This is a genomic window from Mesorhizobium sp. WSM4312 (assembly GCF_002294875.1).
In the GTDB taxonomy this organism is placed as follows: Bacteria; Pseudomonadota; Alphaproteobacteria; order Rhizobiales; family Rhizobiaceae; genus Mesorhizobium.
Genome location: NZ_NSFU01000004.1, coordinates 56,152 through 169,428, shown reverse-complemented (window position 1 = coordinate 169,428; position 113,277 = coordinate 56,152). Strand labels below are relative to the sequence as shown.

At 63.3% G+C, this 113,277-nt stretch carries 107 protein-coding genes, 1 tRNA gene, 1 pseudogene and 1 riboswitch (1 of these 110 only partly in view); of the genes and pseudogenes, 48 read left to right on the top strand and 61 right to left on the bottom strand.

Annotated features, from left to right (window positions below; genetic code table 11):
* The 4 genes and pseudogenes from CK228_RS07880 to CK228_RS07865 all read right to left on the bottom strand — a co-directional run.
* A protein-coding gene (locus CK228_RS07880) for a prolyl oligopeptidase family protein (protein WP_095787444.1) crosses the window boundary here: on the bottom strand, window positions 1-813 show its 5' end (the start). 1,251 nt of this gene lie to the left of the window's left edge; 813 of the gene's 2,064 nt are visible here — the first part of the coding sequence; its start codon is at window positions 811-813; its stop codon lies off the left edge, out of view.
* A gap of 78 nt (window positions 814-891) precedes the next feature.
* Window positions 892-2,052, bottom strand: a complete 1,161-nt coding sequence (locus tag CK228_RS07875) for an MFS transporter (RefSeq protein WP_095787443.1) — start codon at window positions 2,050-2,052, stop codon at window positions 892-894.
* 110 nt (window positions 2,053-2,162) lie between these two features.
* Window positions 2,163-2,475, bottom strand: a pseudogene (locus CK228_RS07870) (MFS transporter); the annotation flags it as partial.
* 59 nt (window positions 2,476-2,534) lie between these two features.
* Window positions 2,535-4,442 (bottom strand): phospholipase D-like domain-containing protein, encoded by a 1,908-nt coding sequence (locus CK228_RS07865; protein WP_095787442.1) that lies wholly within the window; start codon window positions 4,440-4,442, stop codon window positions 2,535-2,537.
* A gap of 270 nt (window positions 4,443-4,712) precedes the next feature.
* On the opposite strand from CK228_RS07865, the gene CK228_RS07860 reads away from it, so the two are divergent.
* The 4 genes from CK228_RS07860 (at window position 4,713) to CK228_RS07845 (ending at window position 10,843) form a co-directional block, all read left to right on the top strand.
* Window positions 4,713-6,290 carry a trimethylamine methyltransferase family protein gene (locus CK228_RS07860; RefSeq protein WP_095787575.1) on the top strand — a complete coding sequence of 526 codons (1,578 nt, stop codon included), beginning with the start codon at window positions 4,713-4,715 and terminating at the stop codon, window positions 6,288-6,290.
* A 135-nt stretch (window positions 6,291-6,425) separates the two neighbouring features.
* Window positions 6,426-6,911 carry a DUF559 domain-containing protein gene (locus CK228_RS07855; protein ID WP_095787574.1) on the top strand — a complete coding sequence of 162 codons (486 nt, stop codon included), beginning with the start codon at window positions 6,426-6,428 and terminating at the stop codon, window positions 6,909-6,911.
* The gene (locus tag CK228_RS07850) at window positions 6,908-9,478 is read left to right on the top strand and encodes an FAD-dependent oxidoreductase (protein ID WP_095787441.1); all 2,571 of its coding nucleotides are present in this window, start codon (window positions 6,908-6,910) and stop codon (window positions 9,476-9,478) included. The genes CK228_RS07855 and CK228_RS07850 overlap by 4 nt, the downstream gene beginning before the upstream one ends.
* Before the next feature lie 9 nt (window positions 9,479-9,487).
* Window positions 9,488-10,843: a Xaa-Pro peptidase family protein gene (locus tag CK228_RS07845; protein WP_095787440.1), complete on the top strand. Its 1,356-nt coding sequence runs from the start codon at window positions 9,488-9,490 to the stop codon at window positions 10,841-10,843.
* Here CK228_RS07845 and CK228_RS07840 read toward each other — a convergent pair.
* Together CK228_RS07840 and CK228_RS07835 are read right to left on the bottom strand one after the other, a co-directional pair.
* The gene (locus CK228_RS07840) at window positions 10,808-11,635 is read right to left on the bottom strand and encodes a PhnD/SsuA/transferrin family substrate-binding protein (RefSeq protein ID WP_095787439.1); all 828 of its coding nucleotides are present in this window, start codon (window positions 11,633-11,635) and stop codon (window positions 10,808-10,810) included. The two genes, CK228_RS07845 and CK228_RS07840, sit on opposite strands and share 36 nt — an antisense overlap.
* 93 nt (window positions 11,636-11,728) lie before the next feature.
* Window positions 11,729-12,739: a fatty acid desaturase gene (locus CK228_RS07835; RefSeq protein WP_179295838.1), complete on the bottom strand. Its 1,011-nt coding sequence runs from the start codon at window positions 12,737-12,739 to the stop codon at window positions 11,729-11,731.
* Between the two features lie 230 nt (window positions 12,740-12,969).
* Between CK228_RS07835 and CK228_RS07830 the strand changes: the two genes are divergently transcribed.
* Together CK228_RS07830 and bmt are read left to right on the top strand one after the other, a co-directional pair.
* Complete coding sequence (locus CK228_RS07830) at window positions 12,970-13,827, top strand: helix-turn-helix transcriptional regulator (protein ID WP_095772939.1); 858 nt, start codon at window positions 12,970-12,972, stop codon at window positions 13,825-13,827.
* A 149-nt stretch (window positions 13,828-13,976) separates the two neighbouring features.
* Window positions 13,977-14,999, top strand: a complete 1,023-nt coding sequence (bmt, locus tag CK228_RS07825; protein WP_095772940.1) for a betaine--homocysteine S-methyltransferase — start codon at window positions 13,977-13,979, stop codon at window positions 14,997-14,999.
* Between the two features lie 9 nt (window positions 15,000-15,008).
* Here the strand turns inward: bmt and CK228_RS35205 are convergent, their stop codons facing one another.
* The 6 genes from CK228_RS35205 to CK228_RS07795 form a co-directional block, all read right to left on the bottom strand.
* On the bottom strand, window positions 15,009-15,290 hold the full coding sequence (locus CK228_RS35205; protein ID WP_095787438.1) for a hypothetical protein: 282 nt from the start codon (window positions 15,288-15,290) through the stop codon (window positions 15,009-15,011).
* 211 nt (window positions 15,291-15,501) lie between these two features.
* Complete coding sequence (locus CK228_RS07815; protein ID WP_095787437.1) at window positions 15,502-17,625, bottom strand: VWA domain-containing protein; 2,124 nt, start codon at window positions 17,623-17,625, stop codon at window positions 15,502-15,504.
* A 2-nt stretch (window positions 17,626-17,627) separates the two neighbouring features.
* Window positions 17,628-18,188 (bottom strand): RNA polymerase sigma factor, encoded by a 561-nt coding sequence (locus tag CK228_RS07810; protein WP_095787572.1) that lies wholly within the window; start codon window positions 18,186-18,188, stop codon window positions 17,628-17,630.
* Window positions 18,189-18,380: 192 nt separating this feature from the next.
* Complete coding sequence (locus tag CK228_RS07805; RefSeq protein ID WP_095787571.1) at window positions 18,381-19,118, bottom strand: dienelactone hydrolase family protein; 738 nt, start codon at window positions 19,116-19,118, stop codon at window positions 18,381-18,383.
* A gap of 105 nt (window positions 19,119-19,223) precedes the next feature.
* Entirely contained in the window at window positions 19,224-19,910 is a 687-nt protein-coding gene (locus tag CK228_RS07800; protein WP_095787436.1) for a hypothetical protein, read from the bottom strand.
* A gap of 89 nt (window positions 19,911-19,999) precedes the next feature.
* Window positions 20,000-21,574 (bottom strand): trimethylamine methyltransferase family protein, encoded by a 1,575-nt coding sequence (locus CK228_RS07795; RefSeq protein WP_095773112.1) that lies wholly within the window; start codon window positions 21,572-21,574, stop codon window positions 20,000-20,002.
* A 289-nt stretch (window positions 21,575-21,863) separates the two neighbouring features.
* Between CK228_RS07795 and CK228_RS07790 the strand changes: the two genes are divergently transcribed.
* Window positions 21,864-22,562 carry a B12-binding domain-containing protein gene (locus CK228_RS07790; protein WP_032930649.1) on the top strand — a complete coding sequence of 233 codons (699 nt, stop codon included), beginning with the start codon at window positions 21,864-21,866 and terminating at the stop codon, window positions 22,560-22,562.
* 84 nt (window positions 22,563-22,646) lie between these two features.
* Here the strand turns inward: CK228_RS07790 and CK228_RS07785 are convergent, their stop codons facing one another.
* Window positions 22,647-22,784, bottom strand: coding sequence for an entericidin A/B family lipoprotein (locus CK228_RS07785; protein WP_019858698.1), 138 nt, complete (start codon window positions 22,782-22,784; stop codon window positions 22,647-22,649).
* Window positions 22,785-22,838: 54 nt separating this feature from the next.
* On the opposite strand from CK228_RS07785, the gene CK228_RS07780 reads away from it, so the two are divergent.
* Window positions 22,839-23,468, top strand: coding sequence for a DUF1638 domain-containing protein (locus CK228_RS07780; RefSeq protein WP_095787435.1), 630 nt, complete (start codon window positions 22,839-22,841; stop codon window positions 23,466-23,468).
* 10 nt (window positions 23,469-23,478) lie between these two features.
* On the opposite strand, the gene CK228_RS07775 is transcribed toward CK228_RS07780, so the two are convergent.
* On the bottom strand, window positions 23,479-24,399 hold the full coding sequence (locus CK228_RS07775; RefSeq protein WP_095787434.1) for an NAD(P)-dependent oxidoreductase: 921 nt from the start codon (window positions 24,397-24,399) through the stop codon (window positions 23,479-23,481).
* Window positions 24,400-24,552: 153 nt separating this feature from the next.
* Between CK228_RS07775 and CK228_RS07770 the strand changes: the two genes are divergently transcribed.
* The 6 genes from CK228_RS07770 (at window position 24,553) to CK228_RS07745 (ending at window position 29,252) form a co-directional block, all read left to right on the top strand.
* Complete coding sequence (locus CK228_RS07770; RefSeq protein ID WP_095787433.1) at window positions 24,553-25,128, top strand: DUF4893 domain-containing protein; 576 nt, start codon at window positions 24,553-24,555, stop codon at window positions 25,126-25,128.
* An 86-nt stretch (window positions 25,129-25,214) separates the two neighbouring features.
* On the top strand, window positions 25,215-25,997 hold the full coding sequence (locus CK228_RS07765) for a formyl transferase (protein ID WP_095773113.1): 783 nt from the start codon (window positions 25,215-25,217) through the stop codon (window positions 25,995-25,997).
* Window positions 25,998-26,198: 201 nt separating this feature from the next.
* Window positions 26,199-26,501, top strand: a complete 303-nt coding sequence (locus tag CK228_RS07760; RefSeq protein ID WP_095772947.1) for a virulence factor — start codon at window positions 26,199-26,201, stop codon at window positions 26,499-26,501.
* Window positions 26,494-27,108 carry a methylenetetrahydrofolate reductase C-terminal domain-containing protein gene (locus CK228_RS07755; protein ID WP_095772948.1) on the top strand — a complete coding sequence of 205 codons (615 nt, stop codon included), beginning with the start codon at window positions 26,494-26,496 and terminating at the stop codon, window positions 27,106-27,108. The genes CK228_RS07760 and CK228_RS07755 overlap by 8 nt, the downstream gene beginning before the upstream one ends.
* Window positions 27,105-28,196 carry a methylenetetrahydrofolate reductase gene (locus CK228_RS07750; protein WP_095787432.1) on the top strand — a complete coding sequence of 364 codons (1,092 nt, stop codon included), beginning with the start codon at window positions 27,105-27,107 and terminating at the stop codon, window positions 28,194-28,196. Before CK228_RS07755 ends, CK228_RS07750 begins: the two co-directional genes overlap by 4 nt.
* Before the next feature lie 81 nt (window positions 28,197-28,277).
* Window positions 28,278-29,252 (top strand): methyltetrahydrofolate cobalamin methyltransferase, encoded by a 975-nt coding sequence (locus CK228_RS07745; protein ID WP_095772950.1) that lies wholly within the window; start codon window positions 28,278-28,280, stop codon window positions 29,250-29,252.
* A 79-nt stretch (window positions 29,253-29,331) separates the two neighbouring features.
* Here CK228_RS07745 and CK228_RS07740 read toward each other — a convergent pair whose 3' ends face one another.
* Window positions 29,332-29,592, bottom strand: coding sequence for a hypothetical protein (locus CK228_RS07740; RefSeq protein ID WP_095787431.1), 261 nt, complete (start codon window positions 29,590-29,592; stop codon window positions 29,332-29,334).
* Between the two features lie 71 nt (window positions 29,593-29,663).
* Between CK228_RS07740 and CK228_RS07735 the strand changes: the two genes are divergently transcribed.
* From CK228_RS07735 to CK228_RS07725, 3 genes are all read left to right on the top strand, one after another.
* Window positions 29,664-31,733, top strand: a complete 2,070-nt coding sequence (locus tag CK228_RS07735; RefSeq protein ID WP_095787430.1) for an ASKHA domain-containing protein — start codon at window positions 29,664-29,666, stop codon at window positions 31,731-31,733.
* Window positions 31,734-31,921: 188 nt separating this feature from the next.
* The gene (locus tag CK228_RS07730; RefSeq protein ID WP_027046953.1) at window positions 31,922-32,107 is read left to right on the top strand and encodes a hypothetical protein; all 186 of its coding nucleotides are present in this window, start codon (window positions 31,922-31,924) and stop codon (window positions 32,105-32,107) included.
* A 231-nt stretch (window positions 32,108-32,338) separates the two neighbouring features.
* Window positions 32,339-33,292: an alpha/beta hydrolase gene (locus CK228_RS07725; RefSeq protein ID WP_095787429.1), complete on the top strand. Its 954-nt coding sequence runs from the start codon at window positions 32,339-32,341 to the stop codon at window positions 33,290-33,292.
* Between the two features lie 21 nt (window positions 33,293-33,313).
* Here the strand turns inward: CK228_RS07725 and CK228_RS07720 are convergent, their stop codons facing one another.
* Window positions 33,314-34,213 carry a LysR substrate-binding domain-containing protein gene (locus tag CK228_RS07720; protein WP_010910020.1) on the bottom strand — a complete coding sequence of 300 codons (900 nt, stop codon included), beginning with the start codon at window positions 34,211-34,213 and terminating at the stop codon, window positions 33,314-33,316.
* Window positions 34,214-34,443: 230 nt separating this feature from the next.
* Here CK228_RS07720 and CK228_RS07715 point away from each other — a divergent pair, with 230 nt between their 5' ends.
* The 3 genes from CK228_RS07715 (at window position 34,444) to CK228_RS07705 (ending at window position 36,385) form a co-directional block, all read left to right on the top strand.
* Window positions 34,444-34,629 carry a hypothetical protein gene (locus CK228_RS07715; protein WP_095772954.1) on the top strand — a complete coding sequence of 62 codons (186 nt, stop codon included), beginning with the start codon at window positions 34,444-34,446 and terminating at the stop codon, window positions 34,627-34,629.
* A 337-nt stretch (window positions 34,630-34,966) separates the two neighbouring features.
* A complete protein-coding gene (locus tag CK228_RS36290; protein WP_080512035.1) occupies window positions 34,967-35,101 on the top strand; it encodes a hypothetical protein in 135 nt (44 codons plus the stop codon).
* A gap of 282 nt (window positions 35,102-35,383) precedes the next feature.
* Entirely contained in the window at window positions 35,384-36,385 is a 1,002-nt protein-coding gene (locus CK228_RS07705) for a GlxA family transcriptional regulator (protein ID WP_095772955.1), read from the top strand.
* Window positions 36,386-36,393: 8 nt separating this feature from the next.
* Here the strand turns inward: CK228_RS07705 and CK228_RS07700 are convergent, their stop codons facing one another.
* The 15 genes from CK228_RS07700 to CK228_RS07630 all read right to left on the bottom strand — a co-directional run bounded on the left by CK228_RS07700 (window position 36,394) and on the right by CK228_RS07630 (window position 55,255).
* Window positions 36,394-37,191, bottom strand: coding sequence for an ABC transporter ATP-binding protein (locus CK228_RS07700; RefSeq protein ID WP_095787570.1), 798 nt, complete (start codon window positions 37,189-37,191; stop codon window positions 36,394-36,396).
* Window positions 37,188-37,961 (bottom strand): ABC transporter permease, encoded by a 774-nt coding sequence (locus CK228_RS07695; protein ID WP_095772956.1) that lies wholly within the window; start codon window positions 37,959-37,961, stop codon window positions 37,188-37,190. The genes CK228_RS07700 and CK228_RS07695 overlap by 4 nt, the downstream gene beginning before the upstream one ends.
* A gap of 87 nt (window positions 37,962-38,048) precedes the next feature.
* Window positions 38,049-38,999 carry an ABC transporter substrate-binding protein gene (locus CK228_RS07690; RefSeq protein WP_095787428.1) on the bottom strand — a complete coding sequence of 317 codons (951 nt, stop codon included), beginning with the start codon at window positions 38,997-38,999 and terminating at the stop codon, window positions 38,049-38,051.
* Window positions 39,000-39,211: 212 nt separating this feature from the next.
* On the bottom strand, window positions 39,212-40,060 hold the full coding sequence (locus CK228_RS07685) for a DUF1194 domain-containing protein (protein WP_095787427.1): 849 nt from the start codon (window positions 40,058-40,060) through the stop codon (window positions 39,212-39,214).
* A gap of 94 nt (window positions 40,061-40,154) precedes the next feature.
* A complete protein-coding gene (locus CK228_RS07680) occupies window positions 40,155-42,716 on the bottom strand; it encodes an FAD-dependent oxidoreductase (protein WP_095787426.1) in 2,562 nt (853 codons plus the stop codon).
* Between the two features lie 163 nt (window positions 42,717-42,879).
* The gene (locus CK228_RS07675) at window positions 42,880-43,950 is read right to left on the bottom strand and encodes a glycoside hydrolase family 19 protein (protein ID WP_095787425.1); all 1,071 of its coding nucleotides are present in this window, start codon (window positions 43,948-43,950) and stop codon (window positions 42,880-42,882) included.
* Window positions 43,951-44,162: 212 nt separating this feature from the next.
* Window positions 44,163-44,921 (bottom strand): FkbM family methyltransferase, encoded by a 759-nt coding sequence (locus CK228_RS07670; RefSeq protein ID WP_095787424.1) that lies wholly within the window; start codon window positions 44,919-44,921, stop codon window positions 44,163-44,165.
* A complete protein-coding gene (locus tag CK228_RS07665) occupies window positions 44,918-46,150 on the bottom strand; it encodes a glycosyltransferase 87 family protein (protein ID WP_095787423.1) in 1,233 nt (410 codons plus the stop codon). The genes CK228_RS07670 and CK228_RS07665 overlap by 4 nt, the downstream gene beginning before the upstream one ends.
* 25 nt (window positions 46,151-46,175) lie before the next feature.
* A complete protein-coding gene (locus CK228_RS07660; protein ID WP_179295852.1) occupies window positions 46,176-47,606 on the bottom strand; it encodes an aspartate aminotransferase family protein in 1,431 nt (476 codons plus the stop codon).
* A gap of 102 nt (window positions 47,607-47,708) precedes the next feature.
* The gene (locus CK228_RS07655; RefSeq protein WP_095787421.1) at window positions 47,709-48,716 is read right to left on the bottom strand and encodes an NAD(P)-dependent oxidoreductase; all 1,008 of its coding nucleotides are present in this window, start codon (window positions 48,714-48,716) and stop codon (window positions 47,709-47,711) included.
* Window positions 48,713-49,147, bottom strand: a complete 435-nt coding sequence (locus tag CK228_RS07650) for an EamA family transporter (RefSeq protein ID WP_095772965.1) — start codon at window positions 49,145-49,147, stop codon at window positions 48,713-48,715. Before CK228_RS07650 ends, CK228_RS07655 begins: the two co-directional genes overlap by 4 nt.
* Before the next feature lie 124 nt (window positions 49,148-49,271).
* Complete coding sequence (locus CK228_RS07645; RefSeq protein ID WP_095787420.1) at window positions 49,272-50,621, bottom strand: FAD-binding oxidoreductase; 1,350 nt, start codon at window positions 50,619-50,621, stop codon at window positions 49,272-49,274.
* Window positions 50,622-50,623: 2 nt separating this feature from the next.
* On the bottom strand, window positions 50,624-52,057 hold the full coding sequence (locus CK228_RS07640) for a UbiA family prenyltransferase (protein WP_095787419.1): 1,434 nt from the start codon (window positions 52,055-52,057) through the stop codon (window positions 50,624-50,626).
* Between the two features lie 226 nt (window positions 52,058-52,283).
* Window positions 52,284-52,547, bottom strand: a complete 264-nt coding sequence (locus CK228_RS07635) for a hypothetical protein (RefSeq protein ID WP_027145877.1) — start codon at window positions 52,545-52,547, stop codon at window positions 52,284-52,286.
* A gap of 218 nt (window positions 52,548-52,765) precedes the next feature.
* Window positions 52,766-55,255 (bottom strand): mechanosensitive ion channel family protein, encoded by a 2,490-nt coding sequence (locus tag CK228_RS07630; RefSeq protein ID WP_095787418.1) that lies wholly within the window; start codon window positions 55,253-55,255, stop codon window positions 52,766-52,768.
* Window positions 55,256-55,459: 204 nt separating this feature from the next.
* Here CK228_RS07630 and CK228_RS07625 point away from each other — a divergent pair, with 204 nt between their 5' ends.
* The 4 genes from CK228_RS07625 to CK228_RS07610 are packed head-to-tail and all read left to right on the top strand — an operon-like array spanning window position 55,460 to window position 60,610.
* Window positions 55,460-56,719 carry a sarcosine oxidase subunit beta gene (locus CK228_RS07625; RefSeq protein WP_095773115.1) on the top strand — a complete coding sequence of 420 codons (1,260 nt, stop codon included), beginning with the start codon at window positions 55,460-55,462 and terminating at the stop codon, window positions 56,717-56,719.
* A gap of 24 nt (window positions 56,720-56,743) precedes the next feature.
* Window positions 56,744-57,040 carry a sarcosine oxidase subunit delta gene (locus CK228_RS07620; protein ID WP_095772970.1) on the top strand — a complete coding sequence of 99 codons (297 nt, stop codon included), beginning with the start codon at window positions 56,744-56,746 and terminating at the stop codon, window positions 57,038-57,040.
* Window positions 57,037-60,030 (top strand): sarcosine oxidase subunit alpha, encoded by a 2,994-nt coding sequence (locus tag CK228_RS07615; protein ID WP_095787417.1) that lies wholly within the window; start codon window positions 57,037-57,039, stop codon window positions 60,028-60,030. The genes CK228_RS07620 and CK228_RS07615 overlap by 4 nt, the downstream gene beginning before the upstream one ends.
* Entirely contained in the window at window positions 60,023-60,610 is a 588-nt protein-coding gene (locus CK228_RS07610; protein WP_095787416.1) for a sarcosine oxidase subunit gamma, read from the top strand. The genes CK228_RS07615 and CK228_RS07610 overlap by 8 nt, the downstream gene beginning before the upstream one ends.
* 21 nt (window positions 60,611-60,631) lie before the next feature.
* Here the strand turns inward: CK228_RS07610 and CK228_RS07605 are convergent, their stop codons facing one another.
* Together CK228_RS07605 and CK228_RS07600 are read right to left on the bottom strand one after the other, a co-directional pair.
* Entirely contained in the window at window positions 60,632-61,042 is a 411-nt protein-coding gene (locus CK228_RS07605; RefSeq protein ID WP_095772973.1) for a VOC family protein, read from the bottom strand.
* Window positions 61,039-61,551: a DMT family transporter gene (locus CK228_RS07600; protein WP_095787415.1), complete on the bottom strand. Its 513-nt coding sequence runs from the start codon at window positions 61,549-61,551 to the stop codon at window positions 61,039-61,041. The genes CK228_RS07605 and CK228_RS07600 overlap by 4 nt, the downstream gene beginning before the upstream one ends.
* Before the next feature lie 86 nt (window positions 61,552-61,637).
* On the opposite strand from CK228_RS07600, the gene CK228_RS07595 reads away from it, so the two are divergent.
* Both CK228_RS07595 and CK228_RS07590 read left to right on the top strand, forming a co-directional pair.
* Window positions 61,638-62,534, top strand: coding sequence for a LysR family transcriptional regulator (locus CK228_RS07595; RefSeq protein ID WP_095787569.1), 897 nt, complete (start codon window positions 61,638-61,640; stop codon window positions 62,532-62,534).
* A gap of 165 nt (window positions 62,535-62,699) precedes the next feature.
* On the top strand, window positions 62,700-64,142 hold the full coding sequence (locus CK228_RS07590; RefSeq protein ID WP_095772974.1) for an MFS transporter: 1,443 nt from the start codon (window positions 62,700-62,702) through the stop codon (window positions 64,140-64,142).
* A 35-nt stretch (window positions 64,143-64,177) separates the two neighbouring features.
* Here CK228_RS07590 and CK228_RS07585 read toward each other — a convergent pair whose 3' ends face one another.
* Window positions 64,178-64,882, bottom strand: coding sequence for a nitroreductase (locus tag CK228_RS07585; RefSeq protein ID WP_179295836.1), 705 nt, complete (start codon window positions 64,880-64,882; stop codon window positions 64,178-64,180).
* Between the two features lie 204 nt (window positions 64,883-65,086).
* On the opposite strand from CK228_RS07585, the gene CK228_RS07580 reads away from it, so the two are divergent.
* From CK228_RS07580 to CK228_RS07560, 5 genes are all read left to right on the top strand, one after another.
* Window positions 65,087-65,650: an XRE family transcriptional regulator gene (locus CK228_RS07580; protein WP_095772976.1), complete on the top strand. Its 564-nt coding sequence runs from the start codon at window positions 65,087-65,089 to the stop codon at window positions 65,648-65,650.
* A gap of 97 nt (window positions 65,651-65,747) precedes the next feature.
* Window positions 65,748-68,201 carry an FAD-dependent oxidoreductase gene (locus tag CK228_RS07575; protein ID WP_095787413.1) on the top strand — a complete coding sequence of 818 codons (2,454 nt, stop codon included), beginning with the start codon at window positions 65,748-65,750 and terminating at the stop codon, window positions 68,199-68,201.
* Complete coding sequence (locus CK228_RS07570) at window positions 68,198-69,097, top strand: homocysteine S-methyltransferase family protein (RefSeq protein WP_095772978.1); 900 nt, start codon at window positions 68,198-68,200, stop codon at window positions 69,095-69,097. The genes CK228_RS07575 and CK228_RS07570 overlap by 4 nt, the downstream gene beginning before the upstream one ends.
* Window positions 69,097-70,278: a pyridoxal phosphate-dependent aminotransferase gene (locus CK228_RS07565; protein WP_095772979.1), complete on the top strand. Its 1,182-nt coding sequence runs from the start codon at window positions 69,097-69,099 to the stop codon at window positions 70,276-70,278. Before CK228_RS07570 ends, CK228_RS07565 begins: the two co-directional genes overlap by 1 nt.
* Window positions 70,275-72,722, top strand: a complete 2,448-nt coding sequence (locus CK228_RS07560) for an FAD-dependent oxidoreductase (RefSeq protein WP_095787412.1) — start codon at window positions 70,275-70,277, stop codon at window positions 72,720-72,722. The genes CK228_RS07565 and CK228_RS07560 overlap by 4 nt, the downstream gene beginning before the upstream one ends.
* A 212-nt stretch (window positions 72,723-72,934) precedes the next feature.
* Here CK228_RS07560 and CK228_RS07555 read toward each other — a convergent pair whose 3' ends face one another.
* The 7 genes from CK228_RS07555 to CK228_RS07525 are packed head-to-tail and all read right to left on the bottom strand — an operon-like array spanning window position 72,935 to window position 79,537.
* The gene (locus tag CK228_RS07555) at window positions 72,935-73,522 is read right to left on the bottom strand and encodes an NAD(P)H-dependent oxidoreductase (protein ID WP_095787411.1); all 588 of its coding nucleotides are present in this window, start codon (window positions 73,520-73,522) and stop codon (window positions 72,935-72,937) included.
* Window positions 73,522-74,103, bottom strand: a complete 582-nt coding sequence (locus tag CK228_RS07550; RefSeq protein ID WP_095787410.1) for an NAD(P)H-dependent oxidoreductase — start codon at window positions 74,101-74,103, stop codon at window positions 73,522-73,524. The genes CK228_RS07555 and CK228_RS07550 overlap by 1 nt, the downstream gene beginning before the upstream one ends.
* Before the next feature lie 48 nt (window positions 74,104-74,151).
* Complete coding sequence (locus tag CK228_RS07545; protein WP_095787409.1) at window positions 74,152-75,555, bottom strand: FAD-binding oxidoreductase; 1,404 nt, start codon at window positions 75,553-75,555, stop codon at window positions 74,152-74,154.
* Complete coding sequence (locus tag CK228_RS07540; protein WP_095787408.1) at window positions 75,555-76,856, bottom strand: cytosine deaminase; 1,302 nt, start codon at window positions 76,854-76,856, stop codon at window positions 75,555-75,557. Before CK228_RS07540 ends, CK228_RS07545 begins: the two co-directional genes overlap by 1 nt.
* A gap of 4 nt (window positions 76,857-76,860) precedes the next feature.
* Window positions 76,861-77,709, bottom strand: a complete 849-nt coding sequence (locus CK228_RS07535) for an ABC transporter permease (RefSeq protein WP_095772985.1) — start codon at window positions 77,707-77,709, stop codon at window positions 76,861-76,863.
* Entirely contained in the window at window positions 77,696-78,520 is an 825-nt protein-coding gene (locus tag CK228_RS07530) for an ABC transporter ATP-binding protein (RefSeq protein ID WP_095787407.1), read from the bottom strand. The genes CK228_RS07535 and CK228_RS07530 overlap by 14 nt, the downstream gene beginning before the upstream one ends.
* A 12-nt stretch (window positions 78,521-78,532) precedes the next feature.
* The gene (locus CK228_RS07525) at window positions 78,533-79,537 is read right to left on the bottom strand and encodes an ABC transporter substrate-binding protein (protein WP_095773117.1); all 1,005 of its coding nucleotides are present in this window, start codon (window positions 79,535-79,537) and stop codon (window positions 78,533-78,535) included.
* Window positions 79,538-79,802: 265 nt separating this feature from the next.
* Here CK228_RS07525 and CK228_RS07520 point away from each other — a divergent pair, with 265 nt between their 5' ends.
* Together CK228_RS07520 and CK228_RS07515 are read left to right on the top strand one after the other, a co-directional pair.
* Window positions 79,803-80,186, top strand: a complete 384-nt coding sequence (locus CK228_RS07520) for a RidA family protein (protein WP_095772987.1) — start codon at window positions 79,803-79,805, stop codon at window positions 80,184-80,186.
* 54 nt (window positions 80,187-80,240) lie between these two features.
* Window positions 80,241-81,044 carry a creatininase family protein gene (locus CK228_RS07515; protein WP_095787406.1) on the top strand — a complete coding sequence of 268 codons (804 nt, stop codon included), beginning with the start codon at window positions 80,241-80,243 and terminating at the stop codon, window positions 81,042-81,044.
* A gap of 6 nt (window positions 81,045-81,050) precedes the next feature.
* Here the strand turns inward: CK228_RS07515 and CK228_RS07510 are convergent, their stop codons facing one another.
* Together CK228_RS07510 and cobD are read right to left on the bottom strand one after the other, a co-directional pair.
* Window positions 81,051-81,560 (bottom strand): tyrosine phosphatase family protein, encoded by a 510-nt coding sequence (locus CK228_RS07510; protein WP_095787405.1) that lies wholly within the window; start codon window positions 81,558-81,560, stop codon window positions 81,051-81,053.
* The gene (gene cobD / locus CK228_RS07505; protein ID WP_095787404.1) at window positions 81,557-82,603 is read right to left on the bottom strand and encodes a threonine-phosphate decarboxylase CobD; all 1,047 of its coding nucleotides are present in this window, start codon (window positions 82,601-82,603) and stop codon (window positions 81,557-81,559) included. Before cobD ends, CK228_RS07510 begins: the two co-directional genes overlap by 4 nt.
* Between cobD and cbiB the strand changes: the two genes are divergently transcribed.
* Window positions 82,602-83,573: an adenosylcobinamide-phosphate synthase CbiB gene (cbiB, locus tag CK228_RS07500; protein WP_095787403.1), complete on the top strand. Its 972-nt coding sequence runs from the start codon at window positions 82,602-82,604 to the stop codon at window positions 83,571-83,573. The genes cobD and cbiB overlap by 2 nt on opposite strands.
* A 17-nt stretch (window positions 83,574-83,590) precedes the next feature.
* Here the strand turns inward: cbiB and CK228_RS07495 are convergent, their stop codons facing one another.
* The 5 genes from CK228_RS07495 to CK228_RS07475 are packed head-to-tail and all read right to left on the bottom strand — an operon-like array spanning window position 83,591 to window position 86,064.
* The gene (locus tag CK228_RS07495; RefSeq protein WP_095787402.1) at window positions 83,591-83,905 is read right to left on the bottom strand and encodes a hypothetical protein; all 315 of its coding nucleotides are present in this window, start codon (window positions 83,903-83,905) and stop codon (window positions 83,591-83,593) included.
* Window positions 83,906-83,929: 24 nt separating this feature from the next.
* Entirely contained in the window at window positions 83,930-84,544 is a 615-nt protein-coding gene (cobO, locus tag CK228_RS07490; RefSeq protein WP_095787401.1) for a cob(I)yrinic acid a,c-diamide adenosyltransferase, read from the bottom strand.
* 1 nt (window position 84,545) lies between these two features.
* Entirely contained in the window at window positions 84,546-85,058 is a 513-nt protein-coding gene (gene cobU / locus CK228_RS07485) for a bifunctional adenosylcobinamide kinase/adenosylcobinamide-phosphate guanylyltransferase (RefSeq protein WP_095787400.1), read from the bottom strand.
* Complete coding sequence (locus CK228_RS07480) at window positions 85,051-85,869, bottom strand: CbtA family protein (protein WP_095787399.1); 819 nt, start codon at window positions 85,867-85,869, stop codon at window positions 85,051-85,053. The genes cobU and CK228_RS07480 overlap by 8 nt, the downstream gene beginning before the upstream one ends.
* A 15-nt stretch (window positions 85,870-85,884) precedes the next feature.
* Window positions 85,885-86,064, bottom strand: a complete 180-nt coding sequence (locus CK228_RS07475; RefSeq protein ID WP_027051280.1) for a CbtB domain-containing protein — start codon at window positions 86,062-86,064, stop codon at window positions 85,885-85,887.
* Window positions 86,065-86,096: 32 nt separating this feature from the next.
* Window positions 86,097-86,295, bottom strand: a riboswitch (cobalamin riboswitch).
* A gap of 163 nt (window positions 86,296-86,458) precedes the next feature.
* Between CK228_RS07475 and CK228_RS07470 the strand changes: the two genes are divergently transcribed.
* Both CK228_RS07470 and CK228_RS07465 read left to right on the top strand, forming a co-directional pair.
* Window positions 86,459-87,154, top strand: a complete 696-nt coding sequence (locus tag CK228_RS07470) for a substrate-binding domain-containing protein (RefSeq protein ID WP_095787398.1) — start codon at window positions 86,459-86,461, stop codon at window positions 87,152-87,154.
* A gap of 107 nt (window positions 87,155-87,261) precedes the next feature.
* Window positions 87,262-88,437, top strand: coding sequence for an aromatic ring-hydroxylating dioxygenase subunit alpha (locus tag CK228_RS07465; protein ID WP_095787397.1), 1,176 nt, complete (start codon window positions 87,262-87,264; stop codon window positions 88,435-88,437).
* Window positions 88,438-88,440: 3 nt separating this feature from the next.
* Here CK228_RS07465 and CK228_RS07460 read toward each other — a convergent pair whose 3' ends face one another.
* On the bottom strand, window positions 88,441-89,640 hold the full coding sequence (locus CK228_RS07460; RefSeq protein ID WP_095787396.1) for an MFS transporter: 1,200 nt from the start codon (window positions 89,638-89,640) through the stop codon (window positions 88,441-88,443).
* A gap of 208 nt (window positions 89,641-89,848) precedes the next feature.
* On the opposite strand from CK228_RS07460, the gene CK228_RS07455 reads away from it, so the two are divergent.
* Together CK228_RS07455 and CK228_RS07450 are read left to right on the top strand one after the other, a co-directional pair.
* A complete protein-coding gene (locus CK228_RS07455) occupies window positions 89,849-90,847 on the top strand; it encodes a DUF1624 domain-containing protein (protein WP_095787395.1) in 999 nt (332 codons plus the stop codon).
* Complete coding sequence (locus CK228_RS07450) at window positions 90,844-91,320, top strand: isoprenylcysteine carboxylmethyltransferase family protein (protein WP_095787394.1); 477 nt, start codon at window positions 90,844-90,846, stop codon at window positions 91,318-91,320. The genes CK228_RS07455 and CK228_RS07450 overlap by 4 nt, the downstream gene beginning before the upstream one ends.
* A 6-nt stretch (window positions 91,321-91,326) precedes the next feature.
* Here the strand turns inward: CK228_RS07450 and CK228_RS07445 are convergent, their stop codons facing one another.
* Together CK228_RS07445 and mgtE are read right to left on the bottom strand one after the other, a co-directional pair.
* Window positions 91,327-91,713, bottom strand: a complete 387-nt coding sequence (locus CK228_RS07445) for a MerR family DNA-binding transcriptional regulator (protein WP_006203215.1) — start codon at window positions 91,711-91,713, stop codon at window positions 91,327-91,329.
* Window positions 91,714-91,847: 134 nt separating this feature from the next.
* Window positions 91,848-93,260, bottom strand: coding sequence for a magnesium transporter (gene mgtE / locus CK228_RS07440; protein WP_095787393.1), 1,413 nt, complete (start codon window positions 93,258-93,260; stop codon window positions 91,848-91,850).
* A gap of 426 nt (window positions 93,261-93,686) precedes the next feature.
* Here mgtE and CK228_RS07435 point away from each other — a divergent pair, with 426 nt between their 5' ends.
* The 5 genes from CK228_RS07435 to sucD all read left to right on the top strand — a co-directional run bounded on the left by CK228_RS07435 (window position 93,687) and on the right by sucD (window position 98,728).
* Window positions 93,687-94,307, top strand: coding sequence for a response regulator transcription factor (locus tag CK228_RS07435; RefSeq protein WP_095773001.1), 621 nt, complete (start codon window positions 93,687-93,689; stop codon window positions 94,305-94,307).
* Window positions 94,308-94,430: 123 nt separating this feature from the next.
* The gene (locus tag CK228_RS07430) at window positions 94,431-95,621 is read left to right on the top strand and encodes an aminotransferase class V-fold PLP-dependent enzyme (protein ID WP_095773002.1); all 1,191 of its coding nucleotides are present in this window, start codon (window positions 94,431-94,433) and stop codon (window positions 95,619-95,621) included.
* An 11-nt stretch (window positions 95,622-95,632) separates the two neighbouring features.
* On the top strand, window positions 95,633-96,610 hold the full coding sequence (locus CK228_RS07425) for a CoA ester lyase (protein ID WP_095787392.1): 978 nt from the start codon (window positions 95,633-95,635) through the stop codon (window positions 96,608-96,610).
* 19 nt (window positions 96,611-96,629) lie between these two features.
* Window positions 96,630-97,814 (top strand): malate--CoA ligase subunit beta, encoded by a 1,185-nt coding sequence (locus CK228_RS07420; protein WP_095773004.1) that lies wholly within the window; start codon window positions 96,630-96,632, stop codon window positions 97,812-97,814.
* A 14-nt stretch (window positions 97,815-97,828) separates the two neighbouring features.
* Window positions 97,829-98,728 (top strand): succinate--CoA ligase subunit alpha, encoded by a 900-nt coding sequence (sucD, locus tag CK228_RS07415; protein ID WP_095773005.1) that lies wholly within the window; start codon window positions 97,829-97,831, stop codon window positions 98,726-98,728.
* 209 nt (window positions 98,729-98,937) lie between these two features.
* Here the strand turns inward: sucD and CK228_RS07410 are convergent, their stop codons facing one another.
* The 3 genes from CK228_RS07410 to CK228_RS07400 form a co-directional block, all read right to left on the bottom strand.
* Window positions 98,938-99,432, bottom strand: a complete 495-nt coding sequence (locus CK228_RS07410; RefSeq protein ID WP_095787391.1) for a DUF302 domain-containing protein — start codon at window positions 99,430-99,432, stop codon at window positions 98,938-98,940.
* 67 nt (window positions 99,433-99,499) lie between these two features.
* Entirely contained in the window at window positions 99,500-100,360 is an 861-nt protein-coding gene (locus CK228_RS07405) for an alpha/beta hydrolase (protein WP_095787568.1), read from the bottom strand.
* Window positions 100,361-100,508: 148 nt separating this feature from the next.
* Window positions 100,509-101,279, bottom strand: a complete 771-nt coding sequence (locus CK228_RS07400; RefSeq protein WP_095787390.1) for an alpha/beta hydrolase — start codon at window positions 101,277-101,279, stop codon at window positions 100,509-100,511.
* Window positions 101,280-101,492: 213 nt separating this feature from the next.
* On the opposite strand from CK228_RS07400, the gene CK228_RS07395 reads away from it, so the two are divergent.
* The 4 genes from CK228_RS07395 to CK228_RS07380 all read left to right on the top strand — a co-directional run bounded on the left by CK228_RS07395 (window position 101,493) and on the right by CK228_RS07380 (window position 105,571).
* Window positions 101,493-102,455, top strand: a complete 963-nt coding sequence (locus tag CK228_RS07395; protein ID WP_179295850.1) for an AraC family transcriptional regulator — start codon at window positions 101,493-101,495, stop codon at window positions 102,453-102,455.
* A gap of 154 nt (window positions 102,456-102,609) precedes the next feature.
* Window positions 102,610-103,464, top strand: a complete 855-nt coding sequence (locus CK228_RS07390; RefSeq protein ID WP_095787388.1) for a MipA/OmpV family protein — start codon at window positions 102,610-102,612, stop codon at window positions 103,462-103,464.
* Window positions 103,465-103,481: 17 nt separating this feature from the next.
* Window positions 103,482-104,249, top strand: coding sequence for a response regulator transcription factor (locus CK228_RS07385; protein ID WP_179295849.1), 768 nt, complete (start codon window positions 103,482-103,484; stop codon window positions 104,247-104,249).
* On the top strand, window positions 104,246-105,571 hold the full coding sequence (locus CK228_RS07380; protein WP_095787387.1) for a HAMP domain-containing sensor histidine kinase: 1,326 nt from the start codon (window positions 104,246-104,248) through the stop codon (window positions 105,569-105,571). Before CK228_RS07385 ends, CK228_RS07380 begins: the two co-directional genes overlap by 4 nt.
* 87 nt (window positions 105,572-105,658) lie before the next feature.
* On the opposite strand, the gene CK228_RS07375 is transcribed toward CK228_RS07380, so the two are convergent.
* A tRNA-Leu gene (locus tag CK228_RS07375) sits at window positions 105,659-105,743 on the bottom strand.
* A 235-nt stretch (window positions 105,744-105,978) separates the two neighbouring features.
* Between CK228_RS07375 and lipB the strand changes: the two genes are divergently transcribed.
* Window positions 105,979-106,722 (top strand): lipoyl(octanoyl) transferase LipB, encoded by a 744-nt coding sequence (gene lipB / locus CK228_RS07370; protein ID WP_095787386.1) that lies wholly within the window; start codon window positions 105,979-105,981, stop codon window positions 106,720-106,722.
* A gap of 20 nt (window positions 106,723-106,742) precedes the next feature.
* Here the strand turns inward: lipB and CK228_RS07365 are convergent, their stop codons facing one another.
* From CK228_RS07365 to mce, 6 genes are all read right to left on the bottom strand, one after another.
* Window positions 106,743-107,993 (bottom strand): site-2 protease family protein, encoded by a 1,251-nt coding sequence (locus tag CK228_RS07365; RefSeq protein ID WP_095787385.1) that lies wholly within the window; start codon window positions 107,991-107,993, stop codon window positions 106,743-106,745.
* Window positions 107,994-108,469: 476 nt separating this feature from the next.
* The gene (locus CK228_RS07360) at window positions 108,470-109,198 is read right to left on the bottom strand and encodes an ABC transporter ATP-binding protein (protein ID WP_179295835.1); all 729 of its coding nucleotides are present in this window, start codon (window positions 109,196-109,198) and stop codon (window positions 108,470-108,472) included.
* Entirely contained in the window at window positions 109,150-110,436 is a 1,287-nt protein-coding gene (locus CK228_RS07355; protein WP_095787384.1) for a lipoprotein-releasing ABC transporter permease subunit, read from the bottom strand. The genes CK228_RS07360 and CK228_RS07355 overlap by 49 nt, the downstream gene beginning before the upstream one ends.
* Entirely contained in the window at window positions 110,433-111,761 is a 1,329-nt protein-coding gene (proS, locus tag CK228_RS07350) for a proline--tRNA ligase (protein ID WP_095787383.1), read from the bottom strand. The genes CK228_RS07355 and proS overlap by 4 nt, the downstream gene beginning before the upstream one ends.
* A 654-nt stretch (window positions 111,762-112,415) precedes the next feature.
* Complete coding sequence (locus CK228_RS07345; RefSeq protein ID WP_010910093.1) at window positions 112,416-112,700, bottom strand: DUF1467 family protein; 285 nt, start codon at window positions 112,698-112,700, stop codon at window positions 112,416-112,418.
* Entirely contained in the window at window positions 112,697-113,101 is a 405-nt protein-coding gene (gene mce / locus CK228_RS07340) for a methylmalonyl-CoA epimerase (RefSeq protein WP_095787382.1), read from the bottom strand. Before mce ends, CK228_RS07345 begins: the two co-directional genes overlap by 4 nt.
* Between the last annotated feature and the right edge of the window lie 176 nt (window positions 113,102-113,277).

Sequence of the window (113,277 nt, the reverse complement as noted above, 5' to 3'; positions counted from 1 at the left end):
GGCGTCGTCGGGCAGCGGAATGCGCCTGTTCTCACCGGACGGGAGATGCAGGAAACTGTGCGATGCGAAGAAATTGATTGCCCGCGCCAGAAACACGTGACGCTTGTCGCCGTCGAACTCGACGCCCGCGCCGGCGGCGAGATCGTCTTTCTGCGCCTCGAAAATGGGTGTTGCGTCTTCGAGGCTGGTGCCGCGCTTCCAGAGCTTGATCACACGCGGATAGCCGGACTCGGTCTTGTCGGATTCCTCGAAGGCCGCCGAGACGATGACCGTGTCCTTGTCCAGCCAGCCGAAACCCGACTTGGAAGCCGGCGCACGGAACCCGCCCTCGATGAACGATCTGGTTTCAATGTCGAATTCGCGCATCTCGCTGGCGTCGCCGCCGTCCGGCGACATCGAGAGCAGGCAGCGGCTGAAGTCCGGATAGAGCCGGCTGGCGCCGCTGAACACCCATTTTATCCCCTCCTTCGCCGCGAGCTGGTCGAAATCGATGATCGTTTCCCAGACCGGGTTCTCGGTCTTGTAGGAAGCGACCGTCGTGCGGCGCCACAGGCCGAGCGCATTGGTCTTGTCCTGCCAGAAATTGTAGACATGGCCGGCGATTGCCGCGCCGACGGCGATGTTGTCCTCGGCCGTCATCAGGTCGAGTGCCGTCTGGAACGACGCCTGATACGAAGGATCGCCTTGCAATTCGCCAATCGCGATCTCGTTCTGGCCATGCACCCAGTCGAGCGACTGTTTGCTGGTCCTGTCCTCCAGCCAGAGGAAGGGGTCCGCGGTATCGGCTTCTGGCTTGGCGATGGGCTTGGTCATGGAATCTCCAAATAGGCAACGCTTGGGCATGCAACATCGACATGCCGCGTCCGATATTCAAGAGTTGCTGCCAAGGATTTAGGCCTTGCCGCGACCGGGGAGGCTCGCGACCGCCAGGGCCAGGCACATGAGGCAAAGCGTGATCGGCAGGCCTCTCGCGCCCAGTATATCCATGGCGCTGCCAGCCAGCGGCGGCACGGCTATGCCGCCGACGCCCCACATCAGCGAGAAGGCGGCGTTGGCGGCGACCAGGGTCGAGCCGGTGAAACGCTCGCCAAGCTCGATGATCGACATCGTGTAGATGCCATAGGAGACCGCGCCCCAGACGAAGATCATCGGCCAGATCAGCGGCGTTTCGATGAGAAGCGGCAGCAACACGCATCCGAGCACGGTCAAGGAAACACAGGCAAGCCGAACCAGGCGTGCGGTCAGCCTCTCCGCCAGCAGGCCGAGCGGCACCTGCATGGCAATGTTGCCGGCGATCATCATCGACAGCAGCGCCGACATGCGGGCTTCCGCGATACCATAGTGGTTACCATAGACCGGCAGCAAGGCCAGCGCCCCCTGTTCGAACCCCGCGGCCACGATGACCGCCAACAGAAGCAGCCAGGCCATCGGTACGAAGCCCAGAACGGAAACCCGATGCCCGGCCTCGTCCACCTTCGGCAGGCGCGGCAGCACCGACGCCAGGCACATGCCGCATAGCACGAAGGCGCAAATACCGACGAGGAAGGGCGGCCATCCCTGCGTACCGACGGCGAGCAGGCAGAGCGGGCCGGCCGCGAAGCCGGCCGAAATGATCGTCGAATAGACGCCCATGATGCGCCCGCGCCTGGCCGGCGGCGCAAGGGCAATTACCCAGATTTCGCTCAAGACATAGAGCGGATTGGTCACCACGCCGATCAGGAAGCGCAGCGGAAACCACAGATAGACATTCTGCGTCCAGCCGATCAGCGCCAGCACGACGGCCGAGAGCGCGGCGCAAGTAAGCGCCGTGCGGCCCGCCCCAAACCGCCGCGCCAGCCCCGGGATCAGCGGCGAAGAGACGATGAAGCCGATCGGCGTCATCGCAGCCGACAGGCCGATCATCGCCGGCGAGACGCCCTGGCGCTGCAGGATGAAGCTCAGCAGCGGATAGGACAGACCCTGCGCGATGGCGAACACCGAGACGGTCGCGATCACGCCGGTGATCGCCGCCCATTGCATTCCTTCGCCAGTTTTCGAATCCGCCGCGGCCATGGTCCTACCGTTGGTGCCCGGCAGGATTAACGGTTCGGCCAGACAGCCGAAAGCCCCGCCGGCGGAAAGCGCTTGCTCCAGCCAGATCCATGTCAGGAGGCTCGACGTTGCTAGGAGCGGTACAAGGCGAAGGCGACCAGTACCGCATCGAGACCGGCGATCACCACGGGCAGGCCCAGCGGGCCGATGCCTTGCATCAGCTGACCGGCACCCGGCGGGCAGACAATGCCGCCAACGCCCCACAGCAGGGCGAAGGCCGCATTGCCGGTGACGAGCAGCGTGCCCTTGAAGCGGCTGCCGAGTTCGACCAATGCCATCGTATATACGCTGTAGCCGACCGCGCGCATCACCAGCAACACCGCCCCAGATCAACGGCATGGTGAGCAGCAGCGCCGCGCAGATTGCCGTCGCCACCGCGCAGGCGCGGCTCTGGCCGAGCGGCCGCGGACTGGAATGAATGGCGGATCCCCGGCCCGGCGGCACTACGGGAAATAGCGGGCAATCGCGCCCTTCTTGCCGTCGGCGTATGGCTTCAACCACTTGTCGTCGATATTGAGCCCGTCGTCGTCGGAAGGCCCCTTGCCGATTGTCCTGCGCCAGGCGCGGAATTTGTAGTGGTCGAACACGTCAAGCATGTGCACGGCATAGGCGGCCGCGAAGGTCTTGTCGCCCTCGACGATCACCATGTTCTCGTCGTTCTCGTAGGACGCCTTGTAACCGAGATTGTGACTGCCGGTGATGACGGTGGCGTTGTCTTCCATCGGATCGATGATGACGATCTTGTCGTGCACGATCGCATGGCCGACGGTCAGCACCTCCGCCTGGAAGTCGCGGGCGATCGTGGCGCCGGTCAGGTTTGCCGCACGCACGATGGAGACGTTCGGCGCTTCCCAGACCTTCTCCGGATAGACGAACGGCGCCTTGCCGTCCTTGTTCGACTTGTGTGTGACCGCATCCTTGGTCGGCGCGACATAGTTGGGCATGGCGGTTTCGTCAGAGATCGCGCCCTGCACGATCAGGTTCGGATCGGCCTTGGCCGCCGCCACGGCCTGGTCGACGATCGAGTTGTCGCCGAGCAGCGAGGGATTGAACACCAGGAACAGCACCGCCCGCTTCGCCGCTTTGATGCGGGCAAACACATCCGCGAGGTCGACCGGCCGCACGGAGATGTCCTTCTTGTTGCGGTCAGGGTCGTTGGGCGAAAACCAGACCGTCATGCCGTCCAGCGCTGCGGTGGCGCCGTTGAGCGGATTGGGCATGTGGTTCTCCCCGCGGAACGGCACGCCTTGTGTCTGCGCGACACGACCGGCCGCACTTTCCGAGGCCGGGGGCGGAAAGACGTCGGCCTTCATGCGCTGCCAATAGGCGTCGAAGATCTCGGCCATCGCCGGATCGTCGCGGATGAAGGCGTTGTTGGACTGTCCGCAGATACCGGTCGACGTCCAGTTGGTGCTGCCGGTCATCACTGCTTGCGGCTTGCCGTGGGCATCGCGGTAGACGGCAAATTTGTTGTGGCCGATGTGGTTGTTGTTGAACAGGCGGTCCGTCACCACGACGCCCGCGTCATGCAGGCGCTTCCTGTATGGCGCATTGCCGGCATCCCAGGCCTTGGTCTCGTCGTCCCTGCCCGAATTGGAAAGGATGACCTCGACGGCGTCTTTGGCGGCGATGATGGCATCGCACAGCTCGTCGTCACCGAGTTCATAGAGCGCGAGCCTGACGGTGCCGCCTTCGGTCTTGGCCCGCGTCAGGAGGCTGGTCAGCACGTCGGGAACATCGCCATGCAGATAGGCCCGTATCTTGCTCGTCGGGTCCTGCAGCACTGCCCTGATCTTGTCGCGCTGCCCGACCTTGATGCCGGCCTCCTGCAGCGCATGCGACATCCATTGCGTCGACAGCACGCCATTGGTGAAGGCAACCCGCGCCTTGCCGAACATCTGACCCAGATAGATCGGCGGGCTGACCGCACCCTTGCCGAGATAACCGAGCGGGCGCGCCGTGCCGGTGTAGGCGGGTTTGCCGTCGACGATCTGATCAGGGCGCACCGGCACCGCATCGAGGCCTGGCTTCATGTCGCCGACCGGGCGCACCCGGTAGGCGATCATTTCGCCGTCCGGCCTGACGTCAATGCTGTCGCGCCGGCGCCGCACGGTGAGATCGCGCCAGAATGTCTTCTGCACCGGCCAGACGCCGGTATCCTGCGGGATCCAGTCCTTGTTCCTCTGCCCCTTGAAGGGCACCCAGGAGGCCAGGCAGCGCTCCTCGCCTGTACCGGGATAGAGGCGCACGATCTCGAAACCGAGGCAGCCCGGGATCATCCCGTCTATGTCCCAGGAAAGGAACGCGACTTCGTTGTTTGTCGCGGCACGCACTTTGACGACGTCAGGCATGGCTGTCCCTCCAGAGACACTCGGCGCGCAAGTATGTCAGAAGTAGCGAGTATGTCAGAAGTAAAAGACGATACTGTAACGTACGACCCGTCGATATCCATCGCGCTCGGCACTCGTCGGGCGCGACGCTGTGGACCGGGCAATGTCGCAGCCATGCGGCTGCCGTTCAGGCATGTCGCTTCCCTCGCCCTAGTGGTCGCCGCCTCCGCAATGGCTGGCGGGTCGCCGGTCCATTATGCCGGCCGCTATTCGCATCCTACGAGGACCATCATGACCGCCGCCCTAAACCCCTTGGAACCGGCTCTGGCACCCGACCGTGCCCGCCGTGGCGGCCGCGCCGGAAAGCGCGCTGGAGGCTCGGCCGCCTTCGAGCAACCGGCTTTCCGCCAGTTGAAAAACCCGCTGGCGCCGACCAGGCTGGTGTCGGAAGACGAGCTGGAATCGATCCACCTCGCTTCCTTGCGCGTACTGCGGGAAATCGGTGTCGACGTCCTGCACGACGAAGCCCGCCGCATCATGAAGGCGCATGGCGCCGATGTGCGCGAAGGCTCGGAGCGCGTACGCTTCGACAGCGACATGATCCTCGAACTCGTCTCGCACTGCCCGTCGGAATTCACCATCCATGCCCGCAACCCTGCGCATAATGTGCGCTTTGGCGGCGACAATCTGATCATCTCGATGATGGCGTCGGCGCCCAACTGCTCCGACATCGACCGCGGGCGACGGCCCGGCAACCAGCAGGACTACCGCAATTTCCTGCGCCTGGCGCAGATGCACAACATCCTGAATTGCACCGGCGGCTATCCGGTAGAACCGACCGACATCCATCCGTCGGTGCGCCACCTCGAATGCATCCGCGACCTCGCCACGCTGACCGACAAGGTGTTCCACATTTATTCGCTCGGCAAGGAGCGCAATGTCGACGGCATCGAGATCGCCAGGATCGCGCGCGGCATCAGCCACGAGCAATTGCTCGAGGAGCCGTCCGTCTTCACCATCATCAACACCAATTCGCCGCTCAAGCTCGACGTGCCGATGATGGAAGGCATCATCCAGATGTCGAGCAAGGGCCAGGTCGTTGTCGTCACGCCCTTCACCCTGTCGGGCGCCATGGCGCCGGTCACCATTGCCGGCGCGCTGGTGCAGCAGAATGCCGAGGCGCTGTCCGGCATCGCCTTTGCCCAGATGGTACGCAAGGGAGCACCCGTCGGCTATGGCGGCTTCACCTCCAATGTCGACATGAAGTCAGGCTCACCGGCCTTCGGCACGCCCGAATATATGAAGGCGCAGCTTGTCGGCGGCCAGCTTGCCCGCCGCTACAACATCCCCTACCGCACCTCCAACACCTGCGCCGCCAACACGGTCGACGCGCAGGCGGCCTATGAGAGCGTGTTCTCGCTATGGGGCGCCATCCAGGGCGGCGGCAATCTGATGATGCATGCCGCCGGCTGGCTCGAGGGCGGCCTGCGCTGCTCCTACGAGAAAACCATTCTCGACATCGACCTGTTGCAGATGGTGGCCGAATTCCTCACCCCGCTCGACCTGTCCGACGAGGCGCTCGGCTTCGACGCCATCCAGTCGGTCGGCCCCGGCGGCCATTTCTTCGGCACCCAGCACACGCAGGACCGCTACAAGACCGCCTTCTATTCGCCCATCATTTCCGACTGGCGCAATTTCGAGACCTGGGCGGAAGCCGGCTCGCCGACGGCGATCGAAAAGGCCAACAAGGTCTGGAAGGAACGACTGGCGTCCTATGAAGAGCCCTACATGGACCCGGCGATCCGCGAAGAACTCAACGACTTCGTCCAGAAGCGCACAGCCGAAGGCGGCGCGCCGACCGATTTTTGATCAATGTTGTTGATGAACAGTCGACCCCCACTCCGTCGAGCTGCGCTCGACACCTCTCCCCCGATCGACGGGGGAGAGGAAGGGCGCGAGCGTGCCGCGGATGGCTCCCTTCCTCTCCCTCCGGAGGGGGGAGAGGTGGCGCCGCGAAGCGGCGACGGAGTGGGGGAAGCCGCTGGTCAACCCCGCAGTCGCCGCAAGACAGGCACAACCCAGCGGGCGCGCAACCTCAGGCAAGCAGGCAATCAGGCGGAAGCATTGCTTTGGCTTGAACTGAAGGCGCGCAAGCTTGGCGGCTATCGCTTTACACGCCAGTTTTCCATCGGCCCCTTTTTTGCTGACGTCTGTTGCCGCGAGCGAAGGCTCGTCGTTGAGATTGACGGCTCGCAACACGCCGGCAGTTCACATGACCGCCGCCGCGACGACTTCATGCGCGGCCAAGGCTATTCGATCCTGCGTCTTTGGAACCATGACGTTCTGAAACATCGTACTTCCGTCTGTGAAGCCATTCTTGCCGCGCTTGACGGCAGGCTGGTCGAGGATACCACTGTCTCCGACCTCCGCTTCGTCTTCGCGCCGCGCTTATCCGATTCAATTTCTCTAAAAACGGACCTATCTTCATGAAATCCCATGCAAAAGCGGTTGTCATCGGCGGCGGTGTCGTCGGCTGCTCGGTGCTCTATCACCTGGCCAAGGCCGGCTGGACCGACATCATGCTGATCGAGCGCTCGGAGTTGACCTCCGGCTCGTCCTGGCACGCGGCGGGCGGCTTCCACACGCTGAACGGCGATCCCAACGTCGCCAAGCTGCAGGCCTACACGGTGCAACTCTACAAGGAGATCGAGGAAATCTCCGGCCAGTCCTGCTCGCTGCACCTGACCGGTGGCGTGATGATGGCCGACACGCCGGAACGCATGGACTTCCTGCGCCTTGCCCATGCCAAGGGGCGTTATCTCGGCATGGACACCGAGCTGATCACGCCGTCCGAAGCCAAGGCGATGTTCCCGCTGATGGACGAGAAGAACTTCGTCGGCGCCATGTGGGATCCGGTGGAAGGCCATCTCGACCCGTCCGGCACCACCATCGCCTACTCCAAGGCGGCGAAGAAACTCGGCGCCGAGATCGTGCTGCGCAATCGCGTCGTCGATCTCACGCAGCAGCCCGACGGCACCTGGAATGTCGTCACCGAACAGGGCACGGTCCACGCCGAGCATGTCGTCAATTGCGGCGGCCTGTGGGCGCGCGAGATCGGCCGCATGGTCGGCGTCGAGCTGCCCGTGCTGGCCATGGAGCACATGTACCTCCTCACCGAGCCGATGCCGGAGGTCGAGGAGTTCAACAAGTCGACGGGCCGCGAAATGATCGGCGTGCTCGACTTCAAGGGCGAGATCTACACACGCCAGGAGCGCAACGGCATCCTGCTCGGCACCTATGAAAAAGCCTGCAAGCCGTGGTCGCCGATCAACACGCCGTGGGATTTCGGCCACGAATTGCTGCCGCCCGACCTCGACCGCATCGCGCCGTCGCTGGAGATCGGCTTCAAGCACTTCCCCGGCATCGAGAAGGCCGGCATCAAGCAGATCATCAACGGGCCGTTCACCTTCGCGCTCGACGGCAACCCGCTGGTCGGTCCGGTGCAGGGCCTGACCAATTTCTGGTGCGCCTGCGCTGTCATGGCCGGTTTCAGCCAGGGCGGCGGCGTCGGTCTCGCACTGTCGAACTGGATGGTCCATGGCGATCCGGGCTTCGACGTCTGGGGCATGGATGTCGCCCGCTTCGGCGAATGGGCAGGCCTGCGCTACACCAACGCCAAGGTGCGCGAAAACTATTCGCGCCGCTTCTCCATCCGTTTCCCCAACGAGGAGCTGCCGGCCGCGCGGCCGGCCCAGACGACGCCGCTCTACGACACGATGCTCGCCAACAACGCCGTCATGGGCGACTCCTGGGGTCTTGAAACCCCGCTCTGGTTCGCGCCGAAGGGCAAGGAACCGAAGGACATCGTCTCCTTCCATCGCTCCAACGATTTTGGGCCCATCGGCGAGGAAGTGCGCGCCACGCGTGAGCGCGTCGGCGTCACCGAAATCGCCAACTTCGCCAAATACGAAGTGTCGGGACCGGGCGCGGAAGAGTTCCTCAACCGGCTGATGACCAACCGCATGCCGAAGACCGGCCGCATCGTGCTCACCCCGATGATCAACGAATTCGGCAAGCTGATCGGCGACTTCACCATCGCCAAGGCCGGCGAAGACCGCTTCATGATCTGGGGTTCGTCGGCGGCGCAGAAATACCACATGCGCTGGTTCGAGAAGCACCTGCCGAAGGACGGTTCGGTGCGCATCCACCGTTTCGACCAGACGCTTGTCGGCCTGTCGATCGCAGGGCCGAAATCCCGTGACCTCTTGCAGAAGCTGGTCGACGTCGACATCTCGACGAAAGCCTTCCGCTTCATGGACTTCCGCGAGATGGCGGTCGGCGGCGCTCCCTGCATGGTCAACCGCATCACCTATACCGGCGATCTCGGCTACGAGATCTGGATGGCGCCGGCCTATCAGCGGCTGGTGTACAAGGCGATCAAGGACGCCGGCGAGGAGTTCGGCCTGGTCGATTTCGGCATGCGCGCTTTGCTGTCGATGCGCCTGGAAAAGAACTTCCCGACCTGGTTCCGCGAGTTGCGGCCGATCTACGGTCCGTTCGAAGGGTCGATGGATCGCTTCATCAAGCTGGAGAAGAACGACTTCATCGGCCGCGAAGCCGCTGCCAAGGAACAGGCGGAAGGCCCGAAACTGCGTCGCGTCTCCTTCATCGTCGATGCGGCGGACGCCGATGTGATGGGCGACGAGCCGATCTGGGCCAAGGTCAGCAAGGACTACGGCACGGTGGAAAAGCCGCATGGCTATGGCGCGCCGCGCTTCGATGACAAGGGCAAGGAAGTGCGCGGCTCCAACGCCGCCGAAGGCGCTTCCGCCGTGCGCGGCATCGTCGATGGCGGCTGGCGCGTGGTCGGCTGGATCACGTCGGGCGGCTATGCCCACTACGTCCAGAAGTCGATGGCGCAGGGCTACGTTCCGGCGGCACTGGCCGAGGACGAAAGTGCCGGCCTTTTCGAGATCGAGATCCTCGGACACCGCCGCCCGGCGCGAATCAATGTCGAAGCGCCTTTCGACCCGAGCGGCGAGAAGATGCGGACCTGAGGTTCGACGATGGACAGCGCGGCGCCAAAGGGCAGCTTCGGCCGCCATCGCAAGATCATGCCGTTCGAGCCCGGCTCGATCGAGGCGCTGCGCGAAGCCTCCCGCCAGAAGGCGGCGTCTCTCAACCAGCATGTGCTGGGCTATGGCGCGCAGGCGGAAGCTGAATGGGCAGCGGCAGGGATTGCCGCGCCCGACCTGCCGGCGATGCGCCAATACCGGCTGGAGCGCATCCGCGCCGAGCTGAAGCGCCGCGACTATGCCGGCGCCCTTCTCTACGATCCCGTCAACATCCGCTACGCCACCGACAGCACCAATATGCAGCTGTGGGTGGCGCACAACCCGACTCGGCATTGTTTCGTCGCCACCGAGGGTCCGGTGGTGCTGTTCGACTATTTCTCCTGCGAGCACCTGTCCGACCATTCCGGCGTCGTCGACGAGGTGCGTCCGGCCGTGTCGTGGATGTATCTCTATGGCGGCGAACTGACAGAGCAGAAAGTCCGCCGCTGGGCCGCCGGCATTGCCGATCTGGTCAGGGAACATGGCGGCGGCAACAGCCGCATCGCGGTTGATCACATCAATCCGGAAGGCGCCGAGGAACTCGCCCGTCTCGGCATCTCCATCGGCAATGGCGAAGCGGTGATGGAGAATGCCCGGCTGATCAAATCACCGGACGAAATCCTCGCCATGCGCCGCGCCATCGTTGCCTGCGAGGCGGCGATGGGCGAGATGAAACAGGCTCTGCAGCCCGGCATTTCCGAGAACGAGTTGTGGGCCGAACTGCACCGCGGCAACATTGCGCGCGGCGGCGAATGGATCGAGACGCGGCTGCTGGCGTCCGGCCCGCGCACCAATCCGTGGTTCCAGGAGTGCTCGTCGCGCATCATCGAGGCCGGCGACCTCGTCGCCTTCGACACCGACCTGATCGGCCCCTACGGCTTCTGCGCCGACCTGTCGCGCACCTGGCTGTGCGGCGATACAAAGCCGACCAACGAACAGCGCGACCTGTTCCGCATCGCCGCTGACCAGATCACCCACAATACCGAATTGATGCGGCCGGGCATCTCGTTTCGTGACCTTGTCGAACACTCGGCCGTGCCGCCTGGAGACTGCTTCCCGACCCGTTACGGCGTGCTCTATCACGGCGTCGGCCTGGCCGACGAATACCCGACGCTGCCACATGCCAGCGACTGGACGCCGGACACGCCGGACGGCATGCTCGAACCGGGCATGGTGCTGTGCGTCGAAAGCTATATCGGCAGGCTTGGCGGGCGCGAAGGCGTCAAGATCGAGGAGCAGATCCTGATCACCGAGACCGGCAACGAGCAGCTTTCAACCTACCCGCTGGATGTGAGGCTGCTCGGCTAACCCAGTCAAGGCTTCACGCATTGCCCGGACGGTCTTTTCCGGCGTCGTCCTGGCAGTGATGAAGGGCAGGCCCTTGCGCCGTGCGGTCCAGCCGACGATCACAACCTTACGTGCCGCCGGTTCGAAACGCTGCGCCAGCGCCCAGCTCTCGCAGTCGATCGCGGCGACATCTGCCCTGCCCTCGGCAACAGTGACGATCGAAGCGCGATGACCGCCGCTTTCGCTGCGCGAGGAAAAGATAGCGAGGCTTTCGCCGGCCGCCTGCAGATCGCGCGTCAGGCCGAGAGTGCCCGACATCGAATCCAGGCTGTTGAAGGTGAAGCGTTTGCCGCGGAGCAGGTCGAGCGGCAGCACGGCCTTGCCATCCGCGGGCGATCGCGCCTCCGGCCCCTCGCCTGTCCGCATCACCAGCGCGCTGGAATAAAGTTCGCCCTGCCCGCCTTCATAGGCGTCATAGCTTGGCTGGCTGACCACTTGCACATGGCTCGACAGGCCGAGTTCCATCGGCCCCCAGCAGGTCTGCGCGAACAGCAGCGCCGGATGTAGCCAGAGCATATGATAATCGAGTTCATCCGGTGGCGATGTCGCTGGATCCGGCGCGATCAGGACCCCCTGGGCATCGTGGATGCCGCCCGGCACCGGCGGCAGATCGCCATTGCGACGCACGATGGTTTGCGGTGCGTCGATGCCCTTTTGCCGGAAGGCATCGCGCAGCAGCGCCCACTGCGCATCGACCTCGCCGCGCACTTCGGGCCAATCGTACATCGGCAGGGCCGCAATCGATTCACTCATGCCGATATCAAATCATCATGTCTGTAGAAAGGATCGCAAAAACGCGGCGTCCAATCAGAATTGGCCGACACAGAACCCGAGGGATGCCCCGGATTATTCCTTGGGCGGCTCGGCGGGCACCGGCGCGGTGCCGAGGCCATTGATGTTGCGCGCCCGGATACGCGGCTTGAACGCCCGGCCGTGCTCGGGCGCACGCCGCAGCACCGGATGCACGATCGGCTCTTTCGCCTTGAAGGCATAGGCTTTGATCAGCGCGAAATAATTCGGATAGGCATAGCCGTTGTTCATCCGCAGCCATTCGTCGCGACGCTCGCGAAACAGTTTCGGCAGCTTGTACCAGGCCACCGTAGGCGTCTTGTGATGGACGAAGTGCAGATTGTTGTTGAGGAACAGGAACGACAGCGGCGAGCGCTCGATGATCACCGTGCGGCCTTCCGGATGCTCGGACCACTGATGCTCGGCAAAGGTGCGGATCGCGATCAGCGACTGGCCGAGCCAGACCGGCGCCAGAATGTAGAGCCACAGCGGAATGCCGAAGCCAAACTGCACGATCGGCGCCACGATGGCGAGGCCGATCGCATGCAGCAGCCAAGCCTTGCGGATCGCCTTGTCGCCGGCCATCATCTGCTTGAAATCGTCGATGAAGAAGCCGATGCAGGACAGCCAGGGGCCAAGGAAGAAACGGCCGACCATGGTGTTGTTGATCTTGAGCAGGAACTTCATCGTCGGCGGCAAATCGTCATGCTGCCACAGCGCCTGGTAATAGCTTTCCGGATCGTCGAGCGGATCGGTCAGCCGCTCGTCGGCATGGTGGCGCAAATGCAATGTCTTGAAGCGGCGGAACGGCCAGACCAGGCCGATCGGCAGGTAGACGAAGGCCTCGTTGATCAACGCGCTGCGCGTCGGATGGCCATGCAGCACTTCGTGCATGATCGACGACTGCAGTGCCAGGATGAAGCCAAGGAGAGCGAGCGCGAGGATGGGATAGGACGGCCAGAGCAGGAAACCGGTGGCAAGCCATGTTCCGTAGCAGAAGAAAGCGAGAACCACTGTCGGCCACTCGATGGCCGGTGCGTTGCGTCGCTTGATGCTCTTGCCTGTCATGCTATCGACCACTGCCCCTCAGTCGTCGGAACCCCAACTGGTTCCTGACAGCATAGTGTCAGGAGAAACGATTCCACTCAACGCGACAAAGTATACAAAATGTTGCGATTGCGCATTTTTGACCGCACATGTTACACATTGTAAACAACCTTAGGGATTCATTTACGCCTGAGACGCCTCACCAGGCTGCCTTGACGCAAATTTTTCCTCAAGACTCGGAGAAGCGGACGATGGACAAACGCGATCTGTCAGCAATTTTCCGGGAGCGTCTGAAGCTGCTCCTGACACGCTCGGACCTCAACCAGTCGGCCTTCGCGTCAGCGGTCGGCATCGACCGGTCGGCACTGTCGCAGCTGATGTCAGGTGCCTCGACGCGCCTGCCGCGTGCCGAAACGCTGCTCAACATCGCCGCCGAATTCAAGGTGTCGCTGGACTGGCTGCTGGGCCTCAGCCAGGACGAAGGCGTCACCGGCGAAATCCGCGAAAGCCTGGAGATCGAGGAAGCGCCCGATGGTTTCGACCGCACGCTGCTCGCCAAATGGTTCGCCGAGGCAGCGGGCACCAAGATCCGCTACGTGCCCGCGGGCATTCCCGATCTGCTGCGAACCCGCGCGCTGGTCGACTACGAAGCCAACATCACCAACAGGAGCCGGCTGGCGCAGGCCAGCGAGACGCAATACCGCATCGAATACAACCGCCGCCCGGAAACCGACATGGAAGTCTGCATGCCGCGCCACACGCTGGAGATTTTCGCGCGCGGCCTCGGTGTGTGGGATCGCTTTCCCGAGGCCGACCGCCGGCAGCAGCTCGCCCATATGGCGACGCTGCTCGACGATCTCTATCCGACCTTCCGCCTGTTTCTCTATGACGGCCGCATGCGCTATTCGATCCCGCTCACCATCTTCGGCCCCTATCGCGCCGCCATCTATGTCGGCGACATGTATGTCGTGCTGAACGCCACCCAGCCGGTCCAGGCACTGACCCAGCATTTCGACAATCTGATCCGTGCCGCCGACGTCAATCCGCACGAGGCAGCAAGCTTCGCCCGCAATCTGGCCGGCATGTCGTTCCCGTCAGGCTCTGTCTGATCGACGGCAATCATGGTCATTCGAATGCTGGACCCCGACACGGTCGAAGGCCACGCCATTGGCATTGCCGAAGGTCGCCACAAATCATTGACTAGACATAAAGACTTCTTTATATCCTTATTCGAATTTGAAACACGAAAGCCAATCCGATGACCACCACCAATCCGATCGATGCCCTGCTGGCTGAAAAGGGCGTGCTGCTGGCCGATGGCGCCACCGGCACCAACCTGTTCGCGATGGGTCTGGAGGCCGGCGAGGCACCCGAACTGCTGAACGAGACGGCGCCCGGCACCATCACCAGCCTGCACCAGAATTTCGTCGATGCCGGCGCAGACATCATCCTGACCAACTCCTTCGGCGGCACCCGCCACCGGCTGAAACTCCACCATGCGCAGGACCGCGTGCATGCACTCAACAAGCGCGCCGCCGAGATTGCCCGCGCCGTCGCCGACAAGGCCGGCCGCAAGGTGATCGTTGCCGGCTCCGTCGGCCCGACCGGCGAATTGCTGGTGCCGCTTGGCGCCATGACCTATGACGAGGCGGTCGACGCCTTCGCCGAGCAGATCGAGGGTCTCAAGGAAGGCGGCGCCGAAGTCGCCTGGATCGAGACCATGTCGGCGCCCGACGAGATACGCGCCGCCGCCGAAGCCGCCATCCGTGTCGGCCTCCCCTACACCTATACCGGCTCCTTCGACACCGCCGGCCGCACCATGATGGGCCTGCTGCCGAAAGACATCCATGGCGTCGCCGACGGGCTGTCGGAAGCACCGCTCGGCGTTGGCGCCAATTGCGGCGTCGGCGCCTCGGACATCCTGGCCTCGCTGCTCGACATGACTGAGGCGAAGCCGCGGGCGACGGTGATCGTCAAGGGCAATTGCGGCATTCCGGAATTCCGCGGCACCGAGATCCATTACTCCGGCACGCCGGAACTGATGGCCGACTATGTTCGCCTCGCCGTCGATGCCGGCGCCAAGATTGTCGGCGGTTGCTGCGGCACGTCGTTCCAGCACCTCGCCGCCATGCGCAAGGCGCTCGATGGCCACACCAAGGCCAGCCGCCCGACGGTCGAGACGATCGTCGAGCGCATCGGTCCGATGCGCAACAAGGTGGCAACGCAAAACACCGCCGAGACCAGCGAAGCGCGCCGCGAGCGTCGCCGCAGCCGAGCCTGAGGATTTCGATTATTCGCTGTTGTCGGCGTAGCTCGACTGCGCCGACTTGAAATCGACGGCATTGTCGCCGCGCATCGTCATCAGCGCGCCGGACGAAGCCGGATCGGTGATCTGTTCCAGCATGGCGCGGAAGCGGTCGTTGGTCAGCGCCGACATGGCGGTGTGACGGGCCTGCGCGACATCGTCGCTGATGCGTTTGGATTCGGCTGATGGTCCGGGCGAAGCCGTCGATGTTTGTGCTGGAATCTCTCGCGCCGGCGGCAACGAGTTGGCGATGGTGGTGATCTGCAATTGCGGCTCCCTCAAGCCCGAAGGCCAGTCCTGAATAATGGACCCGGGTTGCGATCCTCTACCGGAAATAACGCGCAATTTAACGACCTCGGAAAATCCGAAAAAAAGGCCGGCAAGGGAATGAACCCCTCGCCGGCCTGCCTCACCCGCCCGTGGGCCGGTTTCCCCTGTCAGAACGATCCCACCTGAAGGAAACCGGCCGTCATCGCCACTACCGGTTACCGCCCAGCGCCGAGGCAAGGCGCACAAGCGAGAGGAACTCGGACCTGTACCCAAACGGGTCGGCTCCTCGGGCGGCAGTGGCAATCTCCATGATCTTGTCGTAGCCGAACTTCGCGGTCGCATCCTCGTCGCGCAGCTTCTGGCCGAAGGCGGCGACCGCGACGGAGAAACGCTGGTCGGTGCTGGCCTGGTCGAAGGACGCCACCTCGTTGGCCGATGTCACCGGCGTGGTGATCAGCTTCGAGACGTCCTCGCTGGGCAGCTTGTAACGGATCTTGACGAAGGCATATTCATCCGCATTGGCGACGCCGCCATTGTTGACCGTGGCCTGGCCATAACGCAGCGGATCGATCTGCTCGCCACCACTGCCCTTCGGGGTGATCTCATAGATCGCGGTGACCGAATGGCCCGAGCCGATATCGCCGGCATCGACGCGGTCATTGTTGAAGTCCTCGCGGTTGAGCGCCCGGGTCTCGTAGCCGATCAGGCGGTATTCCGAGACCTTGTTGGGGTTGAACTCGACCTGGATCTTCACGTCCTTGGCGATCGGGAACAGCGTCGAGGAGGCATCCTCGACCAGTACCTTCTCCGCCTCGGCCAGTGTGTCGATATAGGCGGCGGTGCCGTTGCCGTTCTGGGCGATGGTCTGCATCATCTGGTCGTTCAGATTGTCGTGGCCGAAGCCGAACACCGACAGGAAGACACCGCTCTTGCGCTCCTGCTCGATCAGGCGCTTGAGATCATCGTCGTCGCTCTGTCCAACATTGAAGTCGCCATCGGTGGCCAGCATCACCCGGTTGACGCCGTCCTTGACGAAGGATTGCTGGGCAAGCTTGTAGGCTTCCTTGATGCCGGCCTCGCCGGCCGTCGAACCGCCGGGCGTGAGATTGTCGATGGCGTTCAGGATCTTGTCCTTCTCGGCAGCCCTGGTCGGCATCAGCACGGTGCCGGCCTCACCGGCATAGGTGACGATCGAGATCGTGTCGTCGGCCCTGAGCTTGCTGACCAGCAGCCGGAATGCCGACTTGAGCAGCGGCAGCTTGTCCGGCTCGTCCATCGAGCCCGAGACGTCGATCAGGAAGACCAGATTGGCCTTCGGCTGCTCGGTCGGCTTGATGTCGAAGCCCTTGATGGCGACATGCATCAGCTTGGTGTGACCATTCCACGGCGTCGGCATGACGCTGACGGTCGAATTGAACGGCGTCGACGCCGAGTCCGGCCCCTTCCAGTCATAGGGGAAGTAGTTGATCATCTCCTCGACACGGACGGTGTCGGCCTGCGGCACGGCCCCTTCCTTCAGCGAACGGCGCACGAAGGAATAGGAGGCGGTGTCGACATCGATCGAGAAGGTCGAGACGGGGTCTTCCAGTGCCGCATGCACCGGATTGGTCTTGAAATCCTGGACGCGATTGCGGTTTTCCTCTTGCGGCGCGATCTGATCCGCCGGCGCCATGGCAGGCTGCTGCGGGGCCATCAGCTTGGACTCGGGAGCAGCTCGCGAGGCACTGCCCTCGAGCGCGAATTCGCCGGTTGGCGCCGGCGCTGGCGGTGCAATTTCGCTCAGCACGCCTCGTCCGAGCGCTTTCTGCTGCTGCGCTGTGCCGCCGGCAACGGTCGATTCGGATTTAGGCGGCGAAGCCGGCGCGACGAGCGCATCGCTGGCGTCGCGGCTTTCGACATCCGCGTCGGCCTTCTTGTCCTTGGCCGGCTCGGTGGCTGCAAGCGGCTGGTTGATCTCCGGCTTCGCCTGCTTCGGCTCGGCCGGCTTCAGCGTCGCCGGCTTGTCGGCCAGCGTTTCGGTGATCTTTTCGTCGCCGCCGAATTTGGCCGGCTGTTCCCTCAGCAGATGGAAAGTGGCGTATCCTGCGATCGGCAGGGCGACGAGCCCGGCAAGGGCCGGCGTGGCGATGAGTTTCTTTTGCATGATCTCGCTCCAGAGCTTTTGTGCTCGCTCTGTGAGACGAAGGCCGCCGACCGATCCTTGGGTGACGGCAGAAATAATTTCCTCATCATAGGCGCGCAAGGCGGCTTCGAAGGCGCGCGCCTTCGCGCTCTCACCCGGCGCCGGTGCCGCGATATCGCGCAGTCTGTTGAGTTCGTTGTCGTCGACCATGGTCACACTTCCCCGGCCGAGCGCATCAGCGTCTTCAGCCGTTTCTTCGCTTCATGGATGTGCCAGGAAACCGTCGTCTCCGAGATCGCCATCGCCTCGGCAGCGGCCGCATGGCTCAAGCCCTCGCAATAGACCAGCAGCACGGCGTCGCGCTGCTTGTCCGGAAGCTGCCGCACGGCGGCCCACAGCGCCTCGGCCGGATCCTCGCTCTCGGCCGGGGCCTCGCCCGAAATCAGCGCATGGACACCATAGGCCTCGGTCTTCACGGTCTCGCGGGTGGTCTTGCGCATCATATCGCGCGCCGCGTTCATCGTCACGGAATAGAGCCATGTCGTGAAGGCACCTCCACCGCGATAGTCGCGGATCGCCTTGCCGAGCCGGACGCAGACTTCCTGGGCGATGTCTTCGGCATCGGCCTTCTTGCCGCACCAGCGATAGGCGGCGCGATAGACGAAGTCGTAGTGGCGCTCCAGCAATGTGCCGAAGGCCCCCCTGTCTCCGCCCTTCGCCCGCCCGATCAGTTCGGCGTCGGAGGCTTCGCTCTCATCCAGCATCATCGCCATCATTTGCCTGTTGGACGAAGGCTAATGGCTAATCCTTGGGATGATGGAAAGATTTTTTTGGCAAGCGCCCTCCTCCTTCACCCCGTTCACGGGAGAAGGTGCCCGGCAGGGCGGATGAGGAGCGGCGCCAACTCTCGAAGGTTCGTGCTGGAGTGCCCGAAATTGGAGCTTATCCCAAGCAGGCAGACCCCCCTATCCCAGCGTCTCCGCAAACAGCGTGATCAGCCTCTGCCAATGCCGTTCGGCGCCGGCCTGGTTGTAGACGCTGTGGTCCGGCACGCACCAGCCATGCGCCATGCCGACATAGTTCTCGATGGCGTGGTCGACTTCGGCATTGCGCAGCGCCTCCTCCAGCCGTGTCGACTGCTCCGGCGGGAAACTCCTGTCGATCCCCGCCATGCCGACATAGACACGCGCCTTGATGGATGCCGCTTTGCGGTGCGGGCTGTCGGCGACATCGCTGGCGAGATTGCCGCCATGGAAACTCGCGGCGGCCCTGATCCTGTCCGGGTAGGCCGCGGCCGCATTGAGCGCCCGCGCGCCGCCCATGCAATAACCCACGGTGCCGATCGGACCGGTGACGCCTTCCTCGGCGAGCGCATCGAGAAAGGCTTCGCCGTCACTGATGGTCATCTGCTGCGTCGTGCCGGTGACCAGCGCCATCAGCGCTGCCTTGGTGCTTTCCTCGGTGAAGGCGGTCTTGGCGTCGAACGGACCATAGGGCGCGTTGCGATGGAAGAGGTCCGGCACCAGCACCGCGTAACCCTCGCCTGCCAGCCGCTCGGCCATGCCGTCGAGCGCCGGACGCGGACCGAAGGCGTCCTGGTAGAGAATGACGCCGGACTTGGCGGAGGGCGTCTTGGCCGAACGGAACAGGCCCGCTTTCGCCACGCCGTCACGGGTCTTGATCCTGAGATCCTGCTTCGCCATTGCGCGCTCCATTTGTCGGATGCGCGATACATATCCACGCGGCCTGCCACGGCAAGGCATTCCTTGAAAGTACCCGTCAACATTTCGTGCAGGATCGCGGGACGATCACAGGCCGGCGAATGCCGCCATGTGGAAGGCCTGGATATCAGACGGATAGCGATATTCCGTGCCATAGGGACAGGCATTGCGGTCGAGGCAGCCGCCGCTCCGGCACGGTTCGCCATTCCCTCCCCGCACATGCGCCAGGCAGGCCTGATAGGCGAAGCCTTTCGTGGAATAGGCATCGACCGGACAGGATTTCAGGCAAGGTTTCTCAACACAGGCATCGCAGAGATGCGCTGCCGCGCCCTGCCCCGGAAGCGCGATCTCGTCCTCGAACAGCAAAGCGCCGCGATAGGCATGCCAAAGCCCGTATTGCGGATGCATCAGAATGCCGAGCGGCGACGGTTTTAGCCCCTCGGCCCGGACAGCCCATTGCTGGAACGGCAGATAGGGCTTGTCGGAGGGAGAAACGGCGCGCGCGCCGAATGCCTCCGCCACATCGCCGATGACCTGCCGCGACCAGCTGTCGAGCGGATCGGCGATTGTCGAGCGCTGCTGCTCCCGCCAGCGCAGGAAATGCGGCCAGGGTGCCGCACCCGCCTGCCCCACCAGCAGCACGGATTTCGCCGGCGCGCCCGAGGCGCTATGAGGGGCATCCTCATCACCGGGGAAAAAGAAGCCGCCACGCAGGATGAGGCCGTTGACGCCGAGCGCGGCCGTGATCTCTTCGACCATGCCGCGGGCAATCATCCCTTGTTGTCCGGATCGGAGAAGGCGCTCCGCCAGACTTCCTTGTGGATGATGTTGGCGACTTTAGCCCCGCCTGACTCGGGCTCCTTTCAAGTGAAGGCGTCGGGCATCGACCCCTTCTTCTTGGCGATGAACTCCTTCAGGGCTTCGTCGATGCTTGGATCGAGATGCGGCGCCTCGTAGCTCTCCAGCCAGCGGCGGGCGAGTTCATTGGCGCGCTGCGGCGCGGTTTTCTCGCCTTCGGCCAGCCACTGTTCGTAGGAATTGTTGTCGGCGATGCTGGAGCGATAGAACGCCGTCTGGAAATTGGCCTGCGTGTGGTCGCAGCCGAGATAGTGGCTGCCTGGGCCGACCTGGCGGATGGCGTCCATCGCCTGGCCGTTCTCCGACAGGTCGACGCCTTCGGAGAATTTCTGCTGCATGCCGAGCTGATCGATGTCCATCATGAATTTTTCATAGCAGGACGCCAGCCCGCCCTCGAGCCAGCCGGCCGAGTGGAGGACGAAGTTGGTGCCGGCAAGGATCGTCGAGTTCAGCGTGTTGGCGCTTTCATAGGCCGCCTGCGCATCCGGAACCTTGGACGCGCACAGCGAACCGCCGGTGCGGAACGGCAGGCCGAGGCGGCGTGCGAGCTGTGCGGCGCCATAGGACACCAGCGACGGCTCCGGCGTACCGAAGGTCGGCGCTCCCGACTGCATCGAGATCGACGAGGCGAAAGTGCCGAACAGCACCGGCGCGCCCGGCCGGATGAGCTGCGTGAACGATGCGCCGGCCAGCACTTCGGCCAGAACCTGCGTCAACGTGCCGGCGACCGTCACCGGGCTCATCGCGCCGGCAAGGATGAACGGCGTGACGATGCAGGCCTGGTTATGGCGCGAATAAACCTTCAGCGCGCCCAGCATGGTTTCGTCGAACACCATCGGCGAGTTGGCGTTGATCAGGCTGGTCAGCACCGTGTTGTTCTCGACGAAATCGTCGCCGAACACGAGCTTGGCCATGGCGACGGTGTCCTCGGCGCGTTCCGGCGCGGTCACCGAGCCCATGAACGGTTTGTCCGAGTATTTTATGTGCGAATAGATCATGTCGAGGTGGCGCTTGTTGACCGGCACGTCGACCGGCTCGCACACCGTGCCGCCCGAATGGTGGATCGACGGCGCCATGTAAGCGAGCTTCACGAAATTCTGGAAATCCTCGATCGTCGCGTAGCGCCTGACACCATCAAGGTCGCGCACGAAGGGCGGGCCATAGACCGGCGCAAAGACGGTAGCATTGCCGCCGATCTGCACCGAGCGCTCGGAATTGCGGGCATGCTGGGTATAGACGGACGGCGCGGTCTTCAGCAGCGAACGGCAAAGCCCCTTCGGGAAATGCACACGCTCGCCCTGGACGTCGGCGCCGGCCTCTTTCCACAGCTGCAACGCTTCGGCGTCATCGCGAAAGATGATGCCGATCTCTTCGAGCACCGTATCGGTGTTCTTCTCGATCAGCGCGAGGCCTTCCTCGTCAAGCACCTCATAGATGTTGATCTTGCGCTTGATGTAGGTGAGTTGGGTGCCGGGTCCGCCGCCGGAACGCGCGGCGCGCCTTGCCGCCGCTCCGCCGCTCGCGCCGCGCCCACGCCGCGCGTTTGACGCTTCCTGGTCGACTGCCGCGTGTTCACTCATGATCGCTCTTCCCTGAATATGGCCTGGCCTGACGATGGCCGGTCCGTAGCCGTTCTGGCCGCATGGCGCGGCTTTCGCCGGATCGTAGCCAAGCACCCTATTCGAAACGGCCCGTCCGCGCCAACGCCTGTCGCAAAATCGACAAGAAAACCAATAGATTTTCCAGTCGCTTTCCTTTTGCGGGAAGTCGCAAATCAGCTATGGATAGCCGCCCGTTGCGGGTTAGGTATGAACGCTAATATTTTGTGCCTTGCGACACAGTCGCGATGCCGTGAGGAGCTGGATAAAAATGTCCGACGACGAGATCATCCTTTCTGAACTTTCCGACGACGAGTTGGTGCAGCAGATGCACGACGACCTTTATGACGGGTTGAAGGAAGAGATCGAGGAAGGCACGCGCATTCTGCTCGAGCGCGGCTGGGCGCCCTATAAGGTGCTCACCGAGGCGCTGGTCGAAGGCATGCGCATCGTCGGCGAGGATTTTCGCGACGGCATCCTGTTCGTTCCCGAGGTGCTGCTGTCCGCCAACGCCATGAAGGCCGGGATGTTCATCCTGCGTCCGCTGCTCGCCGCCACCGGCGCGCCGAAACAGGGCAAGATGGTGATCGGCACCGTCAAGGGCGACATCCACGACATCGGCAAGAACCTCGTCGGCATGATGATGGAAGGTGCCGGCTTCGACGTCATCGACCTCGGCATCAACAATGCGGTCGAGAAATATCTCGATGCGATCGAGCAGCATCAGCCCGACATCATCGGCATGTCGGCGCTTTTGACCACGACCATGCCCTACATGAAGGTCGTCATCGACACGATGAAGGAAAAGGGCATTCGCGACGACTATGTCGTGCTGGTCGGCGGCGCGCCGCTCAATGAGGAATTCGGCAAGGCCGTCGGCGCCGACGCCTATTGCCGCGATGCCGCGGTGGCGGTCGAGACCGCCAAGGACTTCATGAAGCGCAAGCACAATGTCCGCGCTTCGGCCTGACCCAAGGCATCAGGATGACCGATAAGAAAAGCCGCGCCTTGCAGCGCGGCTTTTTTGTTCCCAGATGATGGGAAAGGCTGCCGATCAGTTGGCGACAGTGTCCTTGACTGCCCTTGCGGTCGATTTGACATCCTTGCCGACACCCCGAATGGTGTTGGCGCAGGCGGTGAGTGCAAGTGCGCAGGCAAGGATGGCTATCGGCGCGATGCGTAGCAGTTTCATGGATGGTGTCTCCCTCGACAGATAAATTAGCCCCGCAGCGAAAGCCTGATCGACTTGGTCAAGACGCAAAAAACGAAACCGAATCAAACAGACAGGTTGCTTGTCATCGCCTGTGGGATGATTGCGCGTGAGGTATTGGCCGTCAAGGAACAGCTCGGGCTGGATCACCTGGAACTGACCTGCCTGCCGGCAGAGTTTCATTTTTATCCCGACCGCATCGCACCCGCCATGGACAAGGCGATCGAGAAGGCCAAGACGGAGGGGTACGCGCACATCTTCGTCGGCTATGCCGATTGCGGCACCGGTGGCCTGCTCGACCGCGTCATCGAGAAGCATGGCGTCGAGCGCATGGCCGGCCCGCACTGCTTCGCCTTCTATCAAGGCATGGAAGCCTACGCGAAGATCGCCGACGACGACATGATGTCCTTCTATATGACGGACTTCCTGTGCCGTCAGTTCGATTCCTTCTTCATGAAGCCGCTCGGCCTCGACAAGCACCCGGAGCTGATCAAGGACTATTTCGGCAATTACGAGAAGCTAGTCTATCTCGCCCAGACCGACGATCCGGAACTCGACAAGGTCGCGGAAAAGGCCGCCGCCCTGCTCGGCCTCGCCTATGAGCGGCGCGCGACCGGCTATGGCGATCTGACGGCGGACTTGGCGCAGGCGGCGAAGGTCGCCTGAGCGCAATGCGCTAGGCGGCCTCCTCCGCCCTCAGCGCCGCCAGCACATCGGCAAAACTCGTCTTACAGACAAAGCCGAGCCTCTCCCGCAACCGCGAGGCATCATAGACGCGGTCGATGGAGGAAAACATCGTCCAGCCTTTTTGCGCGTACAGCGCCGGAAAATCCGGGAAATAGCGCGCGGCCACTGACGGCGCATCGGCGATCAGTTCGGCGCAATCATCAGGCCGGAACGGCGTCGGCGCACAGACGATAAAGATGTCGAAGCCGAGCTGTGGCGCCTTCTCCAGCGCAGCGACATGGGCTTCCGCCGCGTCTTCCACCGTCAGCCGGCGGAACAGCAATTCATTCGCCTTAGTGTTGGCGTCAGACTGTTCGATCGCATGCGCCATGTCGTCGGCTTCGGGAAAGAAGCGGGCCGTGCGCAGCACGACCACCGGCAGGCCATGCTGCAGATGATAGAGGCGGCAGAGATGTTCGGCCGAAAGCTTGGTGACGCCATAGATGTTGCGCGGCTCGGGCGACATCGCCTCGGTCAGCCAGGCGGCCTTGCGCGCACCGCCCTTGAACCCGTCGCGTATCGCCTGCGAGATCATCAGCGAGGTGGTCGAGGTGAAGACGAAGCGCTGCACGCCGCTCGCCACCGCGGCGTCGAGAAGGTTAAGCGTGCCTTGCACGTTGGTGGCGACGAAATCGCTGTTGGCGCGGCTCTCAATATTGGGCTTGTGCAGCGCGCCGCTGTGAATGATGGCTTCGATTCGGTTGTGCCCGACCGCCCGCATGACCAGATTGCGGTTGGCGATCGAGCCGATCATCTGCGTTTCCACCGAAGGAACAGGGTCGAGGCCAATCACCTCATGGCCAAGCGCGCGCAGGCGCGGCGCCAGCGCGCTGCCCAGCCAACCCGACGATCCCGTGAGCAAGATTCGCATGCGTCACACCATGATTTCTGACGGCGACGCTGTTAAGCACGGATGACAGGCGCGGGCGACCCGATAAAATCAGCCATCGACCGGCAACGGCGCCGCTCCAGACATTAACTGCCATTTTTGTCGACTGCATTTTAGAGACTCAGGGAGTTCCAGATGATCCTTCGTCCCCTTTTTGCCGTCATCGGCCTGCTCTGCTGCAACCTTCCCGCTCTTGCCGACGGCCAGGTGCAGAAGCTGATCACGCCTGCCGACAAGGTCCGCCTCGACGAATATGGCGAGACGCGCAAGGCGGCGCTCGCCGAGGCGAAGGCGGGCAGCCCGGCCGAGGTCAAACAACTCGATGCCTTGCTGTCCAAGCCGCTGGTGTCGTTCTCCGACAAGGACCTGACCGGCAGCTGGAAGTGCCGCACCATCAAGGCAGGCGGTTTGAGCCCGCTCGTCATCTATGGCTGGTTCAAGTGCAAGGTGACCGACGATGGTTCCGGCTGGCGGCTTGAAAAAATCAGCGGCTCGCAGCGAACCCAGGGCCGCTTTTTCGACGATGGCGAGCAGCGCGCCATCTATCTCGGCTCCGGCTCCGTCAACAATGATCGGGCAAAACCTTATGGCAGCGGTCCGCAAACCGACCAGGTCGGCTATGCCTTCCGCACCGGTGCCAGCGAATGGCGCGTCGAACTTCCCGCGCCCTACTACGAATCGAAACTCGACATCATCGAGTTCAAGCGCTGAGCGTGGTCATCAAGATTTAACCCCATTCCGGCACAAATCCGGCCAGCATGCGGCAGCCGGCTGCGTGCAAGGCAGGAAAGCGGGCCATGTCTTCACCGGTTGGAGCCAGCGCGTCGATCGTCGTCGTGACCGGCGGCGGCCAGCATGTCTGGGCCATGATCAACGCAATTGCCGATCGCGTTGGTCCTGTCAGCGTCATCCTCGAAACCCCTGAATCCAAAAAGCAATTGCTGCGTGGTCGGGCTCGCCGCCAGGGCTGGGTCTCGGCCATGGGCCAGCTTGGCACGATGGTGCTGAGTAGGTTGGGCAAGCGGCTGCGGGCCGGCCATAGCGCGCGATTGATTGCCGAGGAGAGACTGGAGGTTGAGCCGCGACCAGGCCAGGAGATCATCCAGGTGGCCTCGGCCAATGGGCCTGAGTGCCTGCAGGCGATCCAGAAGATCCAGCCAGGCGTCGTGCTGCTTAACGGTTGCCGGCTGATCTCGGCTGAGATGCTGCGCAAAATGCCCTGCCCGGTGCTCAACTACCATGCGGGCATCACGCCGAAATATCGCGGCATGAATGGCGGCTATTGGGCCCTGGCATCAGGTGATGTGCAGAATTTCGGCACGACCGTCCACCTCGTCGACGCCGGCGTCGACACTGGCGGCGTGCTGAAGCAGGCACGCGGCAGACCGGAAAAAGGCGACACCATCTCAAGCCACGCGCTGCGCCAAACGGCGTTCTCGCGCGATATCTGCATCGAGGCGGTCAGCGATGCCCTGGCCGGAAAACTTACGACTTTCGATCCCGGCCTGCCTTCCAAACTATGGTATCATCCAACGATCTGGTTCTACCTCTGGACCGGCCTCAGAACCGGAATCTGGTAGGGTCTCATCAGCCCGGAGCCGCACAGGGCTAGACGGCTTTTCGGCACGCCGACGCTCCGCCGGTGCGCCCCGCGAACGAATTAACACGCCTTTCATTTTACGACATTGCAATGCGTCGCTTTTGAATGCGCGCGCGTCGTCCCATAACAAGCGGCTCCATTGCGCATCCGGCAATGCTCTGAGATCGAGGAGCGAGAATTCATGGCCGATCTTATCGTCGTCTACTGGCGCGACATCCCTGCCCAGGTCATCGTCAAGAAGGGCCGGCAGAATGCCAAGCGCGAGCTGCCGCTGCGCTTCACCGAAGCCATCGACATGTGCGCCATGCGCACCGGCGCCGGCGGCACCGACGACTATCTGGCCGAATGGCGCAAGGCCGATCCGGTTCCTGTCGGCGACGATCTCGAAACCGAGGTCGAAAAGGCTTTCCAGGACCTCGATACGAAATATGACCGAGAGAGATTGGTCGCTCTGGTCAAAGCGGGCGGCAAAGAAAATGTCTGAGACCACTCCTGTCAAAAACGATGGGCCGACGGTTACCCAGGCCACCCTGGTCAAGAAGGCAGCGCCGAAATCCGACTACAAGCCGGCCGACGTGTCGCCGCAGCGGCGCGTGCAGCGCTCCTTCGCGGTGAGACTATGGTCGATCCGGCATTCGCGCCTGCTCGAATGGTTCTATTCCCGTTTCGCCGACATGTTTCTGCTCCTCCACCCTCTGTGGAAAGGCATCGGCTACGGTCGCGTCGAGGCCCCGATCAAATTCGTCGAGAAGCGCGTCAAGGGTTTCATGTTCGACTGCCGCATGTGCGGCCAGTGCATCCTGTCTTCGACCGGCATGTCATGCCCGATGAATTGCCCCAAGCAACTGCGCAACGGCCCCTGCGGCGGCGTGCGCGCCAACGGCAATTGCGAGGTCGAGCCCGATATGCCCTGCGTCTGGGTCAAGGCCTGGGAAGGCTCGCAGAACATGGTCAACTCCGACAAGATCCTGGCCGTGCAGAAGCCGGTCGACCAGTCGTTGCGCGAGACCTCCGCCTGGCTGCGGGTCACCGCGCAGGCGGCCGCCGCCCGTGAGACCGCGGCCGCGCCAAAGACCGGAGCCGCCACATGAGTGCCCGTCAGCGCGACGAGAACCCGGCCGGCATTCACCTGCCGCTCGACCCCCTGCCCGGCCATTCGTCCCGCGGCCGCCTCGAGCGCGTGTTGCGGCGCGGTGAATTCGCCGTGACGACCGAGCTCAATCCTCCCGACAGCGCCGATCCCGAGGACGTCTACAACAGGGCCAAGATCTTCGACGGCTGGGTCGACGCCATCAACGCCGTCGATGCCTCCGGCGCCAACTGCCACATGTCCTCGGTCGGCATCTGCGCGCTTTTGACCCGCATGGGCTATGCCCCGATCATGCAGATCGCCTGCCGCGACAAGAACCGCATCGCCATCCAGGGCGACGTGCTGGGCGGTGCTGCCATGGGTGTCGCCAACATGCTGTGCCTGACCGGCGACGGCGTGCAGGCTGGCGACCAGCCCGGCGCCAAGCCGGTGTTCGACCTCGATTCCATGTCGCTGCTCGAAACCATCCGCATCATGCGCGACAACGGCAAGTTCCTGTCCGGCCGCAAGCTGACGACGCCGCCGCAGGTCTTCCTCGGCGCTGCCGTCAACCCGTTCGCGCCGCCCTTCGACTTCCGCCCGATCCATCTCGGCAAGAAGATCGCCGCCGGCGCGCAGTTCGTGCAGACGCAGTATTGCTTCGACGTGCCGATGTTCAAGACCTTCATGCAGAAGGCGCGCGATCTCGGCCACACCGAAAAAGTGTTCGTCCTGTGCGGCGTAGGCCCGCTCGCCTCGGCCAAGACCGCCAAGTGGGTCCGCTCCAACGTGCCGGGCATCCACATCCCGGATGCCGTCATCAAGCGGCTGGAAGGCGCGCAGGACCAGAAGAAGGAAGGCAAGCAGCTCTGCATCGACATCATCAACGAGGTGAAGGAAATCCCTGGGATCTCGGGCGTCCATGTGATGGCCTACCGCCAGGAGGAATATGTCGCCGAGATCGTCGATGAATCGGGCGTGCTCAAGGGCCGCCAGCCCTGGAAGCGCGAAATCCGTCGCGACGACCAGATGGTTGCCGACCGGCTCGACCACATCCTGCACGACGAGATTACCGAAACCCAGGTGGATATGGTCAAGACCGCGCATTGATCCGCGCGGAGGACCACCATTCGCTTGATCGAGAAGAGATAACGATATAAAGAACTCTTTATATCACGACGGAGAGATTTCATGACCCGGACCATCGTTGCCTCGGCGACACGAGAAATCATCATCGGCTTCGACCAGCCCTTCTGCGTGATTGGCGAGCGCATCAACCCGACCGGCCGCAAAAAGCTCGCCGCCGAGATGGTGGCCGGCAATTTCGAGACCGTCATCAAGGACGCGCTGGAACAGGCCGCCTGCGGCGCCACCATGCTCGACGTCAATGCCGGCGTCACCGCCGTCGACCCCAACGCGACCGAACCGGCGCTGCTGGTGCAGACGCTCGAGATCGTCCAAGGGCTCGTCGACCTGCCGCTGTCGATCGATAGCTCGGTCACCGCGGCGATCGAGGCGGCGCTCAAGGTCGCCAAGGGCCGCCCGCTGGTCAATTCCGTCACTGGCGAGGAAGAAAAACTCGAAGCCATCCTGCCATTGATCAAGAAATATAACGTCCCGGTCGTCGCCATCTCCAATGACGAGACCGGCATTTCGATGGATCCGGACGTGCGCTTCGCCGTCGCCAAGAAGATCGTCCAGCGCTGCGCCGATTTCGGCATTCCCGCGCACGACGTCGTCGTCGACCCGCTGGTCATGCCGATCGGCGCGCTGGGTGACGCCGGCCGCCAGGTATTCGCGCTGCTGCGCCGCCTGCGCGAAGAGCTCAAGGTCAACACCACCTGCGGCCTATCCAACATCTCCTTCGGCCTGCCGCACCGCCATGGCATCAACGCCGCCTTCATCCCGATGGTGATCGGCGCCGGCATGACGAGCGCCATCATGAACCCGGTGCGTCCGCAGGAAATGGAAGCCGTGCGCGGCGCCAATGTGCTCAACGGCACCGACGAGAACTGCACCAACTGGATCAGGACCTACAAGGACTACAAGCCGGCCGAAGGCGGCCATGCGGTCGCGGCGCCGACGCAGGTCAATGCGCCGGGCGACGGCGCTGCCAACGGTGGCCGCCGCCGCGGCGGCCGTGAAGCCCGCATGGCTCGGGGGTAAGCGCGCAATCGTGAACCGGACTGCAAACCACGCTGGACCGATCGCATCATCGATGCGGTCGGACGCGCCTGCGTTGCGGTCAGGCGACGCCCAATATGGCGTCGAACAACGCCATTCCCGCCCACGATCCGAATATGCCTGTCACGCCGCCTATGACGAAGTCATCGTCATAGGCGGGCCACAGCCCGTGCAGCAGCAGCACCGCGACGATCGCGCCGAGAATTCCGGTGGCCAGATATTGCGGATTGCGCAGCCACGGCCCCTTCAGCAACCGCACCATGGTAAAGGCGGTAAATATGCTGGACAGCAGGAGATCGGACATGATTGGCCTCTGGACCATCAGACACTCCGCCCAATAATGAAACGATCCGTTAAACGGTATCGACAATCCCTTCCGAGACACGTGTACGCATGAACTCGCCTGCCAACATTACCGATCCACTCGTGCTGTTCATGCCGTCGGGCAAGCGCGGGCGGTTTCCTGTCGGCACGCCGGTGCTCGATGCCGCGCGCCAGCTCGGTGTCTATGTCGAGAGCGTGTGCGGCGGCCGCGCCACGTGCGGGCGCTGCCAGATCGAGGTGCAGGAAGGCAATTTCGCCAAGCACAAGATCGTCTCCTCCAACGACCACATCTCGCCCAAGGGACCGAAGGAAGAGCGCTACGAGCGCGTGCGCGGCCTGCCTGAGCGGCGCCGCCTCTCCTGCTCGGCGCAGATCCTCGGCGACCTCGTCATCGACGTCCCGCAGGACACCGTCATCAACGCGCAGACCATCCGCAAGGATGCCGACACCAGGGTGATCGCCCGCGATACGGCGATACGCATGTGCTATGTCGAGATCGAAGAGCCCGACATGCACAAACCGCTCGGCGACCTCGACCGGCTGAAGATCGCGCTGATGAAGGATTGGGGCTTCAAAAACCTCGAATTCGATTTCTACCTGCTGCCGCAGGTGCAAGGCATATTGCGCAAGGGCAACTGGACCGCGACCGCCGCCATCCACAAGGATGCCGACAGCGACATCGCGCGCGTCATCGCCTTGTGGCCTGGCCTCAAGAACGAGGCCTACGGGCTGGCCTGCGACATCGGCTCGACCACCATCGCCATGCATCTGGTGTCGCTCCTGTCGGGCCGAGTCGCCGCCTCGTCCGGCACCTCGAACCCGCAGATCCGCTTCGGCGAGGATCTGATGAGCCGCGTCTCCTATGTGATGATGAACCCGGACGGCCGCGAAGGCATGACGGTGGCCGTGCGCGAGGCGATCTCCAGCCTCATCGACAAGGTGTGCGCGGAGGGCAATGTCCAGCGCAACGACATTCTGGATTCCGTATTCGTCGGCAATCCGATCATGCACCATCTGTTCCTCGGCATCGATCCGACCGAACTCGGCGGCGCCCCCTTCGCGCTCGCCGTCTCGGGCGCGGTGCGGATCAAGGCCTCCGACATCGGCCTCAAGCTCAACCAGGGTGCGCGCCTCTATATGCTGCCCTGCATCGCCGGCCATGTCGGCGCCGACGCGGCGGCGGTGACGCTGTCGGAAGGCCCGCATCGCCAGGACGAGATGATGCTGATCGTCGACGTCGGCACCAATGCCGAGATCGTGCTCGGCAACCGTGCGCGGGTCGTGGCGGCCTCCTCTCCGACCGGTCCGGCTTTCGAAGGCGCCGAAATCTCCGGCGGCCAGCGTGCCGCGCCCGGCGCCATCGAACGCGTGCGCATCGATCCCGACACGCTGGAGCCCAAATACCGCGTCATCGGCTCGGAACTGTGGTCCGACGAACCGGGCTTCCTGGAAAGCGTGCAGGCGACCGGCGTCACCGGCATCTGCGGCTCCGGCATCATCGAGGTGGTGGCGGAAATGTATCTTGCCGGCATCATTTCCGAGGACGGCGTGGTCGACGGATCGCTGAGTGCACGCTCGCCGCGCGTCACCGCCAATGGCCGCACCTTCTCCTATGTGCTCAAGGAAGGCGAGCCGAAGATCACCATCACCCAGACCGACGTGCGCGCCATCCAGCTCGCCAAGGCCGCACTCTATGCCGGCACCAAGCTGTTGATGGAAAAGCAGAATACCGACCATGTCGACCGCATCCACTTCGCCGGCGCCTTCGGCTCCTTCATCGATCCGAAATACGCCATGGTGCTGGGCCTGATCCCCGATTGCGAGCTCGACAAGGTTTCCGCCGTCGGCAACGCCGCAGGTGCTGGTGCGCGCATGGCGCTCTTGAACCGCGGCTATCGCCGCGAGATCGAGGAGACGGTGAGCCAGATCGAGAAGATCGAGACCGCGCTGGAGCCGAAATTCCAGGAGCATTTCGTCTACGCCATGGCGCTGCCCAACAAGGTCGACCCGTTCCCGAAACTGTCGGCGGCCGTGAAACTGCCGCCGCGCAAGACGGTGAGCGAGGACGGCATCGCCGGCGACGCCACGCCGCGCCGGCGCTCGCGCGAAGGCCACGCGGCGAGGCGTGGCCGCGAATAGACGCGACCTTCACAGGCCGTCTCCAACCTCAAACTCATTTGCATGCAAATGTTTCCGGATCGACCGATCCGGAAACCGAAACACTGTTTTCGCGAAATCCATCCGATACATGGCAGGCGCATTTACCCCGCATCGAACGGCGGCCGAAGATATTCCTCGGTTGTCGCCGTTCTTCAAGGGAGATGAAAATGTCGATGTTCGAAAATCTCGGCCGCTTCGGTGTGACCATCAGGCAGAACCACGCCAGGAACAAGGCGATCCGCGCGCTGAACAGCCTGCCGGCGCATGTGCAGAAGGACATTGGCTGGCCGGCATCGCCGCCCAGCGATCCGCAGGCCGCGCTCACGTCGCTGCTTCTGGGCACGGCGCGCTGATGACCTTTGCCGACAAATGCGAATTGCTCGGCAGGCGCCGGGGATCTCGGAAATCCCCCGTCGCCACCAGCAACCGGCTGCGCGCGGCCCTTTTGCCGCGCCGCTGACGGCGGCGCGGATCACACCGCCGTGTGGACAGAGCGCAAATCTTGACATTTCGGGCGAGCGTACGATCTTCGGAAATAGTGGAGGTTTCTCTTAGTCGGCTGCAGCCGAAGTTCGTGTATCCGCATGCCAAGTTTCAAAAGCCACATCGTGTCCTTCGTGCTCAGGTACAGCCGCAAGAAGGCGTTTGCCAGCCCGGAAAACCTGAAGCGCTGGATCGCGGCCGCACGCAAGACCGAGGATCACCATCCGCCGGCCTCGCTGCATCAGCGTTTCGACATCCAGACGCGCACCGTCGACGGCTTTCCCGTCTACGAAATCGCCCCAAGAGGTGACGAGCAGAAGCGGATTCTCTACCTGCATGGCGGGGCCTATGTCTTTGAAATCACGCCCTATCACTGGCACCTGATTGCCGACATGGCCGACCGGCTCGGCCATGGCATCACGGTGCCGATCTATCCCATCGCCCCGGAGCACGATTTCCACGCCATGTTCGGCATGGTCGGCGACGTCTATCGCCAGATGCTCGACGAGACCGAGGCGGAAGACATCGTCTTCATGGGCGATTCCGCCGGTGGCAACATGGCGGTGGTGCTGACCATGATGGCCGCGGAAGAAGGCTTGCCCCTGCCCTCGCGCCACGTGCTTATCTCGCCCGGCCTCGACATGTCGCTTTCCAACCCCGATCTGTTCGAGGCCGAGCGCAACGATCCCTGGCTCGGTATTCCCGGCGGTCTCGAAGCGATCCGGATGTACAGCGCCGGCATCGATCGCAGCGACTGGCACATCAGCCCGATCTACGGCGACCTGTCGGTACTGCCGAAAACGCTGCTTTTGACCGGCTCGCGCGATCTCTTGACGCCCGACAATCTGATCTTCGCGCAAAAGGCGCGGGAAGCGGGTGTCGAGGTTGATGTCGTCCACGAGGAAGGCATGTTCCACGCCTGGCCGTTGATCGACATGCCGGAATCGCGACGCGCGCGACAGCACATCGTCACGTTCCTCGGCGAGAGCCGCTCACCGGTCAGGCAAGACAGGGAAACCAGGTTTCAAGCGCCCTCCGCCGAGGCGGCGGAGTAGCGCTTTCGATCCGGCGACAGATCAGAACTTGCCGGTTTCCCGGAACACTTCGAAGGTCGCGCGGATGTGGTCGGCGACGGCCTTGACCGGCGCGCTGGCGTCCGGCGCCACCACCATGGCGAGGTTGTAGGTGCCGATATCGGGCATGCCGTCCTTCGGGCAGAGTTCGACCATATCGTTGCCGAGGAATGATCGCGGCAGCGGCGCGACCGCGAGGTCGGCCATGATCGCGGCACGCTGGCCTGCCGTATGCGCGCTCATATAGGCGACGCGGTAGTTGCGGCCCTCGCGTCCCAGCGCTTCGAGCGCGCCGGCACGCCAGGCGCAGCCCTCTTCCCACAGCGAAACCGGCAAGGGCTCGCGCAGATGCGCGCAGCCGCCCTTGGCGCCTGCCCACACGATCGGCTCGGTCAAAAGCACTTCGGCGCCGAGTGCGCTGGTCTTGTAGGAGTTGGTCAGAAGCGTGATGTCGAGCGCGCGGTCGTCCATGCGCCGGCGCAGATTGCTGCTCTGGTCTATGGTGACGTCGACGGCGATCGAGGGATGCGACTGCGCGAAACGCTTCAGCACATGCGGCAGCACGCGCTCGCCGTAATCATCCGGCGAGCCGAGCCGCACCACCCCGACAATCTCGGGAATGATGAACTTCGACACCACCTCGCGGTTGATCGACAGCAGCCGGCGGGCATAGCCGAGCAGCATCTCGCCGTCCGTGGTCAGCGATACGGAACGCGCATCGCGCGCGAACACCGAACGGCCGAGAATGTCCTCCAGCTTCTTGATCTGCATGGAGACGGCGGACGGTGTGCGGAAGACGGCATTGGCGGCGGTGGTGAAGCTGCCGGTCTCGGCAATCGCCACGAAAGTGCGCAAAACGTCGAGATCGAGGAGCGGCAGCGGATGATTGAGCGGGGCGTTCATGGGAAGCGACCTTCAATTTTTCTGATACAAAGCATCATTCCATTTCGTTTGATTGAACACCGGATCAGGAGGATAGTCAACTCCATCGATTGAGGTTGCTGCCACAAGCAGCCATGAAACGACCATGTCACAGGCCTGCAATCGACATGAAATGGGGTTGAAACACGCCGCGTGTAAGCCCCCACATCAAAGGCCGGAATGTCTCCGGCCCGGCACCTAAGGAGAATGAAATGTCTATCCTCTCGTCCCTCGGTCGCATCGCGACTGAATTCAGCGCGGCACGCGCCCGCTACCAGACCGAACGCGCCATCCATTCCCTGCCGATCGAATTGCAGAAGGATATCGGCTGGCCAGAAGCCGCCGACACCAAGACCGGCATTCGCAACGGCGTCGGATCCTGGGCTGGAGCAAAGTAAATCGTGTGTACCCTGTGCTGAAGGCCTGCCGCGCAGCCCGCCGGCAGGCCTTTTCTATTTTATTTGCGTTCAAATGATTTCCTAAGCCATGCCGCCGCTGCATGGCGCATATGAACAAGCCGCATAGCAGCCTGTTTTCGAACTAACTTCCTGTAAACAATCGCAAATCCTAGGCACCTTGCCCAAATTTGTCGCAATCCGTGTCGCATTTCATATCAAGCGCTTCGTTTTTGCGATTTAGTTTTACACAACACAAGCCTATATCACCGCCAGCAAACGAGCTGCCCCACTCCATCAAGCGAAGGCGACCCGTCTGAGCAACCGATAGGAGATGATGATGAAGCTTTTTGCCCGCCTCTTTACCCGCCGCGAAATGAACCTGACCACCGCTCTCGAGCGCCAGCGCCTTGCCAACACCATGCCCGGCCAGACCGGTGCGATGGCTGCGGCGCGCCTCGGCTTCGTCGCCTGATCATTTTCCAGGCAGCGTCTCCCTGCCGCTGCTTCAAGAACTGTAACGCCGCCTGGCTCCAGCCACGGCGGCGTTTTTGTCTTGCCTTTGTACATTTTGCCTGTCGCGTGAACAGTTGATGCAGCTCCCCTGAGCACTGCCGCACACTGATTGCCCATTTGCGACCCGTGTCGCAAATTTTGTCTTACTGAGGCAGCGTAGCCGATTGACAGCCAAGGTTTTTCCTGATGTCGCTATGCTATTCGCGACATCCTGTTCGCGCCATGGCCAGATGAGGTTCCCGTGAACGCCATCAAGCATCCGATCAAGCGATCGTTTGTCTTTTTCCTTGTCCCCGATTTCACCATGATCGCTTTTGCGACCGCACTCGACCCGCTGCGCTCCGCCAACCGCATGCTCGGCTACGAGGCCTATCGCTGGCGGCTGGCCAGCATCGACGGCAAGCCGGTGCGCGCCTCGAACGGCGTCGAATGCGCGGTCAACACCTCGCTGGAGGAAGAGCGCAAGAAGATGGCGGGCCCCGACCGGCCCAACATGGCCATCGTCTGCAGCGGCATCGATGTCGAGCGCTACCATAACAAATCGGCCTTCGCCTGGCTGCGCGAGGAGTATAATCGTGGGGTCGCCGTTGGCGGCCTGTGCACCGGCGCGCACATCCTTGCCGCCGCTGGCCTCCTGTCCAACAAGCGCTGCGCCATCCATTGGGAAAACCTGCCGGGCTTTTCCGAGGCGTTCCCGAAGGCCAATGTCTTTGCCGACCTCTTCGAAGTCGACCAGAACATCTATACCTGCGCCGGCGGCACCGCCGCGCTCGACATGATGCTGAAGCTGATCGGTGACGATTTCGACGAGAGCCTCGTCAACCGGGTCTGCGAACAGGTGCTGACCGATCGCGTGCGCAGCCCGACCGACCGCCAGCGCCTGCCGCTGCGCGCCCGTCTCGGCGTGCAGAACTCGAAAGTGCTGACCATTATCGAGCTGATGGAAGGCAATCTCTCCGAGCCGCTGTCGCTGATCGAGATCGCCGACCATGTCGACCTGTCGCGTCGCCAGATCGAGCGCCTGTTCCGCACCGAGATGGGTCGTTCCCCTGCCCGCTACTACCTGGAGATCCGCCTCGACCGCGCCCGGCATCTGCTGATCCAGTCCTCGATGCCGGTGGTCGAGGTGGCGGTCGCCTGCGGCTTCGTCTCGGCCTCGCATTTCTCGAAGTGCTACCGCGAGCTCTACGCCCGCTCGCCGCAGCAGGAGCGTGTCGACCGCAAGCAGTTGCTGGCGGCCTGATCGCCGGATCAGGCCTCGGCCGGCTGCGCCTGTGCCGTGCGCATGGCCTCGACCCGGATGTCCTCGGTCAGCCGCGCTTTCAGCGCCGAGAATTCCGGGCTGGTCTTCAGCGTGTAGTGGCGCGGATGCGGCAGGTCGATGGCGACATCCGACTTGATGCTGCCGGGCCGCGCCGTCATCACGATGACGCGCGAGGCCATGAAGATCGCCTCCTCGATATCGTGGGTGACGAACAGCACCGTCTTCTTGCGCCGCTCCCAGATGCCGAGAAGCAGCTCCTGCATCAACCCGCGCGTCTGGTTGTCGAGCGCGCCGAACGGCTCGTCCAGCAACAGGATCTCGGGATCGTTGGCGAGCGCACGGGCGATCGCCGTGCGCTGCTGCATGCCGCCGGAAAGCTGCTTCGGCCAATGATTTTCAAATCCCCTCAGCCCGACCAGATCGACATAGGAGGCGACGATGTCGTCCCGCTCCTTTGGCGCCATGCCGCGTTCGCGCAGGCCAAAGGCGATGTTCTCAGTCACCGTCAGCCACGGGAACAGCGTGTAGGACTGGAAGACCATGCCGCGATCGGGTCCCGGCCGCGTCACGGCCTTGTCGTCGAGCAGCACGCGGCCTTCACTGGGCGCCTCCAGGCCGGCGACAATTCTAAGCAGCGTCGACTTTCCGCAGCCGGACGGCCCCAGAATGGTGATGAAGTCGTTGGCGGCGACCGCCAGATCGATCGGCATCAGTGCCTTGACCGGCGGTCCGCCGCGCACGCCGGCAAAGGTGCGCGAGACGCCCTCGATGAGAAGCTTGCTCACGCCAGGCTCCATGGAAAGAGCCAGCGGTTGAACGCCTTGAAGGCGAAGTCGGACAACAGCCCGATCAGCCCGATGACGATGATGCCGAAAATGATCTGTCCGGTCGCCAGCCGCGACTGGCTGTTGATGATCATGTAGCCGATGCCGGAGGACGAACCGATCAGCTCGGCGACGATGACATAAGTCCAGGCCCAGCCGAGCACCAGCCGCAGCGTCTCGGCGATTTCGGGCGCGTTGGCCGGCATGATCACCCGTTTGACGATGCCGTTGCTCGTCGAGCCCAGCGTATAGGCGGCCTCGACCAGATCGCGTCGCGTCGAGCCGACCTTGACGGCGATGATCAGGATGATCTGGAACACCGAGCCGACGAAGATGACCAGCAGCTTTTCCAGTTCGCCTATGCCGGCCCACAGGATCAGCAGCGGAATGAAGGCCGAGGCCGGCAAATAGCGGGCGAAGGAGACGAAGGGTTCCAGGAACGCTTCCACCGGCTTCCAGGCGCCCATGGCGATTCCGATCGGCACGGCGACGACCGAGGCCAGCACGAAGCCGCCGAAGACGCGCCAGATGGTGATCAATATGTCGAGCCAGAAGCGGTCCTCGACCAGCAGCCGCCAGCCATCCCTGAGCATTGATAGCGGATCGGCGAGGAAGATGCGGTTGACGTGGCCGCCAAGCGTGATCCAGGCCCAGAAGGCAATAAACAGCACGAAAAAGGAAATGCCGAGCACGGTTCGCAGGCTCGGCGAGACTGGATGCAAGGGGCGCATCTTCACATCGTCCCCATCAAATGGTCACGTGTCGAGGAAAGAGCGGCGGCGCCGGACGCCGCCGCACGATGGGCAAAGGTCGGACGATCAGTTCGCCACCGCGCTGGTGTCGGCCAGCGTGGCGACGTCGGGCGCTTCCTTGATCAGCCCCATCTGCAGCAGCAACTCGCCCGCGGTCTTGGAAAAATCCTGGAATTCCTTGGTGAAGAACTGCTGGTTCTCGGGCTTGTCGGCCCATTTCAGGTACTTCGCCGAATCCTCGAATTCCTTGGCCGACTGCTTCACGTCGGCGCCCATGATCTCGTAGGATTTCTGCGGGTCCTTCTTGATCAGGTCGAGCGCCTCGAAATAGCTGTCGGCGAGCGCCTTGGCGGCGTCGGGATTGGCCTTGAGGAATTCGGGCGTGCAGCCGACCGTGTCGAGCACCATCGGATAGTCGAGCGTGGTCGCCAGTATGTGGCCCTGGTCGGCCTTGTCGCGCACGGCCGAGATGAACGGCTCATAGGTGACCGCCGCATCGTTCTGGCCGGCGAGGAAGGCTTGCGCCGCCGCGTCCGGCTCCAGATTGACGACCGTCACGTCCTTGGTCGACATGCCGTTCTTGTTCAGCACCCAGGCGAGCAGGAAATAGGGCGACGTGCCCGGAGCCGAGGAGGCGACGTTCTTGCCCTTGAGATCGGCGACCGTCTTGATGTCGTTGCGCACGACGATGCCGTCGGCGCCATAGGATTTGTCGAGCTGGAAGATCTGCTTGGTGGTCACCCCGCTGGCGTTCCACACCAGCCACGTCTCGACGGTAGTGGCGGCGCATTGCAGGTCGCCGCTGGCGATGGCGAGCGGACGGCTGGCCTGCGGCACCTTCTTCAAGGTCACGTCGAGGCCGTGCTTCTCGAAGAGGCCTGCCTGCTTGGCAAGCGTCAGCGGTGCGAAGCCGGTCCAGCCGCTGATGCCGATGGTGACCGATGTGGCGGCCATCACCGGCGCGGACAGACCGGCGGCAAGCGTCAAAGTCGCGGCGAAAACGGCGATTCTGTTCATGTCGGTTCCCCTTTTGTTTCTCTGGGCGAAATTGTTCACAGACGCCTGTCGGCTTGTCAATCAACAGGAACGTGTTCGGCTGCTGCCAGCAGGCTCGCCGCACCACTTGCGTTGGACAGAATTGAAGCCCTGCCCGTGGACAGTCGCCGCAACGGCGCTCGGCCGAAGAGCTGCGATCGGGTCGGTCGTCACCGTTGGTTGGCTCGCTCGGCTCAGCGGCTGTCGAGCATCCAGTTGCGGTTTCGCCACATTTTCTCGCCGATCTGGCAGTCGGCGGCGGGCTTGTCCTGCGCCAGCACCACCGGCGGATGATCGGCCTCCTCCGCCGCCCATTGCGGTGAGGTCGGGCCGGCAAGCTCCAGCACCAGTTTGCGGCGAATGGCTTCGGGAAATTGCGTCCAGTCGTTGACCGGGATCATGAAGGCGCCCGGGCCGCCGATGACGCAGTCGCTGTAGTAGCGGTCAAGATCGTTGACGTCGTAAGCGCCGGAAAGGCCACGCCGGGTCATCAGCGGCAGGCCGTTGATGACGATGCCTTGTCTGACCACGCCGTCGCGGGTGAGATTGACCGGAGCACCCTGGTTGTTGGGCCCGTCGCCGGAAATGTCGATGACCCGCTTGGTCCCCTGGTAGCCGCTTTCGGCGAACAGATCGCTGCCGAATTCCAGCGCGCCGGAGATCGAGGTGCGCCGCGCACTGTTCGGCGGCTGCGCCGACAATTGCGCGACCACCCGCTCCGCGTCGGCTCGGGTTGCGATGACAGTCCATGGCACGATGACGCGTTGCCATGTGGTGCCGGCCCATTCGACATAGGTGACGGCGATCTTGCCATGGGCGCCATCGGCGATCGCCTGCAGCACATTGTCATGCGTCAGCGCCGCCGCGTAGCCATGGCGCTGGATCTCGAGCTCGTCCGCCGACATCGACAGCGAAACGTCGACCGCCAGCACCAGCTCGACATCGACCGGCTCATCCGCGCGGGACCCCGGCGTCAGCGAAAGCATCAGAGCCAGCGCGGCGCAGCCGGAAAGCAGATGTCTCGCGCGCGATAAAGCAGACATGCCGCAAGGGTAAGCGAAAACCGCCCGCTTAAAAAGACAAAAGCCCGGCTCGCAGCCAGGCTTTTGCAATAAGTCCCGTGGTCCGCCCGACCGATCAGCTGCGCGGCTTGAGGTTCTCCGGGTCATAGAGCGGCTTGTAGCCGACGCCGGCGACCTCGACCGGATAGGTCTCGCCGAAATATTCGACCTCAAGCTTGCGGCCTTCCTGCGCATATGAATGCGGCAGATAGGCGAGCGCGATGTTCTTGCCGATCGTCGGCCCATAGGCGACCGAGGTGGTGAAGGAGCGGCGGCCGAGCTCGTCGACCAGCGTCTCACCGGTAGCCGGATCCAGCACCGGCATCGTGCCAACGGGATAACGCGCCACGCCCTTGGAATCGGTGTTTTCGGTCATCACCAGCGTGCACAAAGTCGCCGGCTGGTACTCGCGGGCGCGGTATTCAACATGCTTGGCCTTGCCGCAGAAATCGTTCTCCTTGACCTTCGGACGCGCGAGATCGGCTTCCAACAGATTGTACTCGGTCAGAAGGTCGGCATTCTGCAGGCGCAGGCTCTTTTCCATGCGGCGCGTGTTGGCATAGGTCTCGACGCCGAACGGCATGACGCCGGTCGAGCGCAGTGCATCCCAGACGGCGAGGCCATCCTCGTAGCGCATATGCAGTTCCCAGCCCTGCTCGCCGACATAGGAGATGCGGAAGGCGGTGACATCCTTGCCGCCGATCCTGACCGGCTTGATCGCCGCGAAGGGGAAATTCTCCAGCGAAAGGCCCTCGGGATTCTCGACCACCTTCTGCAAGGTGGTGCGGGCATTCGGACCCCAAATGCCGATGGTGACGTATTTCTCCGTCACATCGGTGACGGTGACGTCAAAGCCTTTGTCCTGCGCTGTGCGCTGCATGTAGCGGAAGTCGCGCGGGCCGGCATCGGCGCCGTCGATGACGCGGCAGCGGTCGGCCATGCGGATCACGGTGAAGTCGGCGCGCACCATGCCTTCCTCGTCGAGGAAGTGGGTGTAGATGCCCTTGCCGATGTTGTTGTCGCCGCCGATCTTGGCCGCGCACAGCCATTCCAGCAGCGCGACGTGGTCTGGCCCTTCGACGTCATACATCGAGAAATGCGACAGGTTGACGATGCCGCAATCCTCGCTCATCGCCAGATGCTCGGCATTGGAGACGCGCCAGAAATGGCGGTTGTCCCACTCGTTCTCGCGTACGGGAACGCGATTGCCATACTTCTCCAGCAGGTGCTCGTTGGCGGCGTAACCATGAGCACGCTCCCAGCCGCCCAGTTCCATGAAATAACCGCCGAGTTCCTTCTCGCGTTCCCAGAATGGCGAGCGCCTGATGTTGCGGCCCTTGGAGAACGGTTCGCGCGGATGCACAGCCGGATTGTAGACCTTCATCGCCGTCTCGGTGCAGCGATCCCAGATGAACTGTTCCTTCGTCTGGTGCGGATAGAAGCGCGCATAGTCGATGGCGTGATGGTCGATCGCGGTGCGACCGTCCGTCATCCAGTCGGCTATCAGCTTGCCCATGCCGGGGCCATCCTTGACCCAGATGCCGACGGCATACCACAGCCCTCTCACCTTCTGGCTTTCGCCCATCGACGGCCCGCCATCGGCGGTCACCTGCAGCAGGCCGTTGAAGGAATGGCTTTCGTTGTAGCCGAGTTCGCCCAGGATCGGCGTCAGCTCCATGGCGCGTTCGAGCGGCGCCAGGATCTGCTCCATGTCGAGGTCGCGCTGCGACGGTGACAGCCGCGCCTGGTCCTTCTCCAGCAGATCGCGCGGATGGCAAAGGCGCGGGTTGTTTTCTTCGTAGTAGCCCCACTCGATCTGGCCGCCCTCGGCGGTCTTGGGGTCGCCGGTGTCGCGCATATAGGCCGAATTGCCCTGGTCGCGCAGCAGCGGCCAGCCGATCTCCTTGCCGGTGCCGGCGAATTCGTTGTAGGGGCCGAAGAAAGTCAGGGGATGGTCGATCGGCATGACCGGCAGGTCCTCGCCGACCATTTCGGCGATCAGCCGGCCCCAGATGCCGGCGCAGACGATGACATAGTCGGCCTCGATCGTGCCGCGATCGGTCACCACGGCGCTGATGCGGCCGTCCTTGACCACGAGCGACTTGGCCGGCGTGTTGGCGAAGGATTTCAGCTTGCCCGACGCTTCCGCCTGGTCGACCAGCTTGCCGGCGACGGTCTGCGAGCGCGGGATGACCAGACCTGCGTCCGGATCCCAAAGGCCGCCCTGCACCATCCCCTCTTCGATCAGCGGGAACTTTTCCTTGATCTCGGCCGGCTCGATCAGGCGCGCCCGCGTGCCAAAGGCCTTCGCCGAGGCGATCTTGCGCTTGATCTCGTCCATGCGGCCATCGTCGCCGACGCGCGCCACTTCGAGGCCGCCGATGCGGGCGTAATGGCCCATCTTCTCGTAGAAATCGATGGAATAAAGCGTCGTCCAGCAGGACAGGAAATCGTGGCTGGTGGTGTAGCAGAAATCGGAAGCGTGCGCCGTCGAGCCGATATCGGTCGGGATGCCCGATTTGTCGATGCCGACTATATCGGTCCAGCCACGTTCGATCAGGTGATGGGCGATCGACGCGCCGACAATACCGCCAAGGCCAATGATAACGACCTTCGCCTTTTTCGGAAACTCTGCCATTGCCCGCGACTCCAAAGTGATAAAGCGGGCGGACTATAGGGCGGAGCGATAGCGCTGATGAAGCCTGTTTGCGACATTGGCAAAAAGCCGAGCGACCAGACAGCTGCGGACAAGGCGATTTGTCGCCAGTGGCAACTCAAACGCATTGGGTCGTTCGAAGGCGCTACGGCTGCGAAGCCTGCGCGGATTGATCTCCCACGGTTTCGCGCAGGATTGCCTCAAGCTTGACTGCAGCATCCGCGATATCTGACGCGTGGCCCAATCCACCCACAACATGCCGGGCGTTATAATAGTCTGCTTTGTCGGCGGTGATGTAATCCGCAAGCTTCTTGCCGGTAAAGCGGCCATCGAACATCGCCAGGGAAGTGATGCGATAGGCTATTTGCGGATCGACCGCGAGTTCAGGATGGTCGACCAGATCGATGTTCAATGCCGAGCCCATGAATTGATAATTGTTTCGGCCGGTTATTTGAAGATAGCCGCGCCCCCTGTATCGGGCACCATCGCCAGGTGAAGTGTTGCCGAGGGCGGAACCAAAAGGCGAATCCGGTCCATACTTCCCTTCCAGCGAAGCATCCGTCCCCATCTCGGTAACCGTCGAAAAAGAATTGGCTGTTTCAAACCTGATGGTTGCCAGAACGTATGCCACCTGGCGGATGTCTTGGGCTGACACGTCCTTTGAAATGTCCTGGAAAAGCTGGGTCAGATTATCAACGGTGCGTTGCGTGATGGTTCCGAATGCCTGTTTGTAACGCTCAAAGAAAACCTTCATGTCGCTCGCGCTTACTGGAACAACGGGACCGCCAGGACGTGGCAGAAAAGGCGCATCTTCAGGCGTGAGTTTGCCGATCACGCCTGTCGGATCATCGATGAGCTGAATTTTCGCCAGAAACTGCAAATTCCTGAGCGAAACCGCTGGATCGCCTGTTTCCCACGCTTTGAGAATAAGGGACCCTTTGCTCTTCTCGCGCTCCAACGCCAGATTTGCGCTCGCCTGCATGGAATTCGTCACCTGCGTGACCACAAATCCTGCAATGGCCGTTATCAGAACTGGCGTCAGCGGCGCTGATAGGAATCGATACCATGCCCTTTTCTCAATGAGTTCTGCTTCTTTCAGCTTTATGTCGGCGCTCTTCAGGCCAAGATCCGCCTCCTTCAACCGGTCATCAATCGCGGGCTGGAGTCCTGGGCCAAGGGGATTGCTGGCAGGCTTCTTCGCCGCGGCTTTGACCATCTTTGCTCACGTCCAGTATTTCGTGTGCCAAGTTTCGCTAGAAATCCGAGAAACAACCGAACCAAGAGAGCCACAGAACAGCCTAAACAATATCCGCGCGTAAAGCAGCTGTCCACGCCCCATTGGCGGCTCTTCACCCCAAGATAACGCCAAATAAAGAAATATCGGCGGCATTGCCCGGGCCGATTCATTTCCGTCCGGTCGCCGATGTCTTACGCGAAGGCCCAGATATCCTCGGCCTGGAAACCAACCTGGTAGCCCGCCGTCTTCAGCTTGACCACGACCTGACCAATCTCCGCCGCCGGCAGCGCGCCGACTTCGACCTTGATCATGCCGGGACGATAGCGTTTCAGATCAAGCTGTTCGAAGACGATCCAGTCCGCACCCTCGCAATCGACGAGGAAGGCGTCGATATGGCTGATGCCGTTGCGGTCGAGCAGCGTCTGCAGCGTTTCCGACGGCACCTCGATATCCCTGAGGTGCGGTGCGAACTTGTTGAAATTGGCGTCGGCCTCGCCCCAGGCGTTCTTGCCCGACATCAGATTGGTGTCGGTGAACGAGGAGCAGCCGATAAACTCGATCGGCAGCGTGCCGGCCTCGAGCGCCGCGGCATCGAAAGTGTGGACGGTGATCGTGCCCCTGGTCCTTGTCACCGCCACCGGCTCGATGATGAAGCGCTCCGTATCGGGATAGTTGGCGCGCAGGCGTTTCTGATTGTACGGGATCGGCTCGACCAGCATGGCGCGGGCGCCGGCAATCCTGTGCAGCCACGGCGTCACATCGTCGAACAGCGCGCCATCGCAGGCGCCGACATTGACCATCTGGAACGGCTGCCCTGCCCCGCCGAAGCGCGCTTTCAGCGCCGCCTTCCCCAGGAATTTCGTGCCACGCAGCGACGGCCCGCGATCGAGCAGGCCCGAGGGAAGGCCGAGCGACAAGGCGATGCGCGCCAGGCTCGATAGCGAACTCATGGCTTGTCTCCCGGAATGACGTGCAAGGCCGCGCGATGCTGGCCGCGGACCGATGCTGCCCACAGCGCCATGAACGGCGTTGCCAGCAGCAGGAAGGGCGGGATCAGATGCGGGAAATAGATACGCGTGTCATGGATCGGAAAGACCATGAACTTCGCCAGCGCACCCAGCACCAGCGCCGCGAACAGGATACCTGCACGCCCCTCGAGCCGAAAACCGGCGCGGCTGGTGGCAAACCAGCCGGCCAGTGCCAGCACCGAAACGCCGACCCAGCTGTTCAAATTGACGGCGCGCAGCAGCGATGTCGCAAACGCCCTGAGATAGGCGGTGACCGAGAACGCCGGCTCGAACCCGTCCATATTGTAGTGCTGCTCGATGCTCGAGAACCACAGATGCGGCCACCAGCCAGGATGCTGGGCCCAGTGCGAAATGGCGAAATAGGCGATGAAGGACGCGGCAAAGCCGGCCAGCGCGCCCCACGCCTTCTGCCGGAAGGCGACCAGCAGCACCGCGAATATGGCAAGGAAAACAATATTGTCCGGCCGCACCATGAAAGCGAGGAAGAGCAGGATCGCCGTCGCCGCCTCGCGGCCTCTGACATAGGCGTAGAGCCCGCCGAGCAGCAGCGCCGACGTCAGCAGGTCCGGCGTCGAAGCGCGCGCCGCATCGCCGAAATCAGCCATGATCAACACCGCGCCGATCACCGGCGCCAAGGCCAGGGCCTTTTCCCTGTGCAGCCAAAGCAGCGCGATCGCACCGAACAAAAGCACCGAAAACACCTGTACCAGCCGCATCGCCTCGACCGGGGACATCACCGCGCTCAGCGTCGACAGGATCTCGGCATAGAGGAATTTTATCCGGTACATGCCGAGCAGCGAATGAAAGTCGGCGGCATTTTCCGTCATGTGGCTGCGGAAGCCGCCGCCATCATCGGTCAGCGCCTTGTAGTCACCCGCCGACACGCCTGCCTTGACGGTGCTGTAGGCATAATCATGCAGCGCCTGTGCGTCGGGATGGGTGCCCTCTTCGGCGATGGCAAGGTAGGGCAGCATGTCCCAATTGGCATCGGGCATCACCCACGCCGTGAATGCCGTCAGAAGGATGTAGAGCGCGAAGGCTACCGCGCCGATGGGTGCGGCGAAGCGCGCATAGGTCCCCTCGCCCCACGCCAGACCGGTCTCGGTGAGCCGGTCGAGCGGGTTTTTCGCAGCGGGAGACTTGGTCAGCATCTTTTTGTGCTCAACGGACTCTCTTCTAACGGACCTGGCTTTTGACGAAGTCCTTCACGATAGACACGATGCCGCGCGACAGCAGGCTGTCGAAGGCATCGGCGAAGTGGTCGACATGCTCGCGCTGGCAGATCAGCGGCGGCTCGAGCCGGATGACGTTGCGGTTGTATTCGGTAAAGGCGACGAGCACGTCGTAGTCGCGCAGCAGCAGCGCGCCGACAAAGCCTGACAGCGAGCCCTTCAGCTTGTCGTCGAGTATGCTGACCACCGGGCGCAGCACCATCGGCAAGGTCTGAGAGAAATCGTGGAACTCCAGGCCGACCATAAGGCCTTTGCCGCGCACGTCCTTGATGATCTTCGGGTACTTTTCCTTGAGCGCCTGCAGTCGCTGCAGCAGATAGTCGCCGGTGACCGCGGCGTTGTCGATCAGCCTCTCGTCATAAAGCACGTTGAGCGCCTCGATCGAGGTGACGCAGGCCTCGCCCATGCCGCCAAAGGTTGCCATGGCATGGATCATCGCCGTTTTCGGCGTGCCATAGGCCTTCATGTAAACGTCGCGCCTGGCGATCATCGCGCCGACAGCCGCCTTGCCGCCGCCGAGCGACTTGGCCAGCGCCGTCACGTCAGGCACGACGCCGTAATGTTCGAAGGCATAGAAGCGGCCCGAGCGGCCATAGCCGCACTGCACTTCGTCTGCGACCCACAGCACCCCATACTGATCGCAGAGCGCGCGCAGCTTCTGCCAGTATTGCGCCTCTGCCTGGATGATGCCGCCGCCGCCCTGGATGGTTTCGAGCACGATGACGCCAACCTCCGGATCCGAACGAAACAGGCTCTCGACCGCCTCGATGTCGCCGAAGGGAATGCGCACTGTATTGTCGGCCACCTTGAAATCGGCGCGGTAGAGCTGGCCGTCGGTGATGCCGAGCACGCCCTTGGTCTTGCCGTGGAAGGAATTCTCGGCATAGACGATTTTCGGCCGTTTCGGGCCGGCAGCGCGTTCGGCAAGCTTCACCGCCGCTTCCATCGCCTCCGAGCCGGACGAACCCAGGAACACCATGTCGAGATCGCCGGGCGAGCATTTGGCGAGGTTGTGCGCGAGCGCTGCCGCATATTGCGACATGAAGGCGATGGCGATTTCCTGGCGCTTCTCCTCCTGGAATTTTTTGCGTGCATCCAGGATACGCGGATGGTTGTGGCCGAAGGCCAGCGAACCGAAGCCGCCGAAGAAGTCGAGGATCTTGCGGCCGTTCTGATCGATGTAGAACATGCCTTCGGCACGCTCGATCTTGATCTTGTGGAAGCCGAGCAGCTTCATGAAGTGCAGCTGGCCGGGATTGAGATGCGCCTTGAACAGGTCGGTCATGCGGGCGACATCCATCGCCTTGGCCTGCTCGACACTGATCAGGTCGGGCTTGGCTATTGCTGCGGGCGACAGTGCCGGCGCGCTCACCATGGTGCCCGCATTCGTCTGTTCGGGCTTGGCCATGACGGTCATTTCAATCTCCTGTCCGCGCTACGACCAGCGTCGTGCGCCATGAATTGTTTGGCGGGGCTGCTATTCGGCGGGCACATGTTTGGTGGCGACAGCAGGCCCGCCCTTCTTGGCGCGGTATTCGCTGTAGGCGGCGATCAGCATGTCCTCGTCGCGATATTGCGGCACCCAGCCGAGCTGACGCTCGGCCTTGGACACGTCGAGCACGCATTCCTCGTCGGCGATCAGATATTGTTCCGGATCCATGATCGGCATGTTCACGAGATCGAGCAGGTCGAGCGTGCGCTTGACCGCCCAGGCGGGCGTCGGCAGCAGGATCGACTTCGAGCCGGCATGGCGGATGAGATCGCCGAGCAATTTCTTCACCGGCGGCGGGTTGAGCGAGCCGAGATTATAGGCCTCGTTGGGCACGCCAGCCTTCCAGGCCGCGCGGGCAGCTTCCGCGCAATCGAAAACAGAAATGAACTGATAGGGGTTCCTGCCCGAGCCGATCATTGGCACTGGAAGGTTCCAGTCGATCAGCTTGAACAGTTTTTCGAGGATGCCGAGCCGGCCTGGGCCGATGATCAGGCGCGGCCGGAACAGCGAGATCGACATGCCGCGACTGCGCCATTCGGCGGCGAGTTCCTCGGTCTTCTGCTTCGACCAGCCATATTCGCCGAGCGGCGCGACCGGGTGCTCCTCGGTCATCGGCTGGGTGACGGTGTGGCCGTAGATCATGTCCGTCGTGTAGTGGACGAGCCTGGACGCACCAGCCTTGTCCATGGCCTGTATGATGTGCTCGGTGCCGTGGAAATTCACCGGGAAGAAGAAGTCGTGCCGTTTGGCGCGCACCTGGATCGGCGACAGCATCTTGGCCGACAGATTGTAGACCATGTCGTCGGCCTTGAGCCCGACGGCGGCGACCGACGCCGGATCGGTGACGTCGCATTGGACGAACCGGACGTTGCGGTAGTGCGCAAGGTCGCTCCTGGCGATGTCGGCGACGATGACCTCTTCGCCATCCGCCACGAACTTGGGCGCAAGGTGGCGGCCGACAAAGCCGTCACCGCCGAAAATCACATGTCTCATCGAACGGTCTCGTTTGCAGGGATCTTGTCGGGCGTGATGGAAGCGGTCTGGTCCTCATGCCCTCGCCCGCTTTGCGCGATCAGCACCGTGCCGACGCAGATGAAGGCGATGCCGGCGATGCGCCAGCCATTGAGGTCCTCGCGAAAGACGAAATAGGCGAAGATGGCGACGGCGACATAGGCGAGGCTGAGGAAGGGATAGGCAAAGGAAAGCTCGACCTTGGACAGCACATAGAGGTGCGAAGCCATGGAAATCACGAAGGTGCAGAGCCCGAGGAACACCCAGGGGCTAAAGACGATCTGCAGCAGCTTGACGAGCGGATTGACGGCCTCGAACGAGATCGGCCCAAGCGACATCATGCCTTGCTTCAGCATAAGCTGCGCAGCGGCATTGGTCATGACCGTAAAGAGAATAAAGACGATATATTTCATGCTCGCGCGCCAACCCCGTGATTTCCACTAATACAAAGCCCAAAAGATTTCGTGAACTCACAAGATTGTTTTGAGTAAATCTTGAGATTAACCGTTCGCTAACCACGATTCATTCCATTTTTATCTATTCGGCGGCCTCCACGCCGCGCCGCCGCAGGTCGATGCTGCCAGACGTGCGCGCCCAGAAATCGGACATGAAGGCAGGATCGCGCAGCGCTTCCAGCCTCGGCCAGTCCGCAAAGGAAGCAGCAAAGATTGCCGCGCCCATGCGCGCATCCTTGTAGGGATTGACCGCCCCGCCGGCCGCGACCGTGATGCGGTCGAGGTCGCCAAGCAAAGCAAGCGTCGACGCTCCCTTGTTGGGGAAATCCAGCGTCAGCGTGTAGCCGGGGCGCGGGAACGACAGCAGCGCCGGCGAGCGGATCGAACCGAAGCGCTTCAGCACGGTGAGGAAAGATCCTTGGCCTGCTCGCCGGGCCGCCGCGAGCAATTCCGGCACGACGCTGCGCGCCGCCTCCTCCGGCACCACGCTCTGGTGCTGGAACAGCCCATTGGGACCATAGAGCCGGTTCCAGTCGCGCACACCGTCGAGCGGAAAGAAAAAACCGTGGTAGCCGGTCTGACGCGGCGCGGTCGCGCGACTTTTATTCCACCGGTAGGCGGCGTTGAAAGCAGTCAGGAACGGCCGGTTGAGCACATTGAAGGGCGGCTGGAACGGCACGGAAAGATTGCCGCCGGCGCGCGAGGCCGCATGCGGGCCGTGCTCGGCATGGTTGCCGGTGAACAGCAGCCCACGCCCGCTGTTGCGGCCGCCGGCGAGCTGGTCGATCCAGGCCACCGCATATTCATTGGCCTGGTCGGCCGCCTCGGCCAGATCGAAGAATTCGCCGAGATCACGAAACGGCGTCGTCTTCTCGACGATGTCGAGCGAAGGCACCCGCATCAGCCGGATCGAGGCCGAGAGCATCAGGCCGGTAAGACCCATGCCACCGATGGTGGCCCGGAACAGGCGCGGATTGTCGGTGGCCGAGCAGCGATAGGTCTTTCGATCGGACCGCAGCAGCGTGAAGCTTTCGACATGGCAGCCGAACGTGCCGCGCCGATGGTGGTTCTTGCCGTGCACGTCATTGGCAATGGCGCCGCCGAGCGTGACGAACTGCGTGCCCGGAACCACCGCCGGGAAGAAACCGTAAGGTGCGGCGTGCGCGATGATATCGGACAGCAGCACACCGGCATCCGCTTCGAGCAAGCCCGTCTCGGCGTTGAAGGCGCGGATGTGGTTCAGCGTCCGCATATCGACGACCGTGCCGGCCTGGTTCTGGCAGGAATCGCCGTAGGAACGCCCGTTGCCATAGGCAAGCAGCGAGGCTTCCTTCGCCTGGCCACCCTTCAGCAGCGCGATGGCATCGTCGGCGTGGATCGCACACGGCGCCGGCGGCGTGGCAAGGCCAAAGCTCCGAAAGCGTTCGGCCATGCCTACCAACCCCCGATGACCAGCAGCACAGCGCCGATCAGCACCACGATCTGGCTGCGCCAGTCACGGATGATGAAGACGACCGGGTCGTCATTCATCTCGTCGCGGCGCGCCAGGATCCAGACGCGCATGGTGAGGTAAAGCACGATGGGCGGCAGCGGCCAGATCAGCCACGGATGCGGGTAAAGCTCGCGCACCGCGACACTGTCCATGTAGAGCGCCAGAACCAGCGCCGAGGAGAAGGCGGAGGCCATGCCGGCCTGGGCGACGATCTCCTGGTCTTCCGTGCGATAACCGCGCCCGGCAATGCGTTCGCCGGGCGGAATGGCGGTTGTGCGCAGTTCGACGAAGCGTTTCACCAGCGCCAGCGACAGGAAGAAGAAGATCGAAAAGGCGAGCAGCCAGAACGAGACGGCGACGCCGGTCCCGGCCGCACCGGCGATCACTCGGATCGTGTAGAGGCCGGCAAGCGTCAGCACATCGACCAGCAGCATGCGCTTGAACGATAGCGAATAGGCCGTGGTGACGACCATGTAACCGCCAAGCACGGCCAGGAATTCAGGCGACAGGAACAGCCCGGTACCGACGCCGATCGTCAGCAGCACCGCGATGGCGCCCAGACCGAACGGGATCGACAGCGCACCGCTGGCGAACGGCCTGTTGCACTTGGTGACATGCTTGCGGTCGAGCGCCAGATCGAAGAAATCGTTGAGGATATAGATCGCCGACGCCACCGCGCTGAACGAGACGAACGCCAGCAGGCATTCCCAGATCATGTTGGTGTTGAAATATTCGTGCGACAGCACCATCGGCACGGCGATCAGCGAATTCTTCAGCCACTGATGCACGCGCAGCATCTTGATGATGGTCGGCAAGGTCGGCCTTGGCGCCGGCATGGTTTCGGCGCCATGCGCTGCCTGCCAGCGCGCCGCATGACGGTCGGGCGCGACGACGATTGCATTGCGCGCGGCGTCGAAGACCTGGAGATCATGGCGGCTGTTGCCTGCATAGTCGAAGCCGCCATCGCCATAGGCTGATATCAGCGAGGCGCGCTTCTTGCCGGAGGTGAGATTGTCGAGGCCGTCGGTCGCCAGCACACGGTCGAAAATGCCGAGATGGGCCGATATGGCGTCGGCGAATTTGCGCGGCGTACCGGTCGCCAGCACGATCTTGCGGCCTTCGCCGTGCTCGGCGCGCAGCCGGTCGAGCAGCGGCGCGCGATAGGGCAGCGTCGCGGGGTCGATATCGATGCGCTGTGCGATCGCCTGCTTCAGCCGCGCCGGCCCGGCGGCGGCCCAGAACGGCACCAGGAAGATATAGAGCGGGTTCTTCTTGAGGAGGAGGAACATGCCTTCCCACAACAGGTCGGTCGCGATCAGCGTGCCGTCGAGATCGACCGCAAGCGGTATTGCGTTCCTGTCCGACCGCGCATCCATGCCCGTCCTGCCCTGCCAGCCTATGATCCGGAACGCCGGAATCCCGTTGAGCGCCGCTTTTCGGCGTCTTGACGCTGGTATAGCGGGGTATGGCGCAGCGAACGTTAAAACGCCTGGTTGCAGGCGGCTGCCGCGGCGGTATTTCCGGCGTCATTGTTAAACAACAGCTACCGGAAACGATAAAAGGCCGAGCAAATGCCCGGCCTTTCCAATCATGGCGCCTGGTTTACTTGATGCGGGCGACGCCGCCCGAGATTTCGACGGTTTCCGAGCCGGTCAGGGCTTCAAGGTCACCGTTCGGCAAGGTGACGAAGCAGCCGTTCTGGCAGAATTCGACGGTTTCACCACCGGCCAGCGCAAGCTCGGTCTTGCTGCCGCCTTCCGTCACGACCAGCGTGCGGGTCTCGGCGTCCTTGTTGACCGCGCTGGCGGCATGGGCCGAGCCGCTCACGGCAAGCAAGGCCACGGCAGCGACGAGAGACTTCCACATGTTGCAATATCGGTGTTCCCACCGCCTCTGTTGCATTTCGCAAGGCATTTTCGCCCTTTGCATGGGAGCTTATATGAGATGGAAGCTGAACCGCAACTGAATGCCGCATTCATGCCGCAATTGGTTTTGGCCTGTTTGCAATCATACGCCCGACCCTGTCATTTTCGCTGGCCGGCACGATATGATGCGGGGCGGCAATGCGCTGACGGGAACCGACCCTAGCTGGGATCGGGCTTGCGCGCCTTGCGTCCGGATTTGGCGAGCCTTTTCGCTTCGGCCGCGGCTTCCACCTTCGCCTGTTCCTGTTCGGCGAAGTCGGCCTCGATCTTGTCGTCGTCGGTTGGCCAGGCCTTGGGCTTGTTCACCTCGACGACAGCGCGCGGCGTCGACGGGATCTCGATATGCTGGTCGTTGAATGTCTCCAGCACGGCAAAACGAATGTCGTTCTGCACGACGCTGCCGTTCATGATATCGGCCAGGAACACGCGGATTTCGAACTCCAGCGCGGCCGCGCCGAAATTGGAAAACAGCACGAAGGGCTCCGGGTTCTTAAGCACCATCGCATGGCTGCGCGCGATTTCCAGCAGCATGGCATGCACCTGCTTGACGTCGCTGCCATAGGCGACGCCGACCTTGATTTCGACACGGCCGAGCTTGTTGCGGTGCGTCCAGTTGCCGACGGCGTTGTTGATCAGGTTTGAATTGGGCAGAATCACCGACTGCCGTTGGAAAGTCTCGATCTCGGTGGCGCGCACGCTGATCTTCTTGACCGTGCCGCTGACGTCGCCGGCGACGATCCAGTCGCCGACCTTGAACGGCCGCTCGGCCAAAAGGATCAGGCCGGAGACGAAGTTGGAGACGACATTCTGCAGGCCGAAACCGATACCCAGGGAAAGGGCACCGGCGACCAGAGCGAGGCTGGAAAGATCAATGCCCGCCGCCGATATGCCGACCAGCCCCGCCAGCGCCACGCCGGCATAGCCGACGGCCAGCCGGATCGAGTTGCGCACGCCGGTATCGACCTTGCCGCGCGCCATCACCGAGCCGTCGAGCCAGCCCTGGAACCATCGCGTCAGGAAATAGCCGATGATGAAGACGACGATGCCCGAAAGGATGCCGGTGACCGAAATTGTCACGGAACCGATATTGATCCCGGTCGCCAGCTTGTAGGCCCAGGCCTGGATGTCGCCGGGCTGGAACCCCCACATCAGCAGGATAAGCGGCAGGAAAACCAGCACTATCAACAGGTTGATGGCAACACTGACGACGAGGCCGAGCTGATCGAGTGCCGTGTCCTCGTAGCTGGAATGGGTCGACAGCCAGCGCCCGACCGTGGTGTTGGCGAACGCCCCTTCCTCGCCGATCGCCCGCGCCGACAGGAAGCCGATATAGGCGGTGATCAGCGCCGTGCCGGTGACCACGACCTGCAGCGAGACGAACAGGGCAAGGCCGATATAGCCAAGCAGCGCGGCGATGATGGTGAACAGTCCAAGCGCCAGCGCCAGATAGCGCAGCCATGCCGGCCAGGGCCGCCAGCTTCCGTCGCGTGCCCTGAACGGCCGCAGCATGGCCATCAGGATCAGGATGATGCCGACGACGATGGTGGCGACGAAACTGCGCGCGATGGTCAGCGACAGCGGCGAGCCCATCTTGTCGTTGACGACAGACAGGAAGGTGTTGACGCTGATGACGACCGCCATGGCGGTCGACAGGCGCACCAGCCAGCGCGCCGCCCCGGTTTCGACCGGGATGAGGCGCCAGTTCGGCAGCTGCGGCTCAAGCGCGGCATTGGTCAGCCGGTTGACGCAGAAGATCACCCCGATAGCGGTTGCCAGTGCATTCAGAAAGACTCCGATGTCGCCGCGCAACACATTGTAATAATTGAAAAAGAACACCGTGGAGGCGAGGAATACGCCGACCGCCAGGGTCGGCAGCATGGTAGACCAGAAGGCCACCGACAGACGGCTGAGATAGGACGGGTCCTGGTTGGCGGGATCGGCCTCGAACACCCGCCCGAACAGCCGCCGGCCACCGACCAGCAGCACCAGCGCCAGGCCGAGCGCCACGAAGGTTGCCGCCAGGATGGCCTGGAACTTGAACTTGAACGCGAAGCTCAGCCAGGACGACACCGCCTTGTAAAAGTTGGCGTATTCCTCCTGGGCGTCGGAGAAGACCTGCGGGCTCAGCGCGTCCGACAGCACGTAGCGCTTGGTCAAAAGGTTGCGGAACAGCGCGCTGCGCATGTTGCCGATCTTGTCGACCAGCCCGCTGATGCGGATCGACAGGTTCTGCGCGCTGGCGACGACCGAGTTGATCTCGGCCTTTTCCGACGCCAGCGCCTGGCGCTCGCCGGTCACGATGTCGGGCTCCTGCGGCTGGCCCGCTGCCGGCGGCGGGCCGAGCACCTCGATGCGATTGTTGATGTCGGTGAGGCGCGAGCGAAACGCCAGCGCACTGGTCAGTGCCGCTCGCGACAGATCCTCAAGTTGCAGACGGATATCCACGAGCGAGGCATCGTCCTCAGCGTCCTGTTGGATTTTCTTCTCGAGATCGTCGGTCTTGGCCGTCAGGCCCTGGATGACTTTCTGCTGATCAGTGACCAGGCCGACGGAGCCCTGGCCAAGCGCCTGCGCCATCACCTCGAACGAAGGCGACGCCGAAATGACCAGCGTGAAAACCAAAATGAGGCGAAGCAATCTCAAAAGCATGACTATAGGCGACTCACGGCGGCAAAGGCATTTAAAAAGCCTGTCCTTGATAAAGACGGCCATATCGTGGGGCAAGCCGTCGCATCCGATGGCGATCCGATCGCGATCCGAGCGTCGGCCAGTCGAAAGGCCATGGCGCAATATTGGCTTTGCGGATGCAGCCTGCTCTATAGTCTGCCGCATCGCCCGAACCGGATGACAATGATGGCAGAGTACTCGGCCTTTTCGCTGCTCGCGAACGCGCTCAAGGGAAACAAGGACTGGAAGCCGGCCTGGCGCAAGCCGGACCCGAAGGCTTCCTATGACGTCATCATCATTGGTGGCGGCGGTCACGGGCTGGCGACCGCCTATTATCTGGCCAAGGAGCACGGAATCACCAACGTCGCCGTGCTGGAAAAGGGCTGGCTCGGCTCCGGCAATGTCGGCCGCAACACCACGGCGGTGCGCTCGAACTATCTGCTGCCCGCCAACACCCGCTTTTACGAACATTCGATGAAGCTGTGGGAAGGCCTGTCGCACGAACTCAATTACAACGTCATGTTCTCGCAGCGCGGCTGCCTGAACCTGGCGCACACGCCGGCGCAGTTCGACGACTATGCCAGGCGCGGCAATGCCATGCGCCATCTCGGCGTCGATGCCGAACTGATGACGCCGGCGCAGATCAAACGCCTGATCCCGGCGCTCGATATCTCCAGCGATGCACGTTTTCCGGTGGTCGGCGGCCTGATGCAGCGGCGCGCCGGCACCGCCCGTCACGATGCGGTGGCCTGGGGTTATGCGCGCGGCGCCGACCGGCGCGGCGTCGACATCATCGAGAATTGCGAGGTCACCGGCTTCCTGCGCGATGGCGATCGCGTCATCGGCGTCACCACGTCGCGCGGCGACATCAGGGCCAGGAAGGTGGCGGTCGCCGTGGCCGGCAGCACCGGACGCGTCATGCAGTTGGCCGGCGTCGAAACGATGCCGATCGAGAGCCATGTGCTGCAGGCTTTCGTGACGGAATCGCTAAAGCCCTTCATCGACACGGTCGTGACCTTCGGCATGGGCCATTTCTATATGTCGCAGTCCGACAAGGGCGGCCTTGTCTATGGCGGCGATATCGACGGCTACAACAGCTACGCGCAGCGCGGCAACTTGCCCATCGTCGACGAGGTGATGAGCGAGATGCTGGCACTGTTTCCGGGCCTTGCGCGTGTGCGCATGCTGCGTTCGTGGGGCGGTGTCTGCGACATGTCGATGGACGGTTCGCCGATCATCACAACCGGTCCCCTGCCCGGCATGTATCTCAACTGCGGCTGGTGCTATGGCGGCTTCAAGGCGACGCCGGCCTCCGGCTGGACCTTTGCCTGGACCATCGCCAAGGATGAGCCACACGATTTCAACGCGCCGTTCACCCTCGATCGCTTCCACCGCGGCCTCGTCATCGACGACAAGGGCCAGGGCGCGAACCCCAGACTTCACTAAGCAAGGCTGCATTAGGAAAATCCGATGTTGATCACCTGTCCCTATTGCGGCCCGCGCGACGTCATCGAATTCACCTATCAGGGTGACGGCAACCGTGAACGTCCCGACCCGGCCTCGCAGAATTTCGAGGCGTGGAACGCCTATGTCTACGACCGGCTGAATCCGGCCGGCGACCACAATGAGATCTGGCAGCATTCCGGCGGTTGCCGCGCGCATCTGCGCGTCGTGCGCAACACGCTGACGCATGAGATTTCGAGCGTCGCCTTCGTGCGCGGTGATCATGCCTCGGCCGCGCGCCGCAAGGCGGAGGACAAGGCATGAGCCCGCGCCGCACCGACACTGGCGGCCGCATCGACCGGCTGAAGACGATTCGCTTCAGCTTCGACGGCGTTGCCTATACCGGCCATGCCGGCGACACGCTGGCCTCCGCCCTCCTGGCCAAGGGCGTCACGCTTTTCGGCCGCTCGTTCAAATACCACCGTCCGCGCGGCCTGCTGACCGCGGGCGTGGAGGAGCCCAATGCGCTGGTGACGGTGCTGAAGGGCGAGGTGCGCGAGCCTAACATTCCAGCGACCATGGTCGAGATCCATGACGGGCTGGTGGCGATCAGCCAGAACCGCTTCCCTTCGCTGGCCTGGGACATCCATGCCGTCAACCAGCTCGGCGGCAAGATCCTGTCGGCCGGCTTCTACTACAAGACCTTCATGGGGCCGGTGATCGGTCCGCTGAAAGGCACGCGCTTCTGGATGTTCTGCGAGCACTTCATCCGCCGCGCCGCTGGTCTCGGCAGTGCCGGATCAGCGAAGGATCCCGCCCACTACGAACGCATGAACGCCTTTTGCGACGTGCTGGTGGTCGGCTCTGGGCCGGCCGGCCTGATGGCCGCCAAGGCGGCCGCCGATCAGGGCGCGCGCGTCATGCTGGCCGATCTCGAGCCGCGTTTTGGCGGCTCGACCAACTGGTCGAACGAAACCATCGATGGCGCGCCGGCCGCCGATTGGGCGCGGCGCACCGTCACCCAGCTCGAAGGCCGCGACAACGTCCGGCTTTTGCCGCGCACCACGGTATGGGGCTACTACGACAACAACACGCTTGCCGCGCTCGAACGCGTCAGCGACCACAAGGAACAACCCGCCAAGGGCGAACCGCGCCATCGCTATTGGGCGATCCGTGCCAGATCCGTGGTGCTGGCCACCGGCGCCTTCGAACGGCCACTGGTGTTCCCGGGCAATGACAGACCGGGCGTGATGCTGGCGCATGCGGCGGAGCGCTATGCCAACGAGTTCGGCGTGCTGCCGGGCGAGCGGATCGCGCTGTTCACCAACAATGACAGCGCCTATCGCGCGGCCATCGCCCTGAAGAAGGCCGGTGCGGCGATCGTCGCCATCGCCGACGTCAGGTCCGAGCTTTCGCCAGAGATGCGCAAGCTGGCCACGGAGGCCGAGGCCGAGATCTTTGCCGGCCACGCCGTCGTCGCCACCGAGGGCGGCAAGGCGCTCTCCGGCGTCAAGGTGCAGCGTTTCGACATGGTCACTGGCGCGCTCACCGGCGATGAGCGCAGCATCCATGCCGACTGCCTGCTGATGTCGGGCGGCTGGTCGCCGACCATCCATCTGGCCAGCCAGGCCGGCGCCAAAGCGGAATGGAATGCCGCACGCCAGGCCTTCCTGCCGCCGAAGCCGGCGCAGCAATGGATCGGGGCCGGCGCTTTTACCGGCAGTTTTTCCACGGCCGAGGCGATCGCCGAAGGCCGCGCCGCCGGCCTTGCGGCGGCCGGTGGAACGAGCACGCCGGCGGCATTGCCCACGGTCGAAGCCGTCCACGGAGATCCCGATCCGGCGCCTGTCTTCGAGATCAGGGCCAAGGGCAAGAGCTTTGTCGACTTCCAGCATGACGTGACGGCGGAGGATGTCCGGCTGGCGCACCGCGAAGGCTTCGTCTCGGTAGAGCATCTCAAGCGCTACACCACGCTCGGCATGGCCACCGACCAGGGCAAGAGCTCCAATGTTCCCGGCCTGGCCATCATGGCCGAGGCGCTGGGCAAGCCGATCCCGGAAGTCGGCACGACGCGTTTCCGTCCGCCCTTCGCGCCGGTGTCGATCGGCTCGCTGGCGGCGGAGCGCTTTGGCGACCTGAAGCCGGAACGGCTGACGCCGATGCATGACTGGCATGTCGCCAATGGCGCGACCATGTATTCCGCCGGCCTCTGGTACCGGCCGATGATCTACGGGCTTTCAGGCGAAACGATCGAGCAGGCCTATGTGCGCGAAGCCAAGGCGACGCGCGAAAGTGCCGGCATCGTCGATGTCTCGACACTGGGCAAGATCGCCGTGCAGGGCCCCGATGCCGCAGCGTTTCTCGACCGCGTCTATACCAACATGTTTTCGACGCTCGCCGTCGGCAAGGCGCGCTACGGGCTGATGCTGCGTGAGGACGGCTTCGCCTTCGACGACGGCACCACCTGGCGACTGGGCGAACAGGATTTTCTGATGACCACCACCACGGCCAATGCCGGCAAGGTGATGCAGCATCTTGAATACTTCCTCGACGTGATCTGGCCCGACCTCAAGGTCCACGTCACCTCGGTGACCGACGAATGGGCGGGTGCGGCGATCGGCGGCCCGAAAGCCAGGCAGATCCTCGCCGCCTGCGTCACCGGCACCGCGGTCGACAATGCGACACTGCCCTTCATGGGCATCGTCCATGGCCAGATAGCGGGCGTGCCGGTGATGATCTGCCGGCTTTCCTTCTCCGGCGAAATGGCCTTCGAGGTCTATTCCGGCGCCGGCCACGGCATCCATGTCTGGGAAGCGCTGATCGAAGCCGGCAAGCCGTTCGGGCTGGTCGCCTACGGGCTCGAGGCGCTGGGCACGATGCGCATCGAGAAGGGCCATGTCACCGGTGCCGAGATCGACGGCCGCACCACGGCGCGTGACCTGCATCTCGATTGGATGCTGTCGAAGAAGAAGCCGTTCATCGGCTCGGCGATGATGGACCGCGAAGGACTGATCGCGTCCGACCGGTTGGAACTGGTCGGCCTGATCGCGCTCGACAACCGGCCGCTAAATGGCGGCGCGCACATTGTCGAGGCGTTGGACGAGACCAATCCGCACGGCTCGATTGGTCACATCACCGCCTGCTGCTATTCGCCGGCACTCGGCAAGCACATCGCGTTGGCGCTGGTCCAGGCCGGCAAGGCCAGGCACGGCACGCGTGCCCATGTCTCCGATCCGTTGCGCAATAGGTACGGACCGGTCGAGATCGTCTCCAACCATTTCTACGATCCGGAAGGGACCCGCATGCATGGCTGAGCGCCAATCCCCCCTCGAGCCGGAGTTCCATGTCGGCTCGCATGGCAATTTCGAGCATGGCGTCGAGATCCTGCTGACCGAGACCAGGCCGGGCTCGATCGTGCAGCTCGCCGCCTGGCCGGGCGAGGAGAAGAAACTGATCGCTGCCATCCGCACTGTCACCGGGTTGGCGCTGCCCGACGGCGCCGGCGGCGGCTCGAGCGACGGCGTGAAATCGGTGTTCGGCTTCGCGCCGGGAAAATTCACCGTGGCCGACGAGGCCGAAGGGCTGGCCGCTGCCTTCGCCAAGGCGGTGACACCGGCCATCGGCACGGTGACTGATCTGTCGCATGGCCGCACCGCCATCCGCATCGCCGGGCCGAAGGCCGAATGGGTGCTGGCGAAATTCTTCGCCATCGACTTCGCGCTGCCGGCCTTCCCGGTCGGCGCCGGCCGCTCGACGGCTCACCACGACGTCTTCGCCCAGATCCAGCGCACCGGCGCCGACCAGTTCGACATCTACGTCTTCCGCTCCTTCGCGCGTTCGTTCTGGAAGGCGCTTTGCCATGCCAGCGAGGAAGTCGGCTACGAGGTGCAGTAGGGCCACCTCCTCCGGTGCCGGCTAGGATTGCTGCGCGACGGCGTGCCAGTCGGTGTTCTGCAGGACAACACGATAGCCGTCGCAATCCTCGAAGGTGATGCCTTGCCTGTCCCAAAAGGGATTGAAGGACGGCACCGCGGCGTAGCCATGGTCCTTCATGCGCTGGATGGCCGCCTCCCAGGCGTCACGATCCGGCATGTAGAAGACAACCAGATTGTCTGCTGTGGGCGCCCTGCCCGCTTCATGACCATGGGCGTGGGTAAATTCGAAATGATAGGCGTCGCCGGGCTGCCCGAGCATGACGCCGTCGAAGCCATCGTGATCGCTGAAGCGAAACAGCTCCTGAAGGCCGAGACCATCCCGGTAGAAACGGATGACCGCCGCCAGATCGTTGGTCGGCCGCGCCACTCGCAGGACGAGCTGAGGTTTCATTTGCTGTCTCCTTTTTGGTCCGGATTGAAGTCGAGTTGGCTTGCCCGTGGCGCAATCGTGCTTGCCCATTGCGTCACCACGAGCCCGCCAATGATCAGCGCAAGTCCGGCGAAACGAGCGACGGTCACTGGCCGATGGGCAAAGCTCATCAAGGCGAAATGATCGATGACCAATGACGCGGCCATCTGGCCTGCAATCACGGCAACGATGAAGCTCGCGGCACCGAGCTTCGGTGCCAGAAGCAATGCGGCAGTGATGTGGGCCACGCCTGCCGCACCGCCGATCCAGATCCACCACGGACCTTTGACTGCCATCCCGACGGCGGGAACGGGCAGCTTGAAGCCTATCATGACCGGGACGATCAACACGGCGCTCACACCCAGAGAAACGAAGGTTGCCCAGAGCGGGTGATCGAGCAGGCGGCCAAGCATGGCGTTCGCCCCAGCCTGGAAGGGAACGGCGGTCCCTGCCAGCAGGGCGGCGATCAGAAAGGAAAAGGTGCTGGCCATGAGATTGTCTCCATATCGATCATGGCCGACTACATCATCAGGTTCACATATGGAAATTCGATTGTCGTACACATAGTATGCATGAAATGAATAATCTCGCCGCTATCGATCTGAACCTGCTCGTCGTACTGGAGGCCTTGCTGGCCGAACGCCACGTTTCGCGGGCGGCAATCCGCTTGAACAAGAGTCAGCCCGCTGTCAGCCATGCGCTCGCCAGGCTGCGTCACCTTCTCGATGACCCGCTGCTGGTCAGGCGGCAAGGGGGCATCGAGCCGACGGCGCGCGCCATGGAAATCAGCCCGGCGCTCACCGAGGCACTCGACCGCATGCGGCACCTTCTGGCGCCGGCTGGCTTCGACCCGGCAACGGAGCGCCGAACGTTTCGGCTCGCCATGTCGGACTATGGCGCGGCGGTCATCCTGCCGGCCCTGCTGCCGCTCATGCGGGCGCAGGCACCGCAGGTCGATCTCATGGTCAGCCAGGCGAGCCGCGAGGTCATGGTTTCGCAAATCGTCGACGGCGAGATCGATCTGGCCTTTGGCGTCTTTCCCGACCTGGATCGATCCGTGCGCTCGCATCGCTTGTTCGACGAGCGTTTTGCCTGTCTCGCCGATGCGGCAAGTCTTGGCGGCAGAAAGACGATGGATCTGGCGACTTATCTCAAGCGGCCGCACGCGCTGGTCGATTTGCGGCCCGAGCGCCAGAGCGAGGTCGACAAGGCCCTGGCCGGATTGGGCCGCAAGCGGCGGCTCTGCCTCATCATCCCGCATTGGGGCGTCGGGCCACACCTGATCGCCGGCACCGACCTGGTTCTTACCATCGCCAGCCGGATACTTCCGGCGCCGGACAATCGGATTTGCGTGTTCGCCCCGCCTTTCGAAATCCCGGCCTTTCAGTTCACGCAGATCTGGAACAAGCGACGCGACGGCGACCCGGCGCACCAATGGCTGCGGTCGCAGCTTCAGCATCTGCTTGACGGTTGAGCAGGCTGAGCGGCGCGACATCGCTTCTGGCCTCAATGCCGGCCGGTTCTGCCGCTAGAGAATCGCACAGTGGGCGGCCATGGTGGAAAACGTGGCCGCCAGATCGGCCCAAGGGATAAAAATCCCGTCTCAGGCTCGGCACATTCGTTTGGTTCGAACATTCCCATGACCGCAGAACTATCCGCCGGCGCCACGGATCGCGCCGATGTGTCGGCCCGAGCCTTGCTTCTGCTGCCGCTGACGGTCGCTTGCGGTGTGTTCATGACCAGCCTCGACCAGAATGTCGTGGTGACGGCGCTGCCCGGTATCGGCGAAAGCCTCGCCCGCCCGCCGAGCCAGCTCGGTTTGCTGATCACCGTCTATGTCGCCAGCCTGATCATCTCGATGCCGCTCGGCGGCTGGGCGGCCGACCGCTTCGGCCTGCGCAACGTCTACTGCTTTGCCTTGCTGGTGTTCGCCACCTCCTCGGCGCTCTGCGGCCTGTCTGATAACATCTGGACACTGGTCGGCGCCCGCGCGCTGCAGGGATTTGGCGGGGCGCTGATGGGCACGCTCGGCCAGGTCGTCATCCTGTCGAGCTTTCCGCGCAACCGGACGCTGAAGATCAACATGTATATCTCGGTCGCCAGCCAGACGGGACCGCTGGTCGGGCCGCTCGTCGGCGGCGCGCTGACCACCTACATTTCCTGGCGCTGGATCTTCTTCATCAACGTCCCGTTCGCGCTGGCGGCGGCGGTCCTTGCCGCCTCGCTGTTCCCGACGGTGACCAAGCCCGTTCGCACGCGGTTCGATTTTCCAGGCTTCCTGCTGGTCGGCAGCGGCATGATCCTGCTGGTGTTCGGCATGGACTCGCTTGCTGCCAAGGACGCCGCCGGCGGCATGATTGCCGGCGAACTGGCGCTGGCGGTCATCATCTTGTCGGTTGCCTCGCTCTACTGCCTGCGCGTGCCAAATCCCTTGCTCGACCTCAAGCTCCTGCGCATCCGCACCTTCCGCATCTCCTTCCTCACCGGCGGCGGGCTGGACACGATCGGGCTGAGCTCCGTCGCCTTCCTGCTGCCGCTGATGTTCCAGCTCGGCTTCGGCATGAGCGCGGTGCAGGCGGGATCGCTGACCTTCGTTGCCGCGCTCGGCTCGGTGATCATGCGTTTCTTCATGCCGCGCGTCCTCAACCGGTTCGGCTTCCGCCTTGTCCTGGTCTTCAACACGCCTGTCGTTGCCGCCATGGTCGCCGGCTTTGCCTTGATGCAGGCGACGACGCCGGTGTGGATCGTGCTTGGCTATATCTTTGCTTTCGGCGTTTTTCGGTCCGTCCAATGGGCCTCGACCGGCAACCTCGCCTATTCCGACATAGCCCCCGACCAGCTCGCCCGCTTCAGCGCGCTCTACTACATCCTCTGGCAGCTCGCGGTGGCGGTCAGCGTCGGCCTGGCGGCGGCCATGCTATCGTTCCTGGCCGGCGGCGGACCTGCCGTGACCAATGACTTCCGGATCCTGTTCGCGATCGAGGGCATCATCACGCTCTGCGCGCTGTTTGCCTATCTCAAGCTGACACCGCGGGACGGCGCCCATGTCAGCGGACATGGCATGCAGATGAATACGGAATAGCCACCATACGCCGCCGATTTCCTTCGGCGACCGCTCTATTCGCTGAACGACACCCACTCTTCCAGCGGCACGCGGTCGGTGCGGAAGGCGTTTTCCGGCTTGGAGGTGTCCTCATAGCCGAGCGCCATGCCGCAGACGACGATCTCCTCGTCGGGAATGTTGAGCACCGGCCGGATCTGCCGATGATAGGGCGCGAAGGCGGCCTGCGGGCAGGTGTGCAGGCCCCTGCCCCGCGCAGCGACCATGATGTTCTGCAGGAACATGCCGTAGTCGATCCACGAACCCTGGTTGAGCCGGCGGTCGATGGTGAAGATCATGCCCACCGGCGCGTCGAAGAAGACGAAGTTGCGGTCGTGCTGGGCACGCATCCTGTCGACCTCGCGGCGGCCGATGCCGAGCGCGCCGTAAAGGCCGAAACCGTTGGCGCGTCGCCGCGTCAGATAAGGTTCGAAGAACTGGGTGGGATAGTAGCGATACTCGTCCCAGTCGGCCTTTTCGGCGCGGATACCGGAATTCAGAACGGCGTCCGATATACGCTGCTTGGTCTCGCCCTTGGCGACGTAGACCCGCCATGGCTGCATGTTGGTGCCGGACGGCGCGCGTGCCGCAACCGCCAGAATGTCGCGAATGGTGTTGTCGTCGACCATATCGGGCAGAAATGCGCGCACCGAACGGCGCGACACGATCGCCTCGTCGACGATCTCGGCCTCATCCGCTATTCGAGCCTTCTTTTCCAACATGGGCCGTCCCTTAGCCATTGCGTCGATCGGACGTCCCCACTCGCCGCTTGCGGCGGAGCCTTTGCATGAACCGTCAAAATCCTGCAAGCAAATCTTGAGCATTGGTGAAAATCAACTTGATTTTTTCATGAGCTTGATTTCTCATGAAATTCGGATTGAATTTTTCATGAAGTGAGCGTTTTGGCGTCTCCTACCGCACGAACATTGCAGGGACCTGACGAACGTGTGCTGGCCGGCGATATCAGGGCGCTGCGCCGGGCACGCGGGCTGACGCTCGCCGAAATCGCCCTGAAGCTTGGCCGTTCGGTCGGCTGGGTCAGCCAGGTCGAACGCGGCCTGTCGACGCCGTCGCTCAGCGACCTCAGGGCGTTCGCCGAACTGTTCGGTGTGCCGATCAGCCTGTTCTTCAGCCATGACGTGCCGGTCGAAAGCGAGCGCGGCGTGGTGGTGCGCGCCGGCAGGCGCCGCACGCTTGGCACCAGCGAATCCGGCCTGGTGGAAGAACTCCTGTCGCCCGATCTCGGTGGTAGCTTCGAGATGGTGCGCTCGATCTTCGCGCCGGGCGCGGAGATGAAGACCGAGCAGCTGCGGCCGACCGAGGAAGCCGGATATCTCGCCTCGGGTATTTTCGAGATCGAGATTGCGGGCGTCTGGCACCGGCTCGGCGAAGGCGATTCCTTCCGCTTCGAAGGCAAGCCCTATCGCTGGCGCAATCCAGGCACCGAGCCGGCGGTTGTCATCTGGGTGGTTTCGCCGCCGGTTTATTGACATGCATGTCGCCCAAAACTGTGCAGCGGTTTTGGCATAACGACATGCATCACAACAAAAAAGGAAGCGCAACGCGCTTCATTTCTGGGAGAAGAAGATGGCGGGTTTGCCGAGCACGGCGCGCGTGGTGATCATCGGAGGTGGCGTCGTCGGTACCTCCTCGCTCTATCATCTCGCCAAGGCGGGCTGGACCGACTGCGTGCTCCTGGAAAAGAACGAGCTGACATCGGGCTCGACCTGGCATGCAGCCGGTAATGTGCCGACCTTCTCCTCGTCCTGGTCGCTGATGAACATGCAGCGCTATTCGACCGAGCTTTACCGCGGGCTGGCCGACGCGGTCGACTATCCCATGAATTACCACGTCACCGGCTCGCTGCGCCTTGCCCATACGAAAGAGCGCATGCAGGAATTCCAGCGCGCCAAGGGCATGGGCCGCTACCAAGGCATGGATATCGACGTGGTCGGCGTCGACGAGATCAAGGGCCGTTACCCCTTCATCGAGACGCACGACCTGAAGGGCGCGCTCTATGACCCGAGCGACGGCGACATCGACCCGGCGCAATTGACCCAGGCGCTGGCCAAGGGCGCGCGCGACCTGGGTGCGAAAATCATCCGCTTCTGTCCCGTCACCGGCGTGCGCCGCGAGAAGGACGAATGGGTGGTGGCCACACCGCAGGGCGAGATCCGCTGCGAGATCGTTGTCAACGCCGCCGGTTACCGTGCCGCCGAAGTCGGCAGGATGGTCGGTCGCGAAGTGCCGATGATGGTGATGAGCCATCAGTACATATTGTTCGAGGAAATCCCCGAACTCGCCGCATGGTCGAAGGAACAGGGCAAGAAACTGCCGCTGCTGCGCGATGTCGATACGTCCTACTATCTGCGCCAGGAAAAGGCCGGCATGAATCTCGGCCCCTATGAGCGCAATTGCCGTGCGCATTGGGCTGATCACAACGATCCGATGCCGGAGGATTTTTCCTTCCAGCTCTTCCCCGACGATCTCGACCGGCTGGAACATTATCTGGCAGACGCCGTCGCCCGCGTGCCGATCCTGGGCACGGCCGGCTTGTCCAAGGTCATCAACGGACCGATCCCCTATGCGCCGGACGGCAATCCGTTGATCGGCCCCATGCCCGGTGTGCCCAACGCCTTCGAGGCCTGCGTCTTCACCTTCGGCATCGCCCAGGGCGGCGGCGCCGGCAAGGTGCTGGCCGAATGGGTCACCCAGGGCCAGACCGAATGGGATATGTGGTCCTGCGATCCGCGCCGCTTTACGTCCTTTGCCTCGGCGCCGGACTATTGCATCGCCAAGGGCATGGAAATCTACGGCAATGAATACGCCATCCAGTTCCCGCGCCATGCCTGGCCGGAAGGGCGAGACCGCAAGCTGTCGCCGATCCACGACCGCACGAAGGCACTTGGCGGTCGCTTCGACGCCTATAATGGCTGGGAACGCGCCACCTGGTACGCGCAACCCGGCGACGACATTTCCGAGGAGGCAACACTGACCTTCCGTCGCGACGGACCCTGGCAACAGCGCGTGCGCGAAGAATGCCTGGCAGTGCGCGACGCCGCCGGCATCCTCGATCTGCCCGGCTTCTCGCGCTTCAACCTCGAGGGCCCCGGCGCCGCCGAATGGCTGAGCCTGCAGGTCACCGGCCTGGTGCCGAAGCCCGGCCGCATCGGCCTTGTCTATTTCGCCGACGACAAGGGCCGCATCGTCACCGAAATGTCGGTCGTTCGCCACGGCGAGGACCAGATGACGCTGATCACCGCGGCGGTCGCGCAATGGCATGATTTCGAATGGCTGAAATCCCGCATGCCGGGGGATGCGGCCTTCGCCCTGACCGACCGGACCGAGGACTATTCCACCCAGATCCTGGCCGGTCCCAATTCGCGGAAAATCCTGGCCGATGTCAGCGACGCCGATCTCACTCTGCCGTGGCTGACGCATCAGGAAACTGAGATAACAGGCCGCTGGGCCAAGCTCGTTCGCGTCTCCTTCGCAGGCGAACTCGGCTGGGAAATCCACACCAAGACCGGCGACACCGCCACCATCTTCGACGCCATCTGGGCGGCCGGGCAGAAGCACGGGCTGAAACCCTTCGGCATGTACGCGCTGGATTCGCTCAGGCTTGAAAAAGGCTACCGCACCTGGAAGGGTGATCTGTCGACCGACTATTCCATCCTGCAGGGCGGGCTCGAGCGCTTCGTCAAATGGGAGAAGCCCGATTTCCGGGGCAAGGCAGCGCTGCAGAACGAGAAGCAGCAAGGCGTGAAGAAGCGCTTCGTCACGCTGGTCGTCGAAAACCCAGGCGATTGCGACGCGCCCTACATGTCGACGCTGTGGCATGGCGGCCAGATCGTCGGCGAGACCACCTCGGGCGGCTGGGGCCATCGCATCGACAAGTCGATCGCGCTCGGCATGCTGCGGATGGATTTGACCGAGCCCGGCACCTCCGTCGAGGTCGAAATCTTCGGCGATCGTTTCCAGGCGGTCGTGCAGAAGGACGAGCCGCTCTGGGATCCCAGAAACGAGAGGCTGCGCGCATGAAGAATGTCATCCTCACCGATGGCGGCATGGGCCAGGAACTGGTCCGGCGAAGCAAATCCGAGCCGACGCCGTTGTGGTCGGCCAGGGTCCTGATCGACGAACCCGATCTGGTGCGCGACCTGCATGCCGAATTCATCCGCGCCGGCGCGCGCGTCATCACCATCAACACCTATTCGGCGACACCTGAACGCCTGGCGCGCGAGGGGGCCGAGGACCTGTTCAAGCCGTTGCAGAAGCGCGGCATCGAATTGGCCAGGCAGGCCTGTGATGAAGCCGGCGAGGCAGCGATCGCCGGCTGTCTGTCGCCGCTTTTCGGCAGCTACGCCCCGGCGCTGACCATTTCCTACCAGGAGACGCTCGACATCTACCGCCGCATCGTCGCGGAGCAGGCCGACGGCGTCGATCTGTTCCTCTGCGAAACCATGGCCTCTGCCGATGAGGCGCGCGCGGCCGTCACCGCGGCATCGGAAAGCGGCAAGCCGGTCTGGGTGTCGTGGACGCTCGCCGATCACGGCGCGCCGCGACTGCGCAGCGGTGAAACAATAGCCGCCGCGGCAAACGCGCTCGATGGCATGCCGATAGCGGCGCGGCTGCTCAACTGCTGCCGGCCGGAAGCGATCGCCGCCGCCTTGCCTGAACTGATCGACCTCGGCGGCCCGGTCGGCGCCTATGCCAATGGCTTCACCTCCACCGAGGCGCTGAAGCATGGCGGTACCGTCGATGTGCTGCACGCCCGCCACGACCTCGGCCCAGACGCCTATGCCGAGCAAGCGATCGGCTGGGTGCAGGCAGGCGCCGACATCGTCGGCGGCTGCTGCGAAGTCGGCCCCGCCCATATCGCCGCACTGCGCGGCCGGCTCGAACAGGCCGGCTACCAGATATCAGGAGTTCAGTGATGCCCAGACCATCGTCTCGCATTTCCGGCATCGTGCCTTCGGGCAAGGATGGCTGGGAGGTTCATTTCGCCGCCTGGACCCGCAAGGAAGCCGGCGAAGACATCATCATGCTGTCGGTCGGCGACCACGACTTCGACACGCCTTCGCAAACGATCGAGGCCTGCGTGACCGCGGTTCGCGGCAGCAACCACCACTATACCCCGCTTCCCGGCCTGCCGCGCCTGCGCCAGGCCATGGCGGCCGCCTCCAGCGCCTGCACCGGCGTCGAGACGACGCCTGATCAAGTCATCGCCACGCCGGGCGGCCAGGCCGCCCTTTATGCGGCCGTGCAGGCCGTTCTCGACCAGGGCGACCACGCCATCGTGGTGGCACCCTATTATGCCACCTATCCCAATACGTTCAGCGCCGCCGGCGCCAGTTTCACCGTCGTCGAGACGCCGGCCGAGGATGGGTTTCAACCCCGCGCCGACATGATCCGCGCGGCCCTCAAGCCCAACACGCGCGCCATCCTGATCAACACGCCGAACAATCCGACGGGTGCGGTCTATTCGCGCGAGCGGCTGGAACAGCTGGCGCAAATCTGCAGGGAGCACGATCTCTGGCTTTTGTCTGACGAGGTCTACTGGACGCTGGGCGGCGGCGAGCATGTCTCGCCACGCTCACTGCCCGGTATGGCCGAGCGCACGCTGGTCATCAATTCCATGTCCAAGAGCCATGGCATGACCGGCTGGCGCATGGGCTGGCTGACCGGTCCGCAGGATATGATCACGCTGCTCATCAACCTCAATCTAGTGACGACCTACGGCCTGCCGGCCTTCATCTCGATCGCCTGCGCCGAGGCGCTTGAGAACCGTTACGGCGTCAAGGAGATCGCCGAGCGCTACGCGGCGCGCCGGACCGTCCTGCTGGATGCCGTGCGCGGCATGAACAATGTCAGCGTGCACGGTTCCGAAGGCGGCATGTATGTCATGCTCGACATATCCGATGTCGAACCCGACGACGAAAAATTCGCCTGGGCCCTTCTCGACCAGGAGAAGGTCGGCGTGATGCCCGGCTCCAGCTTCGGCAAAGCCGCCGCCGGCCACATCCGCATCAGCCTCTGCCAGCCCGAGCCCGTACTGCAGGAAGCGGCCGCTCGGCTGCGCCGTTTTGCTTCCACCTATCGCCGCGAGGCCGCATGACCAAGACCGTCCCTGCCAAGGCCCGCGCGGTGATCATCGGCGGCGGGGTTTCCGGCTGTTCTGTCGCCTATCACCTGGCCAAGCTCGGCTGGACCGACATCGTGCTCCTGGAACGCAAGCAACTGACCTCGGGCACGACCTGGCACGCCGCCGGTCTGATCGGCCAGTTGCGCGGTTCGCAGAACATGACGCGGCTGGCGAAATATTCGGCCGACCTCTACGTCAAGCTGGAAGCCGAGACAGAGGTCGGCACCGGCATGCGCCAGGTCGGCTCGATCACCGTTGCGCTGACCGAGGAGCGCAAGCACGAGATCTACCGGCAGGCATCGCTGGCGCGCGCCTTCGACGTTGACGTGCGCGAGATTTCGCCGAATGAAGTCAAGCAGATGTATCCACATCTCAATGTTTCGGACGTCGTCGGCGCCGTGCATCTGCCGCTCGATGGCCAGTGCGACCCCGCCAACATCGCCATGGCCCTGGCCAAGGGCGCACGCCAGCGCGGCGCCACCATCGTCGAGAATGTGAAGGTCACCAAAGTCCACACCAGGAATGGCCGCGTTACCGGCGTGTCGTGGGCGCAGGGTGACGAACAAGGCATGATCGAAGCCGACATCGTCGTCAATTGCGCCGGCATGTGGGCCCGCGAACTCGGTGCCCAGAACGGCGTCACCATTCCGCTGCACGCCTGCGAGCATTTCTATCTCGTCACCGAGCCGATCCCCGGCCTCTCCCGCCTGCCGGTGCTGCGCGTTCCGGATGAGTGCGCCTACTACAAGGAAGACGCCGGCAAGATGATGCTCGGCGCCTTCGAGCCGGTGGCAAAACCCTGGGGCATGGACGGCATCCGCGAGGATTTCTGCTTCGACCAATTGCCCGATGATATGGACCATTTCGAGCCGATCCTCGAAATGGGTGTCAACCGCATGCCGATGCTGGCCACCGCTGGTATCCACACCTTCTTCAACGGCCCCGAAAGTTTCACGCCTGACGACCGCTATTATCTCGGCGAGGCGCCGGAATTGCGGGGCTACTGGATGGCGACCGGCTACAATTCGATCGGCATCGTCTCCTCGGGCGGCGCCGGCATGGCGCTGGCGCAGTGGATCAACGATGGCGAAGCGCCCTTCGACCTATGGGAGGTCGACATCCGCCGCGCCCAGCCGTTCCAGAAGAACCGCCGCTATCTCAAGCAGCGCGTCTCCGAAACGCTCGGCCTGCTTTACGCCGACCATTTCCCCTATCGGCAGATGGCGACATCGCGCGGTGTGCGCCGCTCGCCCCTGCATGAACACCTGAAGGCGCGCGGCGCCGTGTTTGGCGAGGTCGCCGGCTGGGAGCGAGCCAACTGGTTCGCCCGCGAGGGACAGGAGCGCGAATACCGCTATTCCTGGAAGCGGCAGAACTGGTTCGACAACCAGCGCGACGAGCATCTGGCGGTCCGCAACAAGGTCGGCCTGTTCGACATGACCTCGTTCGGCAAGATCCGTATCGAGGGCCGCGATGCCTGTGCCTTCCTGCAGAGGCTGTGCGCCAACGATATGGATGTGGCGCCGGGCAAGATCGTCTACACCCAGATGCTCAACCAGCGCGGCGGCATCGAGAGCGACCTCACCGTGTCCAGGCTCTCGGATACGGCCTACTTCCTCGTCGTTCCAGGCGCCACGCTACAGCGCGATCTGGCCTGGCTGCGCCGGCATGTCGGCGAGGAGTTCGTGGTCATCACCGATGTCACGGCGGCCGAAAGCGTGCTCTGCCTGATGGGTCCGGATGCGCGAAAGCTGATCCAGAAAGTCAGCCCCAACGATTTCTCCAACGAGAACAATCCGTTCGGCACGTTTCAGGAGATCGAGATCGGCATGGGACTGGCCCGCGCCCACCGCGTCACCTATGTCGGCGAACTCGGCTGGGAGCTCTATGTCTCGACCGACCAGGCCGCCCATGTCTTTGAGGCGATCGACGAGGCGGGTGCGGATGTCGGTCTGAAACTCTGCGGCCTGCACACGCTGGATTCCTGCCGCATCGAAAAGGCCTTTCGGCATTTCGGCCACGACATCACCGACGAGGACAATGTGCTGGAAGCCGGCCTCGGCTTCGCGGTGAAGACCGCAAAGGGCGATTTTCTCGGCCGCGATGCGGTGCTGAAGAAGAAGGAAGCCGGATTGAAGCGCCGGCTGGTGCAGTTCCGGCTGAAAGACCCGCAGCCGCTGCTCTTCCACAACGAAGCCATCCTGCGCGACGGCAAGATCGTCGGCCCGATCACCTCGGGCAACTACGGCCATTATCTCGGCAGTGCGATTGGGCTCGGCTATGTGCCGTGCCAGGGCGAGAGCGAGGCCGATATGCTGGCCTCGACCTTTGAGATTGAGATCGCCGGCAAGCGGTTCGCAGCGGAGGCCTCGCTGAAGCCGATGTATGACCCAAAGGCGGAAAGGACGAGGATGTAGCGCAGTCCTGTCCTTCTCCCTTGTGGGAGAAGGTGGATCGGCGCGTAGCGCCGACACGGATGAGGGGTGCGTGACGAAGCGCAGCGTGAAAAGATCGAAGGATCACAAGCGCTTACTACCGCAGAGCAGAGTTCCTTCGCGCACCCCTCATCCGACCTCGCTTCGCGAGGCCACCTTCTTCCGCAAGGGGAGAAGGGAACGTCGCGCATCGCTCAAAACCGCTCCAGCTTCGTCCGCACCTTCGCCAAAAACGCCGCCCGCGTCTTTGGCGTCGAGGCGTCCATCAGATAATGCGCCAGGAAGAACGTCCTGCACCGTCTCGCGCACAGCGCCCGCATGCCGCGCAGCAACGTCTTGCGTCCAGGCTGGCCGACCACGACGCTCCACCAGGTCGGCGCGCCGCAGGTGGTGATGACACCGACCTTGCTGACATGCGTCATCAGCGATGTGATCCGCCCCTTGCCCGCCGGCAGTTTGAAGGCGACGTCCGTCGCCCAGACCCGGTCGAGCCAGCCCTTCAGCATCGCCGGCAGCCCGTACCACCAGGTCGGATAGACGAACAGGATCGCCTCGGCCCAGGCGAGCAGCTCGAAATGCAGCTTCAGCGCCGGGTCCTGCGGCGCCTGATTGTTGTAGCTGCGCCGCTCGTCGCAGCCCATCACCGGGTCGAATTTCTCGGCATAGAGGTCGAGCAGCCGCACCTCCCAGCCCCTTGCCTTGAGCACATCCAGGGCGGTGTCGCGGATTGCGGCGCAAAAACTTTCCGGCACCGGATGGCAATAGACCACGAGGACCCGCATCAGAATGCATCCATGCTCGCCGCCACCTTCGTCATGAAGGATTTTCGTGTTTGGTCGGTCGACAGGTTCATCGCGTAATGCGCGAGGTAAGTCACCGGCGCGCCGGGCTTTACGGTGGCGCGCAGCATGCGCTTGATCAGCTTGCGGGGCGGATCGCCCATCACAATGGCACGGAACCGGCTGCCGCCATAGGTGGTGACGGCCGCGACCTTCCTTATGTTGTGCAGCGACGGCTGCACCTTGCCGTCGACCAGCCTGAACGACACGCCGGGCAGAAAGACGCGGTCGAAAAAACCTTTCATGATAGCGGGGAAACCGTAATTCCAGACCGGATAGGAAAGCACCAGCGCCTCGGCCCGCAGTAGGCGCTCGACATAGGGCGCCGCCTGGTCCTTGGAGCCGCGCTGGTTGTGATAATCCAGCCTCTCCTGCCGCACTAGCCGCGGGTCGAAATCCTCGGCATAGAGGTCGCAGTCGTCGACATTATGGCCCGCTGCCGTCAGCCGCTCGACGATCAACCGGTGCAGGCCGGCATTGAAGCTGGTCTCGACCGGGTGGGCGTAGAGTACGAGGATGTTCACGGGACAACATCCCGCAGGTCAGGGCGAGGCCAGGCGTTCGTCATTGCATCATCCCACCCTCTGCAGCCCCTTGAACAGGAAGGTCCTTCCGGAGCGATAATCATAGTCCGGATTTTCCCAGGCGATCATCTTGCCGGGGTTGAGCAGGCCTTGCGGATCGGTCTCGCGCTTGAAGGCGAGCTGCACGGCATCCGTCTGCTTCATGCCGCCCTCCTCCAGCGTGTAGCGGTGCGGGTTGAAGATCGGGCAGCCATTGTCCTCGTGCAGGCGCACGATCTCGTTCAGCCGCGCCTCGGTGGTGAATTTTACCAGCGGCAGGCCGAAACAGGTGATGTTGCCGTCCAGCCGCACGAATTCGAGATGCGAGTACACTTCGCCCGGAAACATCGCATCCATCTTCTCGACCAGCGCCAGCTGGTTGGGAAACGGATAAAGCGACTGCAGATAGGTGATGTCGGGGTCGACGCGCAGTGCCCTCAGCGTGGTGTGGTTCCAGGCCAGCTCATAGGCCGGCGGCAGGCCCTTTTTCTCCTCCGGCGTCGCGGTCGCGGCGTTGAAGACCACCTCGCCGCCGGCGCGCCGGGTGAAGGCGAGGAATGCATCCAGCCCATGCTGCGCCACCATGACGACGCAGATGCTTTGGCCTTCCCTGAAAAATTTCTGGTGGCGCTTGAAATAGAGCCGCGGCACCGGGGCGGCGATCGGCGTGATCAGCTTGGTCAGGATGCCGTCCTGGCAGGCCAGCGCATTGCCGTAGCGCGCCGCGTCCATGAAGGCATCGAAGCCGACAATGACGTCGACCCACTCATAGGCCGCCGTCAGCGGCATCTCGACTTCCGTGATGATGCCGTTGGTGCCGTAAGCGTGGGTGACCTTGTGCAGGTCCTCGCCGGTGAGTTCGAGCACTTTCGGCTCGGCCTCCATCGTCACCACGCGCAGGCGCAGCACATTGCCGAAATCGCGCAACCCGCCGAAATTGATCGAACCGACGCCGCCCGAGCCGCCGGCGATAAAGCCGCCGATCGAGGCAGTGTTGTAGGTCGAAGGCGAGAGCCGCAGCTCCTGCCCGGAATGCGCGCGCGTGGCCTTGTCGATATCGGCCAGCACCGCGCCCGGCCCGGTTACCACGCGCCCCGGCGCGATCGACTTGATCTCGTTCATCTCGGCAAGATTGAGCACCACGCCGCCCGACAATGGCATCGCCTGGCCGTAATTGCCCGTGCCGCTGCCGCGCGGCGTCACCGGCACGCCATGCCGGTGGCAGGCGGCCAGCACACGGATCAGCTCGGCCTCGGTCCTCGGCGTCACGATCAGGTCACCGGTGACATGGTCGAGCTGCTGTTTCAGCACCGGGCTGTACCAGTAGAAGTCGCGGCTCTTCTGCTGGACGATGGCCGGATTGTCGTCGAGTTTTATCCCGTCGAGATCGCGTTTGAGCGCCGAAACGTCCATCATTCCACCATCAGTTCGTCGAGTTCGGCATAGTCGGGCAATTGCCGCTCGATCGCGCGGCCGCCGCGCACGACGATGCGATCCGATTCGGGCCGTGACAGCAATTCCGTCCAGCTTCGACCTTTGAACAGGATGAAATCGGCATCGCCGCCGGCGGCAAGCGTGCCAAGTCCATCGAGCCGCATCACCTTGGCCGGCGTCGCGGCGACCGCTTGCGGCCAGTCCGCGACCGGATGATCGAAATGCAGGATGCGCGTCGCCATGCGGTAGACCTCCAGCATGTCGAGATCGCCATAGGCATAGAAGGGATCGCGCGTGTTATCGGAAGCGACGGCGACAGGAATGCCCCTTGCCTTCATCTCATGCAGCAGCGTCACGCCTCGCCAGCGCGGCGTGGTCTGGTCCCCGCGCCGATCCTGCAGATAGAGATTGCACATCGGCAGCGACACCACCGCCAGTCCGGCCTTCGCCACCTTGTCCAGCGTGTCCAGCACCTCGAGGTCGGGTTGCCGCGCCAGCGAGCAGCAATGGCCGACAAGGATCTTGCCCTCGAAACCGTTCCAAAGTGCGGCCTCGGCGATCTTCTTCAGCGAGATCGCCGCGATGTCGTCGGTCTCATCGGCATGGAAATCAAGATCGAGCCCATGCTTGATCGCTTGCGCGAAGACATGGTCGAGCAGTTCCTCCAGATCCGGCACCATATAGGTGACGACACCCAGTACCCCCTTGGCCGCGGCGACCCGCTTCGCCAGCCTATCGAACCATTTCTTGTCGCGCACGCCCTCTATGCCGAGCAGGCAGGCGCCCTGCAATTCGATGCGGCCGCGCCATGTCTCGCGCATCGTCTCGAACACCGGCCAGGAGATTTCCTCCTGAGGCGTGACGCTGTCGAGATGGGTGCGCAGCGCTTTGGTGCCATGTGCGTAGGCCGAGCGCAGCGAGAAATCCATGCGCTTCGCAAGGTCCTCGGCGCTCCAGCGCGCGACGCGGTCGGCGCCGGCGGCGTTGAGCGCGCCCATGAAGGTGCCGTCGGGATTGGGCTTTCGCGGCCAGATATGGCCCTTGTCGATATGCGTATGGCAGTCGACGAAGCACGGCAAGACGATGCGACCGGCAAGGTCGATAGCCTCCGTCGGCGCCTTCGCTTTGCCATGCACCGCAATGCTGGAGATCTTGCCGTCTACAATAGCAACGTCGGCCGGCGTGAAACCGTCATTGTCGTAAGTTGCGGCAAGGCCCGACGTCAGCGATCGATGAAGGCGGGCGTTGGCGAGCTGGTATGAAGCTGAGTTCGGAATCAAGGTCCTACCGCTCCTGCTTCAGCGCGCTTTCATGCCAGCGCCGCAAAATGAGATGCGAAATCAGCGACAGCACGAGGAAGATCAGGATGCCGGTCAGCGAGATCAGGAACAGCGCCGCGAACAGCCTTGGCGCGTTGAGCCGGTAGCCGGCCTCGATGATGCGCGAGGCGAGCCCCGACGACTGGCCGGTGGCGCCGGCAACGAACTCGGCCACCACGGCGCCGATCAGCGACAGGCCGCCGGCGATCTTCAGCCCACCGAGAAAATACGGCATCGCCGCCGGCAGCCTGAGATAGCGCAACTGCTGCCAGCGCGTCGCGCCATTGAGCTTGAACAGGTCGCGCAGATTGCGGTCGACCGAATTCAGGCCGAGCGTGGTGTTGGACAGGATCGGGAAGAAGGCGACGATCCAGGCGCACAGCAGAAGCTTGGTCGTCTGGTTGTTCACATAGATGTTGATCAGCGGAAAGATCGCCACGATCGGCGTCACCTGCAGCACGATGGCGAACGGGAAGAACGACATCTCCACCCATTTCGATTGCGCGAACAGCACCGACAGGCCGACGCCGCCGATGACGGCCAAGGCCAGGCTGAGGAAGGTGATGCGCAAGGTGACCAGCAGCGAGGAGAACAGCAGGCCGGCATCGTTGTGGAGCGTCTGCAGCACCACGCCGGGGCGCGGCAGGATATATTGCGGGATCTCGTTCCACACGCAGGTGCGGTCCCACAGCCAGATCGCCAGGATCATGATCGCCAGCGGCAGCACCCAACGGCCGACCCGCTCGAGCCGCTCCTGGCGCACGCGGCGCGCTTCCTCGGGGTCGAGTTTCAACGTGCCGTCAATGACCGTCATGATGCGGGCCCGCTGTTGAATTGATGGCATTGACCAGCACGTCGGAAGCCTGACGGCAAAGGGCTGCATAGTCCGGCGAGGTGCGAAATGCCTCGTCGCGTGGATAGGCCGCCTCGATGGCAAGTTCGTCGAACACCCTGCCCGGCCGCGCCGCCATGACGACGACCCGGTTGGATAAAAACACACTTTCGAAGACGCTGTGGGTGACGAAGACGACGGTGAAGCGTTCGTCCTGCCAAAGCTCCAGCAGATCGTCGTTGAGCTTGAAACGGGTGATCTCGTCCAGTGCTGCGAACGGTTCGTCCATCAGCAGCACACGCGGCTTGGTCACCATGGCGCGCGCGATCGAGACGCGCATCTTCATGCCGCCGGACAGTTCGCGCGGCACGGCGTCCTCGAAACCGGTCAGGTGCACCCGCGCCAGCATTTGCGTGATCGCCGGGGCGGCCTTGGCGCGGGAAATGCCTTTCAGCCTGAGCGGCAGCCAGACATTGTCGAAGACGCTGGCCCAGGGCAGCAGCGTCGGCTCCTGGAAGACGAAGCCGATATTGGCGCGGTCGAGCGAACCGCCGCCGCGCCAGTCAAGCACACCGGAGGTCGGCGTCGACAGGCCGGCGATCAGCCGCAGCGCCGTCGACTTGCCGCAACCGGACGGCCCGAGCAGGCTGAGGAAATCGCCTTCCCGGATCGTCAGGTCGACGTCGCTCAGCGCCGTCACGCCGTTGGAAAACACCTTGCCGACGCCGCGCAGCGCCAGCAAGGTCGGAGCGACGTCCGATGCCGGCGCTCGCGCCACCTTTTCCCCTATCATGCTCAGGCTGGCCTATTTCTTCAGGTCGAGCCCGACGCCCTTGTTGACGAAGGCCAGCGTATAGGCCTTCGAAATGTCGATGCCTTCAGGCGTAACCTTGGCCTTGACCATCTTGTCATAGAAACTCTTGATGCGCGCGTCGGTCATGGCGCCGATGCCGAGCTTCTCGGTATCGCCGGAATCGGCAAGGCCGAACTTCTTCATCTGCTCGATCGAGAAAGCGATCTGCTCGTCGCTCATGTCGGGATTGTCTTTCTTGATCATGTCGTTGGCGGCCTTGTTGTCGCCGTAGAGGTACTTGTACCAGCCCTTGGCCGAGCCATCGACGAAGCACTGGACCACCTCCGGCTTCTTGTCGATCGTGTCCTGCATCACCTCGATCGTCGTCGAGTAGGTGTCCCAGCCATAGTCGGCGAGCAGGAACTGGTTCGGCACGAAGCCGCCTTCCTTCTTCACCGCGAACGGCTCCGAGGTGACGTAGCCCTGCTGGATCGACTTCTTGTTGGCGAGGAAGGGAGCGGTGTTGTAGGTGTAGGGCGCGCGCTTGGCGGCGTCGAAGCCGAGTGCGGTGACCATCCACTGGAAGAACGTCTGCACGCCTTCGTCACCCAGTATGTATTGGTCGGCGTTCTTCAGATCTTCCCACTTGTCCAGCCCCTCGCCGGGGTGGGACATGATCACCTGTGGATCCTTCTGGAAGTCCGCCGCCACCACGCGCATCGGAATACCTTGCTGGACGGCATCGAAGGCCGACAGCAGATTGCCGCCCATGTAGAAATCGATCTTTCCGGCCAAAAGCATCGGCCGGCCGCTGACCTGCGGACCGCCCTGCATGATGGTGACGTCGAGGCCGCAGGCGGCATAGGTGCCGTCGGCCACGGCCTGATAGTAACCACCATGTTCCGGCTCGGCCAGCCAGTTGGTGCCGAAGGTGACTTTTTCATTCGCCGCGGCACCCAGCGTGCTGGCGGCAAGCAAGGCCACCACCGCCACCGAGATCTTCTGTTTTGCGTACATCGACAACCACCCTTTGTTTGCTCCGGCGCCACGCGCCAGGCTCGACACCAAAGATTCAAGAAGCAAGACACATGCCACCGGCGTCACGCGCCGGAACCCGCCCGCCTGCACCACAGCCATCTGCGAAAGCCGGAAAGGTCGTGCTGCACCGAAGGCATCGTGCCTATTTTTTGAACGCCTGTCCACAATCGCACCAGCAAGATGCACCGCCATCTTGAAGCTGGGATGCGTCCCGCCTTAGGCTGACGGCATCCAGGAGATTGCCATGTTCAGATTCCTCACCCCGAAGTCGATCAAGCCGCCCTTTGCCCGCTATAGCCACGGCGTCGAAGTGCCGGCGGGCAAGCGGCTGGTGCTGTGCTCGGGCCAGGTGGCGATCACGGCGGACGACCAGATTCCCGAGGACGCCGGCGCCCAGGCCGAACTCTGCTTCCGCAACATCGAGGCAATCCTCGGCGAGGCTGGGCTGGGGCTCGGGGACATCGTGCGCATCAACGCCTATGTCACCGACCGCGCCTATTTGCGCCCCTATATGGATGTCCGCGACAGGCTGTTTTCGAGCCCTGCGCCGGCCTCGACGCTGATGATCGTTTCCGGCTTTGCCCGCCCCGAATTCAAGGTCGAGGTCGAGGTCATCGCGGCTGGGTGATCGACAGCAGGCCTGTGCCGCGCTAGGTCTCACCGTTCATCGAAGAGGCATGACATGACCGCTGCAAAAAGACGCGTCTGGTGGGGCGACTACCGGACAACCGAATACGCCTCGATCGATCCGGAGGCGACGATCGCCGTTCTGCCGGTGGCGGCGATTGAGCAGCATGGACCGCATCTGCCTGTCTCGACCGACACTTCGATCATGAACGGCATGCTCGACACGGTGATCGCCCGCCTGCCCGACGATCTCGACATCCGCATCCTGCCGGTCCAGGCGGTGGGCAAGTCGAACGAGCACCTGCATGCGCCGGGCACGCTCACTTTGCCGGCAACGACGCTGGTCGAGGCATGGACCGAGCTTGGCGTGTCAATCGCGCGCGCCGGGCTGCGCAAACTCATCGTCGTCAATTCGCATGGCGGCAATGAAGAGATCATGGGCATCATCACGCGTGAATTGCGGGTGCGCGAAAAGATGCTGGCGGTGAAGACGAGCTGGCAGCGTTTTGGCCGCCCGGCCGGCATGTACACCGAACTCGAGGACCGCCACGGCATCCATGGCGGCGATGTCGAGACCTCTTTGATGCTGCATTTCCGGCCCGACCTCGTCGACATGGACAAGGCCGATAATTTCGTTTCCAACGTCGCCGGGGCGGAGACGGAATTTTCGCTGCTGCGCCACACCGGCACACACGCCTTCGCCTGGATCGCTGGCGATCTCAACCCGAATGGCGTGGTTGGCGACGCCAGCATCGCGACATCGGAAAAAGGCAGGCTGACGGCAGAGCATCAGGCCGACGGCTTCATCAGCCTGCTCAGGGATGTGCGCAAGGCGAAGCTCGCCGACTGGCTGAGATAGCCGCTTTTAGCCGTCGATCTTCAGCGCGAACGGCGTGCCTTCGAAGGCGTCGGCGCCGCGGCCGATCGACTGGATCGCCTCGATCATCCGGCCGTTGCGATCGAGCAGCGCGTCGGCCACGGCAATGAGCCGTGGATTGGGTGTCGCCGAGGGCGACAGCGCCCGCAGCGTCCATGCCAGTTCGGCCTCGTCGCGTGTCGGCGCCAGAGCGGCGGCGATGATGTAGGCCGAAGCGGTCGAGCGGCTGATGCCGGCATAGCAATGCACGACCATGGGCTTCGCCTGGTCCCAGCGGCGCGCGAAATCGAGCACGTCGCGCACATGCTCCTCGCCAGGCATCGTCATGCCGTCCTGCGCCACCGCTATGTCGTGCATGACCAGATGCAGATGGTTTTCCCGGGCGATCGAGGCCGGTCGCACCACCTCGGTTCCGGCGGCGAGCAGCGACAGCATGCGGTCGGCGCCGCTCCTTGCCACCGTTTCCTCGACCTTTGCCAGCGAGCAGACATGGATCATTGCTTCGAGCCCTTCGATTGATCCTCGCGCCGCGCCGCCCATTCGGCAAGGGCGGATTCGAGCCGCTCCCATTCCACCTCGCTCCCCGGCAGGCCGGCCCGCAACACAAACGGCCGGTCGTTGAAGTGGCGAAGCAGAATGCCCCTCTCGCCAAGCGCCGAAAACAGGCCGGCGCCATCCGGAAGACTGATATAGCGAAACAGCGTGGTGCCGCCCACGACCGGCACGCCGAAACGGCCGAACAATGCGTCCAGCCGCGCGGCTGCCTCGGCGAGCGATGCCCGCATCGCGTTGTGCCAGCCAATATCGGCAAGCGCGCGAAGGCCATAGTCCAGCGCTGGACCGGCCACTGCCCACGGCCCGAATTGCCTTTGCAGCAATTCCACCGTTGGGCGATCGGAAAGCGCGAAGCCAAGCCGCAGCCCGGCCAGGCCAAAGAACTTGCCGAAGGAACGCAGCACGACGATGCCGCCCTGATCGACGTCGCCGGCGAGGCTGTGCTGGCGCGGGCCGACATCCATGAACGCCTCGTCGACGACCAGCAACCCGCCTCTGGCGCGCAGCCCGGCGGCCAATGCCAGCAACCGGTCGCGCTCGACGACGCGCCCATCCGGGTTGTTCGGATTGACGATGATGGCAAGGTCGGCCTGCGCCAGCGCGGCAAAATCGCTGACTTCGCTCACCTGGTGCCCGGCGATCGCCGCGGCTCGCGCATGTTCGGCATAGGTAGGCCCCAGCACCAATGCCTTGCCGGGTCTCACCAGCGATGCCACGCGCGGCAGCAGGATCTGTGTGCCGGGCGCCGCGACGACGTTGGCCGGCGACGGCGCGCTATAGGTACTGGCCGCGATCTCCGTCAACTCCCCCGCCCGCCCCGCTTCCGGCAATCGCGACAGCGAGGTGGCGGGCAGGTTGAAAAGCGGGTAGGAGTGCGGATTGATACCGGTCGAAAGGTCGACGAACGGCAGAGGAGCGCTGGGGAAAAGCGCCCTCGCCCGGCCAAGACTCCCACCATGGTCCACCGCTCCATCAAGAAGCTTCATGTCAGTCCTGATCGCTTTCCTGTCACTGGCCGTCGAATTTGTCCTGGGTTACCCGGACTGGCTCTTCCGCGCCATCGGCCATCCGGTGACGTGGTTCGGCAGGCTGATATCCTTTCTCGACTTGAGGCTCAACCGCGCCACTGATCCCGACGCGTTGCGTCGCCAACGTGGCGTCCAGGCGCTGCTGGTCATCGTGCTGGTGCCGGCGGTGATCGGCCTTTGCGTGCAGCTTGTCCTGCTCTGGTTCGTTCCGCTGGGGTTTTTCATTGCCGCCCTTCTGGCGACATCGCTGCTGTCACAGAAGAGCCTCCACGAACACGTCGAGGCCGTGGCTGACTCGCTCGAATCGGGCGGCCTCGCCATGGGCCGGGTCGCCGTCTCGCGCATAGTCGGCCGCGATCCCGAAGCGCTCGACCGCGCCGCCGTCTGCCGCGCGGCGATCGAGAGCCTGGCCGAGAATTTTTCCGACGGCATCGTCGCCCCCGCCTTCTGGACCGGTGTCGGCGGACTGGCCGGCGGCGCTGCCTACAAGGCTGCCAACACCGCCGATTCGATGATTGGCCACCGCACCCCACGCCACGAGGCTTTCGGCTGGGCGGCGGCGCGCTTCGACGACTGGATCAACCTGCCTGCCTCAAGGCTGACGGCGCTGCTGATCGTGCTGGCGGCTTTCCTGGTCAAAAACGCCGATCCCCGCAGTGCCTGGCAGGCGGTGTGGCGCGATGCCAAAAAGCACCGCTCGCCCAATGCCGGCTGGCCGGAAGCGGCCATGGCCGGCGCGCTTGGCCTGGCGCTTGCCGGGCCGCGCAGCTATGGCGGCATCGTGGTCGACGACGTCTTCATGGGCGAAGGCGGCCGCCGCGACGTCGACAGCGGCGACATCAGGCGGGCGCTGAAACTCTACCGCGTCGCCGATTATCTGCTGATCGCGCTGTTTGGGGTGGTTTCGGTCGTCGTCATTCTGGCCTGAGTAGATCGAAACCCAACCTACCAAGTGACGCGGACTTCCTTTGCGCTTGGATCAGCTGCCTCGCCGAACCTCTTGATCGCATACCCGCCGGCAGCCACGGGAGACGATTTCAATATAGGTTCGATCACGACAAAAAGTCGTTCAGCATCTGGCCCGTACATGTAGAGGACGCACTCACCCTCACCAAACAAATCGCCGTCAAACTCTCCGACCGAACCACCCCCAATGGCTTGCTCTAGCCGTTCCTCCAACGCGCGAACGGATTCGTGCTCTCGCGGCGTTCCAAACTGACCGTCATTGAGACGAAGATAGACGATTACAGCTTGTTCCAAACAACGCTCCTGCTTGCCAAGCGACTAGAACTCGATCCCCTGCTGCGCTTTCACGCCTGCCGAAAAATGGTGCTTGGTCACGCCCATTTCGGTGACCAGGTCCGCCGCCTCGACCAGCGCCGGCTTGGCGTTGCGGCCGGTGACGACGACATGCAGTCCCTCGCGGCGTGCCTTAAGCTCGGCAACCACCTTGTCGAGATCGAGATAATCATAGCGCAGCGCGATGTTGAGTTCGTCAAGCACGACAAGGCTGATCGAGGGATCGGCGATCAACTCCAGCGCCTTGGTCCAGGCAGCCTCGGCGGCAGCGATATCGCGCTTCAGATCCTGCGTCTCCCAGGTAAACCCCTCGCCCATTGCGTGCCAGACGACGCGGTCGCCGAAAGCGGCAAACGCATCCTTCTCGCCGGTGTGCCATTTGCCCTTGATGAACTGCACGACGCCGACGCGCTTGCCGTAGCCAAGCATCCGCAGCGCCAGGCCGAAGGCAGCCGTGGTCTTGCCCTTGCCCGGACCGGTGTTGACGATCAGCAGGCCCTTTTCGACCGTCTTGCTCGCCACCTCGGCATCCTGCACCGCCTTGCGCTTGGCCATCTTGGCGCGATGGCGCTCTTCGTCCTTATTGTCGATGTCGGTCATGTCACTTCACCTTCAGCGGTAGCCCCGCCACCATCAGCAGCACCGTATCGGCGATCACCGCGATCTGCTGGTTGAGCCGGCCGGCCGCGTCTCTGAAGCGGCGTGCCAGCGCATTGTCCGGCACGATGCCTTGCCCGACTTCGTTGGAGACCACGAACCACGATCCGCGCGGCCGCGACAGCACGTCGGCGAGCCGCCGGCATTCTGCGTCCAGATCATGGTCGGCCAGCATATGATTGGTCAGCCACAGCGTCAGACAATCGACAAGCACCGGCTGGTTGTCGGGTAGCGCTTCGAGCGCGCCAGCGAGATCGAGCGGCGCATCGATGGTCGCCCACCCCTCACCGCGCCGCGACCGATGCAACGCGATGCGCTCGCGCATTTCGTCGTCATAGGCTTCAGCGGTGGCGATATAGGCCCATGGCGGCGGCAGCGCCGTCGCCAGGGTTTCGGCATGCGCGCTCTTGCCGGAGCGCGCACCGCCGATGATGAAGGTCAAACTGCGATCAGGCAAAGCTGTCGCGCAGGCTGGTCGCCGTGCCGGTGAAGCGTCCGCGTACCACGCCGACAACCGCGCCGAGCACCAGCCAGAACACCAGATTGGTCAGCGTTACCGCCACCACGAACTGGTGATGCAGGCCTTCGGGGATCGACGTTACGAAGCTGTCCGGCTGCGGCGCACCGACGATATGCGGCGCCACGATCAGGACCACCGCAAGGATCGCCAGCGGCAACGATTTGCGGAAGGCGAGAAGACCCAGGCCAGCCGCTGTCGCCGCCACCGTCGCCCACCACCAGATCTGGCGTTGGGTGAGGTCGGCCACCGGCATGGCCGGTAGTTCCGGCGGCAGACCGAGACCTGGCGCCAGCGTGAAGATGGCAAAGCCGGCAAGACCCCAGAACACGCCCTGGCGCCAATTGCCGATGCCGCCGGCGAATTCCGAAACCGCGACCAGGATCAGCGCGAAGCCGATGCCGGTGACGACATTGGACACCACGTTGAAGGCAAAGCGCTCGAAGCCGTCGGCCGGTGCCCAGCCTTCTTCTTCGGCCGGAGCGGCGGCTGCGGCCGGAGCCGGGGTGGCGGCGCTCATGGCGTTCGATGCCGCCGGTGCGGCGGAGCTCGTGGCGTTGCCGCCGGCGGCCTCAGTTGGCGCCGCAGGTGCGGCGGCATGGTCATGGCTATGGCCGCCTTCGGCCTGCTCGTAGACTTCCGCCTTGAGGATCAGCGGCACGGTTGCATAGGCCTGCATGCAGGCGAGGACGACACCGGCCACGAGCCCTGCGATCGCCGCGATGAACACGACGTTGCGAAACAGATTCATGATGTCAGATCCTCGTCAGTGGCAGGGAAACGCCATCGAATGCCGGTTGTCATGACCTGCATTGTGGACCGCATCGATATGCGAGAAGCCGACAAAGCCGATGATGAACGTGCCGAGCAGCGCGGCAAGCGCCAGCTGCATGAAGCGCGACTGCGAGGAGACGGAGGCGCCGAGGGAGACGGAAGCGGTATTCATATCTTGTCCTTTCACCCTCCACCCGAGGGCCTGTCAGTTTTGCCGTCGTCGGCAGGTCTCCTGGCTCACGGATCAGCGCCCTTCCCCACCTTCCCGAAGACGAATCTTCAGTGGCATATGGAGAGGACTACCGCACACAGTTGCGGGGGCAGCCACGGCATTGGGCAAGAATTTCGCCCGCACCGCATTCCCTCTTGGCTCCAAAACGGAACCGACGACTGCATGACTATAGGGAAAATCGCGACACGCGGCAAACCAAATTCCGCCGGCAAACAGCGCGATTGCGCCATGCCGTCCAGGCACGCCAATTGACATTTCTCCTGGTCGGGTGTCGGCTGGCGCATCAGAGGAAGCCGACCATACAAGGTCGTTTCGGCCGATTTCAGGTTAGGCCATGAATGATATCCGGCTTTTTGGCGCTATTGCGGTCCGACCCGCCGTGCTTGATCTCATATCTCAGTTCGAAACGGCCACAGGATTCACAGTTGCGGTCAAGTGGGAACTCAATCCGGCAGTCAGGAAACAGATCGAGGCTGGGGAACCTTTTGACCTCGTCATCATCAATCCGAACCTGCTTCAGGATCTGACCGCCTTGGGAAAGGTCAGGGCGGGAAGCCAGGTAGCGTTTGGCCGGATCGCAATGGGGGTGGCGGCCAAGGCAGGTAGTCCGCCGCTCGACATTGGCTCCGTGGAAGCATTCGAACAGGCATTGAAGAGCGCCAGATCCATCGCCTACGCCAGTGAAGGAACCAGCGGAGGCTACTTCTCCGGTTTGCTCGAACGCTTGGGAATAGCCGATGAGGTGAAGCCTAAGCTGGTGGCCATACCAGGAGGGCAGACAGCGCCGGCCGTGGGCCGTGGGGAAGCCGAGTTGGGGGTCGTTCCCGTGACTTCGATTCTCGCCGCCGCGCCCGAGGTCATGCTGATCGGTCGGTTTCCGGCGCAACTCCAGAGTTACATCGACTTCGCTATTGGCATCAGCGTGGATCCAACGGACGCGGAAGCCGCCAGGAAGCTGTCGGAATTTCTGACGTCGACGGCCGTTGACGGTATCCTGGCGGCAAAGGGCATCGAGCGCCGCGTGAGGTGAGACGTCAATCCTGAAGTCTGTCCCATCGCGCCACAATGGCGGCGGTGTGCGGCAATTGACAAAGATGCCGGCCGGGTGTCGGCTGGCCGCTTCACAGGAAGCCAGCCATGCAGCCCACTGCCAGCGAGCGCGCCCCTTACAATGGCCTGACCCGGGCCGAATCGACCCTGCCCTCGTCGGCCTATTGGGACGGTGAGAGCTACCAGCTCGACCTCGACGCCATCTGGTACAGAAACTGGCTGCTCGTCTGCCGCGAGGCCGATCTGGCAAAGCCGCTGGCCTTCCGCCGATTCCGCATCGGCACGCAGGACATCATCGTGCTGCGCGACGACACCGGCGCTTTGCGTGCCTTCCACAACACCTGCCGCCATCGTGGCTCGCAGCTTTGCCAGGAGAGCGAGGGCCGGCTGAAGGCGCGGCTGATCACCTGCCCCTACCATGCCTGGTCCTATTCGCTGCGCGGCGACCTCGTGCGCGTGCCATCTAAATCGCTGCCTGATGGATTCGACAAGGCCGACCATCCGCTCTACCGCGTCGCGCTCTCGGTGTGGCGCGGCTTCGTCTTCATCAATCTGCAGGAGGATGCGGCGGGCTCCGCGCAGGCCTCCTTCGACCCGGCCTCCGGCGATCTCGGCAACTGGCCGCTGGAAACGCTGGTATCGGGCCATGTGCTGCGCAAGGTGATGCACTGCAACTGGAAGATCTTTTGGGAGAACTTCAACGAGTGCCTGCACTGCCCGGGCATCCACAAGGACCTGTCGCGCCTGGTGCCAATCTATGGCCGCGGCCTGATGAGCCGGCACGACGATCCCGAATGGACGCGCCACGCCGACAATGACGCGCCGGAGTTTTCCGGAGGCCTGCGTGCCGGCGCCGAGACCTGGTCGCGCGACGGCAAGACGCACGGGCCGGTCTTCTCCGGGTTGACGCCGGCCGAACGCGTCGCCGGCCAGACCTACGCCACCAGCCTGCCCTCAATGTTCATCGTCGGCCATGTCGACTATGTCAGGACGGTACGCCTGGTGCCGCTCGGTCCCGAACAGACGCAGCTTATCGCCGAATGGCTGTTCGCGCCCGAGGCGCTGGCCGCGACCGACATCGACAACATCGTCGCCTTCGGCACACAGGTGCTGGAAGAGGACGCCGCCATCTGCGAGGTCAACCAGAGGGGCCTGCGCTCGATGCGCCACCATGCCGGCGTGCTCATGCCCGAGGAGTATGACCTGCACCGTTTCCACAACTGGGTGCGCGAGCGTCATGCGGCGCTTGCACCAAAGCCGTGATCCTCACAGTGACTTCGGCAGGTATCGCCACGTGACAAAACCGCAAACCGCCGCGAGCAGACCAAGCGTGACGAACACCGAGCCCAGCCCGAAGAAGGCGAGCACCACCGAATAGACCAGCGGCGGCGTCAGTTCGGAAAAATCGAGATAGGTGCGGTAGACCGCCGCCATCTGCGCCCGTTCATAGGAGCGCACCGAACGCATGAAGGCGGTCGAGCCCAGCGCGTCGAGCGCTATGGTGAAGAAGGCGCCGCACAGCAGGAACGCGCCGGTGAGCAGCGGGACGCTCTCTCCGACCGTGCCTGCCGCCAAAAGCATCGCCGACATGGCGAAATAAGCGAATGTCATGGTGCGCCGGCCGCCAAAGCGTTTTCCGGCCTTGCCCCAGAAGATCGCCATGAAGAGCAATGCGTTGCCCGCCGAAACCAGCAGGCCGCCGGCCAGCTTGCCCTCGCCGGTGATCACCATGAACAGCGGCCCATAGACGAAGAACGTCGTCCAGAAGCAGGAGCGGCCGAAGGCGATCAGCCAGGCAAGCCTCAATCTGGGCTGCGCGACGAAGCGGCCGATATTGGCGAGCGGATTGGCCGGCCGTGTCTTGCCGGGCCGGATCGACGGATTGTCGCCCAGCCGATAGGTCCAGAACAGCGCCAAGAGCGCTAGCGCGAACACCGCCACCGCACCATGCGCGGCATAGATACCGAAGCGCGTGTAGAGGAAGATGCCGAGTGTCGGCCCACCGGTCCAGGCAAACATCGACCACGCCATGCGCAGCGATTCGGCCTGCATGAAGTCGGTCTTGCGGATGTGGTCCATGATGTAGAGGTTGAGCGTGATCGAAAGCGCGCTGGCCCCCATGACACGGCACAGCATCCCGGCCAATTGCCCGGCCAGCGTGTGGGTGACGAAGAACAGCGAGCCGATGGCGAGCAGGCAGGCGCCTGCGGTGTAGACCCAGCGCCGGGCAAAGCGGCGGATCAGCATCGGCATGAACAAGGTTACCGACAGGCCGAGCAGCGCCACGATGGTGTAGAGGATCGAGACGATCTGCTCATTATGCAGGATTTCGTAGGCCTGGATCGGGATGACGCTCGACACCGTGGCGCGGGCAAAGGATTCGACCGCATAAAGCGAGGCGAAGGTGCGCGCATCCGCGGCCCTGAGGGCCGGGAGCCAGATTGGATGGCGCACATGGGTGGACATTGCTTCCCCAAAGCAGAATCACCGGCCAAATCTGCCTTGGCCGTTCCCGGACGATTAAGAGGAAACCGACGCATAGGCCGTGAAAAGCGAAGTCGGTCAACGACTTCCCGGCACTGGCCTAAAGCGCCGCTTGATCCAACGCCCCGGCTTCTTCTGTCCGGTCCAACCGTGATAGTTCTCACGCGGGGCTGAATCAGATCGCGAGACCATGACCATCCATACGCCGACCGCACCCGTTCCGGAGCCATCCAGGCGCATCGTCGCCATCGACATCGTGCGCGGCATCGCGCTGCTGGCCATGGCGAGCTACCATTTCACCTGGGACCTGGAATTCTTCGGCTATACCGATCCAGGCCTCACCGCCTTCGGCTGGTGGAAGATCTACGCGCGCTGCATTGCCTCGACCTTCCTGTTCCTGGTCGGCGTCAGCCTCTACCTCGCGCACGGCCAGCAAATCCGCTGGAACGGTTTCTGGAAACGTTTTGCCATGGTCGCCGGAGCGGCGATCGCCATTTCGGTGGTAACCCGTATCGCGACGCCGGACGGATTCATCTTCTTCGGCATCCTGCACGAGATCGCGCTCGCCAGCCTGCTCGGCCTCGCCTTCCTGCGGCTGCCCGCCCTGCTGACCCTTGTCGTTGCCGCGCTGGTCATCGCCGCGCCCGTCTATCTGCGCTTCGAAGCGCTGGACCATCCCTGGCTGTGGTGGATCGGCCTGTCGGCGATCAACCCACGCTCCAACGACTATGTGCCGCTGTTTCCGTGGTTCGGCGCGGTGCTTGTCGGCATCGGGGTGACGAAACTCGTCTCAGCCTCCGGCGTGCGAGCCCGCCTGGCGAACCTCATGCCGGGCCGCTGGGCCAATCCGCTGGTGTTCATCGGCCGCCACAGCCTCGCTTTCTACCTGATCCACCAGCCGCTGCTGATCGGCTGCGTCTGGCTGTTCTCGCAAGTCATGCCGGCTCAGGTCGAAACCGTGCAGGTCAATTTCCTGAAAACCTGCCAGCGTTCATGTGAGCAGACGCGCAACGCGACCTTCTGTTCGAGCTATTGCAGTTGCATGCTGACGACGCTCGAGGGCGAGGCCGCGCTTGATCGGCTCGAGAACAACGACCAGACTGCGGAATTCCGAGCGCATCTGGGCGATCTGGCCGCCAGCTGCACGGGCCAGACCGAGGACAAGATGAACGAGGGAGGAACGCAATGACCGGAACCCAGCCGAAGCCCGGCGTGATACCGTGGCCGCCGGTGATCTACGTCGCGGCAATCGCCATCAGCGTCATTCTCGGCCTGCTCTATCCGCTGCCCTGGATCGGCGATCTGCTGGGCGACCTGCTGTTCGCGGCCGGCTGGGTGGCACTATTCGCCGTCGCGGCGCTCTGGTTCACCGCCATTCGCACCATGGTCCGGGCCAGGACGACGCTCAACCCCAATGCAGTGCCGGACCACCTCGTCACCACAGGGCCATTCGGCGTCACCCGCAACCCGATGTATCTCGCCAACACGCTGCTACTAATCGGCGTCGCCTTTGTCACGGGGATCGTATGGTTCCTGCCGCTGGCGTTCATCGCGGCCTTCGCCACGCAGAAGGTCGCCATCGAGCGTGAGGAAAAGATGCTGGCGGCGAAGTTTGGGAAGAGATATCGCGATTACGCCAAAAGGGTGCGGCGCTGGATCTGAGCGGCGTTACGTATTGACGCCGAGCTCAACCAGCCGCTCGACGCAGGACTCCTCCGCCTGGTCGAGTTCGGCCAGCGTTTCCTCGAGGTCGCGGCGTTTTTGCCTGAGATCCTCGCGCTTTTCCTCGATGCGCTTGATCATCAGCTTCAGCTGCCCGACCTCGCCCGGCGGCTCCTTGTACATCTGGATGATTTCGCGGATCTCGTTGATCGAGAAACCGAGCCGCTTTCCGCGCATGATCTGCCGGATGAGATGGCGGTCGGACGGGCGAAACAGCCGCGTACGGCCACGCCGCACCGGCTGCACCAGCCCCTCGTCCTCATAGAAACGCAGCGTCCGCGTCGACACGTCGAATTCGCGGGTCAGTTCGGTGATCGAGTAATATTCCCGCATTGTCGCTCCATGCCCGAACCCCGGGGCAACGCCAGGCGGCGCTGCCTCCCGTCCCGAACCAAACCCTTGCCCGCCGGAATCGACATGGCCCCCGCACGAGCCTCGCACGGCATTTACGTAAAAGTCAATTGAGGCTACCTGACGCCGAACCACCAGCTTGCGAGGCCGAGGAAGGCGAAAAAGCCGACGCAGTCGGTGACGGTGGTGACGAAAACCGCCGACGCCACGGCGGGATCGATCTTGAATCGGTCGAGCATGAGCGGGATCAGGATACCGGCAAGGGCGGCCGCGAACATGTTGATGATCATCGCCGCGCCGATGATCCCGCCCAGATTGGGATCACGAAACCACAGGGCGGCGACGATGCCGATCAAAACGGCAAAGACAACGCCGTTGATGAAGCCCACACCCATTTCGCGGCGGATGATTCGGGCGGCGTTGTAGATGTCGAGATCCTTCGTCGCCAGCGCCCGTACGGTGACGGTCATGGTCTGCGAACCAGCATTGCCTCCCATGCCGGCGACGATCGGCATCAGCACGGCGAGCGCCACGATCCGCTCGATCGTGTGGTCGAACAGCCCGATCACCGATGCCGCCAGGAATGCCGTGACAAGGTTGACGAGCAGCCAGGGAACGCGCGAACGCGAGGTTGCAAACACCGTGTCGGAAAGTTCCTCGTCGCCGACGCCGCCCATGCGCAGCAGATCTTCCTCGGCCTCCTGCTGAATGACGTCGACGACATCGTCGATGGTCAGCACGCCGACCAGCCGCTCGTTCTCGTCGACGACGGCGGCCGACAAGAGGTCGTACTGCTCGAATTCGCGCGCCGCCTCTTCCTGATCCATGGTCGCCGGAATGGCGTGGCGCGTCTCATGCATGACATCCTCGACCTTGACCGCGCGCTTGGTGCGCAGGATCTGGTCGAGATCGATGGCGCCGACGAGCTTGAAGGTCGGATCGATGACGAAGATCTGACTGAAACGGTCGGGAAGGTTCTTGTCCTCACGCATGTAGTCGATGGTCTGGCCGATCGTCCAGAACGGCGGCACCGCGACGAACTCCGTCTGCATGCGCCGCCCGGCGGTCTCTTCGGGATAGTCCAGCGAACGGCGCAGCCTGATCCGTTCGGTGAACGGCAGTTGCGACAGGATCTCGTCCTGGTCTTCCTTTTCAAGGTCTTCGAGAATGTAGACGGCGTCGTCGGAATCGAGTTCCTGCACCGCCTGCGCGATCTGCGCATTGGGCAGGTGATCGACGATCTCCATGCGGATCGCCTCGTCGACCTCGGTCAGCGCGGAGAAGTCGAAATCGGCGCCCAGCAGTTCGACCAGCGCGCGCCGCTGTTCGGGATGCAGCGCCTCGATCAGGTCGCCGAGTTCCGACTGGTGGAGATGGTCGACTTCATGCTTGAGGGTCGGCGTATCGCGGTCGGCGATCGCGGCGCCGATCTGGGCAAGGAAGGACGAAAGGACCGCACCGTCCTCGCCATAGATGTCAGCGTGGATGTCGTCGGCCGCCTTGGCGGAGATCGTCTGCTTGTCCTCCAACAGCGCCTCCCGCCATTCCCGGAAAAATCGTGTCTCAGGTCTAGAGCATCGGACCTTAAAGCGGAAACCGGTTTCGCGAAAATTCGATGCACCTCGCCTGCAGACGCGATTCGATTTGAGAACTTATCGCTCTAAGGCACGGAATATCAAACGAAACGCTGGTTCCATGCCACGTGGTGAGCGTATCGCCGGATGTCTGCCCTGGCGGCGCCTGTCCCATCAGCAACCAGCGAATCGCGGCTTCAGACGGCGCGACAGCCGATGTCGCTTGGGAAAGAGCACCCCCGCGCGATTGGGGCAGAATTGTCATGGTACGGGTCCAGGCCTGAAGCCTGACCTCGGAGTTGCGGCACAACCACCCCAGGACAAAAACGGCCCTTGAACAGCAAGCCCGGGAAAACGAGCAAGGCAATTGGCGACCGGCGCATGCGCATTGTCGTCGCCGAACGCAATCCATTCGTCATATCGGCGCTGCGCGAGATGCTCGAATGCGATGGCCGGTTCGACTTGTTGGGCAGCGTGCAGAGCGGCAAGCAATTCCTGGATCTGGCGGCGAAGGGCGGATTCGATGTCGCAATCATCGGCTGGAAGCTCGCCGACATGGACGGCGCGGACGTGCTGGCCGAGGTCCAGAGCCGCAAGCTCGACGTGCGCATCACCGTCTTTTCCAACGACCATGACATCGGCATCCTGAAGCAATGCGTGCGGCTGGGGGCGCAGGGCTATTGTTTCCAGTTCGACGATCCGGCCATCATCTTCGACACGATCCTGGCGGTGGCGCATGGCCGCATCTGCATCCCCTATATCGACATCAACAAGGTCAACGACACGCCGCTCGCGCAGCTCACGGTGCGTGAGCGCGAGCTGCTGGCGGTGCTTTCCGACGGCTGGACCAATCTGCAGATCGCCACGCGCACCGGCATTTCCGAGAACACGGTGAAGTACCACCTGAAGAATCTCTACGACAAGCTCGACGTCCGCAACCGGGCGATGGCCGTCGCGCTCTATGCGCGCGAGAGGCGCACCCAGAAGCAGCCTTTCGGGTAGGCCAACCGGGTAGGCCCGCCCCACCCGCTCGCGGCGAGATCTTACCCGCCAAGGTGTTGTTGGCTTTAGCCGTCGAAACGAAACTCCCCCCACCGCTTTGCTGGATCAGGAGGAGTTCGCACCATGGCCGGTTTCACCCATCTCTTCATTCCCGGACCGACCAACATCCCCGAACAGGTCCGGCAGGCGATGAACCTCCCAATGGAGGACATGCGCGCCGCATCTTTCCCGGATCTGACTTTGCCGCTGTTCGAGGACATCAAGACAGTCTTCAGGAACGAGACCGGCCGCGTCTTCATCTACCCGTCCTCGGGCACCGGCGCCTGGGAAGCGGCGATGACCAACGTGCTCAGCCCCGGCGACCGCGTGCTGATGTCGCGCTTCGGCCAGTTCTCGCATCTGTGGGTCGACATGGCCGAGCGCCTCGGCTTCGAGGTCGATGTCATCGACTGCGAATGGGGCACCGGCGTGCCGCTCGAGCTCTATGCCGAGCGGCTGAAGGCGGACAAGGCGCACCGCATCAAGGCCGTCTTCTGCACGCAGAACGAGACGGCGACCGGCGTGACCAGCGATGTCGCCGGCTGCCGCGCCACGCTCGACGATGCCAACCACCCTGCCCTGCTCTTCGTCGACGGCGTGTCGTCGATCGGCTCGATCGATTTCCGCCAGGAGGAATGGGGCGTCGACTGCGCCGTCAGCGGCTCGCAGAAAGGTTTCATGCTGCCCGCCGGCCTCGGTTTCCTTTCCGTCAGCAAGAAGGCGCTTGTCGCTTCGCGAACCGCCACCCACCGGCGCTGCTTCTTCTCCTTCGAGGACATGATCCGCGCCAACGATGCCGGTTATTTCCCTTACACGCCGGCGACGCAGCTGCTGCGCGGCCTGCGCGCCTCGCTCGACCTGATCGCCGAGGAAGGGCTGGGCAACATCTTCGCCCGCCATCATCGCCTCGCCGAAGGCGTGCGCAAGGCGGTCGACGCCTGGGGCCTGAAACTCTGCGCCAAGGCGCCGAAATGGCACTCCGATACGGTCAGCGCCATTCTGGTGCCGGAAGGCATCGACAGCGCCGACATCGTCAAGCGCGCCTACCGTACCTACCAAACCTCGCTCGGCGGTGGCCTCAACAAGGTGATGGGCAAGGTCTTCCGCATCGGCCATCTCGGCTGGCTGAACGAGGTGATGGTGCTCGCCTCGCTGTCGGCGGCCGAAATGGCGCTGCTCGATTGCGGCGTCAGGCTGGCGCCGGGCTCCGGCGTCGGCGCCGCCATCCAGCATTTCCGCGCCTCGGCCGCCGTGCCGGTCGCCGAAGCCGCCTGAGGGAGCCGACGATGAGCCACACCATCAACCATTTGAAGAAATTGCGGCTGCAGCGCAGCGAGCTGGCGGTTCCCGGCTCCAGCCCGGAAATGATCGACAAGGCAGCCAACAGCGCCGCCGACTTCGTCTTCCTCGACATCGAGGACGCGGTCGCCCCGCCCGACAAGGAACGCGCCCGCAAGAACATCATCCAGGCGCTCAACGACATCGACTGGCGCGCCAAGGGCAAGACCGTCTCGGTGCGCATCAACGGGCTGGATACGCACTACATGTACCGCGACGTGGTCGACGTCATGGAACAGGCCGGCGACCGGCTGGACACCATCCTGGTGCCGAAGGTCGGCGTGCCGGCCGACCTCTACATGGTCGAGGCCATGGTCAACCAGATCGAGATGGCCAAGGGTTTCAAGACCCGCGTCGGCCTCGAAGCGCTGATCGAGACGGCGCTCGGTATGGCCAATGTCGAGGCGATCGCCGCGACGCCCGGCCGGCTGGAAGCCATGCATTTCGGTGTCGCCGACTATGCCGCAAGCTGTAAGGCGCGCACCGTCAACATTGGCGGCCTCAACCCCGACTATCCCGGCGACCAGTGGCATTTCGCCCTGTCGCGCATGACGGTTGCCTGCAGGGCCTATGGCCTGCGCGCCATTGACGGGCCGTTCGGCGATTTCTCCGATCCCGAGGGCTACATCGCCGGGGCCAAACGCGCCGCGGCGCTGGGCATCGAAGGCAAATGGGCGATCCACCCCTCGCAGATCGCGCTCGCCAACGACGTCTTCTCGCCGCCGGAAAAGGAGGTCGCGCGGGCCAGGCGCATCCTTGAGGTGCTCAAGGAAGCCGAGGCTCTGGGCAAAGGCGCCGCCGCACTCGACGGCAAGATGATCGACGCCGCGTCGGAGCGCATGGCGAGGAACGTTCTGGTGGTCAACGAAGCCATCGAACGCGCCGGCCAACTTAACCAACGGGAGCCGCGCGTCGCCACGCATTGAAAGTTACGGGAGGACAACAATGGACATCCACGAATATCAGGCCAAGGAACTGCTCGCTCGCCACGGCGTGCATGTGCCGCGCGGCGGGCTGGCCTACAGCCCCGAACAGGCGACCTACCGGGCGCGCGAGATCGGCGGCGGCAAATGGGTCTTGAAGGCGCAGGTTCATTCCGGCGCGCGCGGCAAGGCCGGCGGCATCAAGCTGTGCGCCAATGACGAGGAAATCTCCAGCGCCGCCGAAGCCATGCTCGGGCGCAAGCTGGTGACGCAGCAGACCGGACCGCGCGGCAAGCTGATCTCCAGGCTCTACCTCGAGGAGGCCGTCGATATCGCGCAGGAGCTCTATGTCGGCTTCGTGCTCGATCGCAAGGAAGAGCGCGTCATGATCGTTGCGTCGGCCGCCGGCGGCATGGAGATCGAGGACATCGTCGAGAAGGCCCCCGATTCCATCCTGCGCACCACGGTCGATCCCGGCGTCGGCATGCAGCGTTTCCAGGCCCGCGAGATCGCCTTCGGGCTCGGCCTCGACCACGACCTGATCGGCAAGGCCACCGAGACCATCTTCAGCTGCTACCAAGTGTTCCGCGACTACGACGCCTCGATGCTCGAGATCAATCCGCTGGTGGTGACCCGCGACGGCAATCTCGTGGCGCTCGACGCCAAGATGTCGTTCGACGAGAACGCCCTGTTCCGGCGGCCGGAAATCTCCGAACTGCGCGACAAGAGCCAGGAAGACCCGCGCGAAACCTTCGCCAGCGACCGTGGCCTCTCCTATGTCGGCCTGGACGGCAATATAGGCTGCATCATCAACGGCGCCGGTCTCGCCATGGCGACGATGGACATGATCAAGATCGCCGGCGGCGAGCCGGCCAACTTCCTCGACATTGGCGGCGGCGCCTCGCCCGAGCGGGTGGCGAAATCCTTCCGGGCAGTGCTGGGCGACAAGAATGTCGAGACCATCCTGGTCAACATCTTCGCCGGCATCAACCGCTGCGACTGGGTCGCCGAGGGCGTCGTCAAGGCGATCCGCGAGGTCGGCGTCACCGTGCCGCTGGTGGTGCGGCTCTCCGGCACCAAGGCCGAGGAAGGACGCCGCATCCTGGCCGATTCCGGCGAGGCGGTGATCGTCGCCGACACGCTGGCCGAAGCCGCCGAAAAAGCCGTCGCCGCCTGGCGCGCGGCCGCCAAGAAAAAAGCAGCCTGAGGGAGGTCGAGAAAATGGCAATCCTGCTCAACCGCAGCACCCGCGTCATCGTCCAGGGTTTCACCGGCAAGATCGGCAGCTTCCATGCCGAGGACATGAAACGCTACGGCACCAAGCTGGTCGGCGGCGTCACCCCCGGCAAGGGCGGCCAGACGCATCTCGGCCTGCCCGTCTTCAACACGGTCAAGGGCGCGGTGCGCGAGACCCGCGCGGAGGCGAGCATCGTCTTCGTGCCGCCGCCCTTCGCCGCCGATTCGATCATGGAAGCCGCGGATGCCGGCATAAAACTCTGCGTCTGCATCACCGACGGCATCCCCTCGCAGGACATGATGCAGGTCAAGCGCTACATGCGCCGCTACCGCTACGAGGACCGCATGCGGCTGATCGGCCCGAACTGCGCCGGCATGATTACCCCTGGACAGGCGCTGATGGGCATTATGCCCGGCAACATCTACCTGCCCGGCCGCGTCGGCATTGTCGGCCGCTCCGGCACGCTTGGCTACGAAGCCGCCTCGCAGATGAAGGCGCTCGGCATCGGCGTGTCCACCAGCGTCGGCATCGGCGGCGACCCGATCAACGGCTCCTCCTTCAAGGACATGCTGAAACTGTTCGAGCAGGACGACGAGACCGACGCCGTGGTGATGATCGGCGAGATCGGCGGACCGCAAGAGGCGGAAGCCGCGATTTGGGCACGCGACAACATGCGCAAGCCCCTGATCGCGTACATCGCCGGCCTCTCCGCCCCGAAAGGCCGCCGCATGGGCCACGCCGGCGCCATCATCTCCGCCTTCGGCGAGTCGGCGCAAGAGAAGGTCGAAATCCTGAAGGAGGCCGGGGTGATCATCGTACCGACGCCGTCGTCGTTTGGCGAGGTGGTTGCCGATACGCTGGCGCGGATGAAGAAGGCGGCGTGATTTCCGCGCCTCTCCACGCTGGGGGCCGCTCACATACGCCGGTGCAAGCCTCCCGGAGAGTCGGCGATTACCCTTGGCGGGCGCCGCCCGCCGAGAATTGAAACCTCCAGCGCCGTGCCGGGCGTGCCAAGCCCCAGCGGCAGCAGTACCGATGCCATGTCATGGCCAAACGTGTGGGAGTACTCTGCCGCCTGAGCGTCACCATGAGCTTAGTTTGTGCATTCGCGTAGCAAGGTTGTGATTTTCGCATCGAGATTGCGAGCTACGGCAAGAGCCTCCAAACTGCCATAAGGGAGCAGACAACTCTCCATTTTGTCGTAGGAGACGTGCACGCCATCGGGACGTTCATCAACAAGGACTGTGACTGGAGCGTAAGATCCAGCATCGGAAACGTGCTTGACCATTTCTTTCATGATGAGTGGATTGCCCACCAGGAACCGCATGCTCTTGGGAGTCTCGGTTCCAGTTTCGCGGCGCAGAATGGCGCCCAGGTCGAATTCCGCGAAAAGCAGGAGACCTGTGCGGCCTAGGCCGCTTTGCACAACACGCTCCAAATCCGAGAAGGAATTTGCAGCCCTCGTCGCCTTGAAAAATTCGACAATGTCAGGTTGCCCGACCGCTGACTTGAGCGCGGCCACAACGGAGTCGAATGGTTTGGAACACTTCAGGCTGAAACGCTCAACCTCGACCTTTGCGAGTGTCATTTCTTTCTCCGTAACAGCTCTCAAGAATCAAGGTGCGACCGATCGCGCCGGATTATGCCACCGCCGATTACGCCTCCAGGAAGGTCCGGACGTGGCCGACGAACAATTCGTGGTACTGAAACAGGGCGCCGTGGCCGGAATCGGGATAGAGGACCAGCTGGGCGTTGCTAAGAGCCTTGAACATTGCGTAGGCGTTGTCCGCCGGCAGCATGGTGTCGCGGCTGCCGCTGACCACAAGGGCGGGCTGGTGGATGGCGCGCAGAAGGGCGTGCTCGGGATCAGGCGTGGCACACCAGGTAATAAGCGCTTTGGCCTGCGGATCCGTCACCGCGCCGCCGTTGTCAGTGTCCCGATCTTCCTGACGCACCTTCGCCCGCTTCAGGAAAGCCAGGCCGGCAGACTGGCTGGCGGACGACTTCGTGAAGAATAGTGGCAGGCGGACATCCGGCGCGTCGGTTTGGGAAAACGCGTCCTGGAGAACCGTCAACAGATGCTCTTCTCCGCCTCTCGGAGCCGTGCCGACGAGGATGAGCTTGCGCACCAGCCGTCCGTGCTCGGCGGCGATCTGCTGGGCGACGCAGCCGCCGAGGGAAAAGCCAAGAAGGTCGACTTCGGAGAGGCCGAGCAGTTTGATAAAAGCGACCGCGTCTCGAGCCATCGCCACGATATTGTCGGGCGTTTGGCCTGTCGAGCGGCCGACCCCGGTGTTATCGAAAGCGATCACCGGTCGATCGGTGGCCAGCACATTCACGACGGCGGGGTCCCACGCGTCGATGTTGCCCGAGAAATGCTGCAGGAGAACAAGCACCGTTCCGGTCGATGGGCCGAGGCGGCGATAGGCGAAGCGGATACCGCCGCCTTCGATGTAACGGGTGGGCGCTGTTTCTAGCGTTGCGGCGTCCTGGCTCGAGGTGTCGAACTCAGTCATGTCATCCTCCGGATGCTTGGCATAGATAATCGAGTGGGAGTAGCTGGTGCGGTTTTGGCCAGGTTTGAGCCGTTCGCGGACCAAGGCATTCCGTAGTCCGCCGAGCACCCGTGGTGCTCCCGGCACGAAGGCGCCGGGAGCACCCTCGTCACTTCACGAGCGCGGCCTTTTCAATCACCGCGGCGACTTCCTTGGCGTGGACGACCAGGGAGGCATGGCTGCCGGCGACATCCGTCGTCTGGGCCTTCATCCTGTCGGCAAACAGCTTCTGGACCTCGGGTGCGATGACCTTGTCCTTCGTGCTGATCACATAGAACGTCTGCTTGTCGTGCCAGGCTGCCTTATCGACTGGAGCCTCGAACGCCGTGTGGTTCAACGGGAGCTGATGGTTTGCCAAGGATTCGGCGATCTCCGCAGGAAGGTCAGCCGCGACTGCCGAAGGAAACACTTTGGGGTCGATGTAGAGGTTGCCCTTTTCGTCGGGATGAATCGCCGCGGCGCCTTCGGTTGCCGGACCGCTCTTGGATAAGCTCGCCAGCGATTCTCCGACGTCGGGCGCGAATGCGGAGACGTAGACGAGCGCCGAGACGTTGGGATCGTCACCTGCCTGCGTGATGACCACACCGCCCCAGGAGTGGCCAACGAGGACGGTCTTGCCGTTCTGTTTCGCGAGCGCCTGTTTGGTGGCGTCGACGTCCGCCGCGAGCGAGGTAAGCGGGTTTTCGACGAGCGTTACGTTGTAGCCCTTCTTCGTAAGGATATCGGCGACCGGCTTCCAACTCGTCTGGTCGACGAAAGCGCCATGGACGAGCACGATATTGTGAGCCGCCCCCTTGTGCAGTTGAGCTGATAGGGCGGGGGCGGCGACTGTTGCTCCGGCCATGAGGACGGTGGCGACTGAGAGTAGAAGATTTTGCATTGGTTGCTCCTGTTGAGATGACGGACGACGCGGGTCCGAGGAAAGGCAGGCGTGTCGGCAACAGTCGCGGTTCTCCCATCTGCCGTTCGGGTGATGGTTGCCGCATTTGACGTCGGCCCGCCACGACATGACCTAATCCGCGGGCATTCCGGACGATAGGGATCAATCGTCCAGATGTTGCGTCCGATCGTCCATCGGGTTAGTCTCGGCGGCATGGACATCCTCGCCCAAGTGCTCGATCGCGTTCGTCTCGGCGGGACGCTGCTCCTTCACTTCGAGCTCGGCCATCCCTGGCATCTTGAGTTGCCGGCGCGCCCCTACGCGCTGTTTCACTATCTCAGCCAGGGCTCAGCGACCCTCGCGCTCGGACAGGGGCAGGAAATCCAGATGACGGCGGGCGATTTTGTTGTCATCACGCGCGGAGAGCCCCATGTGTTCTATTCGGATCGCCGGGCCGAGCCTTTGCGGATTATGGATATCGATCGATCGTCGCCACGTCTGGTCTTCGTTCGTCACGGCACCCGCGCAAAGCCGCTCTCGACCATGATCTGCGGCAATTTCACGGTGTCACGGCCGATGTTCGGCAGCGTGCTGGAGCTGCTTCCGCCCGTGCTCCTGCTAAAGCCGACGGCGGACGGTGATTGGCTTGAAGCAATCCTGCGCCGCATGTTTAGCGAGACCACGCTCGAGCGTCCTGGCCAACGCGTCGCACTTTCACGACTGACGGAAGTGCTCTTTGTCGAGGTGCTCCGAAGCTGGATCGCGTCTCTCAGCCCAGGACAAGGCGGCTGGCTCGGGGCCATATCTGACCCGCATATCGGACCGGCGCTCAAGCTGATTCACGAAAGCCCCGAGCGGCCCTGGACCCTGAGCGACCTTGCCCACCGCGTCGGGCTCGGTCGCTCGGTATTTTCGGCGCGCTTTACCAAGCTAGTCGGCCAGTCCGTGTACCGTTATGTGATCGAACGCCGGATGGCGGAAGCTGCGTTCCTGCTGGAAACCAGCGATGAGTCCATCGCACGGATTGCGAACCGGGTCGGCTACGAGACAGCGGCGGCGTTTTCGAAGCTGTTCCATCGACATCATGGCCTGTCGCCTGGCCGTTATCGAGCGGTTCGCCGATCTGACGGTGGCCGAAGGCAAGGGGGCGTTCTGGTAGCGGAAGTCGCCGATTGACCTCCCGCGCTTGTGATAGCGTGCTCGTAGACGAGCCAAGATCAGGCCAAGATTGCGCAACAAGACTTAACATCACTTCACGCATGCAGCCATTTTCACCTGAAATAGTCCGGATCATCGGGGGCTCTTACTGCCTCTCTGCTCTGGAGCATGCATGTTCAAAATGGTTTCTGGACTCTTCGCCGGCCGGGCCTCTCTCGCGGCGATGGCAATCCTGTTTTCAACGCAGTCGCAGATCGCGCAGGCGGCGGACGCCATCGCCGTCGACACCGAGGATCTGACCCCGCCGCCCGATCCTTCGCGTTTCGGGCGCTTCGAACAGAAACTGGCCGACTGGCATGTCGTGCTGGGCGGCGGCGCCATCATCGTCCCCAAATATGAGGGCAGCAACGAGTTCAAGGTCATGCCGGTGCCTTTCATATCGGCGACATTCCTCGACACGGTGAGAATCGATCCGACGGGCGCCAACATCGCCCTCTATGAACACGGGCCGTTCGAACTCGGCGCGCGGCTTGGGTACGACATGGGCCGCAAGGAGGACGTTGCCGATCATCTGCGCGGCCTGGGGGATGTCGACATGGGCGCGGTCGTCGGCGCCAAGGCGGCGGTGAAATTCGGTCCAGCGGAAATCTTCGCGCAACTGGACAAGACCATCGGAGGCAGCGACGGCGTGCAGGGCACGCTTGGCATCGAGGTGACGCGGCCTCTCTCCCAATCGTTGATTGTCGGCGCCGGCGCATCGGTCACCTTCGCCGACGAGAAATACATGCAGGCCTATTTCGGCGTCACGCCGGAGCAGTCGGCTCGCTCGGGGCTGGCGCGTTATGATGCCGGCGCCGGGTTGAAGCGCGCCGATTTTTCGATTTCCGCCACATATATGCTCAATCGGAACTGGATGGTGCGTGGCCAGGCGGGGGTCGGCATTCTTATGGGGGACGCTGTCGACAGCCCTGTTGTCGCCGACAAGGTCCAGCCCTCGGGGATGCTTCTCGTCGGATATCGGTTTTGATGGCCACACATAATACAATGCAGGCCGCGCTAGGCTCCAGCCGGATCGATCTGAACGCCGAGTTCAAATCGCCGAGGCAAGGCCCGTATATCCTCATTGTCGAAGACGATATCGAGATCGCCCGCATGCTCGGCGAGACGCTGACGGAAAACGGCATGATCGTGGAAATCGCCGCCAACGGCGTCCGCATGAACGCCGCGCTTCGCAACCAGAAATTCGATCTCATCGTGCTCGACATCATGCTGCCTGGCGAGAACGGTCTCAGCATCTGCCGCCGGCTTCGTGCGCAAACGAACGTTCCGATCCTGATGCTGACGGCGCTTGGCGAGGAAATCGACCGCATCTTCGGACTGGAAATCGGCGCCGACGATTACGTGACCAAACCGTTCAGCGCGCGCGAACTGACGGCAAGGATAAGGGCGTTGCTGCGCCGCACGGCTTACGCTCCCGACGAACGCGACCGCACAAAGGTGCTTCGCTTCAACGGCTGGCGCCTCGATCCCGTTCGCCGGCAACTGCATGATCCCAGCAATGCGCGGGTTGCGACCACGACGCATGAATTCGACCTGCTGCTGGCGTTCTGCCGCAATGCGGGCCGGGTTTTGTCGCGCGAGGAGCTTCTCAGCGTCACCCATGCCGGGCTTGCCGGCCCGATCGAGCGAAGCGTCGACGTCCATGTCAGCCGGATCCGCCAGAAGATCGAAAAGGACGCGCGCGATCCGGTTCTTCTCAAGACTGTACGGCTGGGTGGCTACATCTTCACCGCCACGGTGGAGGAAGCGTGAGGCGCTTGGTCCGCCGTTTCCTGCCGCAGTCGGTGCGTGGGCAGTTCGCGGCGATCATTTTCATCGCGGTGATCGGGATCATGTCCGTCGGATCGGTCGTCGAGGGTTTGATAGCGAATATCGACCTTCCTGTCGTTGAAGATAGCGCCAGGCGGGCTGCGGTTGTCGCTGCCTTGTTGCGCGAAACACCAACCGAAGCCCGCGGCGCCGTTCTGGCTGCGGCGACGCGCGCGGGCTTTGATTTCAAGATCCTGCCCAGGGAGCAGATCAGCAATACTCCAGATTCCTATCTGCAATGGCGAAGCATCGGATGGCTTCTCCAGATCGAGAGCGGCTCGATCCCTGGGCGCTGGAAAAGGATCGGCCGCCAATACGCGTTTGTCATCGATCTGGACCGGCAGAGCGTCCTGGCGCATTTCGGCATGCCCGATTCGTGGCTGACATCAGGCTTCGTCCGTGTCTCGTTCTACAGGTTCATGGCTTTCATCGCCTTGCCCGTGCTGATCTGGCTGTTTGCGGTCTGGGCCGTGACGGAGCCGTTGAAGCGCATCTCGAACGCAGTGGGGGAAGCCGAGATCGAGAATGGCAACGAGCTTTTCGCCGAGCGCGGCTCCATCGAAATGGTCGGCCTGGCGCGCGCGCTGAACAGGATGCGAACGCGCATCCGCACCATGATCGAAAACCGCACCCGCATGCTGCGCAGCGTCAGTCATGATCTGCGGACGCCGTTGACCCGGCTGCGGCTTCGCGCCGAGCGCATGGATGACGGCCCCGTTCGAACCGGCATATTGTCCGACGTCCAGCACATCGAAGATCTGATCGACGAAACCCTGACCTATCTGCGCAACGACGTCTCGATGGAAAAGCTGCAGCGGGCCGACATTGCCAGCGTGCTGCAAACCGTCTGCGCCGAATTCTCTGATGTCGGGTTTTCGGTTTCCTATTCCGGGCCGGACAGGCTTCTGGGCTGGTGCAAACCAAATGCGCTGGCGCGCGCCATCACCAATTTGTGCGACAACGGGGTCAAATTCGCCGGCAACGTCACCGTCGCATTGACGCAGACCGACACGGCAGCGCGCATCGCGGTGGGCGACGATGGGCCTGGCATTTCGATGACGGCGCGCTCCCGCGTTTTCGAACCCTTCTTCAAGGAGGACATGTCGCGCGGCGTCGCGTCGAAACACGGTTTTGGTCTGGGTCTCTCGATCGTGGCTGACATCATCCAGGGCCATGGCGGCAAGATCGAGTTGCGCGACAATCAGCCAAGCGGCCTCGTCGTGACCGTCGATCTGCCGAATGGGCCAGAGGTCCGGCCCTTATAGGAAGGGCGGCGCGCCCTATTCAGGGTCTGATGATCCCAGATTGCCGGAGGTTATCTCAAGGCGTCCGAAGGCTTGCTTCAGGAAATTTGGTGCGGTCGAGAAGACTCGAACTTCCACGGGTTGCCCCACAGCGACCTCAACGCTGCGCGTCTACCAATTCCGCCACGACCGCACGTGGTAGGAGCCGGAACCGACCGGCTCGCGGCGTGTAGCAAATCGTCTCCGGCGAAACAAGTGCGCGATGCGCAATAATCTCAACCGATTGGCATATCGGCCCACAGGATCGGAATGAGCATGCGGAACTGGACGTTTGCACCCGATATCGCCATATGGAAGGCGGATGCATGTTGCCCAAAAGTGCGAGGCGGTTTTGGGATCGCGGCACGCACGAACAAAAACGAAGACCCATGACAGAACGCAGCCAGATCGCCACGTCGTTCCTGCCTCTCCCCGGATCGGCGCCGGTCGAGTGGCGCATCGAGCCCGGCCTGACCGCCTACCCCGATGCGCTGGCCTTCATGGAAGCGCGGGCCGGGGCGATCCGCAGCGGGGCCGCCGGCGAAATGGTCTGGCTGGTCGAGCATCCCCCGCTCTACACCGCAGGCACCAGCGCCCGCATCGAGGACCTGATCGAGCCCGATCGCTTTCCGGTCTTTGCCGCCGGGCGTGGCGGCGAATACACCTATCATGGGCCAGGCCAGCGGGTCGCCTATGTCATGCTCGACCTGAAACGGCGGCGCGAGGACGTGCGCGCCTTCGTTGCCGCGCTCGAGCAGTGGATCATCGGCACGCTCGCCGCTTTCAACGTGCGCGGCGAACGCCGCGAGGACCGGGTTGGCGTCTGGGTGGTGCGGCGCGATCGCCCTGCCCTGCCGGACGGCTCGCCGGCGGAGGACAAGATCGCGGCAATCGGCATAAGGCTGCGGCGCTGGGTGAGCTTTCACGGCATCGCCATCAATGTCGAACCGGAGCTCGAGCATTTCGGCGGCATCGTGCCATGCGGGGTTCAGGACCACGGGGTCACCAGCCTCGTCGACCTCGGCCTGCCCGTCGGCATGGCCGATCTGGACCTGGCGCTGAAATCAGCCTTCGAGGATGTTTTTGGTCCCGTGGCGGCTTTGCCGGCCGAGGCTGCCCGCAAGACGGGTTGATCCTTTCAGGCCCAACCCGCTCAGAGCAACTGCGCCGACGCCCACAGAACGCCGCAGCCATGGATGACGAACACCGCCAGCAGCGCGCCGGCGATGGCGAAGCGGTCGACGGTACCGATAGGCTTCAGCTCGTAACGCGGCTTTACCCCGCTGCCCATCGTCAGCAGGCTGAGGATTGAAAAGACCGCTCCGGTCGCCAGCAGGAAGCCGGAGGAAAAGCCGGCCTGCCAGCCCACCGCCAGGAACGCCGAGAGCAGGAAAAACGAGGCCAGCGCCAGCACGACCGGCCCCGGGCAGATCTGGCGCAGGACCTGGCCGCCGTCGAACTTCCACACCGGCACCAGATTGGCGATGTTGAACAGGGCCGCGCAGCCTGCCAGCGCCGCCAGCAGCGCTGCCGCGCCCTTATGCCCCTCGCTGCCGGCCAGCGCACTGGCGGCGATGACGATCGGCACCAGGAAGGCGGAAAAACCCGCTCCCATCAGCGCCACGAAGGCCACTTCGAAACGGCTGTTGTAGGGCCGGCCGCCAATGGCGATGCCGCCGAGCAGCGGGATGAAGATCATCCGCGCCTTGCGGTGGCCCATCAGCCGGAATGCCGCCATGTGGCCGAGTTCGTGCAGGGCCACGACGGACGTCAGGATGGCGGCCAGCGCCAGCCCGCCAAGATGGAGGCCGAAGAACGGCCACAGGATCAGTGCCGACAGCACGGCAAAGCCGACCTGGCTCAGCGGATGCTCGAACCAGCCGCCCTTGCGGTACTGCCCGGTCATCGCCCAACGTTGCAGCTTGGACAGTTCGCGGCGCATGGCGAAGTAGCGGAACACCAGAAAGGCAACGCCGCGGTAACGATCCGTCCGGCCAAGCGTCACCCGCGTACCGCTGCCTTCGGAAACCAGCTCTGCGGTTTCGCGATAGTCTTTCCAGAACGAGGCATCGAGCGCGGTATCCTCAAGCACGCGCATCGAGAAGCGGCTGCCCTCGACGACATCGTCAAACCGAGCCCTGCGCTCGATCGGCCCGCCGTCGCGGCCTTCCCACGACAGCATGATGCGGGACACGCCCTCCCCGTCCAGCGGCTCGGCCGACAGGATCTCGCCGGACCAGCCGGCATCGCTGCCAAGCGGCCACAGCGCCTGCCAGAGGCGCTGGCGGTTCATCGCAATCACGCGGCTAACCCTGACCGTGCGCGAACCAAGCGGCACGGTCATCAAGAGAAAGATCAGCCCGAGATTGCTGGCCACCAGAATGGCCGTGACGATGGGCGACACCTGAATGTTGCTCCCTGCCTGAGTGGCGCACCTTAGCGCCGCGGCGGCAAGAAAGGCTTAACGGGGAAGCGGGTTTCACCCGCCAGGAACGACGGCGGCGAGAGCCGCCAGATCACATGGCGCCGATCCAGATCGCCATGGAAATGAGGAAAGTGCTCATGCAAACCAGTGAGATGACATCCTGAACCAGATCGGTCATAACTCTCTCCTGTTGTTGATATGTTCGCAATTTGTTCTAATTTTGTTTCAATGTCAACGCGCAGAATCCGGCCTCGCCCAGAATCTCCGGGCGATCAGATTGGCAGGGTTAAGGAAAGGTTGACGGCGCGGCGCTTATCAACAGGCCACGACAATGCGTGACGACAGGCCCTCGGCGAGGTTCGACAAACCTGATGAAATTCGTCGAACCTATCTTCGCTGAATCGCCGCTAGATCTGTCGATCTTCCGGTCCGTTCGCCTGAATGTCGGCACGGCCTTAAAGCGGCACGACCTTGCCGTCGGCGAGCGTGACGCGCCGGTCCATGCGCGATGCCAGCTCGTGATTGTGGGTGGCGATCAGCGCCGCGAGGCCCGATTGCTTGACCAGCGCGCCCAGCGCCTCGAAGACATAGGAAGCGGTGACCGGGTCGAGATTGCCGGTCGGCTCGTCAGCCAGCAGCACCAGCGGGGCGTTGGCGACGGCGCGGGCAATGGCTACGCGCTGCTGTTCGCCGCCCGAGAGTTCGGACGGCCGGTGCGACGCGCGCTTGCCGATCTGCATATAGTCGAGCAGTTGCGCGGCGCGCTCGGCCGCTTCCTTGCGCGGCAGGCCCTTGATCAGCTGCGGCATCATGATGTTTTCCAGCGCGGAAAACTCCGGCAGCAGATGATGGAACTGGTAGACGAAGCCGACATCGTTGCGGCGGATCGACGTGCGTTCGTCGTCGGAGAGCCGCCCGCAGGCGCGGCCGGCCAGGATCACATCGCCGGCGTCAGGGCGTTCCAGCAGGCCGGCCGTGTGCAGCAGCGTCGACTTGCCGGTGCCGGACGGCGCCACCAGCGCCACCATCTCGCCGCGCTTCAGCGAGAAATCCGCGCCGTTCAGGATGGTGAGCTTGCGCGGCCCCTGGACATAGTGCCGCTCGACGCTCTTCAGCTCGATAATGACCTCGGCCACTACTCGTACCTCAAGGCTTCGACCGGATCGAGGCGAGCCGCCCGCCATGCCGGAAACACCGTTGCCAGGAAGGACAGGCCAAGCGCCATGATGATGACATAGGTCGTCTCGCGCGGATCCATCTTCGCCGGCAGCTGGCTGAGGAAATAGAGTTCCGGGTTGAACAGCACCTTGCCTGTCATCCAGGAGAAGAACTGGCGGATCGATTCGATGTTGGTGCAGATGACGACGCCGAGCAGCACGCCGGCAAGCGTGCCGGTGACGCCGATCGCCGCCCCCGTCATCAGGAAGATGCGCAGGATGGCGCCGCGCGAGGCGCCCATGGTGCGCAGGATGGCGATGTCGTGCCCCTTGTCCTTCACCAGCATGATCAGTCCCGAAATGATGTTGAGCGCCGCCACCAGCACGATCAGCGTCAGGATCATGAACATGACGTTGCGCTCGACCTGCAGGGCGGAAAAGAAGGTCTCGTTGCGCTGGCGCCAGTCGACCATCTCGATGGGCCGTTGCGCCGCCTCTTCCACCTTCGGTTTCAGCGCGTCGACATTGTCGGGATTGTCGACATAGATCTCGATCGTCTGTGCGCGGCCATCCATGTTGAAATAGAGCTGCGCTTCGGAGAACGGCATGTAGACGATGGACGTGTCATATTCCGACATGCCGACTTCGAAGATCGCCGCGATCTTGTAGCCTTTCATCCGCGGCGTCGTGCCGATCGGCGTCACGTCGCCATCGGGCGAGATGAGCGTAATGGTGTCGCCCAGCGTCAGGCCGAGATTCTCGGCCATGCGCTTGCCAATGGCAACGCCCTCGCCCGAATCGAAACCGGCGAGCGAGCCCTGCTTGATGTTGTTGGCGACGATGGCGATCTTGCCGAGATCTTCGGCGCGTATGCCGCGCACCAGCGCGCCGGTGCCGCCGCCGACATTGCCTTGCGCCAGCACCTGGCCGTCGATCAGCGGAATGGCGTATTTGACGCCGGACACGCCGTTGATGCGGCCGGCGACCTGGGCGTAGTCCTCAAGCGGCGAATCGAGCGGCTGCACGATCAGGTGGCCGTTGACGCCAAGGATGCGCGTCAAGAGTTCGGCGCGGAACCCGTTCATCACGGCCATGACGACGATCAACGTCGCCACCCCCAGCATGATGCCGAGGAAGGAGATCGAGGCGATGACCGAGATCACCGTCTCCTTGCGCCGCGAGCGCAAATAGCGCCAGGCAACCGTGCGCTCGAAGAAGGAGAACGGGCCGGCGCCCGCCGATCTTGCCGCCGCCGCCTCGCTCATGTGGCGACACCGAAGCGTTTTTTCGCATCGGCGATCGGCAGCGTCTCGCGCTCGCCGGTCCTGCGATTCTTGATCTCGACCTCGCCGGCGGCCACGCCGCGCGGTCCGACGATCACCTGCCAGGGCAGGCCGATCAGGTCGGCGGTGGCGAACTTGCCGCCCGGCCGCTGGTCCGTGTCGTCGTAGAGCACATCCTTGCCGGCGGCGGTGAAGGTGGCATTCAGCTCTTCGCTGACACGGTCGCAGTCGGCGTCGCCCACCTTCATGTTGATCAGGCCGATGTCGAACGGCGCCACGGCGTCGGGCCAGATGATGCCGTTCTCGTCATGGCTGGCTTCGATGATCGCCGCGACCAGGCGCGACGGGCCGATACCGTAGGAGCCGCCGGAAGCGAAATGGTCCTTGCCGTCCGGGCCGGTCACCTTGGCGCCCATAGGCTTGGAATATTTTTCACCGAAATGGAAGATGTGGCCGACCTCGATGCCGCGTGCCGAAACCTTGTCGCCCTCGGGGACCTTTTCCCAGGCGGCTTCGTCATGCATCTCGTCGGTGGCGGCGTAGGGCGTCGTCCACGTCTTGACGATGTCTGATATCTGGCCGTCATTGGCGAAGTCGGTGTCGGCGCCCGGCACGGCAAGCGAAAGATAGTCGCGATGGCAGAAAACCTGGCTTTCGCCGGTATCCGCCAGGATGATGAATTCATGGCTGAGGTCGCCGCCGATCGGCCCGGTGTCGGCGCGCATCGGAATCGCCTGCAGGCCCATGCGCGTAAACGTCCTGAGGTAGGAGACGAACATCCTGTTGTAGGCAGCCCTCGCGCCCTCGAAGTCGAGGTCGAAGGAATAGGCGTCCTTCATCAGGAACTCGCGCGAACGCATGACGCCGAAGCGCGGCCGCACCTCGTCGCGGAATTTCCACTGGATGTGGTAGAGGTTGAGCGGCAGATCCTTGTAGGACTTCACATAGGCGCGGAAAATCTCGGTGACCATTTCCTCGTTGGTCGGACCGTAGAGCATGTCGCGGTCCTGGCGGTCCTTGATGCGCAGCATCTCCTTGCCATAGTCATTGTAGCGGCCGCTTTCGCGCCACAGATCGGCCGACTGGATGGTCGGCATCAGGATCTCCAGCGCGCCGGCGCGGTTCTGCTCCTCGCGGATGATCTGGCAGACCTTGTCCAACACCCGCTTGCCGAGCGGCAACCAGGAAAAACTGCCCTGCCCCTGCTGGCGGATCATGCCGGCACGCAGCATCAGCCGGTGCGAGACGATCTCGGCTTCGCGCGGATTTTCTTTGAGGATAGGCAGGAAATAGCGCGACAAACGCATGGACTGGTCCGTGAATGAGAACGGCCACGCCAGAATCGGCGCGACGCAGGCTTGCTTGCCCCGGCTTCATAGCCATTTCATGACTGAATGGAAACCCGGGCATGGCGGCACATCAGCGCGCCACGGCCCGGAATCCTCCGGTTTCCGGACCAGGCCGTGCCGGCATTCGGCGTGCCGAACCTCTTCAGTTTGGGCCGCCAATTCTTTGCGCGCGTCAATCCGGAACATGCCGCAAAGGCTCCGTCGAGCCTTGCTGGTCGTTTCCCAAGCAATGCATGCCATACTATTGTGCAGTGCAGCACGAGAATGCCTGTTTCGAGGCAAAATTCTTCGTGACATTTTCATTCGGCTTGGGCTAGTGTGCCGCGATAACCGAGAGGGCGGAGAAAAATCTGCTCTCCTACGCGGTCAAAGTCTTGGGAGGATGCGATCTAGGCGCGGTTACTCGCTGCCGCCGGAAACCGGAAACAGATCGGACGCGTTTAATTGCAAGGCCTCGTGCCTTGCATTTTTTTTGTGCAATCATCTGGTTAGCGCGGCGTGCTGCGAGGTCACATGACCCAGCGTCAGCAAGCGGTCAGTCGTGAAATATGGCGGCATCTCGATCCGCGTCAGTGGCGCATCGACGTCGTCGCGGCACTCTTGCCGGGCGATCTATTTCGCCGGGGTCTGGCCGAAATCCGGCACGATATGCGGGATGTCGTTGAGGCTGTAGCCGAGCCCGTGCGTCAGCCCATAGAAAATGCCCATGAGGATCGCCGTGGCGATGGTGGTGCGGATCACCGCGCGCAGCATGTGCGGCCCGCGCGGCGCGCTTGGAACCGTGCCCAGCGTCACGTCATGGTCGTCGTCCTGCGTGCGGACGCTGAACGGCAGCACGGCGAAAAGCACCACCCACCAGGTCGCGAAAAACAGGGCGGTGAACGAAACCCAGCTCATGATTGCTCCAGTTCGATCAGCGTGCCGAAGAAATCCTTCGGATGCAGGAACAGCACCGGCTTGCCATGCGCGCCGGTTTTCGGATTTCCGTCGCCCAGCACGCGCGCGCCGGCGGCCTTGATCTGGTCGCGCGCGGCCAGGATGTCGTCGACCTCGTAGCAGAGATGATGCATCCCGCCTGACGGGTTCTTCGCCAGGAACGCGGCGATCGGCGAGCCCTCGCCCAGCGGTTCCAGCAATTCGATCTTGGTGTTGCCGACATTGACGAACACCACCGTTACGCCATGCTCCGGCAAAGCCTGCGGCTCCGTCACATCGGCGCCAAGCGTGTTGCGGTAGGCGGCAACGGCAGTAGTCAGATCCGGCACCGCAAGCGCGACATGGTTCAGCCGTCCAAGCATGAGCGAGCTATCTCTCTTCTGTCACTGGCTGGCGTCATACGTCAAATCAGCTGAGATCAACAGCCATTCACGAGGCGCGCACTGTCGCACGTTGGTGAACATTCTGACGAATCACGATCGAGGCTATTCCGGCCCGCAACCGCAAAGTACAAACGGCAATGTCCTACATCCGCCCT

Coding starts and splice junctions, on each gene's coding strand:
- CK228_RS07695 (WP_095772956.1), bottom strand. CDS start 37,961: ATGCGCCCCTTGCATCCAGTCTCGCCGAGCCTGCGAACCGTGCTCGGC.
- CK228_RS07460 (WP_095787396.1), bottom strand. CDS start 89,640: ATGTCCACCCATGTGCGCCATCCAATCTGGCTCCCGGCCCTCAGGGCC.
- CK228_RS07800 (WP_095787436.1), bottom strand. CDS start 19,910: ATGATTGCCCGCGGCATGGTCGAAGAGATCACGGCCGCGCTCGGCGTC.
- CK228_RS07530 (WP_095787407.1), bottom strand. CDS start 78,520: ATGATAGGGGAAAAGGTGGCGCGAGCGCCGGCATCGGACGTCGCTCCG.
- CK228_RS07785 (WP_019858698.1), bottom strand. CDS start 22,784: ATGAAACTGCTACGCATCGCGCCGATAGCCATCCTTGCCTGCGCACTT.
- CK228_RS07750 (WP_095787432.1), top strand. CDS start 27,105: ATGAGTGCCCGTCAGCGCGACGAGAACCCGGCCGGCATTCACCTGCCG.
- CK228_RS07535 (WP_095772985.1), bottom strand. CDS start 77,709: ATGACGGTCATTGACGGCACGTTGAAACTCGACCCCGAGGAAGCGCGC.
- CK228_RS07805 (WP_095787571.1), bottom strand. CDS start 19,118: ATGGCGAAGCAGGATCTCAGGATCAAGACCCGTGACGGCGTGGCGAAA.
- CK228_RS07465 (WP_095787397.1), top strand. CDS start 87,262: ATGCAGCCCACTGCCAGCGAGCGCGCCCCTTACAATGGCCTGACCCGG.
- CK228_RS07625 (WP_095773115.1), top strand. CDS start 55,460: ATGGCAGAGTACTCGGCCTTTTCGCTGCTCGCGAACGCGCTCAAGGGA.
- CK228_RS07720 (WP_010910020.1), bottom strand. CDS start 34,213: ATGAACGCCCCGCTCAATCATCCGCTGCCGCTCCTCGATCTCGACGTT.
- sucD (WP_095773005.1), top strand. CDS start 97,829: ATGGCAATCCTGCTCAACCGCAGCACCCGCGTCATCGTCCAGGGTTTC.
- CK228_RS07480 (WP_095787399.1), bottom strand. CDS start 85,869: ATGAATCTGTTTCGCAACGTCGTGTTCATCGCGGCGATCGCAGGGCTC.
- CK228_RS07360 (WP_179295835.1), bottom strand. CDS start 109,198: ATGGCGGGCGGCTCGCCTCGATCCGGTCGAAGCCTTGAGGTACGAGTA.
- CK228_RS07430 (WP_095773002.1), top strand. CDS start 94,431: ATGGCCGGTTTCACCCATCTCTTCATTCCCGGACCGACCAACATCCCC.
- CK228_RS07830 (WP_095772939.1), top strand. CDS start 12,970: ATGGACAAACGCGATCTGTCAGCAATTTTCCGGGAGCGTCTGAAGCTG.
- CK228_RS07725 (WP_095787429.1), top strand. CDS start 32,339: ATGCCAAGTTTCAAAAGCCACATCGTGTCCTTCGTGCTCAGGTACAGC.
- CK228_RS07385 (WP_179295849.1), top strand. CDS start 103,482: ATGCAGGCCGCGCTAGGCTCCAGCCGGATCGATCTGAACGCCGAGTTC.
- CK228_RS07445 (WP_006203215.1), bottom strand. CDS start 91,713: ATGCGGGAATATTACTCGATCACCGAACTGACCCGCGAATTCGACGTG.
- CK228_RS07690 (WP_095787428.1), bottom strand. CDS start 38,999: ATGAACAGAATCGCCGTTTTCGCCGCGACTTTGACGCTTGCCGCCGGT.
- cobD (WP_095787404.1), bottom strand. CDS start 82,603: ATGAAGCTTCTTGATGGAGCGGTGGACCATGGTGGGAGTCTTGGCCGG.
- CK228_RS07570 (WP_095772978.1), top strand. CDS start 68,198: ATGAAGAATGTCATCCTCACCGATGGCGGCATGGGCCAGGAACTGGTC.
- CK228_RS07790 (WP_032930649.1), top strand. CDS start 21,864: ATGTCCGACGACGAGATCATCCTTTCTGAACTTTCCGACGACGAGTTG.
- CK228_RS07405 (WP_095787568.1), bottom strand. CDS start 100,360: ATGACTGAGTTCGACACCTCGAGCCAGGACGCCGCAACGCTAGAAACA.
- CK228_RS07670 (WP_095787424.1), bottom strand. CDS start 44,921: ATGAGTTCGCTATCGAGCCTGGCGCGCATCGCCTTGTCGCTCGGCCTT.
- CK228_RS07520 (WP_095772987.1), top strand. CDS start 79,803: ATGTTCAGATTCCTCACCCCGAAGTCGATCAAGCCGCCCTTTGCCCGC.
- CK228_RS07425 (WP_095787392.1), top strand. CDS start 95,633: ATGAGCCACACCATCAACCATTTGAAGAAATTGCGGCTGCAGCGCAGC.
- mce (WP_095787382.1), bottom strand. CDS start 113,101: ATGCTTGGACGGCTGAACCATGTCGCGCTTGCGGTGCCGGATCTGACT.
- CK228_RS07475 (WP_027051280.1), bottom strand. CDS start 86,064: ATGAATACCGCTTCCGTCTCCCTCGGCGCCTCCGTCTCCTCGCAGTCG.
- CK228_RS07605 (WP_095772973.1), bottom strand. CDS start 61,042: ATGAAACCTCAGCTCGTCCTGCGAGTGGCGCGGCCGACCAACGATCTG.
- CK228_RS07795 (WP_095773112.1), bottom strand. CDS start 21,574: ATGAGTGAACACGCGGCAGTCGACCAGGAAGCGTCAAACGCGCGGCGT.
- CK228_RS07715 (WP_095772954.1), top strand. CDS start 34,444: ATGTCTATCCTCTCGTCCCTCGGTCGCATCGCGACTGAATTCAGCGCG.
- CK228_RS07640 (WP_095787419.1), bottom strand. CDS start 52,057: ATGGATGCGCGGTCGGACAGGAACGCAATACCGCTTGCGGTCGATCTC.
- CK228_RS36290 (WP_080512035.1), top strand. CDS start 34,967: ATGAAGCTTTTTGCCCGCCTCTTTACCCGCCGCGAAATGAACCTGACC.
- CK228_RS07345 (WP_010910093.1), bottom strand. CDS start 112,700: ATGAGCTGGGTTTCGTTCACCGCCCTGTTTTTCGCGACCTGGTGGGTG.
- CK228_RS07740 (WP_095787431.1), bottom strand. CDS start 29,592: ATGGTCCAGAGGCCAATCATGTCCGATCTCCTGCTGTCCAGCATATTT.
- CK228_RS07770 (WP_095787433.1), top strand. CDS start 24,553: ATGATCCTTCGTCCCCTTTTTGCCGTCATCGGCCTGCTCTGCTGCAAC.
- cbiB (WP_095787403.1), top strand. CDS start 82,602: ATGTCAGTCCTGATCGCTTTCCTGTCACTGGCCGTCGAATTTGTCCTG.
- CK228_RS07665 (WP_095787423.1), bottom strand. CDS start 46,150: ATGCTGACCAAGTCTCCCGCTGCGAAAAACCCGCTCGACCGGCTCACC.
- CK228_RS07655 (WP_095787421.1), bottom strand. CDS start 48,716: ATGAGACATGTGATTTTCGGCGGTGACGGCTTTGTCGGCCGCCACCTT.
- CK228_RS07595 (WP_095787569.1), top strand. CDS start 61,638: ATGAATAATCTCGCCGCTATCGATCTGAACCTGCTCGTCGTACTGGAG.
- CK228_RS07470 (WP_095787398.1), top strand. CDS start 86,459: ATGAATGATATCCGGCTTTTTGGCGCTATTGCGGTCCGACCCGCCGTG.
- CK228_RS07510 (WP_095787405.1), bottom strand. CDS start 81,560: ATGATCCATGTCTGCTCGCTGGCAAAGGTCGAGGAAACGGTGGCAAGG.
- CK228_RS07575 (WP_095787413.1), top strand. CDS start 65,748: ATGGCGGGTTTGCCGAGCACGGCGCGCGTGGTGATCATCGGAGGTGGC.
- CK228_RS07735 (WP_095787430.1), top strand. CDS start 29,664: ATGAACTCGCCTGCCAACATTACCGATCCACTCGTGCTGTTCATGCCG.
- CK228_RS07585 (WP_179295836.1), bottom strand. CDS start 64,882: ATGTTGGAAAAGAAGGCTCGAATAGCGGATGAGGCCGAGATCGTCGAC.
- CK228_RS07645 (WP_095787420.1), bottom strand. CDS start 50,621: ATGGCCGAACGCTTTCGGAGCTTTGGCCTTGCCACGCCGCCGGCGCCG.
- bmt (WP_095772940.1), top strand. CDS start 13,977: ATGACCACCACCAATCCGATCGATGCCCTGCTGGCTGAAAAGGGCGTG.
- CK228_RS07515 (WP_095787406.1), top strand. CDS start 80,241: ATGACCGCTGCAAAAAGACGCGTCTGGTGGGGCGACTACCGGACAACC.
- CK228_RS07395 (WP_179295850.1), top strand. CDS start 101,493: ATGGACATCCTCGCCCAAGTGCTCGATCGCGTTCGTCTCGGCGGGACG.
- CK228_RS07810 (WP_095787572.1), bottom strand. CDS start 18,188: ATGGCGATGATGCTGGATGAGAGCGAAGCCTCCGACGCCGAACTGATC.
- CK228_RS07840 (WP_095787439.1), bottom strand. CDS start 11,635: ATGAGTGAATCGATTGCGGCCCTGCCGATGTACGATTGGCCCGAAGTG.
- CK228_RS07660 (WP_179295852.1), bottom strand. CDS start 47,606: ATGGTGAGCGCGCCGGCACTGTCGCCCGCAGCAATAGCCAAGCCCGAC.
- CK228_RS07685 (WP_095787427.1), bottom strand. CDS start 40,060: ATGTCTGCTTTATCGCGCGCGAGACATCTGCTTTCCGGCTGCGCCGCG.
- CK228_RS07875 (WP_095787443.1), bottom strand. CDS start 2,052: ATGGCCGCGGCGGATTCGAAAACTGGCGAAGGAATGCAATGGGCGGCG.
- CK228_RS07680 (WP_095787426.1), bottom strand. CDS start 42,716: ATGGCAGAGTTTCCGAAAAAGGCGAAGGTCGTTATCATTGGCCTTGGC.
- CK228_RS07410 (WP_095787391.1), bottom strand. CDS start 99,432: ATGACACTCGCAAAGGTCGAGGTTGAGCGTTTCAGCCTGAAGTGTTCC.
- CK228_RS07400 (WP_095787390.1), bottom strand. CDS start 101,279: ATGCAAAATCTTCTACTCTCAGTCGCCACCGTCCTCATGGCCGGAGCA.
- CK228_RS07355 (WP_095787384.1), bottom strand. CDS start 110,436: ATGAGCGAGGCGGCGGCGGCAAGATCGGCGGGCGCCGGCCCGTTCTCC.
- CK228_RS07845 (WP_095787440.1), top strand. CDS start 9,488: ATGGACAGCGCGGCGCCAAAGGGCAGCTTCGGCCGCCATCGCAAGATC.
- CK228_RS07615 (WP_095787417.1), top strand. CDS start 57,037: ATGAGCCCGCGCCGCACCGACACTGGCGGCCGCATCGACCGGCTGAAG.
- CK228_RS07455 (WP_095787395.1), top strand. CDS start 89,849: ATGACCATCCATACGCCGACCGCACCCGTTCCGGAGCCATCCAGGCGC.
- CK228_RS07760 (WP_095772947.1), top strand. CDS start 26,199: ATGGCCGATCTTATCGTCGTCTACTGGCGCGACATCCCTGCCCAGGTC.
- CK228_RS07620 (WP_095772970.1), top strand. CDS start 56,744: ATGTTGATCACCTGTCCCTATTGCGGCCCGCGCGACGTCATCGAATTC.
- CK228_RS07525 (WP_095773117.1), bottom strand. CDS start 79,537: ATGTACGCAAAACAGAAGATCTCGGTGGCGGTGGTGGCCTTGCTTGCC.
- CK228_RS07765 (WP_095773113.1), top strand. CDS start 25,215: ATGTCTTCACCGGTTGGAGCCAGCGCGTCGATCGTCGTCGTGACCGGC.
- CK228_RS07420 (WP_095773004.1), top strand. CDS start 96,630: ATGGACATCCACGAATATCAGGCCAAGGAACTGCTCGCTCGCCACGGC.
- CK228_RS07650 (WP_095772965.1), bottom strand. CDS start 49,147: ATGAAATATATCGTCTTTATTCTCTTTACGGTCATGACCAATGCCGCT.
- CK228_RS07390 (WP_095787388.1), top strand. CDS start 102,610: ATGTTCAAAATGGTTTCTGGACTCTTCGCCGGCCGGGCCTCTCTCGCG.
- CK228_RS07565 (WP_095772979.1), top strand. CDS start 69,097: ATGCCCAGACCATCGTCTCGCATTTCCGGCATCGTGCCTTCGGGCAAG.
- CK228_RS07850 (WP_095787441.1), top strand. CDS start 6,908: ATGAAATCCCATGCAAAAGCGGTTGTCATCGGCGGCGGTGTCGTCGGC.
- CK228_RS07545 (WP_095787409.1), bottom strand. CDS start 75,555: ATGGACGTTTCGGCGCTCAAACGCGATCTCGACGGGATAAAACTCGAC.
- CK228_RS07630 (WP_095787418.1), bottom strand. CDS start 55,255: ATGCTTTTGAGATTGCTTCGCCTCATTTTGGTTTTCACGCTGGTCATT.
- CK228_RS07560 (WP_095787412.1), top strand. CDS start 70,275: ATGACCAAGACCGTCCCTGCCAAGGCCCGCGCGGTGATCATCGGCGGC.
- CK228_RS07865 (WP_095787442.1), bottom strand. CDS start 4,442: ATGCCTGACGTCGTCAAAGTGCGTGCCGCGACAAACAACGAAGTCGCG.
- CK228_RS07675 (WP_095787425.1), bottom strand. CDS start 43,950: ATGGTCAAAGCCGCGGCGAAGAAGCCTGCCAGCAATCCCCTTGGCCCA.
- cobO (WP_095787401.1), bottom strand. CDS start 84,544: ATGACCGACATCGACAATAAGGACGAAGAGCGCCATCGCGCCAAGATG.
- CK228_RS07600 (WP_095787415.1), bottom strand. CDS start 61,551: ATGGCCAGCACCTTTTCCTTTCTGATCGCCGCCCTGCTGGCAGGGACC.
- CK228_RS07610 (WP_095787416.1), top strand. CDS start 60,023: ATGGCTGAGCGCCAATCCCCCCTCGAGCCGGAGTTCCATGTCGGCTCG.
- CK228_RS07835 (WP_179295838.1), bottom strand. CDS start 12,739: ATGACAGGCAAGAGCATCAAGCGACGCAACGCACCGGCCATCGAGTGG.
- CK228_RS07860 (WP_095787575.1), top strand. CDS start 4,713: ATGACCGCCGCCCTAAACCCCTTGGAACCGGCTCTGGCACCCGACCGT.
- CK228_RS07775 (WP_095787434.1), bottom strand. CDS start 24,399: ATGCGAATCTTGCTCACGGGATCGTCGGGTTGGCTGGGCAGCGCGCTG.
- CK228_RS07815 (WP_095787437.1), bottom strand. CDS start 17,625: ATGGTCGACGACAACGAACTCAACAGACTGCGCGATATCGCGGCACCG.
- CK228_RS07450 (WP_095787394.1), top strand. CDS start 90,844: ATGACCGGAACCCAGCCGAAGCCCGGCGTGATACCGTGGCCGCCGGTG.
- CK228_RS07755 (WP_095772948.1), top strand. CDS start 26,494: ATGTCTGAGACCACTCCTGTCAAAAACGATGGGCCGACGGTTACCCAG.
- CK228_RS07435 (WP_095773001.1), top strand. CDS start 93,687: ATGCGCATTGTCGTCGCCGAACGCAATCCATTCGTCATATCGGCGCTG.
- CK228_RS07555 (WP_095787411.1), bottom strand. CDS start 73,522: ATGCGGGTCCTCGTGGTCTATTGCCATCCGGTGCCGGAAAGTTTTTGC.
- CK228_RS07635 (WP_027145877.1), bottom strand. CDS start 52,547: ATGTGGAAGTCTCTCGTCGCTGCCGTGGCCTTGCTTGCCGTGAGCGGC.
- proS (WP_095787383.1), bottom strand. CDS start 111,761: ATGCGTTTGTCGCGCTATTTCCTGCCTATCCTCAAAGAAAATCCGCGC.
- CK228_RS07730 (WP_027046953.1), top strand. CDS start 31,922: ATGTCGATGTTCGAAAATCTCGGCCGCTTCGGTGTGACCATCAGGCAG.
- CK228_RS07590 (WP_095772974.1), top strand. CDS start 62,700: ATGACCGCAGAACTATCCGCCGGCGCCACGGATCGCGCCGATGTGTCG.
- CK228_RS07745 (WP_095772950.1), top strand. CDS start 28,278: ATGACCCGGACCATCGTTGCCTCGGCGACACGAGAAATCATCATCGGC.
- lipB (WP_095787386.1), top strand. CDS start 105,979: ATGACAGAACGCAGCCAGATCGCCACGTCGTTCCTGCCTCTCCCCGGA.